Source organism: Duganella alba (assembly GCF_009674495.1).
GTDB classification, from domain to species: domain Bacteria; phylum Pseudomonadota; class Gammaproteobacteria; order Burkholderiales; family Burkholderiaceae_D; genus Rugamonas; species Rugamonas alba.
This window is the reverse complement of record NZ_WKJN01000005.1, coordinates 1-115,343: the sequence shown is the minus strand read 5'-3', so window position 1 is coordinate 115,343 and position 115,343 is coordinate 1. Positions and strand designations below refer to the sequence as shown.

Here is a 115,343-nt window from a genome sequence, read left to right as displayed (position 1 = left end):
GCGCGGCGCGCGACTGCTGTGCGCCATGGGCCTGGCCGCCCTGCTGGCCGCCTGCGGCGCCGGCAAGGACGCCAGCCAGAACGACAGCAGCGCCCGGCGGAGCGTGCTCGGCGGCGCCAGCAGCAAGGCCGCCGGCGGCGCCGCCGTGACGCTGCCGCTGGAGGTGCTGGGCAACGGTTCGCCCGCCACACCGGCCCTCGCCGAAGCCCGGCTCGGCGTCGACGCGAACCAGCTGGGCAGCGTGGCGCAACTGTGGTTCCAGTGCCATCGCTGCGGCTTTTATTCGGCGCCGGAGTTTGAAGCCACCACCGCGCCGCCGGCCCGCATCAAGGCCAGCGTGCGCGTGCTGGGCGGCGGCAGCGACGACAGCACGCCGTGGGTCGACATCACCGACGCCAATGTCATCCTGGCCGACGACGAGCGCCTGCACGGCGGCGTCAACGGCGGCTTCTACACCACCCGCATCACGCTGCCGCTGGACGCCGCCACCCGCGCGCGCCTGGTGGCGCTGCCGGCAACCAACCGCATCCAGTTCCGCTTCAACGGCACCGACGGCGAATCGAACGGCTACCGCGTGCTGAACCTGCAACTGCAGGACGCCAGCGCGCTCCAGGTCGACAGCACCACGCTGCAGCGCTTCGATCCGTTGAGCGAGCGCGACGCCAGCGCCGTCACGGCGGCCGACGCGGCGGCGGGCAAGGCGCTGTGGTACGCGCACGGCACGATCGCCAAATCGGCGATCGTCACGCGCACGCTGCAGGCGGCCTGCGCGTCCTGCCACGCGGACAATGGCCGCGACCTGCAATACTTCAATTATTCAAACAACGCCATCGTGCAGCGCAGCCGCTTTCACGGCCTGAGCGAAACGCAGGGCCAGCAGATCGTCGCCTTCCTGCGCGCCTCGCTGCAACATGTGCCGTATGTGGAAAAGGGGCGGCCGTGGAATCCGCCCTACCAGCCCGGCCCCGGCCTCGACTGCAACAGCGCCGACTGCGCCACGCGCTGGGCCGCCGGCGCCGGCCTGGAGGCGGTGCTGGCCACGCCAGCCGACGCCGTCAAGGCGCTGTTCGGCAAACCGCTCGACGCGCCGCTGGCGCTGACGCAGGCCGATGTCGACCGGGTGATGAATCCCAAGGCCACCATGAACGCCCGCGAAACCGCGATCGCCATGCAATTCCCCGACTGGAACGCCTGGCTGCCGACCATCCACCCGCTCGACGTCTGGCCGACGCAGGCGGACGGCAGCGGCTTCACCAACGGCATCATGCATCCCACCAACGGCATGCAGAATCCCAACGGCCGCTACAATGACCTGATCGCCTGGTTCCAGAGGAACAAAAACCCCAACGGCAATCTGGCCGACTGGAGCCACCTGATTCCCGACCTGCGCGTGCAGATCAACGCCATGATGGGCTTCACCGGCTGGGACGCCTACACCTTCCTCGGCGGTGGGCGCGGCAATCACATCGCCGACAAAGGCATCTACGGCGCCCAGATCGGCGCCGCGCACCTGCAATCGCTGGCGTCGAGCGCCACCATGGCGGCGGGCAAGGCCGGCGCCTTCACCCCCAACGCCTTCATCGAGCGCTCGGTGGCCAGCATGCTGCACTGGAACGCGGTCAAGCAATGGGAGTTGGCGCAGGATTACTCGCTGGAAGGCAACCAGACCTGGTTCATCGGCGACAAGGACAAGACCAGCGGCGCCTGGAAAGGCCGCGGCGAGGCGCACGGCTGGCCGTTCAACAGCGTCAGCCTGTTCTACCTGGCGCCGCACATGGTGTACCAGGAGGACAAAAACGCCGCCGGCCAGATCACCCGCGAATGGTACACCGCGTGGGAGGCCGACAACATCGTCGCCTCCTACTACCGCAGCAACCAGTGGTATCAGTTGCAGATGACGGTCAATCCGGGCGGCCAGAGCAACTGGGTCAATTACCCGATGGACTGGCCGTACCTGACCGCCTTTGACGAATACATCGCCAACAAGGTGGGTTCGGACACGCCGGCGGCCAAGGCGCTGCAGGACAGCCACTTCGTGCGCCTGCTGCAGGCGCGCATCAAGTCGGCGCAATACGTCAACAACGACATCCCGCTGTACGATCCGAACCAGCCCGACCTGTCCGCCAACGAGGGCCGCTACGGCCGCGCGCAGGTGGCCAAGCACCTGACCACCACCAACTTCCTGGACAACGCCAACCGCGACGGCGTCAATCCGTCGAAGTACCGCTTCCTCGACGACCTGCAGCCCGGGCTGTATCTGAAAACGGTGAACGGCGCGATCCAGCAGTTCAACACGCTGTACACGCTACAACCGCTCAGCGCCTGGCGCCGCTGCGATCCCGGCAACACCACGTTGAACGAGCCGGAGAACGTGGCCGGTTTCCGCTTCTGCATCGACCAGGCCAGGAGCCCGCTGGGCACCTACAGCGACGGCACGCACTTCATGGTGTCGAACGCGCTGTACCAGACCACCACCGAGCAGACCGAGCAATACGGCATCTGGAAAGCCACGCAGATGGGCGCCGAACCGGCACGCCTGAAAGTGTGGCGCGACTGGGCTGACGCCGCCTGGCAATAAAGTCCCGCCGCAATGAAAAAAGCCCAACCAGTGAAGGTTGGGCTTTTTCTGTATTCTGGCTCCCCGACCTGGACTCGAACCAGGGACCTGCGGATTAACAGTCCGTCGCTCTACCGACTGAGCTATCAGGGAATTGAGGCCAGAATTATATCGGCCGAAATCCGATTTGCCTAGGGCTTTTTTAAAAAAGCTTAGCGCAGGGTCAGCGAGCGGGAGGTCGCCGGGGCGGCGGCGCCCAGTTTGAACAGGCCGACGGCTTGCGCCAGGCGGTGCGCCTGATCCTGCATGGAATTGGCGGCGGCGGCAGCCTCCTCCACCAGCGCGGCGTTTTGCTGCGTCATTTCATCCATCTGGCTGATGGCCTGATTGACCTGCTCGATGCCGCTGCTCTGCTCCTGGCTGGCGACGCTGATCTCGCCCATGATATCGGTTACGCGGCGCACACTGGACACCACGCCGTCCATGGTGGTGCCGGCCGAGTTGACCAGGCCGGTGCCGGTGTCGACCTTGGCCACCGCGTCGCCGATCAGTTCCTTGATTTCCTTGGCGGCGCCGGCCGAGCGCTGCGCTAGATTGCGCACCTCGGAAGCCACCACCGCAAAGCCGCGCCCCTGCTCGCCGGCACGCGCCGCCTCGACAGCGGCATTCAGGGCCAGGATGTTGGTCTGGAACGCGATGCCGTCGATGACGGCGATGATGTCGACGATCTTGCGCGCCGAGCTGTGGATGGACCCCATGGTGTGCACCACTTCGCCCACTTCGGCGCCGCCCTTGCCGGCCACGTCCGATGCGGACACGGCCAGTTCATTGGCCAGGCGCGCGCTGCCGGCGTTGCGGCGCACGGTGGCGGTCAGCGCCTCCATCGACGAGGCGGTTTCCTCCAGCGCGGCGGCCTGCTGCTCGGTACGGGCCGACAGGTCCAGGTTGCCGGCGGCGATCTGCGCCGAGGCGGTGGCGATGCTGTCGGTGCCGGTGCGCACTTCGCTGACGATGCGGATCAGGCGTTCGTTCATGTGGCGCAGCGCGGTCAGCAGGGCGCCGGTTTCATCGCGGGTTTCGGCGCGGATGTCGCCGCTGAGATCGCCGCTGGCGACACGCTCGGCCGCCACCACGGCGGCGCTGATCGGACGGGTGATGCCCACCGTCAGCCACCAGGCGCACAGCGCGCCGAAGGCCAACGCGGCCGTGGTCAGCACGACGATGATGCGGCTGCTGCCGAGGGTGTCGCCGTCGATCACCTTGGCGGTGGCGTCGATGTGATCGCGCTGCATGGTTACCAGGTTCTGCAGCAGGTCCTGGTAGACATTGGCGGCCGGCGTGAATTCCTGGTCGAGGATGCGGGCCGCGCCGTCGGCGTCGCCGGCGGCCTTGGCCTTGACGGCGCCGTCGCGCGAGGCGCTGTACAGCTTGCGCTGCTGCAGGATCTTGTCGAACAGCGTTTTTTCCGCGCCATCCTCGATCAGCGGTTCGATCTGCTTCAGCAGCTCGGCGGCGCGCTTGACCGAAGCGGCGGCGTCATCCTTGAAATACGGGCCCAGCGCCGGGTCGGTGCTCTTGACGATGGCGGCGGTGCGGCGGATCGACGCGTAATTCAGCCCGTACCAGTCGGTAATCAGGCGTTCCTTGGTCAGCGGTGCAGCCATCATGGCGCGGGTCGACGACGCCACGCTGTCGAGGCGCAGGATGCCCACCACGGCGATCAGGATCGTCATGGCCAGCGTTAGTCCGAAACCCAGCGTGAGCCGTTGTCCAATTTTTAAATTGGCGATCGAAAACATCTTTATGTCCTTTCAGTGAGCGCCAGCAAGGGGCGGCGCTCGGTAAAAAAATTTGCTTTGGGAAATATTTATTCCTTTATTGTACAATAATTTCCCAATGGAATTTTTATTACTGTAGTTTTAGACTGGAACCAACCTCATGAAACGAGCCCCTATCGTCGGCCTTCTGGCCGGCTTGATCGCCACCATCAACCTGTCGCACGCCGCGCCGGTGCCCGCCGACCTGCCGAAACAGCTGGAAACCATGTACCCGGCGGTCGAATCCCTGTACATCGACCTGCACCAGCACCCTGAGCTGGCATTCCAGGAAAAAGAAACCGCCGCCAAGCTGGCCGCGCGCGTCAAGGCGCTGGGCTATGAGGTGACCACCGGCGTGGGCGGCACCGGCCTGGTCGCGCTGCTGCGCAACGGCGACGGCCCGACCGTCATGCTGCGCACCGAAATCGACGCCCTGCCGGTGCAGGAAAAAACCGGCCTGTCGTTCGCCAGCACGGTCACCACCAAGAACGCCGCCGGCGTCGAGGTGCCGGTGATGCACGCCTGCGGCCACGACCTGCACATGTCGGCCTGGTACGGCACGGCCAAGCTGATGGCCGACAACCGCGCACACTGGCGCGGCACGCTGATGCTGGTCGGCCAGCCGGCCGAGGAACCGCTGCAGGGCGCCCGCGCCATGCTCAAGGACGGCCTGTTCACGCGCTTCCCGAAACCGGACTACGCGCTGTCGATGCATGACGATGGCACGCTGCCGACCGGCCAGATCGGCTACCACGCCGGTTACTTCCGCGCTGCCGCCGACACCGTCGGCATCACCATCTACGGCCAGGGCGGCCACGGCGCGGCGCCGCACGACACCCGCGATCCGGTGGTGATGGCGGCGCGTGTCGTCATGGCTCTGCAGACGCTGGTTTCGCGCGAAAATAATCCGATGGACCCGGTGGTCATCACCGTCGGCAGCATTCACGGCGGCGCGCAAGCCAACGTGATTCCCGACCAGGTGCAGCTGCAACTGACGGTACGCACCTTCCGCGACGCCGTGCGCAAGCGCGTGCTGGCCAGCATCGCCCGCGAAGTCAAAGGCGAGGCCATGGCGGCCGGCGCGCCGCGCGAGCCGCTGATCGAAGTCACGCCAAGCACCGACGCGGTCTATAACGAGCCGGCGCTGACGGCGCGCATGACGGACGCGGTGCGCGCCGTGCTGGGCAAGGAAAACGTGGCGGAGATGCCGGCCAAGATGACATCGGAAGATTTCGCCAGCTACGGCCAGGCCGGCGTGAAAGCGGTGCTGCTGCACATCGGCGCGGTCGATCCGGCCCGCCTGGAGCAGGCGCGCCAGCAAGGCGTCGCCCTGCCCGGCCCGCATTCGCCGCAATGGGCGCCGCAATACCAGCGCACCATCCGCGCAGCGATTTCGGCGGAAACCGCCGTGCTGTTCGACTTGCTGGGTAACGGTTCGTAACTGGATGGGATGCCCGCCCGGCGGCGGGTATCAATTAACTTTGGATTGCCGAGCCAACCAATCGCGCATGGCCTCGTTGACGCGAGTCTGCCATCCACGCCCACTCGCCTTTAGTGCATCGAGAACATCTTGATCAAAACGAATGGTGGTGGGTATTTTGGGCTTGGCCTTGACACTCCCGATCGGGCGGCCGCGACGGCCCACGATCTGTTGCGGTGTATTTACTCGTCCTTCGCCATGAGTAGCCTGATCCAGGCTGCGCAGCAGCGCCTCCTCAAATTCGACAATTTCAGGGTCGATTGTTTGCTTGCCTCGCTTGCTCATAAAACTTCTCCCTCAGCCTTAACAGGAACTCTGGCCGTAAGTTGTCGAACTTGGCCTTCGTATAGACGAAGAGCAGCACCAACTCACCACTAGCCAGGCGCGTGAAATAAATCACTCGCGCACCACCTCGCTTGCCAATGCCTTTTCGCCTCCAGCGAACCTTACGCAGACCATCCACACCTGGAATCACATCGCCCGCCAAAGGATGGCTGGAGATCCAGTCAATAAACGCGACACGCTCCTCATCCGACCAGACAGCTAAAGCCGATGCAATGAACTCTTGCGTCTCAATGACGGTGAGCATAATTAAGTGTACTAACAAAAAAATATAGCAACAAGAATAATTTGTTAGTGCGTTTGCTGAAAGTGAGGAACTCAAAGAGAACCTGCTTTGCTTGAGTAAAATCAAGAATAAGCGAAAAATGTTTGTTTACGCACCGAATTGCCCCGCTCCGTTTGACCCTCCCTCCATTGCCTGGCGAACGCCGCAACGCGGTCGCAAGAACCTTTGAATTCCAATTCCGATAGGCCGCCTCGTAAAGCTGTTTCAGGCCGCGTCGTTGCTTGCGTGATTTGGCTTCCTCAGTTTTGAGCCAGCCTGAGAGTTGGAAAGCGTATGGGTCGATGGCACTGGTCGATTGGCGCTCCGCATAGTTCCTAACAACCTCGCCTTGGCCCATTATGCGCAGAAAAATGGCCGCTGAAACGCAAAAACCCAACCGTATTAGGGCTGGGCTTTTGGTGTACTACTGAATTCTGGCTCCCCGACCTGGACTCGAACCAGGGACCTGCGGATTAACAGTCCGTCGCTCTACCGACTGAGCTATCAGGGATTAGAGGCAACATTTTATACTGTTTCTTTCACATCAGCAAGATGCGATTTACTGCGGTATTTCGTGTTGCCTTTCGCATCAAGCTTTGCAGCGCAATGCGAAGAAACAAGAGTTTAGAGCACTTTGGCGATGGCGTCAATAACGATATCGATATTGCGCGAATTCAACGCCGCCACGCAGATGCGGCCGGTGTCCACCGCGTAGATCGACTGCGCGCGCAGCTCTTCCACTTGCGCCTTGCTCAGGCCCGAGTACGAGAACATGCCGATCTGGTCGCGCACAAACGCGAAATCGTGGCCCTTGGCTTGCAGCTTGACCACGAAGGCTTCGCGCATTTCCTTGATGCGCACGCGCATGCCGGCCAGCTCGTCTTCCCACAGCTTGCGCAGCTCAGGCGTGGTCAGCACGGTGGCCACCACTTTGCCGCCGTGCACCGGCGGGTTCGAGTAGTTGGTGCGCACCACGCGCTTCAGTTGCGACATCAGACGTGCCGCCTCTTCGCCGGAAGCCGCCACCACGCTCAGCGCGCCGACGCGCTCGCCGTACAGCGAGAACGACTTCGAGAACGAGTTCGACACCAGCAGCGGGCCGCCGGCGTCGGCAAAGCGGCGCACCACGGCGCCGTCTTCGTCGATGCCCGCGCCGAAGCCCTGGTAGGCCATGTCCAGAAACGGCACCAGGCCGCCGGCGGTGACCGCGGCGATCACTTCGGTCCACTGGGCCGAGGTCAGGTCGGCGCCGGTCGGATTGTGGCAGCAGGCGTGCAGCAGCACGATCGAGCCGCGCGGCATGGCTTTCAGGTCGGCCAGCATGCCGGCGAAGTTGACGCCGTGGGTGGCGGCGTCGAAGTAGGCGTAATTGTTGACTTTAAAGCCAGCGCTTTCGAACAGCGCACGGTGGTTTTCCCAGCTTGGGTCGCTGATGTAGACTTCCGCGTCCGGCGCGAAGCGCTTCAGGAAGTCGGCGCCGATCTTCAGGGCGCCGGTGCCGCCGATGGCCTGCACGGTGACGGCGCGCTTCTCTTGAATTACCGCGCTGTCGGCACCAAATACCAGCTCCTGCACTGCCTTGTCGTAGGCTGCCAGACCTTCGATCGGCAGGTAGGTGCGCGGCGCCGGCGCGGCGATCAGGATTTCTTCCGCTTTCTGTACGCACGATAGCAGCGGCACTTTACCGTTGTCGTCATAATAAACGCCGACGCCCAGATTGATTTTCGCTGGATTCTGGTCGGCGTTAAAGGCTTCGGTAATACCCAGGATAGGGTCGCGTGGTGCCATGTCGATGGCGCTGAACAAGCTAGGATTCGTCATGATAAGATTGGATTCGATTGGAAGCGGTTCGCAGCAGAGATGTATAGACAGCGCCCCTAACATAACGTCTTCAGGCCGCTGGCAGGCCATTATTCTAACAAAGGTCTGAGCAAGATGGCTGATTTACCTGTAGCAGAAACTCCCAAGGCAACCGTGGTCACCTTCCCCGATTCGCCGTTCAAACTGCACCAGCCCTTCCCGCCCGCCGGCGACCAGCCGGTGGCGATCGACCAGCTGTGCGAAGGCATCGACGACGGCCTGTTCTTCCAGACGCTGCTCGGCGTGACCGGTTCCGGCAAGACCTACACCATGGCCAACGTGATCGCCCGCAAGGGCCGTCCGGCCATCGTGTTTGCGCCGAACAAGACGCTGGCGGCGCAGCTGTATTCGGAGTTCCGCGAATTCTTCCCGGAGAACGCGGTCGAGTACTTCGTCTCCTACTACGATTACTACCAGCCGGAAGCCTACGTGCCGCAGCGCGACCTGTTCATCGAAAAGGATTCGTCCATCAATGAGCATATCGAGCAGATGCGCCTGTCGTGCACCAAGTCGCTGATGGAACGGCGCGACGTGGTGATCGTGGCCACCGTGTCGGCCATCTACGGTATCGGTAATCCGAACGAATACCACCAGATGATCCTGACCTTGCGCCAGAAGGACCGCGTGTCGCAGCGCGACATCATCGCGCGCCTGATCCAGATGCAGTACAACCGCAACGAAGTGGACTTCGGCCGCGGCACCTTCCGCGTGCGCGGCGATACGCTCGATATCTTCCCGGCCGAGAATGCCGACCTGGCGGTGCGCCTGGAACTGTTCGGCGACGAGCTGGAATCGATCCAGCTGTTCGATCCGCTGACCGGCCGCGTCAAGCAGAAGATCCCGCGCTTCACCGTCTATCCCGGTTCGCACTACGTGACGCCGCGCTCCACCGTGCTGCGCGCGATCGAGACCATCAAGCTGGAACTGCGCGAGCGGCTGGAGTTCTTCCGCAAGGAGAACAAGCTGATTGAAGAGCAGCGCCTGGAACAGCGCACCCGCTTCGACCTCGAGATGATGGCGGAAATCGGCTTCACCAAGGGCATCGAGAACTACTCGCGCCACCTGAGCGGCGCCATGCCGGGCGAACCGCCGCCGACGCTGGTGGACTACCTGCCGAAGGACGCGCTGATGTTCATGGACGAATCGCATGTGCTGGTGGGCCAGCTGAGCGCCATGTACAACGGCGACCGTTCGCGCAAGACCAACCTGGTGGACTACGGCTTCCGCCTGCCGTCGGCGTTGGACAACCGCCCGCTGAAGTTCGAGGAATTCGAAGGCAAGATGCGTCAGACTATCTTCGTCTCGGCCACGCCGGCCGACTACGAAAAGACCCACGCCGACCAGGTGGTGGAACAGGTGGTGCGTCCGACCGGCCTGGTGGACCCGCTGGTGATCGTGCGCCCTGCCCTGTCGCAGGTGGACGACCTGATGTCCGAGATCACCGACCGCGTCGCCAAGAACGAGCGCGTGCTGGTGACCACGCTGACCAAGCGCATGTCCGAACAGCTGACCGAATACCTGAGCGATCACGGCATCAAGGTGCGCTATCTGCACAGCGATATCGAAACCGTGGAGCGCGTCGAGCTGCTGCGCGACCTGCGCATCGGCACCTTCGATGTGCTGGTCGGGATCAACCTGTTGCGCGAGGGCCTGGACTTGCCGGAGGTGTCGCTGGTGGCGATTCTGGACGCGGACAAGGAAGGCTTCCTACGTTCCGACCGCTCGCTGATCCAGACCATCGGCCGCGCCGCGCGTAACCTGAACGGCGTCGCCATCCTGTACGCGGACCGCATGACCGACTCGATGGAGCGCGCGATCGGCGAGACCGAACGCCGGCGCGCCAAGCAGATCGCCTTCAACGAAGCCAACGGCATCGTGCCGCGCGGCGTGAAGAAGGTCATCAAGGACATGATCGACGGCGTCTACAGCGAGCGTGAAGCGAAGGAAGGCCTGGCGGTGGCGCAGGAGACGGCCAAGTACGAGTCCATGAGCGAGAAGCAGATCAGCAAGGAGATCAAGCGCCTGGAGAAAGCCATGCTGGATCACGCCAAGAACCTGGAATTCGAAAAGGCCGCGCAGGTGCGCGACCAGCTCCACGTCCTCAAGCAGCAACTGTTCGGCGCCCCCGGCGCCGACAACATCGCCTGACCCGTGCAGACGGTTACGGCGCCTTGACGAAGCTGCTCAAGGCATCGATCAGTTGCGGGGCCACTGGCAGGTCCGGGCTGACGTAGGATTTCTGTTGCAGCGCTTCGTCGCTGCCGACGATTTTCAGCACGTGGTTCATGCCTTCGATGATGACCAGCCTGGCCTTCGGCGCGGCGGCCGACAAGGCCTTGGCTTCGTCCTGCGACACCTGGATATCGTTCGTGCCTTGCAGGATCAGCACCGGCATGTTCAGCGCCGCGATGGCTTTGCGCGGGTCGTGCTGGAAGGACGAGATCAGGTAGGGCTGCACCGACGGGTGGTACAGCGACATCAGCGGCGGCGGCACTTGTGCCACCGCTTTGCCGTCCTTGAGCGATGCCAGAATGCGGTCGCTTTCAGCCATCAGCGGCGGCGGCAGCTTGTCTTTCAATTGATCGTGCAGGATTTCGTCCAGCGTGTGACCAGCGCCGGCGATCAGCACGCAGGCGTCCGCCCCGCCCTGCGCGCAGGCTTCGGCGGCGATCTGCGCGCCTTCGCTATGACCCGCCATCACCACGCGCGAGAAGCGCGGATCGGCGCGCAGCTTGTGCAGCCAGGCGGCGGCATCGCTGACGTAATCATCCAGCCGCAGATTCTCTTCCTTCCACACCGGCAGTGCGCTGGCGCCGATCGCGCGCTTGTCGTAGCGGATGGAGGCGATGCCGTGCCGCGCCAGACCTTCGGCCACCATCTTCAGCGAATCGTTCGGGCCGGGCAGCATGGTGCTGTTGCCATCGCGGTCGGTCGGCCCGGAGCCGGAATGCAGCAGCACCACCGGCACCTTGCCGGTCACGCCGTCCGGCGTCAGCTCGGTGCCGTAGACGGTGCCGCCGCCCACTTCCAGCGATACGGGTCGCTGCGCAGCGGCAGCCGACAAGGACACCATCAACAACGACAGCAATAATTTGAAGCGCATACTTTTCTCCAGTTTTAATGAGGAAGACGTTTGTACATCAGCAGCGAATAGCCGGCCGCCAGCGGCGCCCACGCCACCATCAGCAACAGCAGCAGCCAGTGCGCAGCGCCCAGCCACAGCGCCAACAAGCCAAGCAGGCCGCTGGCCACCATCAGCCGCGCCGCCAGCCGGTGCGTGGCATACCAGACCGCTTCGCTGGCCAGCGTCCACGGCGTGCGAACACCCATGAAGAAATTGCGCCGCACCTTGCCCATCGGATTACCGACCAGCACCAGCAGGATAAACACGCCGGCCGGCGTGGCGCGCTGCATCGACACGCCGCCATGCACCACCTGCAGCAGCGCCACCGCATAGACATACGCCAGCATGACCAGCACCACCGTGCAGAGATAGTAGTAGGTCGGCTCGAAGCCGGCGATTCCAAAACGGCGCGGCGAGATATGCGGCATCAGCGCGCCAAGCATGGCGACCAGCGCCATCATGCCGGGGCCCAGCAGCCAAAAGCTCGCGCGCGGGCCGTAGCCATTCACCTCGCCGGCCGCGTTCCAGTGCACCGGCACGCGCTCCGGCAGCGACGGCCAGTAGTACCAGGTGGCGGCGCAGGCCAACGCGATCAACAGCAGGCAAAGCACGGGATACCACTTCTTCATGTCTTCCTCCCTTGGGTATCGGCGCCGGCCAAGTCCATCGCCCAGGCCAGCACGTCTTGCAGCACCGTGGTGTTGAGGCCATACCAGATGGTCTGGCCGTCGCGCCGGCGCGTGATCAGGTCCGCTTCCGCCAGCACCGCGAAATGGTGCGACATGGTCGGCTTGCTCATGTCGAAATGCTGCGCCAGATCGCCGGCCGTCATCTCGCCAGCGCGCAACAGGCGCAGGATCTCGCGCCGCGCGGGATCGGCGATGGCTTTGAAGGCGCTGTTCGGAACATTCATTAGGCAAACATCTAATTAGACAGTTATCTAAATATAGAACCAAAAAAGACGGACGTCAAGCGCCCGCCCCAAAACCGGGGTCAGTGCCGACATTCGGACATTTCGCCAGCAAAATGTCCGAATGTCGGCACTGACCCCGGTTTTTTTACAATGTTTTCACAAATTCGCGGATGCCGCCCAGCAGCATCTCGACCGACATCGCGGTCAGGATCAGGCCCATCAGGCGTTCGAAGGCCGTCATGACTTGCGGACCGAGCACCTTCTGCAGCCGTTCGGCGCTGAGAAACACCGCCAGCCACACCACACCCACCGCCGACAGCGCCGCCACGTGCACCAGCACCTCGCCGGTGCTCTCGCGCGAGAACAGCAGCACCGTGGCCAGCGCCGACGGCCCCGCCAGCGCCGGGATCGCCAGCGGCACGATGAAGGGCTCGGCGCCGTCGGTGCGGCCCAGCACGCCGTCAGGATGCGGGAAGATCATGCGGATCGAAATCAGCAGCAGGATCACGGCGCCGCCGATGCGCAGCGCCACTTCCGACAGGTGCAGCGCGCTCAGGAAATGGCGGCCGAAGAACATGAAGATCAGCAGCAGCACAAAGGCGATCGCGCATTCGCGGATGACGATGCGCGGACGGCGCGCCACCGGCACCGGATTGAGCACGCTGGCAAACAGCGGCACGTTGCCGAACGGGTCGGTCACCAGCACCAGCAGGATGAAGGTCTGGAAGAAGTCCTGGGTCATAATCTCTCGAAAGAAAAAAGGGAGCCGCAGCTCCCTTGTTACAACGGCTTAGGCGGCCGTTTCGCCTTTCTTGATCCACGCCGCCAGCTGGTGCGGGCGCAGGCCGTCGTAGTCTTCGAACGGCTGGTGGATCCACGGGTTGTGCGGCAGTTCTTCCATCTGGTAGTCCGGACGGAAAGCCGAGCTGCCCTTGGTCCAGATCACCGCCGACTTGACTTCGGTCACGCCGTCGAAGTTGTCCTTCAGGTGCTGCATGACCTTGGTCAGGGTGACGCCGGAATCGGCCAGGTCGTCGACCAGCAGGATCTTGCCGCTCAGCGGGCCCTTGGTCATCGTCATGTACTTGGCGATGTCCAGGTCGCCCTGGGTGGTGCCCTTGTCTTCGCGGTACGAGCTGGTCGACAGGATCGCCAGCGGCACGTCGAAGATGCGCGAGAACACGTCGCCCGGACGCACGCCGCCGCGCGCCAGGCACAGCACCATGTCAAATTTCCAGCCCGACTCGTGCACCTTGAGCGCCAGGCGCTCGATCAGGCGGTGGTACTCGTCCCAGGATACCCAGAGGTGTTTTTCGTTCGATTGTGGGTTGCTCATAAAATTCCTTGATTACGCGAACGGATGACGCAGCACGATCGTTTCTTCACGATCCGGACCGGTCGATACCATGTCGATCGGCACGCCGACCAGTTCTTCGATACGCTTGATGTAGTTGCGCGCGGCCAGCGGCAGGGCTTCCATGGTCTTGGCGCCCACGGTGCTGTCTTTCCAGCCCGGCATTTCTTCGTACACCGGCACGCAGCGCGCGGCTTCCTCGGCGCCCGACGGGAAGATGTCGACCGCTTCGCCATCGATGGTGTAGCCGGTACACAGCTTCAGCGATTCCAGGCCGTCCAGCACGTCCAGCTTGGTCAGGCACATGCCGGTCACGCCGTTGATTTGCACCGAGCGGCGCAGCAGCGCGGCGTCGAACCAGCCGCAGCGGCGGGCGCGGCCCGTCACGGTGCCGAACTCGTGGCCTACTTGCGCCAGGTGGTGGCCGACGCCGGCGTCGGTCGGCAGTTCCGACGGGAACGGACCGGAACCCACGCGGGTGGTGTAGGCCTTGGTGATGCCCATGATGTAGTGCAGCATGTTCGGACCGACGCCGGTGCCGGCGGCGGCATTGCCGGCCACGCAGTTCGACGAGGTGACGAACGGATAGGTGCCGTGGTCGACGTCCAGCAGCGAGCCTTGCGCGCCTTCGAACAGCAGGTTGGCGCCGGCCTTGTGCGCCTTGTACAGCGCGCTCGACACGTCGGTCACCATCGGGCGCAGGCGCGGCACGTAGGCCAGCGCGTCGTCCAGGGTCTTCTGGTAGTCGACCTTCGGCGCCTTCAGATAGTTTTCCAGCACGAAGTTATGGTAGTCCAGGTTGGCTTCCAGCTTCTCGGCGAAACGCTTTTCGTTCAGCAGGTCGGCGATACGGATGGCGCGGCGGGCCACCTTGTCTTCGTAGGCCGGGCCGATGCCCTTGCCGGTGGTGCCGATCTTGGCGTCGCCGCGGGCGGCTTCGCGCGCGTGGTCCAGGGCGGCGTGGTACGGCAGGATCACCGGCGCTGCGTCCGACACTTTCAGGCGCGAGGCGACTTCGACGCCAACGGCTTCCAGCTTGTCGATTTCGCGCAGCACGTCCGGCACCGACACCACCACACCGTTGCCGATGTAGCAGGCCACGCCTGGGCGCATGATGCCCGACGGGATCAGTTGCAGCGCAGTTTTGACGCCGCCGATAACCAGCGTATGGCCGGCGTTGTGGCCGCCCTGGAAGCGCACCACACCCTGGGCGTGGTCGGTCAGCCAGTCGACGATTTTGCCTTTACCTTCATCGCCCCATTGGGTACCGATGACGACGACGTTTTTTGCGTTTTTGTTTGACATCACATTAACCTAAGTTTTTAAGAATCCAGTTACTACCATGCTCTTCGAGGACCAGCGCGCGATCGCACTCGAACTCGTCCAGTTCGTGGCTGTGACCCGGCATACTCTGGATCACCACTTCGCCGGACTTGCGCAGCTCGGCGATTTTTTCCTTCAATTCCGGCGCATTGCCCCACGGCGCGCGGATCGAATGCTTGCGTTCCGCAGTAGGCAACAGGCGCGCCAGTTCGCGCAGGTCGAGCGAGAAGCCGGTGGCGGGACGCGCCCGGCCGAAGGCCTCGCCTACGTGATCGTATCGGCCGCCGCGCGCCACCGCGTTCGGCAAGCCTGGCACATACAGCGCGAACATCGCGCCGCTTTCGTATTGGTAGCCGCGCAGGTCGGCCAGGTCGATGGCGACCTGGGCGCGGCCGATGGCCGAGGCCGCCAGCGCGGCCAGTTCGGCCAGTTCGGCCAGCGCCTTGGCGATGCCCGGCAGGTCCGGCAGCACTTCGCGCGCCTTGTTCAGCACGTCGATGTCGCCATACAGGCTCGGCAGGGCCAGCAAGGCGTCGCGCACCAGCGGCGCGTAGTCCTGGGTCAGCGCCTGCAGGTCCGGCACGTCCTTGGCGCGCAGCGCCGCATACAGTTTCGCCTGGTCGCGCTTGGCGGCCGGGCAGTTGTCCAGCAGCGCGCGCAGCACGCCGACGTGGGTCAGGTCCAGCCGCACGGCGGTGAAGCCGGCCAGGGCCAGCGACGCCAGCGCCAGCTCCTGGATCTCGGCGTCGGCTTCGAGGCCGGCGTGGCCGTACATCTCGCAGCCGATCTGCAGCGGCTCGCGGGTGGCGTGCAGGCCCGACGGACGGGTATGCAGCACGCTGCCGGCGTAGCACAGGCGGGTGACCGATGTACGGTTCAGCAAGTGGGCGTCGATGCGGGCGACCTGGGTGGTCATGTCCGGACGCAGGCCCAGCATGCGGCCCGACAGCTGGTCGACCAGCTTGAAGGTGCGCAGGTCGGTGTCTTCACCGGCGCCGGTCAGCAGCGATTCCAGATACTCCAGCAGCGGCGGCATGACGAGCTCGTAGCCGTACAGACGGAAATTATCCAGCATCAGGCGACGCAACTCTTCAATCTTGCGTGCTTCCGACGGCAAAACGTCGGCGATATTCTCGGGCAGCAGCCAATTTGGCATGGGACTATTTAATTAAGAAATGAACAATGGGGCGCGAAGGCCCACGGCCGCGAACTGGACGGCCGAACCTGATATTTTACGCGAAAATGCGTCTACGGAGGGGAAAAAGATGCGATCCGGGAAGCCAGTGCGGCTTCCCGGTGCGGGTGCGGCCTTACTTTTTGGCCGGAGCCGGGGCTGCGCCGCCGGCGCCCGAGCCTTTGAAGTACTTGAAGAAGTCCGAGCTCGAATCCATCACCATCACGTCGCCATGGTTCTTGAAGGTGGCGCGGTAGGCTTCCAGGCTGCGGTAGAACTTGTAGAACTCCGGGTTGCGGCCGAACGCCTCGGCGTAGATGGCGGACGCCTTGGCATCGCCCTCGCCGCGGATTTCCTCGGCGTCGCGGTAGGCTTCGGCCAGGATCACGGCGCGCTGGCGGTCGGCGTCGGCGCGGATCTTTTCAGACTCCGCCGAACCGGTCGACCGCAGCTCGTTGGCCACGCGCATGCGCTCGGCCTTCATGCGGTCGTACACCGAGTTGTTGATCTGCTCGACGTATTCCACGCGTTTCAGGCGCACGTCGATGATCTCGACGCCGATCTGCGCGGCTTCCTGCACCACCTTGGCGCGGATGCCTTCCATCACCTTGCCGCGCTGGCCGGAGATCACTTCCGACACGGTGCGCTTGGTGATTTCCTCGTTCAGCGCCGCCTTGATGATCTGCGACATGCGGTCGCGCGCGCGGCCCTCGTCGCCGCCGAAGGTGACGTAGTACAGCTTCGGCTGCGCTTCGCCGCGGCCGATGCGCCATTTGACGAAGCTGTCCACCAGGATGTTCATCTTCTCGGCGGTGATGAAGCGCTCGGCGTCCGGCGATTCGATGGTCATGATGCGGTTATCCAGCAGCAGCACGTTCTGGAACGGCGGCGGCAGCTTGAAGTGCAGGCCCGGCTCGCGGATCACTTCCTTGATCTGGCCCAGCGCGAAGACGATCGCGTACTTGCGCTGGTCGACCACGAACACGGTCGACGACAGCAGCATCAGCGCGATAAACGCCAGGACAACGGTACTAGCTATGCGATTCATTAACGGCTCTCCCGGTCACGTAAGGCTTCGCGCGAGCGCGGATCGCGCTGGCGGTTCACTTCCACCGACGGCATCAGGTCGGATGGCAGCGTGGCGCTGGCGGCCGGCGGATTGGCGGCGGCCTGCGCCGCGGCACGGGCCGCTGCGGCTTGCGCATCGGTGGCCGCCGCCTGGGCGATCAGCTTGTCGAGCGGCAGGTACAGCAGGTTGCTGCCGGACTTGGCGTCCACCATCACCTTGCTGGCGCTGGAGAAGATCTGCTGCATGGTGTCGAGGTACATGCGGTCGCGGGTCACGCCCGGCGCCTTCTGATACTCGACCAGCACCTGCTTGAAGCGCGAAGCGTTACCGGTGGCGTTTTCCACCACCATCGAGCGATAGCCCTCGGCTTCCTGCATCAGGCGCGAAGCGTAGCCGTGCGCCTTCGGAATGACTTCATTGGCGTAGGCCTGGCCCTCGTTTTTCTGGCGCTCGCGGTCCTGCCCTGCCTTCACCGCGTCGTCGAAGGCGATCTGCACCTGCTCCGGCGGCTGCACCGCCTGCAGCGTGACGCTGGACACCAGCACGCCCGACGCATAGCGGTCGAGGATCTGCTGCATCAGCTGCTGGGTTTCGAAGGCGACCTTGTCGCGGCCTTCGTACAGCACGAAGTCCATCTTGTTCTTGCCGACGATTTCGCGGATCGAGGTCTCGGCCACCTGGCGCACGGTGTCTTCCTCGTCGCGGTTGTTCATCAGCCACGCGACCGGATCCTTCAGCTTGAACTGCACGGCGAACTGGATGTCGATGATGTTCTCGTCATCGGTCAGCATCAGCGATTCGCGCGCCTGCTTGTTCTTGATATTGCCACGGTAGCCGATTTCCACCATGCGCATTTGCGACACTTTCACCGTCTCGTCGCTCTGGAACGGATACGGCCAGCGCCAGTTGAAACCGGAGCCGGTGGTGTGGCTGACTTTGCCGAAGGTGTAGACCACGCCGGTCTGGCCCTCCTGCACGATGAACGAACCGCTGGCGAGCCAGATCAGCGCGACCACCGCGCCGATGGCGCCGGCCGTGGCGCGGATGCCGCCGCTGATGTCGGGACGATTGCCGCCGCCTTCACCACCGCTGTTGTTGTCGTTGTTATTGTTGTTGGGCGGACGCTTCTGGCCGAACAAGCCGTTCAGGCGCTGATTGAAATCGCGCCACAGTTGCTCCATGTCCGGCGGGCCGCCGTCGCCCGGCTTCTTGCCTTCATTGGCTTGCGGCTTGTCGTCCTTCCCCCAGCGAGGGTCGTTCAGCGACAGCTTGATGCCAAGTCGTTTCATAAGTGAGGAGACACGCATTAGTGTGATCCAACGTCAGTGAGGGTGGGACTGCTCTCTACTTCTTCTAATTCTTGTTCTATGTCCTGCTGAGATTCGTAGCTCTCGTTCAGACGGGCGTTCGGCGCCGCCTTGGCCCATTCGGTGATCGCATCGCGCAGCAGGTCCAGTCCTTGACCGGTGCGTGCGCTCAGGAAGACGCGAGAAATCTTATCATATTCATCTCGCTCAACCGACGGTTCGAGGTCGGCCGCGTCGATCTTGTTCCACACCAGGATCTGCGGAATGTGATCGGCGCCGATTTCCTTGAGCACCAGGTTGACCTGCTCGATCTGCTCCATGCGCACCGGCGACGCGGCGTCGACCACGTGCAGCAGCAGATCGGCGTGGATGGTCTCCTCCAGCGTGGCGCGGAACGCCGCCACCAGCTGGTGCGGCAGCTCGCGCACGAAACCGACCGTGTCGGACAGCACCACGTTGCCGACTTCCTGTCCCATGTAGACACGGCGCGAGGTCGTGTCCAGCGTGGCGAACAGCTGGTCGGCGGCGTAGACGCCGGCCTTGGTGACGGCATTGAACAGGGTCGACTTGCCGGCATTGGTGTAGCCGACCAGCGAAATCGAGAAGGTCTGGGTGCGGCCGCGCGAACGGCGTTGCGTCTCGTGCTGCTTGCGCAGCTTGCCGAGTCGCGCGCGCAGCGCCTTGACCCGCTCGCCGATCAGTCGGCGGTCGGTTTCCAGCTGCGTTTCACCGGGACCGCGCAGGCCGATACCGCCCTTCTGGCGCTCAAGGTGAGTCCAGCCGCGGATCAGGCGCGTGGCCAGGTGCTGCAACTGCGCCAGCTCGACCTGCAGCTTGCCCTCGTGGCTCTTGGCACGCTGGGCGAAGATATCCAGAATCAGGCTGGTCCGGTCCAGCACGCGGATGTTCAGGCGCTTTTCCAGATTGCGTTGCTGCGCCGGCGACAGCGCGTGGTTGAAGATGACGATCTCGATGCGATCGGCCAGCACGGCCTGGCCGATTTCGTCGGCCTTGCCGCTGCCGACGAAATAAGCCGCGTCCGGGGAGGACCGCTTTGCCGTGATGATCGTCACCGGTTCCGCGCCTGCTGAACGGGCCAGCAGGTTCAGTTCCTCGACGCTGGCGGCAAAGTCGCCCTGACCAAAATCGATACCGACTAGAGCTGCGCGCATACGACGGTCAGGCTATGTGGGAAGAAGCGATGCTGCAAATGCTTATTCCGCTTCGTTTTCAATATTGAGGTTGACGGCGCGTGCCGGCACCACGGTGGAGATGGCGTGTTTGTACACCATCTGGGTCACGGTGTTACGCAGCAATACGACGTATTGGTCGAACGATTCGATGTGGCCCTGCAGCTTGATGCCGTTGACCAGATAGATCGATACAGGAACGTGTTCCTTGCGCAAGGCATTGAGGAATGGGTCTTGTAACAGTTGCCCTTTGTTGCTCATAACAGCTCCATTTTATGTTGTTGTGTTGGAAGTGGAGGCGAAACGCTTGAATTCAAGGTCGTGGCCCAGCGAAAACTCTTACAAAAGTCAAATAATTTTCGCTGAAACACCGCTCGCCACGTCAAAAGTGGTGCTTCTAAGCCACTGTACCTTGTTTTGGTTTTTTTTGCAGGCTGTTCCTGCAAAAAAACACGTTATTTTCCGGAAGTTTTTGCGAACGGATTCTTACCGGTGCGCAGCTCGATCCGCAAGGGCGTGCCGACCAGGTTGAACGTCTCGCGGAAATGCTTTTCCAGATAGCGCTTGTACGGCTCGGCGACCGCGTCCAGGGCGTTGCCGTGGATGACGATCACCGGCGGGTTCATGCCGCCCTGGTGCGCATAGCGCAGCTTCGGACGGATCGAGCCCTTGCGGCGCGGCTCCTGCTTTTCCACCGCTTCGATCAGCGCGCGCGTCAGCTTCGGCGTCGAGAGGTCGGCGAAGGCGGCCGCGTAGGCCTGGTCCAGCGATTTCATCAGCGGGCCGATGCCCTGCGCCTTCAGCGCCGAGATGAAGTGCATCTTGGCGAAGGACAGGAAGTCGAGCTTGCGATCGATGTCGATCTTGATTTCGTCGCGCTCGTCGGTGCGCAGGCCGTCCCACTTGTTGACGGCGATGACCAGCGCGCGGCCGGTCTCCAGCACGAAGCCGGCGATGTGCGCGTCCTGCTCGGAGATGTCCTGCTGGGCGTCGAGCATCAGCACCACGACGTTGGCTTCCGAGATCGATTGCAGCGTCTTCACCACCGAGAACTTCTCGATGGCTTCGAACACCTTGCCGCGGCGGCGGATGCCGGCGGTGTCGATCAGCGTGTACTGCTTGCCGTCGCGCTCGAACGGAATCTCGATCGAGTCGCGGGTGGTGCCCGGCATGTCGAAGGCGATCACGCGCTCTTCGCCCACCAGGGTGTTGATCAGGGTCGACTTGCCGACGTTCGGACGGCCCACCAGGGCGATCTTGATGCCGCGGTCGGCCGGCTCCAGCTCTTCCGGATCTTCCGGACGCTTTTCGAACGCGGTGTCCAGCGCCAGCTCGACCAGGTCGTGCACGCCGTCGCCGTGCGCCGACGAGATGACCGCCGGTTCGCCCAGTCCCAGTTCATAGAAGTCCGCCACCACCGCGTTGTAGCGCATGCCCTCCGCCTTATTTACAACCAGCAGCACCGGACGGCCGCTTTTACGCAGGAAGTCGGTGATGGTCTTGTCGTGCGGCGTCAGGCCCTGACGGCCGTCGACCAGGAAGATGACAACGTCAGCTTCGGCCACGGCCTGCTTGGTCTGCTTGGCCATCTGGTGGAGGATGCCTTCCTTGGCCACCGGCTCAAAGCCGCCGGTGTCGATAACGAGGAAGGGACGTTCGCCGACACGGCCCTCGCCATAGTGACGATCGCGCGTCAACCCAGGCAAGTCCGCCACCAGCGCATCGCGCGAGCGGGTCAGACGATTGAACAAGGTCGATTTCCCTACATTGGGTCGACCCACTAGTGCGATTACCGGCTTCATTTTATTACTCGACCGCGAGAGCGGTCACTGTCCCTGATTGGGTTTGGAAAATCAAATTCGTGCCAGCGATGATCGGGTCAGCCTGGATAGGGCTGCCGTCGGTCGCCACACGACCAATAAATGCGCCATCTTCCCGTGACAGGAAGTGGATATAGCCCTGGTAGTCGCCCACCGCCACCGCGCGTCCATAGGACACGGGAGTGGACAGCACACGGTACGACAGTTTGTCGTTCTTCCAGGCGTTGGCGCCGTTTTCACGGCTATAGGCGGCCACCGCGCCATTCTCGTCCGAGACGAATACAAAACGCTGGTCCACGGCCACGCCCTTGTCGGACGAGGTGGCCTTGCTCCAGTGCGGTGCGCCGGTGGTGGCGTCAAAGCACGCCACGCGGCCCTGGTACGACACCGCGCACACATCTTTTTCGAAGATCACCGGCGTGCCGGCGATGTCGGTCACGCGTTCCAGTTCGGTGGCGCCGCGCGGTTCGCCGACCACCACTTCAAAGCGGTTCAGGCCACCGGCCAGGGCCAGCGCCAGCAGCTTGCCGCCCGGCTGGGCGATGTAGGCGTTCGGGCCGTTGATCACCATGCCCGGCGCGTTGCGCAGCGTCAGGGCCGGCGTGGTGCGGGCCACGTTCCATTTCTTGTCGCCGGTCTTGGCGTCGTAGGCGGTGATCATATTGTCGACACTGCGCACGATGACCACGCCGCCGCCCGCTTCCGGCGACGACAGCACTTCGCTGGTGGCTTGCGCCTTCCACAGCTGCTTGCCGTTGATGTCGTAGGCCAGCACCTGGCCCTTGACGCCGCCGACCACCACCACTTCGCCGTCGGTGCCGACGCCGGCCGTCAGGTCGATGCCGGTCTTGGCGCGCCAGATTTCCTTGCCGGTGGCGGCGTTCAGGCGCACCAGCGCGCCGCCGGCATCGGCCACGTAGACGCTGTCGCCAGCGGTGGCCGGCGTGAACACGGCGTTGCCGGCCTTGCCGGCCGAGTACTTCCACACCACCTTCGGCGTCAGCGATGGATTTTTCAGCTCCACCAGCGGCGCCGGCTGGTTCTTGGTATCTTTGGATCCGAACAAGGAACAACCGGCCAACATCGCAAACACGCTTGCTGCAACTACTTTTTCGGTAATACGCATAATTTATAAACCTTGATCGTTACGTGGTGCGGATGAGTTACGCAGCGCCTTTGTCGGCCGGCACGGTGCCGCCGATCGCTTCCAGTTTCATCTGGATCAGTTGACGGCCAGGATTCTTCTTGTCGGTCGCGGCCAGCGCTGCCTGGTAGGCGGTGCGGGCTTCGGCCAGCTTGTTCTGCGCGGCCAGGATGTCGCCCTTGCGGTCGGCGACAGCGCCGGCGAATTGTGCAGGCACGTCGCCTTCCAGCGCCTTGAGCGCTTCAGGATAGGCTTTCTCGTCGAGCAGCACGCCGGCCAGGCGGATCTTGGCGACCGCCTTGAACTCCTCGGCGCCATGGTCGGCCGCCCATTGCAGCTGGGCCTTGGCCGATTTCAGGTCGTTGGCTTCGAACGCGCTCTTGGCGGCGACCAGCGCGGCCATCGGCGCGTAGGCGGTGCCGCCGAATTTCGCTTCCATGTCGCCGGCGGCGCGCAGCACCTTGGCGTTGTCCTTGGCTTCCACCGCCGACTGCAGCTCTTCGTACAGCGCCGACGCCTGCGTCGCTTCGTTACGCTGGTGGTACTTCCAGTAGGTCCAGCCGGAGTACGACGCCAGCGCCGCGATCAGCACCCAGGTCGTGGCGTTGCCGTATTTGTCCCACCAAGCTTTGAGGGACGCGATTTGTTCTTGTTCTTCAAGATCGTATGCCATGGTATTCGTCTGCCGTTGTAGTTAAATGGGATGCTTAGTGGTTGCAGTGCTCGTCGTGCACGTGATGATGGTGGTCGCCGCTGTCGGTGATCTGGTCGACCACGAAGTTCACCACATCGTCGAACGGCACCGTGGTTTGCTGCGCCTCGCCTTCGGCCGCGCGCATCGACTTGACGGCGGCGGTGTGGTTGGTGACTTCATCTTCGCCGATGATGACGGCGTAGGCGGCGCCGCTGCCGTCGGCCTTCTTCATCTGCGACTTGAAGCTGCCGGCGCCGGCCGCGGCGGAGCCGTGCATGACCACGTCCAGGCCCGCATCGCGCAGGCGCTCGCCCAGCACGAAGGCTTGCAGCTGCGCCGCTTCGCCCTGATGCACCAGGTAGACGTCGCACTGGTTAGGCGCCTCCGGTTCGCCGGCCGCCTTCAGCAGCTCCAGCAGACGCTCGATGCCCATGGCGAAACCGACGGCCGGCGTCGGCTTGCCGCCGAACGAGGCGATCAGCGGATCGTAACGGCCGCCCGCGCACACGGTGCCTTGCGAACCGAGCGAATCGGTGACCCACTCGAACACGGTGCGGTTGTAGTAATCCAGGCCGCGCACCAGGCGGGTGTTGATGGTGTACGGGATGTTGTTGTGGTCGAGGATCTTGCGCACGCCGTTGAAGTGCGCCAGCGATTCCTCGCCCAGGTAGTCCAGCAGCTTCGGCGCGCCGTTGACCATCTCCTGCATCGCAGGATTCTTGGTGTCGAGGATGCGCAGCGGATTGCTGTGCAGGCGGCGCTTGGCTTCGGCGTCGAGGATGTCCTCGTGCTTTTCCAGGTAGGCGATCAGGTCGACGCGGTGGCGCGCGCGCTCTTCGGCGTCGCCGATCGAGTTCAGTTCCAGGCGCACGTCGTCGACGATGCCCAGGTCATCCCACAAGCGGCGGCACATGATGATCATTTCCGCGTCCACGTCCGGGCCGCTGAAGCCGACCGCTTCGCAGCCGAACTGGTAGAACTGGCGGTAGCGGCCGCGCTGCGGACGCTCGTGGCGGAACATCGGGCCGGTGTACCACAGGCGCTTCGGGCCTTCGTAGACCAGATTGTGTTCGATCACCGCGCGCACCGCGCCGGCCGTGCCTTCAGGACGCAGCGTCAGCTTGTCGCCGTTCATCGAGTCTTCGAAGGAGTACATCTCCTTCTCGACGATGTCGGTGACGGCGCCGATGGCGCGCGCGAACAGCGCGGTGTCTTCCAGGATCGGCGTGCGGATCTGCTGGAAGCCGTAGCTCTGCACCACCGACTGCGCGGTGTTCTCGAACAGCTGCCACAGATGCGAGTCCGCCGGCAGGATGTCGTTCATGCCTTTGACGGCGGTGATTTTTTCAGTTTTGGACATGTTCTTTGCTGTAGTTCTTCTTGACGTAATTCAGTACGATTTCCTGGAATTCTTCCACGATGCGTTCACCGCGCAGGGTGGCGAATTTGGCGCCGTCGACAAACACCGGCGCGGCCGGCGATTCGCCGGTGCCCGGCAGGCTGATGCCGATGTTGGCGTGCTTCGATTCGCCCGGACCGTTGACGATGCAGCCCATCACGGCCACGTTCATCGCCTCCACACCCGGATAGGTCTTTTTCCATTCCGGCATCTGATCGCGCAGGAAGGTCTGGATGTTGTCGGCCAGCTCCTGGAAGGTGGTCGACGTGGTGCGGCCGCAGCCCGGGCACGCGATCACCATCGGCGTGAACTTGCGCAGGCCCATGGTCTGCAGGATCTCCTGCCCCACCACCACTTCCTTGGTGCGGTCGCCGCCCGGCTCCGGCGTCAGCGAAATGCGGATGGTGTCGCCGATGCCCTCTTGCAGCAGCACCGACAGCGCGGCGGTCGAAGCGACGATGCCCTTGCTGCCCATGCCCGCTTCGGTCAGGCCCAGGTGCAGCGGATAGTCGCAGCGCTTGCCCAGTTCGCGGTACACGGCGATCAGATCCTGCACGCCCGAGACTTTGCACGACAGGATGATCTTGTCGCGGCCCAGGCCCAGTTCCTCGGCGCGCACGGCGTTCTCGATGGCCGAGGTGATCAGCGCTTCGTACATCACCTGCTGCGCGGTCCACGGATTCGCACGGCCGGCGTTTTCGTCCATGATGCGCGCCAGCAGCGCCTGATCCAGGCTGCCCCAGTTGACGCCGATGCGCACCGGCTTGTCGTAGCGCGCCGCCACTTCGATCATCTGCGCGAACTGCGTGTCGCGCTTGGCGCCCTTGCCGACGTTGCCCGGATTGATGCGGTACTTCGACAGCGCCTTGGCGCACTCCGGATAATCGTTCAGCAGCGTGTGGCCGTTGTAGTGGAAGTCGCCGACCAGCGGCACGTCGACTTCCATCTTGTCCAGCTGCTCGCGGATGTACGGCACCGCTTCGGCGGCTTCCGGACGGTCCACGGTCAGGCGCACCAGTTCCGAACCGGCGCGCGCCAGGTCGCGGATCTGGATCGCGGTTTCGATCGCGTTGGCGGTGTCGGTGTTGGTCATCGACTGCACCACCACCGGGGCGTCGCCGCCCACCCAGATCTTGCGTTCGCCGTGCGAGATCAACACCCGGCGGCTGGCGCGGCGGTCGGTCGGTCCCGATGGAATAGCAGTTTGCGTCATGGCTGTTAACTCGTTCTTACTTGATCTTATTTGATGTTCACGCGCGAAATCGTGCCGCCCGGGATGGTCGGCAACGCCAGCGGCGCGCCGCCCAGCGTGGCTTCCACGCCGCCCGGCTTGCCGACGATCAGCAGCGCTGGGTCCTTGATGTCGAAGGTCTCGGTGCTGCCGGCCTTCACCACGCGCGAAATCAACGACGTGGTGCCTGGACGGCGGATCTCCACCCACGAATCCTCGTTCATCTTCAGCACCAGCTGGTGACCTGCGCCGGCGGCGGCAGGCGCTGCGGCTGGAGCCGGCGTTGGCGCGGCAACCGGTGCGGCGGCCACCGGCGCAGGCGCTGGCGTCGGTGCAGGCGTTGGCGCGACGGCCGGCGGCGTGACAACCGCGGCGGCCGGCGTTTCAGTGACCGGCGCGGCTGCGGTCTGCTCGCCTTGCGGCGGCACCGACACCAGCGGCACGTTCGGCGACTGCACGGTCGTTTCCTGATCCGGCTTGACCAGCGTGGTCTCGATCGGCGGCGTAACGTCGGCCGGCTTGACCTCTTCCGGCGCGGCGTCCTTGCGCTGGAACAGCGAGGCCGGGATCATGCCGCTCTGGTAGGCATAGGTGCCGGCGGCGCCGACCACCACAACCACCGCCAGGCCCACCAGCCAACCGGCCGGCGCCGACGAACGGCTGGTCATCGACGGGAAGCGCGATTCCGAGAACGAGGCCGACAAATCCTTGCGCGGCACCACCACCTCGGGGGCAGGCGGCGCGACCGCGTCGATCATCGCCACCAGTGGCGCCGCGTCCATCTTCAATACCTTGGCGTAGGCGCGCACAAAGCCGCGCGTGACCGCCATGTTGGGCAGCGCGGCGTAATCGCCGGCTTCCAATGCCTTCACCTGGCGCACGGCCAGCTTCAGTTGTTCCGCAATCTGTTCGACCGTCCAGCCCATGGCCTCGCGTTGGGCCGCCAGCAAGGCGCCTGGCGTCGCCTTGCCGGTACTGGTGCTGCCCTGCTCTTGCGGCGGTTCTGCCCACTCAGAATTCATTGGTACCCCTGTTTCACTCATCAAACGCCCCACGTTGATAAGCAGCATATTCGGCCGAGCCGGAGTGGTGGCGGCGCAATTGCGTCGCCCAGCCAGCCTCCGCATCCGTATCGCCCAGCTTATGCTGCACCTTAATCGCGAGCCACAGCACATCGGCCGTGAGACTCTCCATCTTTGCCACCTTGTTCAAACGGGTGATGAAGAAATTGGCGCGCACATAATCGCCTTTTTCAAAATATACCCGCGCCAGATTGGCGTTGGTGGCCGGCAGGTCAGGCGTCAACTGCAAGGCTTGCAGCAGATAACGCTCCGCGCTGGCGTAATCCTTGATCTTCAGGGCGCAGGAACCGGCGTTGTTCGCGGCGCTGGCCGGCGAACGGTAGCTGCGGTTGCCCAGGGCCGCGTCAAACAGCGGCAACGCTTCCTTCACCCGGTTCTCCTGGCACAGGAAGGAACCGTAGTTGTTGGCCAGGTCCGGGCTGGCCGGCGCCAGCTTGCGGGCGCGCACGAAGTTGTCTTCGGCCAGCGCGTTCTCGCCCATCTGCTGGTAAATCAGGCCGCGCATGCCGTAGGCGTCGGCGTTGTTCGGATCGGCCGCCAGCGCCAGCTTGACCTCGTCCAGCGCCACCGGGTACTGGCCCTGCTGGAAGTAGCCGATCGCCAGCTGCATGCGGATCTCGACCTTGCGCTGCGCTGCCGTCTGGTCCGACGCGGTGGTCAGCTCGGCCTTGCCGCTGTTGCCCTTTTCCGGACCTGACGAGGCGCAGCCGGCCAGCGCCCCTGCCACGCAGAGCGCGACGAGACTGAGCCGGCTACGCTGCGCCAGGAAGGTCATCAGGAGTGGATCTCCACGATCTTGCCGAAGTTGGCGCCGAATTTTTGCTGGTACTCGGCCATTTTCTCCATGCGCTGCTGGACCTTGGTGCGGTCCTGCACTTCGCCGGCCAACTGGCCGCAGGCGGCGTCGATGTCGTCGCCGCGCGTCTTGCGGATGGTGGTGACGATGCCGGCGTCCAGCAGCACTTGCGAGAACGCCTTGATGCGCGGATTCTTCGAGCGCAGCAGACCCGATTCCGGGAACGGGTTGAACGGAATCAGGTTGAATTTGCAGTTGACGCCGAACTCGGGGTGCTGCACCAGCGCCACCAGTTCGCGCGCGTGCTCGTCGCTGTCGTTGACGCCGTCGAGCATGCAGTACTCAAAGGTGATGAAGTCGCGCGGCGCAAATTCCAGGTAGCGCTTGCAGGCGGCCATCAGCTCCTTGAGCGGGTATTTCTTGTTCAGCGGGATCAGGCCGTTGCGCAGCTCGTCGTTGGAGGCGTGCAGCGAGACGGCCAGCGCCACCGGCACTTCCTGCGACAGCTTGTCGATCATCGGCACCACGCCCGAGGTGGACAGGGTCACGCGGCGGCGCGACAGGCCGTAGGCGTTATCGTCCAGCATCATCTTGAGCGCGGTGGCGGTCGGGTCGAAGTTCAGCAGCGGCTCGCCCATGCCCATCATGACCACGTTGGTGATCTGGCGTTCGCCCTTCGGGCCTGGCTCGATGCCCTTGGTGCGGCGCAGTTCGAACTCCGCCATCCACAGCTGGCCGATGATCTCGCCGACGCTGAGGTTGCGGCTGAAGCCCTGCTTGCCGGTCGAGCAGAAACGGCAGTTGACGGCGCAGCCAGCCTGGGTCGAGATGCACAGCGTGCCACGGCTCTCTTCCGGGATGTACACGGTTTCGACCGCGTTACCGTTGCCGACGTCGACCAGCCATTTGCGGGTGCCGTCGGTGGACGTGTGGTCGCTGATGATTTGCGGCGCCACGATGTGGGCGCGGGTTTTCAGTTTGTCGCGCAGCGATTTGGCCAGATCGGTCATGCTGTCGAAATCCGACGCGCCGAATTGGTGGATCCAACGCTGCAGCTGTTTGGCGCGGAACGGCTTCTCCCCCAACTCGGCGCAATAAGCGATGAGCTGCGCGGGATCGAAGTCCAGCAAGTTGGTCAGAGGTGCGTTCACGGGCGTATTCATTTAAGGTTCAAAACAGTACAAAAAAGATACCGCTTCCGCGCGGCGCGCGGAAGCGGAATTACATCAAATTACTTACCGAAGAAGTAAGCGATTTCAACTGCAGCAGCTTCCACAGCGTCGGAGCCGTGAACAGCGTTGGCGTCGATCGAGTCGGCGAAGTCAGCACGGATGGTGCCTTTGTCAGCCTTCTTAGGATCGGTTGCGCCCATCAGTTCGCGGTTTTTCAGGACGGCGTTTTCGCCTTCCAGAGCCTGGATCATGACTGGGCCCGAAACCATGAAGTCCACCAGATCTTTGAAGAAACCGCGCTCTTTGTGCGCAGCGTAGAAACCTTCAGCCTCTTCACGCGACAGCTGCTTCATTTGAGCAGCGACGATCTTCAGACCAGCGTTCTCGAAGCGGCTGTAGATTTGGCCGATCACGTTTTTTGCAACTGCGTCTGGTTTGATGATCGACAGGGTGCGTTCGATTGCCATTTGAAAAACTCCAATAAAAAGAAAGGTTTAAAACGAAATTGATAATCCAATCAACCTTTGATTTTACCATAGAACACCCCATATTCCGAGAACAGGTGGTAGATAAGCTTGCAATGCGGCTATTAATTGCCCGTTTTTGGGGCGTGGAAATGCCGATGAAAGCAGTTTAAGCCCGATTTAAGTGCAATTAATGCATGTTTTAAGACTTGGGCGATCCTGACGTGCTATGCTTTTATCAAAGCTGTAAACTTTCATCCTTTACTGGAGGCACTATGAACAATATGCAAAACACCTACGACCTGTCGGGTAGCCGTCAGGCGGTGCAGCACCGGGTGCTGCGCAACACCTACTGGCTGCTGGCCCTGTCGATGGTCCCGACCGTCTTCGGCGCCGTGCTGGGCGTGGCCCTGCACCTGCCGCTGCACGGCGGCCTGATGGCGCTGGCGTTCCTGGCGATCGCCTTCGGTTTCATCTGGGGTATCGAAAAGAACAAGGATTCCGGCGTCGGCGTCGCGCTGCTGCTGGGCTTCACCTTCTTCATGGGTCTGTGGCTGACGCCGCTGCTGTCGCGCATCCTCGGCTTCTCGAACGGCGGCTTCCTGATCATGACCGCGTTCGGCGGCACGGCGGCGGTGTTCGCGGTGCTGGCGTCGGTGGCGACCGTCTCCAAGCGTGATTTCTCGGGCATGGGCACCTGGCTGTTCGCCGGTGTGATCATTCTGCTGCTGGCTTCGGTGGCGAATATCTTCCTGAACATCCCGGCGCTGGCGATCGTGGTGTCGGTGGTGGCGATCGCCATCTTCTCGGCCTACATCCTGTATGACGTGCAGCAGATCATCAACGGCGGCGAGACCAATTACATCCGCGCCACGTTGAGCCTGTACCTGGACGTGTACAACATCTTCGCCAACCTGCTGTCGCTGCTGGGCATTTTCGGCGGCAACCGCGACTAAGTGCTGGATGCGTGTTTAGCGCGCAGCACTAAAAAAGCCGGCCTTCGCGCCGGCTTTTTTCATTCCCGCCAAGGGCGTGCTACAGTGGATTTCGGTTCAACTCTCCGATCATTCCCATGCGCCGATTTGCCCTGCTTTCACTTCTGCTGCTCGCCCCCTTCGCCTTCGCCCAGGTCGACCTGAACGTCGCCTCCTACAATCTCCGCTTCGACAATCCCAAGGACGGCAAGAACGTCTGGACCGCCCGGCGCGACGCCATGCGCGCGCTGGTGCGCTACCATGAGTTCGACGTCTGGGGCACGCAGGAAGGCCTGTCCAACCAGCTGGCCGATCTGGAGGCGAACGGCGACTATGCCCACGTCGGCGTCGGCCGCGACGACGGCAAGGAGGCCGGCGAGCATTCGGCCATCTTCTACCGCCGCGAACGTTTTGCGCTTGAGGACCATGGCGACTTCTGGCTCAGCGCCACGCCCGAGAAACCATCGATGGGCTGGGACGCGCGCTGCTGCCTGCGCCTTGCCACCTGGGCGCGCCTGCGCGACAAGCCAAGCGGCCGGGTGTTCGTGGTGCTGAACGCTCACTTCGATCACGAAGGCGACGTCGCGCGGCGCGAGTCGGCGCGCCTGCTGCTGGCGCGCGGGCGGACACTGGCGGGTGATCTGCCGCTGATCGTCACAGGGGATTTCAACAGCACGCCGGACAGCGAGGCCTTCGCCACCGTCAACGCCGGCCTGCGCGACGCCAGGGCGATCAGCCAGACGCCGCCTTACGAACCGTCCGGCACCTTCAATGACTTCAATGTGAGCAAGCCGGCGCTGGAGCGGATCGACTACGTATTTCTCAGCCCGCAGTGGCAGGTGCTGCGCTATGCGGTGCTGACCGATTCAGTCGACGCGCGCTATCCCTCCGACCACTTCCCGGTCGTCACGCGCCTGCGCCTGCCTTAATTATCGTCATTCGCGCTGCTGGGCGTCGCCGGCGCCGCGGACCTGGAAGCTGGTGATGGCGATGGGTTTGTCGTGGGCGTCGATCAGGGCCAGTTGGTGGTGGCCGGGCGTGGGACGCCAGGCGTAGCTGGTGCTGGCCTGGCCCAGCGCTTCGCCGTCCAGTTGCCAGCTCAGGCCCTGCCCGGCACGGGCCTGGAAGAAGACGCGCTGGATGGCGTCCGGGATGTCGGGATCGATGGCAATGGTGCTGGCCTCGCCCGGATACAGGATCTTCGGCGACCGGTGCTGGTCCTGGGCCAGCGCGATCACCGGGCTTTCGGTGCCGGCGATGAACCATTCGCTGCGCGCCGCCTCCAGTGCCGGTTCATAGGCGATCTGCTGCCGCACGACGCCGGCCGGCGGCTTCGGTGCGCGGCTCGGCTGGCCGCGATGCAGGTAGTCCATCACGTCGCGCCATACCGGCGCAGCGCCACTGACGCCGGACACGTCCCACATCGACTGCCCGTCGAAGTTGCCGACCCAGACGCCCACCGTGTACCTGTCCGAATAGCCCACGCACCAGTTGTCGCGCATGTCCTTGCTGGTGCCGGTTTTGACGGCGGCCCAGAACGTGGTCGCCAGTTCGTTCTTCAGGCCGAAGGTGATGCTGCGCGCCGCGCGGTCGGCCAGGATGTCGCTGATGATGAAACTGGCGCGCGCGTCGAGCACGCGGCGCGGCGCACCGGCCGCTTGTTGCACCTGCGCCAGCGTCACCGCACCATACATGCCGCCGTTGGCCAGCGTGCGATAGGCGTTGCTCAACTCCAGCAGCGAGACCTCGGCGGAACCCAACGCCAGCGAATAGCCGTAGTATTCCGCAGGCTGCGTCAGGCTGCTCAATCCCACCGCACGCAGACGCTCGTGAAAGCGCTCCATGCCGGACATCACCAGCGTGCGCACCGCCGGCACGTTGAGCGAGCTGGCAAGGCTGGTTCGCACGCTGACATAGCCTTTGAAATTCTTGTCGTAGTTCTGCGGGATGTACATGCCGGATGGCGTGGAGATATCAATCGCCGTATCGTCCATCAGCGACGCCGCCGTCAGCTGCCTGCGTTCCAGCGCCAGCTCATACAAGAACGGCTTCAAGGTGGACCCGGCCTGCCGTAGCGCCGCCACGCCATCGACCTCGCCGCCGCCGGCATTGCCGACGTAGGCCAGTATCTCGCCCGTGGCGTTATCCAGCACCACCACCGCGCCATCGTTGACATTGCGTCCTTGCAGCGCCGCCAGCTGCTGACGCAGCACGCTCTGCGCATAACGCTGCAAGCCCGCATCCAGCGTGCTACGCACTGCCTGTCCGCTGCGCGTGAGCAGCTGCTGCGCCACCTGCGGCGCCGGCGGCAGGTTCGCCGCCAGCTGCGGACGGCCCATCGCCACGATGATGCGTAGCTGGATCTCGCTGCACGTCGACGGCAAACGCAATTCCTGCGACAGCGCGCAGGCCCGCTGCGACACCACCTTCTGCCCCGCCGCCGGTCCGCGCAAGAGACTCGCCAGTATCACCGCCTCGCTCGCGTCCAACCCGGACGGCGCCTTGGCGAACATGCCGCGCGCCGCCGCGCCCACGCCTTGCAGCTCGCCGCGATACGACACCATGTTCAGATAGGCTTCCATGATCTGCTGCTTGGACCATTGCGCATCCAGCTCGCGCGCGGCCTTCACCTGATCCCACTTCTGGCCCCAGCTACGGCCCTGCGCCGACGACTGCAAGGCCGGATCGAGCAGCGCCGCCAGCTGCATGGTGATGGTCGACGCGCCGCGCGGCCGCGTGCGGAACAGGTTGTCCCACGCCGCCTTGGCCGCCGCATTCCAGTCCACGCCGTCGTGCTGGTAGAAGCGCTGATCCTCCGCCTGCAGCACCGCCGCCGGCAGCGCGGGCGAGATATCGTTCAGGGCCACCCACGGCAAGCGCCGCACCTTCATATCGATGCGCAGCGACTGGATCGCCTCGCCATGACGGTCCAGCAGTTCCGCATCCGACGAGCGATACGCCGCCCGCACCTCGTCAAAGGTCGGAGCGGCGTGCGCGACGCCGGCCAGCGCCAGCGCAATGGTGAAAACAATCGGCTTCATTTGACAGTGATGGCAGCATTGGGCCAGGCGCCGAACATCTCGGGACTGTACATCGCCTCGATGCGCGTCGGCGGCAGATTGAACTGGCCTGGATTATTCAGGCGCACCGTGTATTCGACGCTCCACTTCCCTTTCGGTACAAACTGATAGAACGCGCGGAAGCCCTCGAAGGTGCGCTCCTGGAAGGCCGGCGTCGCCCAGCCCCTGGCGCGCTCGTCGCCGCTCATGATCTGCGAATCGCCGCCCAGGCCGGAACCAAGCACCGTGGCGCTGGCCGGAATCGGATCGTCCACCACCACCCAGGTCATGTCCGACTGCGCCTCCAGATCCAGATGCACGCGGTAGACATCGCCGCGCGACCACACGCCCTTCACTTTCTGCTCCACCGGCGTGATGGTCTTGGCGACGTGGTAGCCGCTCGACAGCGGCGTCTTGAGCGGCACGGCCGACAAGGCCTGCACCGTCGCCCATGGCTTGCCGGCGCCCGCGTGCTCCAGCGCCAGCTGACCGCCGCCGCGCGGCCATGGCAGCATCACCGTGCCGCCGGCCGGATCACCACCAAAGGCGATGCTCTTGCTGGCGTTGCCCAGCGTGGCGCCGGCGGTGCCATCCACCTTTTCCTTCTCGAACAGGCGCGAGAACTTGTCGATCGCCAGTACGCCCCAGGCATTGGCGACGGTCGTGCCCCAGCGGCCCTTCTGCTGGCGCCCCAACGCGCCGCGCGCCAGGCGGCCGATATCATCCTTCCACGCCGGATTGTCTGCCATGACCAGCAACAGGCGGTTGGCGTTGCTGTCGACAGAGGACATCAGCCACCACCAGTCGTCGGTACGTTCGGTGGAGAAGGTCATGATGGTGCCTTGAAGGTTCAGGCGCGAACGCAGGATCTGCTCCGCTTCCTTCATGCGCTGCGCATGCTGCGGCAGCGCGCCCGAACGCTCCAGGATCTGATACCAGTCGATGACGGCGGACGTCGGCCACAGATTCGGCTGCACCGTGAACGACTCCAGATCGGCCGCCTGCACCGGCCGCGAACGCGACAAGGCTTCCAGCGCGGCGATCTTGCGCACCGCCAGATCGGTGGTCGGCAAGGCCGAGTAGCGCATCACCTTGCCCTGCACGAAAGCCAGCAGGCCGGACTCCATGCGCCCCTTGAGCGCATCCGGAATCTCATAGCCCGCTTCCGCCGCCGCCGACAGCACATACGCCGTCAGCGTGTCGCTGCCCTCGTACATCGGCGCGAAGTATTTGACCAGGCCATCCGCATCCAGATGCGCCGGCAAGGTATCGATGGCGGCCTGCCACATCGCCCTGTCATGCAGCGCAATCGACCGCGAGGTCACCTGCTCGAAGCAGCGGTAAGGATACTTCTGCATGTAGTCCTGCACGCCCGGCAGATCGCCGCCCAGCGCAGGGGTGAACTGCACCCGCACGCCGCCGCGACCCGGCAGCGCGTCCTCCGGCATCCTGACCTGCATTGACTGCTTGCGATCCAGCTGCAGCAGGGTCGCCTGCATCACCGTCACAGGCACCGCCGGCACCACCTTCTGCTTGATCTTGATGCGGTCGGTGGATGCCGCACCGCCGCCCTCCACCGCCGCACTGACATCCCACGCCAGCGTGCTGACCGATAGCGGCACCTGCACATCCCAGCCGATCTCGCGCGCCTGACCGGGTTCCAGCGCCACCGACTGCGGCGCCAGGGCCTTGCCGCCTGCATTGGCGGTCAGCGTGGCGTTGACCGCCGCGTCGGTGGTATTGCGCAGCGTGAAGCTGGCGCGCAGGCGGTCGCCCTCGCGCACCAGCGCCGGCAAGCCGGAAAGCAGGATCAGATCCTGCGAGCTGCGCACCTCCGTGCGGCCGGTGCCGAACAAATCGGCCTGCGCGCTGGCGATGGCGACGATGCGGAACGCCGTCAGCGAATCGTTGATCGGCACCTGCACCGTGGCTTCGCCGTTGGCGTCCAGCGTCACGCGCGCTTTCCAGAACAGCAGCGTATCGAACAGCTCCCGTCCCGCGCCCTTGCCGCCGCCACCGCCGGCCGGCACCGCCTTGCGCCCGAAGTGGCGCTTGCCGACCACCTGCATCTGCGCGGTGGACGTCGTCACTTGCAGGCTGCGCTGCGCCATCATCGCTTCCAGCAGATCCCAACTGGTGTTGGGCATCAGCTCCAGCAGGCCGACATCCACCGCAGCCAGCGCCACTTCCGCGCCGGCCGGCGGCGCCGAGCCATCCGGCAGCGCGACCTTGACCGCCACCGTGGCCTTGTCGCGCACCTTGTACACCGGCTTGTCGGCCGTCACCTGTACTTTCAGCTCATTGGCCGACCAGCCGACACGCAGCGGCGCGATGCCCAGCTTGTAGGCCGGCTTGCCCAGATCGACCAGCGCCGTCGGCTGCACGCTGTTCACACGCCCGCGCACCGCCAGCGCCGACACGTAGACATTCGGCGCGTACTGCTTCTTGACCGGGATGGTGAATACCGGTTCGCTGCCGATAAGCGGACGGATATAGGTGTCGATCACACCCTCCCGCTCCACGGTGATCAGCGCGGTCGCTTCGCGGAACGGCATACGCACCTGGAAGCTGGCCGTCTCGCCCGGCTCGTAACGTTTTTTCTCCGGCAGCAGATCGATGCGGTCGTTGTCGGTGGCGGCAAACCACCAATCGGCGCCGTCCGCCACCCAGGTTTCGCGGTTGGCGACGGCCACGCGCTGCTGCGCATCCTGCGTTTTCGCGCGCAGAATCAAATTTCCCGATGCAGGCGCCTTCACCTGGCAGATCAGCAGTCCCTTGTTGTCGGTCTTGCCTTCGCAGGCCGCGCCCAGCGCCTTGACTTCGCTGCTGTTCTCGTAGGCGTAGAAGCCGCCGATCAGGCGCCGGCGGTGCGAGTACGACAGGCGCTGGAAGAAGTCCACCGCCACCGGCGCATCGGCCACCGACCTGCCTTCCAGGTCCAGCACCGCAACCGTGAACTTCAGCGCATCCTTGCTGAGTACCCAGCCATCCGGCTGGATGCCGATCACATAGCTCGATGGCCACAGCGGAATGCGCGTGGCGGCGGACAGCGTTTCGCCGTTGGCGTCCTGATAGGTCATCTCGGCCATCAGCTCGCGCGGCGTCTGCACGGCGGGCAGCTGATCGAGCGTGATGCGGGCGCCGCCGGCCTTGTCCAGCGTCAGGCCGCGGGTCTTGACTGCGGCCGGGCCGGCGACCGCGCCGTCCTCGCCTTCACCTTCGCCGTCGTACATGCCTTCGTCGTCATCGAAGCTGCCCGAGGTACGCTCGGCGCCGACCTTGACGTCGCCGTTGCTGAAGCTGAAATCCGCATAATCGGCAAAGCTGATGCTCTTGTCCTGCACCACGGTACGCAGCTGGACCGGCGCGTCGCCCGCGCCGCCGCCGGACAGGTAGCTCAGTTGCACATCCAGGTCCACCGCCGCAGCCTGGATCGCCGGCGTCTTCGGTCCTTGCAGCAACGCCTTCATGGTCGGCACGCGGAACTGCTCGACGCGGAAACGGCCGGCGCTGCGGCCGCTCAGCATCAACTCATACCAGCCTTGCTTGGCGTCGGCCGGAATGGTCCAGGTACTTTCGGCCGAACCGTTGGCGTTCCACTTCAGCGGCTGCTCGTATTGCTGGCCGCTGCCTTCGTGGATGATGTGCAGCGTTCCATCCTGCTCCTTGGTCGCCTGCACGATGCCCTGTTCGACGTGACGGCGCAGGAAGTGCTTCATGTGCACCGTCTCGCCGGCGCGCAGCAGCGTGCGATCGAAGACCGTGGTGGCGATGACGTTGTCGGCGCCGCCCTCGCCGCGCGGCAGATTAAAGCGCCAGGTCTCGATGCCGCGATCCCAGTCCGACAGGGTGAACGTCATGTCGTTGCCCAGCCGCGCGCTGATGAAGTAGCGGCCATCCCTGGAGCGGCGCGACATCGGCAGCTCCTTGCGAATGTGCGCCAGGCCGCCGCCATCGGTAATGCCCTGCCACAGCACGTTGCCATCGTAGTCGCGCACCGCCACCTGCGCCTGCGGCACCGGCTTGCCCTTGTCCAGCGACGTCACCCACACCACCGACGATTCCGCGCCGTGCTTGAAGTGCGCCACCATATTGGTCACCAGCGCGGCGGTGCTGACATACGCCGTGCCGCGCCGCAGGCCAAGGCCGGCGCCCAGCCGGGGACTGGCCAGTTCCACCACGTAGAAGCCCGGCTTGCGCAGCGGGATGCCGACCACTTCAAACGCCTTGCCGCCATTCGGCTTGGGCATGGCGAAGCGTTCCACCTTGCCGGCCCTGGCGTCCAGCAGCTGCTTGTTCAGGTTATCGCCCCATAGTTCCTGCGGCTGCCAGCTGTAGCTGCTGCCCATGCGTTTGAGCCACGCGATGACCTGCTGGTCCTGCTGATCGGCGGACGCCTCGCCGTCGTTGACGCGCAGCGCGCCGCCATCGACCTTGCCGGCCGCCAGCCGCGCCTCCACATTGCGCACCGTGACCGGCAGCAGCTTGTCGCCCTTCGCCTCGATGATGCCGAAGCGCGCCGGGAACTTGACCAGCGGCGGTTGCGCATCGGTGCGGATCGCCATCGGGAAGCTGGCCTGGTTGACCAGCGTGCGGCCGGCGTCGTCCTTCAGGCCCGCCGGCAGCGACAGCGTCAGTTTCGTCTGTTCCGGGAACGGGCCGTTGATGTTCAGCCATTGCAGGTACTCGCTGTTTTCCTCTTCCTTGCTCAGCACCGGCTTGAACACCTTGCCGCCCGGCGCGGAGATCTTCACGGCCAGCGCGTCGGCGCGCTTGACCGGCGCCGAGAACTGCACATGCATCGGCAGGAATGGAATGCAGCCGCCGTCGGCGGACAGTCGGTCGCAGCTGAAGCGCGCGTTGAAGTCGGGACGCGTCTTGTAGCTCAAGGTCTGATCCTGCGTGGTGGCGATGCCGCTGTCGGCCGCGATGCCGGCGCCCCACACCAGCGTCACCTGCGCCTCGGCCGGCAACGCGCGCTGGCATTGCAGCACCACGATCGGCAGCTTGTCGAGCCGCTGGTTGTTCAGCTTAGCGGTGGCGCGCCACACCACGCCGCGCGCCTTGAAATACAGCGACAGATAGCGCTCGGTGAAGGACTTGCGCAGATCGAGCACGCGCTGGCGTTCCGCGCCTTGCAGCACGCGCACGCCGATTTTTTCGTTGATGCCTTCGGCCTGGCACCAGGCATGCGCGGCCACCGTTGCGTCGCTGGCCGGCGCGTCCAGGCCCAGCACGAAGATCTGCTGATCGTCGATGGAGCTGGCGCCTTCGCGCGGCGCCGCTTCCACCACCGCCGGGCCGCCGGTGTCGAAGGCGAAATGGCGTTCGCCGCTCAGCGGCTTGCCGGCGATGTCCTTGAGGTCGTTTTGAGCGTGAAGCGACAGGCCACGCCGGCCGGCAGGTCGCGCGCGAAGTCGTAGCTCCAGTTCTGGCCGTCAATCCATCGGCCCTTGCCCTCTTCCGGACAATCGACGCTGAACGGGTCGCCAAGGCGCATGTCGCCCAGCGGCACCATCTGCCCGCTGAAGCGCGCCGCCACCTGGCGCACGCCCTTGACGGTGCCCGACGGTGAAAAAGCGCTGACGGAAGTATCGGCCAGAACGGCCAACGGCAGGCTGCACAAGGCAGCCTGCGTGATGATGCGGGACAGGAGGCGCATGCCAACTCCAGGCGCTGATTAACAATCAGACCAGTGTTGCGCACGCCTCCTGCAAAGTCAATAATCTTAGAAGAAAAACATTACGTCAGGTCGAACACCGCCATCGATTCGACGTGCGAGGTGTGCGGGAACATATTGACCACGCCGGCCTTGTCCAGCTTGTAGCCGGCCAGGTTGACCAGCGCGCTGGCGTCGCGCGCCAGCGTCGACGGGCTGCACGAGACGTAGACGATGCGCTTCGGCAGGAACTCCGGATTGGTCTGGCGCAGCGCGCCCAGCGCTTCGCACAAGGCCATGGCGCCGTCGCGCGGCGGGTCGATCAGCATGCGGTCGAACTTGCCCAGCGCGATCAGGTCCGCCGCCGTCACTTCGAACAGGTTGCGGTTGTAGAAGGTGGTCTTGCCGTCCAGGCCGTTGGCCTTGGCGTTGCTCAGCGAACGCTCGGTCAGCGTTTCGCTGCCTTCGATGCCGACCACTTCGCGCGCCAACGTCGCCAGCGGCAGCGTGAAGTTGCCCAGGCCGCAGAACAGGTCGGCCACGCGGTCTTGCGGCTGCACGTCCAGCAGGCGCAGCGCCTTGTGCACCAGCACGCGGTTGATGTGGTGATTGACCTGCGTGAAATCGACCGGTTTGAACGGCATGCGCACACCGAATTCCGGCAGCAGGTAGTGCAGCTGCGGTTCCAGCGGGTAGAACGGCGCGGCCGTTTCCGGGCCCTTGGTCTGCAGCCAGAACTGCACGCCGTACTGGTCGGCGAAAGCCTTGACCTTGGTTTCGTCGTCGGCCGTCATCGGCGCCATGATACGCAGCACCATGGCGGTGACGTCTTCGCCGATCGCCAGTTCGATCTGCGGGATCTGGTTGAACAGGGTCAGCGAGCCGATCAGCGCGCGCAGCGGCAGCAGCATGTCCGACACGTGCTTGGGCAGGATCTGGCAGCTCTTGATGTCGGCCACGAATACCGAGCGCTTTTCCTTGAAGCCGACCAGCACCGTTCCCTTCTTTTCCACCCAGCGCACCGACAGGCGCGCGCGGTAGCGGTAGCCCCAGGTCGGGCCGTACATCGGCCGCATGATGTTGTCGGCGTGGACCTTGCCGATGTGCCACAGGTTATCTTCCAGCACACGCTGCTTGATCGCCACCTGCGCGGTCGCTTCCAGGTGCTGCATCGAGCAGCCGCCGCAGTAGTCGAAGTGCTCGCACTTCGGCACCACGCGCATCGACGATTCGCGGTGCAGCGCGGTCATGCGCGCCGCTTCCCAGTTTTTCTTCTTCTTGAACGTTTCGAAGCTGACGCGCTCGCCCGGCAGCGCGCCTTCCACAAACACCACCTTGCCCGGCGAGCCGTCTTCATTCTCAATGTGGCCGACGCCACGGGCGTCCATGTCGAGCGATTTGATGTCGATGGTATTTTCTTGCATAACGTTCAATTTTGAAATGACAAAAGATAGGCGCCGGCGGATGCGCCGGGGCCAATATGATAGCAGAATGGGAAGTGACTACAGCAGCGAATCGCGGACCACGCCGCGCGCGGCCATGGCGCGCTTGAGTTTGACCAGCGCTTCCTGCTGGATCTGGCGCACCCGCTCGCGCGTCACGCCCATTTCCTCGGCCAGGGTTTCCAGCGTGGCCGGGTCGTCGTTGTCGAGGCCGAAGCGGCGCATGATGACGATGCGCTGCTTGTCCGGCAGCTTGGTCAGCCAGTCGCGCACCAGCACCGTCATTTCGTGGTGCTCGGCGCGGGCGTCGGGACTGTCGTCGCTGTCGCCGGGCAGCATGTCCATCAGCGACGATTGCGGGTCGTTGTCCAGCGGCGCATCGAGCGAGGTGGCGTGCTCGGACAAGGCCAGGATGTCCTGCACCTCCTCCACCGGGCGGCCGACCAGTTCGGCGATGTCCTCGGCGGTGGCGTCCTTGCCGTTGTGGTGCTGGGCTTCAAGATGGTATTTGCCGCGCAGGATCTGGTTCAGCTCGCGCACCATGTGCACCGGCAGGCGCACCGTGCGCGCCTGGTTCATGATGGCGCGCTCGATGCTCTGGCGTATCCACCAGGTCGCATAGGTCGAGAAACGGAAGCCGCGCTCGGGCTCGAACTTGTCGATGGCGCGCATCAGGCCGATATTGCCCTCTTCGATCATGTCGAGCAGCACCACGCCGCGGTTGATGTAGTGCTTGGCGATCGACACCACCAGCCGCAGGTTGTGCTCGATCATGGTCTGGCGCGCGCTGAAGTCGCCGGCCTTGGCCAGCGTGGCGTAGTGGACTTCCTGTGGCGCGGTCAGCAGCGGCCGGGTGCCGATCTGGTTCAGGTAGTGCTGGGTGGTGTCGGTGGACAGCTCGGCGGCCAGCACTTTTTTCAGTTCGTCGACGCTTTCCAGCACCGCGCCGGTTTCCGGCGCGTCGCCTTCCTCGGCGCCGTCGACGCCAGCCTCCTCGTCGCGAAAATCGTCCGGGAGCGAATCGTCATCCATCTGATCGTGCGGCGTCGAGGTCATGGCTTTACATGGCTCAGCTAGCGGTTAGGCAGGAAGCGCGACGGGTCCACCGGTTTGCCCTGCTGCCGGATTTCAAAGTGCAGCTTGACGGAGTCGGTATCGGAATCGCCCATTTCCGCAATCATTTGTCCCTTGTTCACGCTCTGACCTTCCTTCACCAGGATGGTCCGGTTGTGCGCATAGGCGGACAACAAATTAGTACTGTGCTTCACAATAACGAGATTACCATAACCACGGATGCCGCTGCCGGCATACATCACTTTTCCTGCGCCGGCCGCCACGACTTGCTGGCCTGCCTTGCCGGCGATGTCGACGCCCTTGTTCTTGCCTTCGTCAAAGGTGGCGACCACCTTGCCTTCGGCCGGCCAGATCCAGCTGACGCTGGCGTCGTCGGCGGCCAGCGCCGGTGCGGCTGGCGCAGCCGGCGGCGCCGAGGGGCGCGCGACGGCAGCGGCGGCCGGCGCCGGTGCTGGCGACGATGCGGCGACCGTCTCCTTGCCATTGTCGCTACGTTGCAGCTCGGCCAGGTTGGCTTCCGAATACGGCTTCTTGTCGCCCTTCGGGCCGGTTTTCTTGACCACCGGCGCCGGTGGCGGCGTCTTGTCCGACGGCGGCATGATGACGGCGGCGGTTTCCACGCCAGGGCTGTTGGGAGCACCCTGTGCGCTGTCCGGCGGCAGCACGCGCAGCACCTGGTCGACCTTGATGTCGTTCGGATTGGCCAGGTTGTTCCAGGCCACCAGATCGCGGTAGTTCTGGCCGTATTCCAGCGCGATGCGGATCAGGGTGTCGCCTTTTTTGACGGTGTACAGGCCGCGCTCGTCGCGGGCGATCTGCGCCGTCTCGCTTGGCGTGGCGGGTTTGACGGCGGGCGGAATCGTGCGGTCTACAACCGGGGCTTGATTAGGAGGGCTTTGGCAGGCGCTCAATACTACGAGCACAAAGCCCAGTGCGAGCAAATTGCTTTTATTCGTCATTCTCATTTTCATCTAGTGGTTCGGGCTACACCACGCCCGGACGCAAGGGCACGAAGTGGCAATCTTCCAGCGTTTCACTGGTCCATTCCGTCTTGCCGATGCGCGTAATCAGTTCCAAATGCTGGGTGCGGACGCCTACCGGCGCGACCAGGCGGCCGCCGACGGCCAACTGCTCCAGCAGGGCTTGCGGCACCTCCATTCCGGCCGCGGCCAGAATGATACCGTCAAACGGCGCCGCTTGCGGCAGGCCAAGCATACCATCTCCGTAGTGCAGACGCAGGTTCGGCACACGCAGGGGCCGCAGATTGGCCTTGGCCAGCTCGTGCAGCGGCTTGATGCGCTCGATCGAATACACCTCCTGCGCCACGCAGGACAACACCGCCGCCTGGTAGCCGCAACCGGTGCCGATCTCCAGCACGCGCTGCAACTGGCCGCCGTTGCGCATCACCTCGATCATGCGGGCCACGATGTAGGGCTGGGAAATGGTCTGGTGGTGACCAATCGGCAGCGAGGCGTCGACATAGGCTTGCGGCGCCAGCCCCTCGTCCATGAACATGTGGCGCGGCACGGTCTCCATCGCGCCCAGCACCAGCGGGTCCTTGACGCCCTGCCTGGCGATACGCTGCACCATGGCGCGGCGTACCGCGTCCGACACCAGCGGATTCTGGCGCGGCGCCTGGGCCGGCGCCGGCTGCGCGCGCTCCATGGCATAGCTGTGCGACTTGGACGGCGTGGCCACCGCGCGCGGCGCCGGATACTGCGGCGGCGCGTGGCGCGCGGCGTTCTGGGTGGCGGTTTGCGGTGTCGCCACCGGCTTGAATACCGTTGCCTTCCTGGCCCCCTGGTCGACTACCGAGGACAGCGGCAAAGGGAAGGTACGGTTTTTTTCGTTCATGCCAAGGCCTTTGCCAATGCATTGAGTTGGGAGGTGTGCGTCAGGTCGATCTGCAGCGGGGTGATCGACGTGCGGCCGTTGGCGCAGGCATGGAAATCCGTGCCTTCGCCGGCGTCCTTGCAGGCGCCCGGCGGGCCGATCCAGTAAATATCCCGGCCGCGCGGGTCCTGGGCCTTGATCACCGGCTCGGACTGGTGGCGCCGGCCCAGGCGGGTGGCGACCATCTGATTAAGCTGATCATAAGGACGGTTGGGTATATTCACGTTCAGCAGATACGGCTGCGGCAACGTTTCATAGTAACGCTGGATAATGTCGCGCGCATGACGGGCGGCATCGTCGATATGCTCCCAGCCGTAGGCGCCCTGCGAGAAGGCGATGGCCGGAATACCGAACAGATAGCCCTCGGTGGCGGCGGCCACGGTGCCGGAATACAGCGTGTCGTCCCCCATGTTGGGACCGTTGTTGATGCCCGAAACGACCAGGTCCGGCCGGTAATCGAGCAGCGCCGTCAGCGCCACGTGCACGCAATCGCTGGGTGTGCCGTTGACAAAATAAAAACCATTGCTTGCCTGCTGCACCGACAAAGGCCGGTCCAGCGACAGGGAGTTCGACGCGCCCGAGCGGTTGCTGTCCGGCGCCACCACCACGATCTCGGCGATGGAGGCAAGCGCGTTGGCCAGCGCATTGATGCCCGGCGCCAGATAGCCGTCGTCATTGCTAATCAGGATTTTCATTCAAATGATTTTACCTGAAGCAATGGCCGCGCTGCGCATGCCGACCGTTCCCTTTACGTATAAATTTCGTATAAATTTTCGTCAACGCGGCGGCGTGCGGCTGCCGTACAGATGCCCATCGAGCGCCAGCAGTTCATCCGCCGCCCGCGACCACGCGCTGCTGGCGGCGGCCTGCACCGGGCGTCGCAGCGGCCGCACCAGCGCGTCGCCGTAGTCGTCCATGGCGGCGTCCTGATGCAATTCCGGCACCAGCGGCGCTTCGTCGGTCGGCACGCCGAGTTGCAATTGAACATCAATCAGCTGCTCGCGCGCGCGCCGGGTTTCCGCATGCTCCGGCCCCAGGCGGCGCAGATGGGCTTGCAGCACGGCGTCCAGCAGGCTGCGCGCCGCGTCCAGTTCTTGCATTTGAAGCAAGGTATACGCCAGCGACGTCTTGCTGCGCAGCGTGTCGGCATGCTCGGCGCCCAGCAGGCGGCGGCGCGCCGCCAGCACTTGCTCCTGTACCGCGCGGGCATGCTGCAGGTCGCCCCGCTGCAACAACAGTTCGGCGCGCGCCGCCTTGGCGCCCAGGGTTTGCAGGTGATCCGGGCCGAACAGGCGGGTGTAGGTGTCCAGCACATTGTCCTGCAACACCAGCGCTTCGGCCACCCGGCCTTGCAGGCCCAGCGTGGCGGCCAGATTGGCGCGCGCGGTGAGCGTGTCGAAATGTTCCGTGCCCAGCATGCGCTCGCGCGCCTCAAGAATGCACTCATCGAGGAATTGCGCCTCGTCCAGCCGCCCCTGCTGGCGCAGCGCGCCGGCCAGATTGGTCTTGCTGGCCAGCGTGTCGGCGTGATCCTCGCCGAGGCTGCGCTGGCGCAGCGACAGGCTTTCCTCCAGCGCGGCCAGCGCCTGCCGCAGCTTGCCTTCGCGCCGGTACAGCTCGCCCAGCAGGTTGAGATCGTGCGCCAGCGGCTGCAGGGCCGCGCGCGCCGCGCTGCCGCCCTCCTCCAGCGCGCAACGCGAGGCGCCGATCGAACCCAGCAGTGCGATTTCGCCGCCGGACTGCCACGGGAAGTAGCCCGGCGCCAGCCAGGCAAGAAAGGCTTCGAAGGTGCGCGTCATGGAAAAACGGTCGCCGCCCTGATCCAGCCGCACCGCCAGCTGCTCGCCATAGGCCACCGAGCGGTTCTGCTGCAACTGCACCTCGTCGAAATAGCTCTCCAACGAAACCTGCTGCAAACCGTAGCACTCGCGTATCAACTCCTCGAAGCCGGGCTGGTAACCGGGAATGTGCTGGGTGGCGTCGCCGCGCCGCCACTGCGCGCGCTCGGCGGCGTCGCCGGTGTCCACGCGCGACGGCAAGGGATAGATCAGCAGCGGGCGCTGCTCGTCCTCGTGGCTGCGCCGGTAGGTGGTGGCGCGCGTGACCAGCGCCTGCAACCCTTCCAGGCTTTGGCGGTTGGGCGTGAACATCAGCACCAGTTTGCGCGGCAGCAAGGTGGTGCAGACGCCGGCGCTGTCCGTGCGGCCGGTGCGGGAGTCGACCAGCACGTAACGGAAGTGGCGCGACAGGCGCTCGGCAAAACAGCGGAACAGCGCCGGGCAGGCATAAAACAGCTCCTCCCACTGCATCGAGGCCAGCCGGTCGGGATAGCTGTCGTCGAAGCGGCCGGCGCGCATCATGTACAGCTGGCTGCTTTCATCGACACGGGTCACGTATTGCTCCCAGCCGACGGCGGCCAGCACCTCGTGCGCCAGCTCATCGTCGTCGATGGCCAGGCCGGTGCTGCGCCGGCGCAACAGCTGCTCGCGGCAGGCTTCGAAGAATTCCAGCACGCCCGGCTTGTTTTCCTGCTGGTGCACAAAATAATGATGCAAGCCCGGCGCTTCCAGGTCCCAGTCGATCATCAGTACCGGTGCGGTGGCGTTTTGCTGTCGCGCCAGCAGCACCGCGATATTCGCCAGCGCCATGGTGCGGCCCGTACCGCCCTTGTAAGAATAGAAAGTGATGACTTCGCCGCCGGCGCTCAGCGGCGGTAGTGACAGGGACGTGAGTTCCATGGCAACCCTTTAGCGTGGAAAGTGTGGAGGAGGAATGGCACGCCATTCAGGCGGGATCTCCGGCAGGACGAAACGGCTACAGTCGTGCCCCGGCGGCGTGCTTCGTTTTAGACAGTGGTAATGCTCGGCGATGCGGTGGACGATTTTTTCGATGTCCGGGATGAAATCTGGATTGGTTTTCAATTCCCCGCTGGCCAGCGTGTAGCGGGAAAAGTCCACGTACATGCCCGGCCCGGTGATTTGCGGCGGCAGGCCGACCGGATGGCGGGTCATGATGACGGGAATGATCAAATGGCTGGGCAGCGTGTACCACTGGCGGCGCTCCATTTCGATAAGTTGCATTGCTGCAAACTCGCGCCGGGTGTAGCCGTGCGCCTCGTATTTGGGTGTATAAATGACAATCATGCACACGCTCTCGCACAGGGCGCGCGCGATCTTGCTGTCGAGGTCGTCACCACCTCCCAGCTGCTCACTATCAACAAACAATTCGTTCTCGTTGTCGAAGTGCGGTTCCAGATAGCATTTCAGGGCGTCGACCAGGTCGTCCTTGAACTTGCTCATATAAGTATGCTGGCCGTGTGCATAACTGAAAAAACAGCCGTGACGGATAGTCATGATATCCCCCCTACGTTTAACCAACTCTAACAATCCTTTCAGCAGACACTTTGAGCCAGAACAAACGCGCGGCAGGCCGAACTTTGCGCAAACCGCTGGCGCTTTCAGGTAAGATAAAAATATAACGAGCGTTCTTTTTTATAATCAAGGAGACCAGAATGAAAGCTGTCGTATGCCAGGCCTGGGGTGTGCCGGACACCCTGACGGTGCAAGAATTGCAAGACCCGCAGCCGGGTCCGGGACAGGTGGTGATCGATGTGCAAGCCGCCGGCGTCAACTTTCCGGACGTGCTGATCGTGCAAGGGAAGTACCAATTCAAGCCGGAACTGCCGTTCGTGCCGGGCAGCGAAGTGGCCGGCGTAATCCGTTCTGTGGCTGACGATGTGACAACTTTCAAGGTGGGCGACAAGGTCATTGCCTTCACGCCGACCGGTGGTTTCGGACAACAGTTATTAGCACCTGCACAATCCCTGATCCCGATGCCGCCCGGCATGGATTTCGAAACGGCGGCCGCCATCACCCTCACCTACGGCACCTCGTATCACGCGATTGTGGACCGGGCCAAGCTAGAAAATGGTGAGAACATGCTAATTCTTGGTGCGGCCGGCGGCGTGGGCCTGGCGGCGATCGAGATAGGCAAAGCCCTTGGCGCCCGCATTATTGCTTGCGCTTCGACCAACGAGAAGCTGGAAGTGTGCCGCCGGCACGGCGCCGACGTATTAATCAATTACAGCAAGGAAGATTTGCGTGAAGCGGTCAAGGCAGCGACCGGTGGCAAGGGACCGGACGTGATTTACGACCCGGTGGGCGGCGAATATGCGGAGCCGGCGTTCCGCTCGATTGCCTGGGGCGGACGTTATCTGGTGGTTGGTTTCGCCAACGGCGAGATTCCCAAATTGCCGCTCAACCTGACCTTGCTGAAAGGCGCCTCGCTGGTCGGCGTGTTCTGGGGCGAGTTTACCAAGCGCAATCCCAAAGGCAATTTAAGCAATATGCGGCAACTCCTCCAATGGCTCCAGGAAGGCAAGATCAAGCTACTCATTTCGGGACGCTACAAACTGGAAGAAGCCGCACAGGCGCTGAACGACATGGCGGCCCGACGGGTTACCGGCAAAATCGTAGTGTTGCCGCAATAACATCTCGACGCATGCATGCACCGCGCGGCGGCGCCATGCCGGGGTCTGTCCCCAAACGGGGACAGACCCTTCAGGTGCCAGGGTTTGATACCAGAAGTTACTGCTCGGAATTCTTGTTTTTGAAGAATTCGATCACCGCTTCCTGTTCGCGGGTGCGCTTGAAGGATGGCAGGCTTTGCCAGATCCGCTTGCCGTAAGGCTTGGAAATCACGCGCGGATCGCACAGCATCAGCACGCCGCGGTCGCCCTCGTCGCGGATCAGGCGGCCGGCGCCCTGCTTCAGGTTGATGATCGCTTCCGGCAAAGTGTGGTGCATGAAGCCGTTTTTGCCCTGCTTTTCCATCACCTCGATGCGCGCGGCCAGCACCGGATCATCCGGCGGCGCAAACGGCAGCTTGTCGATAATCACCAGCGACAGCGCATCGCCGCGCACGTCGACGCCTTCCCAGAAGCTTTGCGAACCGATCAGCACACCATTGCCGGCCTTGCGGAACTGGTCCAGCAGTTCGGTGCGGCCCTTGTCGCCCTGCACGAACAGCGGATATGGCAGGCCGCGCTTCTCGAATTCGTCGCGCAACCGCTCGGCGGCGCGCTTCACGGCACGCAAAGTCGTGCACAAAAGGAAAGTTTTCCCGCCCGCCGCCTCGATCACCGGCAGCGCCAGGTCCAGCACGGCGTCCGTGTAGCCGAAGGAATTCGGGTCCGGCAGGCCGGTCGGCACATACAGCAAGCCCTGCTCTTCGTAGTTGAACGGACTCGGCCAGGTCATCGACGGCTCGTCGCTCAGGCCCATCTGTTCTGAAAAATGGCTGAAATCGTTCTTCACCGCCAGCGTCGCCGAGGTGAAGATCCAGCTGCGCGGCACGCCTTCGCGCTGGCCGTTGAAGATCGGCGCGATCGACAGCGGCGTCTTGTGCAGCTGCAGCGACGAGGCATAGGCCTCGACCCAGAACACCGCTTCCTCGCCCTTGGCGACCTTGGCCTTCGGATCGAACTTCCAGGCGGCCAGGCGGCCGACCAGCTCGACGCCGCGCTGGCGGCACTGCTCGAGCGTTTCGGCCCGTTCGGCCTGCTTTTCCAGCACATCCATCATGCCGTCCAGCTCGTCCTTGAGCTTTTGCAGCGCCGGGAAGAAGTCGCTCGACGCCGCGATCTGCGGCAGCGACAGCCGCACGATGTCTTGCGGGAAGGTCAGGCGCAGGTCGCGCGCGGCCTTTTCCACCACCGTCACCACCTTGCCCCAATCGGCGCCGTCGCGGGCGTTCGACAGGCCTTCGGCCAGCACGTCGCGGCACAGCTCCAGCACCTGCGAGGTCGAGAAGGTGTCGCCGAAGAACAGGGTGGCGGTATCCGGCAGCTGGTGCGCCTCGTCGAAGATAATCGTGTTGGCGGACGGCAGCAGTTCGGCCACGCCGGAATCCTTCAGCGCCACATCGGCAAAGAACAGGTGGTGATTGACCACCACCACATCGGCCTGCTGCGCTTCCTTGCGCGCCTTCATGATGAAGCAGTCCTGGTAATACTGGCACTCGGCGCCCATGCAATTGTCGCGGGTCGAGGTCACCAGGTTCCAGATCAGCGCGTTTTCCGGCACGCGCGCCAGCTCGGCCTTGTCGCCGGTCTTGGTCATTTTCAGGAAGCGCGAGATCTCGCGCAGGTGGCCGACGTCGTCGCGCGACGTCATGCGGCCATTCTGCAAGGTGCGTTCCAGATGGTAGTGGCACAGGTAATTCGAGCGGCCCTTCAGCAGCGCCACCGACACCGGCGCCTGCAAGGCGGCGCGCACGGTCGGGATGTCGCGCAGGAACAGCTGGTCCTGCAAGTTCTTGGTCCCGGTCGAGACGATGGTCTTGCCGCCCCACAGCAGCGCCGGCACCAGGTAGGCGAAGGTCTTGCCCGTGCCCGTACCGGCCTCGGCGATCAGCGTGGTCTGGTTGGCGATGGCCGAGGCGATCGCCTTGGCCATCTCGGTTTGCGAGCGGCGCGGCCGGAAATCGCCCACCGCCGGTCCCAGCGGACCGCCGGCGCCGAACAGGCGTTCGACCTCGGAATCGTATTTGCCGGGAGCTTGGGCGGGCGTGGCGCCGATCACGGCGGGAATGGCATCGGACGCCGCGGCGGCGGACTGTGGCAGAGGTTCGGTCAAAATAAACTAGCGTGTGGCGGGAATCGGCTTACGCCGGAACGTCCGGCACTAATTGCATTTTCAGCAGAGTGATATGGTCTTTCAGTTGCAGCTTGCGCTTTTTGAGGCGGCGCAATTGCAGTTGATCGTGGTGCCCGTCCAGCGTCAGCATGTCGATGACCGCGTCCAGATCACGGTGTTCGACGTCGAGTTCGATCAATCGACGCTGGATATCTTGTACATCAGTCATATTCTCGGCCAAATAGTTTCACTGGAACAACACGGATACTTTAAACGCATTGCAAACAAACTGCGACACGGTGCATAGTTTAATCTACGGCGCGTCGGACGCCAACAAATGATCTTATGAGCGCTTATAAAATAGAAGCCGGGACCGCCCAGCACATCGGAAACCGGCCGCAACAGAACGACCGCGTCGCGCTATTCACCGCCGCCAGGGCGCCCGGCTACGTGCTGGCGGTGCTGGCCGACGGCAACCAAAGCCCCATCGCGCCGGACCAGGTGCTGCTGACCGCGAAACACCTGCTGGACGAATTCCGCCCCGGTGACACGCCCAGCCTGCCGCGCCTGCAGGAACTGCTGCGCGGCATCGCACAGGAAGCGCACGACATCATCCGCATGAATCCCATCGCCGCCGTGGCCGAGCCGCACAGCGCGCTGGCGTTGCTGGTGCTGACGCCGCAGGCGCAGGCGGTGTGGGCCCATGTGGGCGACGCCCGCCTCTACCATTTCAAAGGCGAAACCTGCGCCATGCGCACCAATGACGCCGCCTACGTCGACCATCTGATCCAGCACGACAAGCTGCCGCCGGAAGCGGCCGCCCGCCATCGCGGTTCGCGTCTGCTGAACAACGCGCTGGGCAACCGCCTGAAAGATCCGTTCATCACTGTCGGCGCGCAGGAGGGCCTGCAGCCGGGCGATGCGCTGATGCTGTGTTCGGACGGCCTGTGGCAGCTGTTCCGTCCGGAAGAGCTGGCGGCGGCGGTGGCGCGCAACACGCCGCGCCAGGCCGCCGAACGGCTGATCGCCAAGGCCGCCGAACGGGCGCAGGGCAAGGGCGACAACTGCTCGATGGCGATCATCAAACTGGTGGCGCCGCCGCAGCAGGCGCCCGCCTACACCGTCGAGAAGATGCGCCGCGCCGTGTAATTATTGCGCTGGCGCCGGAGGCTGGGCCGCAGCCTTTTTCTTTTCCGCTTCGGCGCGCTCGGCCGCCTGCTTGGCCTTGGCGTCGTTTTCCGCTTTCTTGCGCGCGACTTCGGCCTGGCGGTGCACCGACTCGGCCTTCTTGCGTTCGAAGGCCTCGACATTGGCGGCGCGCTTGGCGGCGTTGGCGGCGTCCTCGCGCTCCTGGCGCTGGACCTTGGCGTCGTGCTGCGCTTCGCGATCGACTACGCGCACGCCCGATGCCGGCTTCGGCTCCTCGTGCTCGGTCTTGGCCGGCTTCGGCGGCTGGGCCGCGCGCAGTTCGGCCTCGTCGGCATCCTTGCGGGCACGTTCGGCCAGGTCGGCGTCGCGCCTGGCGACCGAGTCGGCACGCTTGAAGTGCTGGGCGTCGACCTCGCGCGTGCGCGCATCGGCCAGCGCCACGCGGCGCTTTTCCTTGGCCTTGTCCAGGCAGTTATTGACGAAGAACTTGGTCGAGCATTCGCGCTCGCTGGCGGCGTATTCGTCATTGATGACGGCACGGTCCTGCGCCACCTTGACCAGCGCGGCGTCGGCCTGCGCCACCGTTTGAACGTTCTGGGCCTGGGCGGCGGCGAGGGTCGCGGCCAGCATGGCCGCTACAGTGATAATTGCTTTCATCTTCAGATCCTGTGACTTACGACAGCGAGGCGGCTGCGGCGCGCTGTTCGCGGTCCATGTATTCGCGCGACTGCATCTCGACAATCCGCGACACGGTGCGGTGGAATTCATTGGCCATGGCGCCGTTGGTGTACAGCTCTTCCGGCGCCACTTCCGCCGACATCAGCAGCTTCACGCCCTGGTCGTAGAACACGTCGATCAGCCAGGTGAAACGGCGCGCTTCGGACGACATGGCGGCGGACATCATCGGTACACCGGACAATATCACGGTATGGAATCGGCTGGCGATTTCCAGGTAATCGTTCTGCGAGCGCGGACCGCCGCACAGGGTGTTGAAGTCGAACCAGATGATGGTGCCGGCGCGGCGCAGCGCGCGGATTTCGCGCGCCTCGATGCGGATCACCGGGTCTTCGTCGGCGGTTTCCGCCACGCTGGCGTAGGCGTCGCGCAGCGCCTTGTCGGTCTGCGCGTTGAGCGGCGTGTAGTAGGCCTCGACCTGCTCCAGCGCGCGGCCGCGGTAGTCGATGCCGGCGTCGATGTTCATCACGTCCATCTTCTCGTACAGCAGCGCGATGGTGGGCAGGATGCGGTCGCGGTGCAGGCCGTCCGGGTACAGCAGGTTGGGATCGTAATTCGAGGTCATGATGAAGGACACGCCGTTGTCGAACAGCGCCTTCAGCAGGTTGTACATGATCATGGCGTCGGCCACGTCCGAGATATGGAACTCGTCGAAGCAGATCAGCCGGTATTTCTTGGCGACGCGCTTGGCCACTTCATCCAGCGGGTCGGCCACGCCGCGCAGCTCGTCCAGTTGACGGTGCACGTCGCGCATGAATTCGTGGAAGTGCAGGCGCGTCTTGCGCACCAGAGGCACCACCGAGTAGAAGCTGTCCATCAGGAAGGACTTGCCACGACCGACGCCGCCCCACATGTACACGCCCTTCGGCACGGCCGGGCGGTTGATCAGGCGCTTGAAGGTGCTGGAGCGCTGGCCCTTGTAGGCCAGCCACTCGTCGTAGCACTGCTGCAAACGGGTGATCGCGCGCTGCTGCGCCTCATCAGCCTTGTAGTCGCGCTGAGCCAGCGCGTGGTGGTAGTACTCTTCGACGTTCATGGTTTCAATCTGCGCAAATAAAAACGGCGGGCCATGCTGGCCCGCCCTGCTAGCTACTACAAATCCAGCTTAGAAGTTCAGCGTACGCTTGTCGATCGCCAGTGCTGCCTCTTTGGTGGCTTCCGACAGCGATGGGTGAGCGTGGCAGATGCGCGCGATGTCTTCAGCCGAAGCCTTGAACTCCATCGCGACAACGGCTTCCGAGATCAGCTCCGACGCCATTGGGCCGATGATGTGCACGCCCAGGATTTCGTCGGTGTTGGCATCGGCCAGGAACTTGACCATGCCCGAGGTGTCGCCCAGCGCGCGTGCGCGGCCGTTCGCCAGGAATGGGAAGGTGCCGGCCTTGTACGCCACGCCTTCGGCTTTCAGCGTCTGCTCGGTTTTGCCGACCCAGGCGATTTCCGGCGAGGTGTAGATCACCCAAGGAATGGTGTTGAAGTTGGTGTGACCGTGCTGACCGGCGATACGCTCGGCCACGGCAACGCCCTCTTCTTCCGCCTTGTGCGCCAGCATCGGGCCGCGTACTACGTCGCCGATCGCCCAGACGCCTGGCAGGTTGGTTTTGCAGTCGCCGTCGACGGCCACGAAGCCGCGCTCGTCCAGCGCCAGACCGACTTTGTCGGCGGCCAGGCCGTCGGTGTTCGGGGTACGGCCGATCGAGACGATCAGCTTGTCGAACACGGCGGTGTTGGCTTCGCCCTTGGCGTTATCGAATTCAACGGTCACGTTGTTGTCGCCCTTGGTGACCTTGTTGATCTTGACGCCCAGGTTGATCTTCAGGCCCTGCTTGGTGAACAGCTTGCTGGCTTCCTTGGCGATCTGCTCGTCCACGGCGCCCAGGAAGGTCGGCAGACCTTCCAGCACGGTCACTTCAGCACCCAGACGACGCCATACCGAACCCATTTCCAGGCCGATGACGCCGGCGCCGATCACGCCCAGCTGCTTCGGCACGTCGCCGATGGTCAGCGCGCCGGTGTTCGACAGAATCAGTTTCTCGTCGAATTCCGCGCCTGGCAGTGCACGGGCGTTGGAACCGGTGGCGACGATGACTTGCTTGCCGACGATGGTTTCGTTGGCAGGCGCCGACACGGCCAGCGGGTAGCCTTCAGCGGTGGCGGCGCCAGCGAACGAAGCGCGGCCGTGGAAGAAGGTCACTTTGTTTTTCTTGAACAGGAACAGGATGCCGTCGTTGTTTTGCTTCACAACGGTGTCCTTGCGCTTGATCATTTGCGGCAGGTTCAGCGACAGGCCGGCAACATCGATGCCGTGCTCCTTGAACGCGTGGCCGGCGTGCTCGTAGTGTTCCGACGATTGCAGCAGCGCTTTCGACGGGATGCAGCCGACGTTGGTGCAGGTGCCGCCTGGTGCCGGGCCGCCCTTTTCATTTTCCCACGCGTCCACGCAAGCAACCGAGAAACCCAGCTGTGCAGCGCGGATGGCGGCGATGTAACCGCCAGGACCGGCGCCGATAACTACTACGTCAAATTGTTTACTCATTTTTTAATTTCCAATCAATTCGTCTTCTGGAACGAAGATCCACAGCAGAATGTAGATGGCGAGACCGAAACCAAAGGTGCAGACGAACAGCACGAACAACAGGCGCCAGATCCACGACTCGACGCCGCTGACGCGGGCCAGGCCGCCGCAGACGCCACCGAGCCAGCGGTCGCTGCGCGAGCGGCGCAGGCGCCACAGGTCGGCGCTGTCGCCAGGGGTAGGACCGTTGTTCAGCAGGCGGGCCTTGGCGGCCGCGAACTCTTCGTCCGACAGCGCGCCCGCCTGGTGCAGCTCATGCAAACGTTTGATTTCTTCCGCAACGCTCATTCATGATCCTCTTGAGAATTCCCCCGTCCCGCACGGGCCGGGGGCCGCGCGAGAATTACAGGTCCAGCAGCAGACGTGCAGGATCTTCCAGCGCTTCCTTCATGGCCACCAGGCCCAGCACGGCTTCGCGGCCGTCGATGATGCGGTGGTCGTAGGACATCGCCAGGTAGTTCATCGGACGAATAACGATCTGGCCGTTTTCCACCACGGCGCGGTCTTTGGTCGCGTGCACGCCCAGGATCGCCGATTGCGGTGGGTTGATGATCGGGGTCGACAGCATGGAGCCGAAGGTGCCGCCGTTCGAGATCGAGAAGGTGCCGCCGGTCAGGTCGTCCAGGGTCAGCTTGCCTTCCTTGGCTTTGGCGCCGAATTCGCCGATTTTCTTCTCGATTTCAGCGATCGACATCTGGTCGGCGTTGCGCAGGATCGGCACCACCAGACCACGTGGCGAACCGACAGCGATACCGATGTCGAAGTAGCCGTGGTAGACGATGTCGTTGCCGTCCACCGAGGCGTTGATGATCGGGTATTTCTTCAGCGCTGCCACAGCGGCCTTGACGAAGAACGACATGAAGCCCAGCTTGACGCCGTGCTCTTTTTCGAACTTGTCTTTGTACTTGTTGCGCAGCTCCATCACTGGCGCCATGTTCACTTCATTGAACGTGGTCAGGATGGCGTTGGTCGATTGCGACTGGATCAGACGCTCGGCGATACGGGCGCGCAGGCGGCTCATCGGCACGCGCTCTTCCGGACGGTCGCCCAGGTTGGCGGCGGCTGGCGCGGCTACTTGTGCCAGGGCTGGCTTGGCGGCTGGCGCGGCCAGTGGCGCAACGGCTGGTGCTTTGGCGCCGGCGGCCAGGGCGTCGCCCTTGGTCACGCGGCCATCCTTGCCCGAACCGGCGACGTCGCCAGCGCTCAGGCCTTTTTCCGACAGGATCTTGGCGGCGGCCGGCATGGCCACGTCGCCTTTCGAACCACCGGTGGCGGCGGCTGGTGCTGCGGCGGCGGCAGGTGCGGCGGCTGGGGCGGCAGCGGCAGCGGCAGGCGCGGCGACTGCAGCGGCGCTGCCTTCGGTATCGATGATGGCGATGACTTCGTCAGCCACTACGGTGCTGCCGTCGCCCTTGATGATTTCCACCAGGACGCCAGCGGCCGGTGCTGGCAGTTCCAGAACCACTTTATCGGTTTCGATGTCGATCAGGTTTTCGTCGCGGGTGATGGCGTCGCCAACTTTTTTATGCCACGTCAGCATGGTTGCTTCTGCGACCGATTCCGACAGCTGAGGAACTTTGACTTCGATTTTTGCCATTTGAAAAACTCCGTTATTTGTTTTTTGCGGCGCTCCACCGCGTAGCAGCGGAGCGCTCCGTTCAATGTGTGATTACTTGGTGAGGATGAAGCCCTTCAGCTTCGAGAAGGCGGTTTCCAGCAGCTCTTTCTGTTGAGCGTAGTGCTTGTCGTAGTAACCGACGGCTGGCGATGCCGAAGCTGGGCGGCCGGCGTATGCCAGACGTTGGCCAGCTTCCAGGCTCTCGAAGATGTTGTGCTGAATCTGGAACCATGGGCCCTGATTCTGCGGCTCGTCCTGCGCCCACACCACTTCGGCCAGTGCCGGGAACTTTTTCAGTTCGGCAGCGAAGGCCTTGTGCGGGAACGGATACAGCTGCTCGATACGCACGATGGCGGTATCGGTCTGGCCGCGGGTTTTGCGCGCGTTGACCAGGTCGTAGTAGACCTTGCCCGAGCAGGCGATCACGCGTTTGACTTTCTTGGCGTCGATTTTCTCGTCGACTTCACCGATCACGGTCTGGAACGCGCCTTTGGCCAGTTCCGACAGCGGCGAACCGGCGTCCTTGTTACGCAGCAGCGATTTCGGCGTCATGACCACCAGCGGCTTGCGGAACTGACGCACCATCTGACGACGCAGCACGTGGAAGATCTGCGACGCGGTGGTCGGCTGCACCACTTGCATGTTGTTGTCTGCGCACAGCTGCAGGAAACGCTCTGGACGTGCCGACGAGTGCTCTGGACCCTGGCCTTCGTAGCCGTGTGGCAGCAGCATCACCAGGCCCGAAGCGCGGCCCCACTTCACTTCGCCGGAGCTGATGAACTGGTCGATCACGACCTGCGCGCCGTTGACGAAGTCGCCGAACTGGGCTTCCCAGATGGTCAGCGTGTTAGGTTCGGCGGTCGAATAGCCGTATTCGAAGCCCAGCACTGCCTCTTCCGACAGCACCGAGTCGATCACGGTGAACGGCGCCTGGCCTTCCGCGACGTTTTGCAGCGGCACGTAGGTGCCGGCGTCCCAACGCTCACGGTTCTGATCGTGCAGCACGGCGTGACGGTGGGTGAAGGTGCCACGGCCGGCATCCTGGCCGGTCAGGCGGATGGCGTAGCCCGACGACACCAGCGACGCGAAGCCCAGGTGTTCGCCCATGCCCCAGTCCAGGTTCAGTTCACCACGGCCCATGGCGGCGCGGTCGCCCAGTACCTTCTCGACCAGCGAGTGGACCTTGAAGCCGTCCGGCACGGTGGTGATGCGGGTGGCCAAACGTTTCAGTTCGGTCAGCGGCACGGCGGTGTCGGCGGCGTCGGTCCACTTCTTGTTCAGGAACGGCAGCCAGTCGACCGCGTACTTGTTCTTGAAGTTGGAGATGACCGGATCGACGGTGTGCTTGCCGGCGTCCATGGCGTCGCGGTAAGCGGTTTGCATCTGTTCGCCGCCGTCGGCTGGAATCACGGTCTGGGCCACCAGTTTGTCCGCGTACAGCTTGCGGGTGCCTGGGTGCTGGCCGATTTTCTTGTACATCAGCGGCTGGGTCAGCGCCGGGGTGTCCTGCTCGTTGTGGCCCAGTTTGCGGAAGCAGATGATGTCGACCACGATGTCCTTGCCGAACTCGGTGCGGTAGTCCATCGCGATTTGCGATGCCAGCACGGTGGCTTCAGGATCGTCGGCGTTCACGTGCAGCACCGGTGCTTCGATCATCTTGACGACGTCCGAGCAGTAGATGGTCGAACGCGCGTCGCGTGGGTCGGAGGTGGTGAAACCGATCTGGTTGTTGATGACGATGTGCACCGTGCCGCCGGTGCCGTAGCCACGGGTTTGCGCCAGATTCAGGGTTTCCATCACGACGCCCTGGCCGGCGAATGCGGCGTCGCCGTGCACCAGGATCGGCAGCACTTGCTTGCCGCCGTGGTCGCCGCGGCGATCCATACGGGCTTTGACCGAGCCTTCAACCACCGGGTTGACGATTTCCAGGTGCGATGGGTTGAACGCCAGCGACAGGTGGACCGGGCCGCCAACGGTCGAGATGTCCGACGAGAAGCCCTGGTGGTATTTGACGTCGCCAGCCGGCAGGTCGTCGCCGTGCTTGCCTTCGAATTCTTCGAACAGGTCTTTAGGCGCTTTGCCCAGGGTGTTGACCAGCACGTTCAGACGGCCGCGGTGGGCCATGCCGATCACGATTTCCTGCACGCCTTTTTCACCGGCGCGCTGGATGATCTCGTCGATCGAGGCGATGAAGGTTTCGCCGCCTTCCAGCGAGAAACGCTTCTGGCCGACGTATTTGGTGTGGAGGTAGCGCTCCAGGCCTTCGGCCGCGGTCAGACGCTCCAGGATGTGTTTTTTCTTTTCCGGGGTGAAGTTCGCGGTCGAGCGGATCGACTCCAGGCGCTCTTGCAGCCAGCGCTTTTCAGCCGGATCGGAGATGTACATGTACTCTGCGCCGATCGAACGGGTGTAGGTGTCGCGCAGGAAGTTGATCAGGTCGCGAAGGGTCGCGGTCTCTGGACCAAAGTAGGTATTGCTGACGTTGAACACGGTGTCCATGTCGGCATCGGTGAAGCCGTAGAAGCTTGGCTCCAGTTCAGGAATGCTTGGACGCTCCTGGCGTTGCAGCGGGTCCAGATTGGCCCAGCGCGAACCCAGATAGCGGTAGGCGGCGATCAGCTGCGTGACGGCGACGCGTTTGCGACCCATTTCGGCGTCGGCGGAGGCGGTGACGGTACGGATCGGGCCGGCTTTCGCGCGTTCGGCGAAGGAGGCGATCACGGAGGCGTGGGCGACGTCCGGTTTGTTGGAACCATCGACGGCCGGCACGTGCTGCATGGCGTCGAAGTAGGCGCGCCAGTTGTCTGGGACCGAGCCTGGGTTGTTCAGATACGCTTCGTACAGTTCTTCAACGTACGGGGCGTTCCCACCAAACAGGTAGGAGTTGGACGTATATTGTTGCATCATTCTTGCTCACCTTTCTTCGCGTTTCGCGAGGAATTAGCGGGTTAGTCTAACCTTCCGCGACACGGCCTGACCGGTTAGCGGATTGCACATCAAGTTGTGGGGGAAGGGCTTTTGTTCGGGTCTTACCTAAAACAGGTCCTTCAGCATAGCACCGGTATTGTATCCCAACAATGATTTGTGCGACAAAGTCTGGCTAAATCTTTCGCCGTTAATCTTAACTTAAGCCGCGCCGCTGCTTGCTTTCGAACCGGGTTAGCAAGATGTCCAGCATAGCGCGCAGCGCCGGCGGCATGTGCTGGCGCGAGGTGTAAATGCCGTAGATTCCCATACTTAAGGGGGTGTATCCAGGAAGCAACGCTATCAGCCTGCCGGCGGCGATCAGCGGGGCAGCGCTGTACAGCGGCTGCAAGGCGATGCCGCCGCCCTGCTCCGCCGCCTTCAGCAGGATGAAATCCTCGTTGGCCGACAGATTGCCGCTGACCGGCACCGACAGCGCCTCGCCTTGCGCATCGGTGAACTGCCACAGGCTCTTGCCGAAATAGGTGTAGGTCAGGCAGTTGTGAGCGGCCAGATCCTGCGGCTGCTGCGGCGTGCCGTGCTGCTTCAGGTAGTCCGGCGCGGCGCACACCACCGAATCGCAGACGCCCAGCTGGCGCGCGATCAGGTTCGGCTCCAGCGTGTTGGTGACGCGCAGCGCCAGGTCGATGCGCTCCTCGATCAGGTTGACGCTGCGATTGCTCATCTGCAGATCGACCGCCGTGCGCGGGTAGCGTTGCAGGAATTCGCTGACCGCGTCCAGCAGCTCGGCCTGCGCCAGCGCCTGCGAACAGGTGATGCGCAGCAGGCCTTGGGGCGTGTCGGCATCGTCGCCGAGCGCCACCGCCATGTCGTCGGCCACGTCCAGCATGCGGCGGCAGCGCGCCAGGGTGACGTCGCCGGCGTCGGTCAGGCTCAGGCGGCGCGTGCTCCGGTGCAGCAGGCGGGCGCCGGCCCACGCCTCCATCTCGGCCAGATAGCGGGTGACCATGGCGCGCGACATGTCCAGCGCCTCGGCGGCGGCGATCATGCTGCCGCGTTCGGCAATGCTGACAAATACCCGCGCGGCGGTGATGCGATCCATTGATTCATCCGGTTTATGCAATTAAGAAAGCCAGATTACCGTATTTTTCTATCGGATTGAGAAATTTAAGATGGCGTCATTCTTACCTACCTGGAGTGACCATGTTCAAACAAGCCTTGCTGACCGCCGCCCTGACCGCCTCGTTCGCCGCCCAGGCCGCGCCGCTGACGCTGGATGTCTTCAATCCCGGCGAAGCAGCCATCTTCCCGGTCGCCTCGGTGATCGTCAGCGGCGACAAGGACGCGGTGCTGATCGATGCCCAGTTTTCGCGCGGCGAAGCGCTCAAACTGGCCGAGCGCATTCGCGCCAGCGGCAAGCACCTGACCACCATCTACATCAGCCACGACGACCCGGACTACTACTTCGGCCTGGACGTGATCCACGCCGCCTTCCCGGATGCGAAGATCGTTGCCCAGCCGCAGGTGATCGTCGGCATCGAGCGCAAGAAAGCCGCCAAGGTCGCCTACTGGGGCCCGATCCTGAAGGACAATGCGCCGCAAGAAATCATTGTGCCGCAGCCGCTGAAAGGCAAGACCATCACGTTGGACGGCCAGAAGCTGGACATCGACAGCGCCTATGTCTGGATTCCGTCGATCAAGGCGGTGGTGGGCGGCGTGGCCGTGTTCAACGGCCTGCACGTGTGGACCGCCGACGCGCAGACGCCGGCGTCGCGCAGGCAATGGTTGTCGACGCTGGACCGCATCGCCGCGCTGAAGCCGGCGACCGTGGTGCCGGGCCACTTCACGCCGGGCTTGCCGCTGACGCCGGATTCGGTCAGCTACACCCGCGACTACCTGGTCAAGTTTGAAGCGGAGACCGCCAAGGCCGCCAATTCGGCCGCGCTGATCGCGCGCATGAAGGAACTGTATCCAAACGCCGGTCTGGAAAGCGCGCTGGACATCAGCGCCAAGGTCGCCAAGGGCGAAATGAAGTGGTGATGTAAGCATGGGCGCGGCGGTGAAGTGATACACTGCGCCGTCGTTCTCTACCGCCACATCCCATGCATACCCTGGAGCAGTTGCGCAGCGGCGCGCTGGCAGGCACACAACGCCTGACCTTCCGCTGCGGCCTTACCGAATTCCCGCGTGAAATCTATACGCTGGCCGACAGCCTGGAAATCCTCGACCTGACCAGCAATGCGCTGTCGTCGCTGCCGGATGACCTGCATCGGCTGCACAAGCTGCGCATCCTCTTCTGCTCGGACAATCAATTTACCGAACTGCCGGCGGCGCTGGGCGCGTGCCCGGCGCTGACCATGGTCGGCTTCAAGGCCAACCGCATCCGCCATGTACCGGCCGCTGCGCTGCCCGCCGCGCTGCGCTGGCTGGTGCTCACCGACAACGAGATCGAAGAACTGCCGGCCGCGCTGGGCGAGCGTCCGCAACTGCAAAAACTGATGCTGGCCGGGAACCGCCTGCGCGCCCTGCCCGCCTCCATGGCGCAACTGCACAAGCTGGAATTGCTGCGCATCGCCAGCAACCTGCTGACCGCGCTGCCCGACTGGCTGCCATCGCTGCCGCGCCTGACCTGGCTGGCCTACGCCGGCAATCCCTTCTGCGAGCAGCGCGAAGACGCGCTGGCCCACACGCCATCCGCCGTGATCGCCTGGCCGGCCCTGGCGCTGCGCGACAAGCTCGGCGAAGGCGCCTCCGGCGTCATCTACCGTGCCGACTGGCGGCGCGACGACGCGGCCACGCCGGTCGCCGTCAAACTCTTCAAAGGCGCCATGACCAGCGACGGTTCGCCGTTGAGCGAAATGGCGGCCTGCCTCGGCGCCGGCGCGCATCCGAACCTGATTCCGGTGCTCGGCCACATCGAAGACCATCCCGAGCACGCCCATGGCCTGGTGATGTCGCTGATTCCGCCCGAATTCCGCAACCTGGCCGGCCCGCCCAGCCTGGACAGCTGCACCCGCGACATCTATGACGCCGGCAAACGCTTCGACCTGCCGGCCGCACTGTCGATCGCGCGCGGCATCGCCTCGGCCGCCGCCCAGCTGCACAGTCACGGCATCATGCACGGCGACCTCTACGGCCACAACATCCTGCACGACGACCACGGCCACACCCTGCTGGGCGACTTCGGCGCCGCGTCGTTCTACGATCCGGCCGGCCCGCAAGCCGCCGCGCTGCAAACCCTGGAAGTGCGCGCCTTCGGCAACCTGCTGGAAGAACTGCTGGACCGCTGCGACAACGCGCCGGCGGCATTGCGTCAATTGCAAGCCGCCTGCCAGCAAGGCACGCCGCATTTCGCCGCAATCAAAGAACAGCTAGACAATCCATTCTAGATATTTTATTCTACATCCATGAGTACCCCGAACCTGCCCAAACCGACCGCCGCCGAACTGGAGATGCTGCGCCTGCTGTTCGCGCTCGGCCCCGCCACGGCGCGGCAAGTGCACGAAGCGGCACTGGAAACGCGTCCCGACGCCAACTACGCGACGGTGCTGCGGGTGCTGCAAATCATGCACACCAAGGGCTTGCTGAAGCGCGACGAAAGCCAGCGCGCCCACGTCTATTCGCCGGTGCAGGAGCAGGACTCGGTCCAGACCAACCTGCTGAAAGACCTGATCCAGAAAGCCTTCGCCGGCTCCGGCAAAGCCCTGGTCCTGGCCGCCCTGCGCGGCGGCCACGTCAGCAAAAAAGAACGCGAAGAAATCCAGGCCTTGCTGGATCAGGAAAAGTAATCCGGCGGCCGTTACAATGGCGCTCTTTCCACCGCGCGCCACATCATGAACAACCGCTTCAACTCCTGGCCTCAACAGGCCCATCCCGTCCTGGCCGTCATGCTGGCGGTCGCCATCTGCGCCGTGCCCATCCTGTTGCCGCACTTCAGCCTCGGCGACCTGCCGGCCAATCTGTTTGCCTATGCGTTCTGCTGCGTGCTGGTGTATCCGGTCGCCGCACTGTTGCGTCATCGCATCACCAGCCTGCCGGCGATCTGGGGCGTCGCCGCGCTGTTTTTACTGGCGGCGTGCTTCTATCACACCAACATCATCGCTGAAACCGCGAATAGCGCATGGCCGCAACGGCGCGACGTCACGCTGGAAAAGTTTCTGTACAACCTGCCGCAACTGACCTTGGGCGTGCTGGGCTGGTGGGCGCTGGTGCTAAGACCGGACCACCGCAACCGGAGAATGTGATAATCTTTTTCCAAGCCAACTTAATGTAGCGCCATGACGCACAAAGCCCGCACCAACCGCCGCCAGACCGTCAGCCATCCCGCCACATTGACGATGACCGACGAAACGCGCCATGAAGTCCACACGCTGGACCTGTCGCACGGCGGCATCAGCCTGCAGACGGACAGCCAGATCCGGCTGGCGCAATACTGCGCGGTGTCCTTCAAGGTGCAGCTGGGCGATACCGACCACAAGGTGCTGGCCATGGGCCAGGTGGTCTACAGCGATCCCGATGCCGAACTCGGCTTCAAGACCGGCGTGCAATTCCTCCGCATCGACGACGACAGCCGCGCCGTCTTCCAGCAGCTTCTGCAAGAAAGCAAAATCTAGCGATTCAGCCAAGCCTGCAGGCGGCCAGCAACAGCAGTTGTGAAAAAGCATCAGAAAATTCCTGCTGCTACGCATTAGGTGTGCTGTCGCACCATCAACATGAAAACCGTCGGCGGCCTCAACTGCGATTATGTACTCTTGATGAATGACATTAAACTGATTTCATCATTCCTCCAACAGGAGGCAGAGAGATTCCATGGATTGCGCCAAAATCGACCGCAGGCACCAAACCCAACTGCCACCTGATTTCATCTGCACCAGGTCGAACAAAAGTATTGGTTGGGTGTCGTTGGCTGACTTATACAAGTCGCGATGGCGTTTCGTATTATCCCAGGCTCTATTTATCACGCAGTCACCTCACGCGGCAGAAGAAATTGCCCAAGATGTTTTTGCTTTCGCCTGGCGCCACGGCGACTCCTACGAGTCGGCCAAAAGCAGCTTGGCCACCTGGCTTTCGATGCTATGTCGCAGCAGGTGTCTCGACTACCTGCGCTCGCAGCGCGTGGGATACCGGACGCTCGATTCCGATGCTGGATTAGAACCGGTCCAAGATGAGCAGTCCGCCCCGGAGGCACGGCACGCCAGCAACTCATTGCGCGATGCGGTGAGCACTGCACTCAGGACACTGCCCAGGCACCAACGGCAGCTGTTGGTCATGCATTATTACGCTGACCTATCGCATGCAGAAATTGCCGTCCTTACCGACCTGCCTCTTGGCACCGTAAAGACAACGATACGGAGAGCCAAAATCGCCTTGGAAAGTAACCGGATGCTCCACGCTTTCAGCTGAGGGGGACTCAGCAGCGAGTGTGGCGACAGACGAAAAAAACGGGCCGAAGCCCGTTTTTTGTTGCCACGTCAATCCGCAGATTAACGCTTGTCCAGCGGTGGCACGTCGCGCACGGTGGCGCCGACGAACAGCTGACGTGGACGGCCGATTTTCTGTTCTGGATCGGCGATCATTTCGTTCCACTGGGCGATCCAGCCGATGGTACGCGCCATCGCGAAGATGCCGGTGAACAGCGACACTGGAATGCCCAGCGCCGATTGCACGATGCCCGAGTAGAAGTCGACGTTCGGGTACAGTTTGCGCGACACGAAGTATTCGTCGTTCAGTGCAATCTTTTCCAGTTCCATCGCCAGCTTGAACAGCGGGTCGTCTTGCAGGCCCAGTTCGTTCAGCACTTCGTAGCAGGTTTCGCGCATCAGCTTCGCACGTGGGTCGAAGTTTTTGTAGACGCGGTGACCGAAGCCCATCAGCTTGACGCCGGAGTTCTTGTCTTTCACCTGGGCGATGAAGGCAGGAATGTTCTCGACGGTGCCGATTTCCTTCAGCATGTTCAGGGCCGCTTCGTTGGCGCCGCCGTGGGCAGGGCCCCACAGGCAGGCGATACCGGCAGCGATACAGGCGAACGGATTCGCGCCCGACGAACCGGCCAGACGCACGGTCGAGGTCGATGCATTTTGCTCGTGGTCCGCGTGCAGCAGCAGGATGCGGTCCAATGCGCGCACCAGCACGTCGTTGACTTTGTACTCTTCGCATGGATTGCCGAACATCATGCGCATGAAGTTGGCCGAGTACGACAGGTCGTTGCGTGGGTACATGAACGGCTGGCCGATCGAGTACTTGTAGGCCATCGCCACCAGGGTAGGCATCTTGGCGATCAGGCGGATCGCGGAGATCTCGCGCTGTTCAGCGTCGTTGATGTCCAGCGAATCGTGGTAGAACGAGGCCAGCGCGCCGACGGTGCCGACCAGCACCGACATCGGGTGCGCGTCGCGACGGAAACCGCGGAAGAAGAATTGCATCTGCTCGTGCACCATGGTGTGCTTGCCGACGGTCTCGACGAATTCTTTTTTCTGCGCCGCGTTCGGCAGTTCGCCGTTCAGCAGCAGGAAGCACGATTCCATGAAGTCGGCGTTCACCGCCAGCTGTTCGATCGGGTAGCCGCGGTATTGCAGTTCGCCCTTGTCGCCGTCGATGTAGGTGATCGACGAGTTGCAGGCGGCGGTCGACATGAAGCCCGGATCGTAGGTGAACTTGCCGGTCGCGCCGTACAGCTTGCGGATATCGACCACGTCAGGACCGACGGTGCCTTTGTAGATCGGGAATTCGACCGATGGGCTGCCATCGGAGAACGAGAGAGTGGCTTTGTTATCAGAGATATTCATGGACTCTTCCTTCTTGGAGAGATGATGCAAATAAAAGAAACTGGGTGTGTACTACGCCAGGCGCAATCGCTGCAACAACGCGCGAACGTGCGGCAGGTCGGTCTCGCCTTCCGGCTCTTTACGGGCCAGTACCAGATCCATCAGGGCATTGTCCGACAAGTCGAGGAGCCGCGTGAATGCGTCCACTTCCTCGTCGGTCAATTCGGTTTCATGCGCATCCAGAAAACGGGTGAGGATGATGTCGTTTTCCAGCAGACCCCGGCGCGAGCGCCAGCGCAGGCGGGCACGGTTGGCTGGGTCGGACTGATGCGCGGAATGATTCGTTTCAATCATAGTTTTGCTACTTTACACAAAAACGGGCGGCGCTGTTGTCGCCGCCCGTGTGCGCGTTAAATTGCGCGGCGTACCATCAGCTCTTTGATTTTGCCGATCGCCTTGTTCGGGTTCAGACCCTTAGGGCAGACATCGACGCAGTTCATGATCGAGTGGCAACGGAACAGGCGGTACGGATCTTCCAGGTTGTCCAGACGCGCGCCAGTGGCTTCGTCGCGCGAATCGGCGATGAAGCGGTAGGCTTGCAGCAGGCCGGCAGGACCGACGAACTTGTCCGGATTCCACCAGAACGACGGGCACGAGGTCGAGCAGCACGCGCACAGGATGCACTCGTACAGGCCGTCGAGTTCTTCGCGTTCCGCCGGCGACTGCAGGCGTTCCTTTTCCGGACGGATCGAATCGTTGATCAGGTACGGCTTGACCGAGTCGTACTGCTTGAAGAACTGGGTCATGTCGACGATCAGGTCGCGGATCACCGGCAGGCCTGGCAGCGGACGCAGCACGATAGGCTCGGTCAGCTCGTTCAGGTTGGTGGTGCAGGCCAGGCCGTTCTTGCCGTTGATGTTCATCGCGTCCGAACCGCACACGCCTTCGCGGCACGAGCGGCGCAGGGCCAGCGAGTCATCCACGTCCGACTTGATGCGCTGCAGCGCGTCCAGCAGCATCTTGTCGGTGTCTTTCAACTCGACAGTGACGTCCTGCATGTACGGTTTGGCGTCCTGGTCCGGATCGTAACGGTAAATTTTCAGTTTCAGAGTGCGTGCCATGTTATATAGCCTTAGAAAGTACGTGGTTTCGGTTTGAAGGTATCAACCGTCAGCGGCTTGGTCACGACTGCCTTGTAATCCAGGCGGTTGCCTTCCGAGAACCACAGAGTGTGCTTCATCCAGTTGTCGTCGTCGCGGTGCGGGTAATCGTCATGGGCGTGGGCGCCGCGCGATTCCTTGCGGGCCGCCGCCGAGGTGATGGTGGCTTTCGCGGTTTCGATCAGGTTGTCCAGTTCCAGCGCTTCGACGCGGGCGGTGTTGAACACCTTCGACTTGTCCTTGAACGAGACGTGCTTGCGGCGCTCGTCCAGTTTCATGATCTCTTCGACGCCCTTGTTCAGCATCTCGTCGGTACGGAACACGCCGCAGTATTTCTGCATCGTGGCGCGGATGTCGTTGGCGACGCCCTGCACTTTTTCGGTGCCGGTCGAGGTTTCCAGCTTGTTCAGGCGGTTCATCGCGAAGTCGGCGGCGTCCTTCGGCAGCGGTTTGTTTTCCTTCTGCTTCAGGTTCGACGCGACCACGTGGTTGCCGGCCGCGCGGCCGAACACCACCAGGTCCAGCAGCGAGTTGGTGCCCAGGCGGTTGGCGCCGTGCACCGAGACGCAGGCGCATTCGCCGATCGCGTACAGGCCGTTGACCACCTTCTGCGAACCGTCGGCGCTTGGCGTGACGACCTGGCCGTGGATGTTGGTCGGGATGCCGCCCATCTGGTAGTGAATCGTCGGCACGACCGGGATCGGTTCCTTGGTGGCGTCGACGTTGGCGAACTTGTGGCCGATTTCCAGAATCGACGGCAGACGCTTCTCGATGGTTTCCTTGCCGATGTGGCGCAGGTCCAGCATCACGTGATCCTTGTTCGGACCGCAGCCGCGGCCTTCCTTGATCTCCTGGTCCATCGAACGCGACACGAAGTCGCGCGGCGCCAGATCCTTCAGCGTCGGCGCATAGCGCTCCATGAAGCGTTCGCCTTCGGAGTTGATCAGGATACCGCCCTCGCCGCGCACACCTTCGGTGATCAGCACGCCGGCGCCGGCCACGCCGGTCGGGTGGAACTGCCAGAACTCCATGTCCTGCAGCGGCAGGCCGGCGCGTGCCGCCATGCCCATGCCGTCGCCGGTGTTGATGAAGGCGTTGGTGGAGGCGGCGAAGATACGGCCGGCGCCGCCGGTGGCGAAGATGGTGGTCTTGGCTTCCAGGATCATGGTTTCGCCGGTTTCCATTTCCAGCGCGACCACGCCGACCACGTCGCCTTCGGCGTCGCGGATCAGGTCCAGCGCCATCCATTCGACGAAGAAGTGGGTGCGGGCGCGGACGTTGCGCTGGTACAGCGTGTGCAGCAGCGCGTGGCCGGTACGGTCCGCCGCGGCGCAGGCGCGCTGCACGGCTTTTTCGCCGAAGTTGGCGGTGTGGCCGCCGAACGGACGCTGGTAGATGGTGCCGTCCGGGTTGCGGTCGAACGGCATGCCGAAGTGTTCCAGCTCGTAGACGACCTTCGGTGCTTCGCGGCACATGAATTCGATCGCATCCTGGTCGCCCAGGTAGTCGCCGCCCTTGACGGTGTCGAACATGTGCCAGAACCAGTTGTCCTCGGCCATGTTGCCCAGCGAGGCGCCGATACCGCCCTGCGCCGCCACGGTGTGCGAGCGGGTCGGGAAGACTTTGGAGAGAACCGCGACGTTCAGGCCGGCTTCGGCCAGTTGCAGCGATGCGCGCATGCCGGAGCCGCCGGCGCCGACGATGACCGCGTCAAAGCGGCGGGTTGGAATTCCAGATTTAATAGCTGCCACGATTACACACTCCAGATAATTTGAATCGACCACACGGCGCAGCCGATCAGCCAGGCGACGGTGGCCATTTGCAGGGTGAGGCGGAGGCCAACGGGTTTCACGTAGTCCATCCAGACGTCACGCATGCCAACCCAGGCGTGGTAGAACAGGCCGAACAGCGTCACGGCGCTGATCAGTTTGAACCACTGCTGGGCGAACAGGCCGGCCCAGCCTTCATAGGTGAAGTTCTGGCCGGTCAGGAAGGCGATCAGCAGGATCGCGGTGTACAGCACCATGATGACGGCGGTGACGCGCTGGGCCAGCCAGTCGCGCAGACCGTAGTGGGCGCCGACAACCAGGCGCTTAGGACCGATATTGTTGTTGGCCATCTCAGAATACTCCAAACAGTTTCAGGGCGACCAGGGCGGTCAGGACCAGGCTGATGACCAGCACGGTGGCCGACGATTTGCGCGCCGAGTGCTTGTCCAGGCCGACGTGCAGATCCATGACCAGGTGGCGTACACCAGCGCAGAAGTGCTGGAAGAAGCCCCAGGTCAGGGCCAGGATGATGAGCTTGACCAGCGGGTAGGTGACGAAACCTTCGTAGTAAGCGAAAGAGATCTCGGAACGCAGGCTGTTCTGCAAGAGATAGAGCACAAACGGCAGCAGCACGAACATCAATACACCGGAAATGCGGTGCAGGATGGACACGATGGCAGCCAATGGCATGCGGTAGTTGGACAGCTCGGTAACATGGATGTTACGGAACTCCGGCCGTTCTTTTTTAGGGGCTTCCCTTACGGCTTCTGACATAACAAGACCTCCTCAGGCTTATACAAAAATTTGGTGAGACTGCGATTTTCGCCGATTCCACTCTAACAACCAATATCTATTGTTACATAGAATAAAAATAGTGGTCGGCAACACCAGCTGCGGCTACTTTCTGTAGCTCAACGTATTATCAGCGCAACAATACTACAGGCGTATGACTGCACGCCCTATCTCCTTAGTTCAACTCGTTATGGTAATGATGGCGCTCGGTCAGGTACAGGCCGCGGCGCAGCTCGACCGGCTTGTCGCCATACGTAAACGATACCCGCTCCGATGCCAGCAGCGGCGTGTGGACGGCGATATTCAGCAGCGCGGCGTCGCCCTCGGCGGCGCAGACCGCGCGGATTTTTTCCGTGGCACGGATCATGCGCGTGCCGAATTCCGATTCGAACAGGCCATACATCGGCCCCTTGTATTCTTCCAGCCGCTCGGCGGTCAGACCTTTGAAGGCTATCCCCGGCAGCCACATCTCCTCCACAATGGTGGGCACGCCATCGAAGTGCTGCACCCGCTTGATGAAGATGACGGCGTCGCCGGACTTCAGGTCGAGCAGGCGCGCCACGTCGGCCGGCGCGCGCATGCGTTTGACTTCGATGAACTGGCTCACGCCCGGATGCGGCACGCCCTCGTCGGGCATCAGGCGCAGGAAGCGGAACTGGGCGCGCTCTTCATGGTGGGTGGCGACAAACGTGCCCTTGCCCTGTTTGCGCATCACCAGGTTCTCGGCCGCCAGCTCATCGATCGCCTTGCGCACGGTGCCCTGGCTGACCTTGAAGCGGTTGGCCAGTTCGACTTCGCTGGGGATCATTTCGCCCGGTTTCCATTCGCCGGACTGCAGGCTTTTGGTGATCAGGGCCTTGATTTGCTGGTACAGCGGGGAGAATGTCGGGGACGAATTTGTCGACGCACCGGCCGCGCTGCCGGCGGACGCGGCAGTGGGATTGTTATTTGAATTTGGCGGCACGGAACTCATAAGCCAAGATTTCACCACAAAACACCAGTGCCGTCCAGAAAAACCAGCAATAACTTATCTGTCTTATATAAGACATAAGATATGATTGACAGATAGTTGCGACAGGCCTACACTCCCCAGCCAACGCTTACCGATACATCATTATAAGCGTTGAATTTTGCAGTATGATTACGTTTTCCCGGACCGGCCGCCGGTCCAGCTTCAAGAACGATTCACTTCCCACTTTGGAGATTCATCATGGCTAAAACCCCACTGCGTGTTGCTGTTACCGGCGCTGCCGGCCAAATCGGTTACGCTCTGCTGTTCCGCATCGCCAACGGCGACATGCTCGGCAAAGATCAACCAGTCATTCTGCAACTGCTGGAAATCGCCGACGAAAAAGCGCAAAAGGCCCTGAAGGGCGTCATGATGGAAATCGACGACTGCGCGTTCCCGCTGCTGGCCGAGATGACCGCCCACTCCGATCCGCTGACCGCGTTCAAGGATGTCGACTACGCCGTGCTGGTCGGCGCCCGTCCACGCGGCCCAGGCATGGAGCGTAAAGACCTGCTGGAAGCCAATGCCCAGATCTTCACCGCCCAAGGTAAAGCCCTGGACGCCGTCGCTTCGCGCAATGTCAAAGTGCTGGTGGTCGGCAACCCAGCCAACACCAACGCCTACATCGCCATGAAATCGGCGCCATCGCTGCCAGCGAAGAACTTCACCGCCATGCTGCGTCTGGACCACAACCGCGCGCTGTCGCAAGTGGCGGCCAAAACCGGCACCGCCGTGAAAGACATCGAGAAGCTGACCGTGTGGGGCAACCACTCGCCGACCATGTACGCCGACTACCGCTTCGCCACCGTCAACGGCAAGGCTGTAAAAGACCTGATCAACGACCAGGAATGGAACGCCAACGTGTTCCTGCCAACCGTGGGCAAGCGCGGCGCCGCCATCATCGAAGCGCGCGGCCTGTCGTCGGCTGCTTCGGCCGCCAACGCCGCCATCGACCACGTGCACGACTGGCACCTGGGCACCGCCGGCAAGTGGACCACCATGGGCGTGCCATCGGACGGTTCCTACGGCATCCCTGAAGGCATCATGTTCGGCTTCCCGGTGACCACCGAAAACGGCGAATACAAAATCGTTCAAGGCCTGGAAATCGACGCCTTCTCGCAAGAGCGCATCAACCTGACCCTGAAAGAACTGACCGAAGAGCGCGAAGGCGTCAAGCACCTGCTGCCGTAATCGTCGCTAGCGCACGTGGAACCGGTTAAACCACCGATCCGCCGCACCCGCCGCGCTGCCGAGAGCAGCGCGGCTCCCGTTCCTCCTGACTCTGTTTGCATGCATCCATCCGAGGTTTTATTCCAGGGTAATCGCCAGCCGCTGCTCCTGCCAGCGTGCGACCACTACGCCGGCTCCGAAAAGCTGATGCGTAAATCGATCGCCTTGCAACAAGAACTTGGCCCGCTGTTCGACATCACCCTCGATTGCGAAGACGGCGCCAGCGCCGGCGATGAACAGGCGCACGCGCGCCTGGTGGTCGAACTGCTCAATTCCGACGACAACAAATTCAACCGCATCGGCGCCCGTGTGCACGATGTGCACAGCCCGTTCTTTGCCAGCGACGTCGAAATCATCTGCGCCGCCGCCCAGCGCCTGGCCTACCTCGTGCTGCCGAAGGTCAACAGCGTCGACGAGGTGGCGCGCGCCATCAAGCTGATCGACAGCCACGCCGCCAGGGCCGGCCGCAAGGACCTGCCGGTGCACGTGCTGATCGAAACCCACGGCGCGCTGCGCGACGCCTACGCCATCGCCGCCCTGCCCCAGGTGCAGTGCCTGTCGTTCGGCATCATGGATTTCGTCTCGGCCCACTACGGCGCCATTCCCGGCGCCGCGATGCGCACGCCGGGCCAGTTCACCCACCCGCTGGTGGTGCGCGCCAAGCTGGAAATCGCCGCCGCCTGCCACGCGCACGGCAAGGTGCCGTCGCATAACGTGACCACCGAAATCAAGGATACGGCGCTGGCCGCCAACGATGCCCAGCGCGCCGCCGCCGAATTCGGCTACACGCGCATGTGGAGCATCCACCCAAACCAGATCAAGCCGATCATCAAGACGTTTACGCCGCGCCTGTCCGAAGTGAGCGAGGCGGCCGCCATCCTGCACGAAGCCGCAGCCGTGCAATGGGGGCCGATCGCCCAGAATGGCCGCTTGCACGACCGCGCGAGCTACCGATATTATTGGACCGTTTTACAGCGCGCCAAACTGGCCGGCCTCAGTCTGCCGGAATCCGTGGCCCCGCTGTTCAACGGCACCCCGACCGATCTCCCACAGGAAGCACACTGATGTCTATCTCCAAATTATTCATGGCCTGCAGCCTCGCGCTGGCCTCCCTGACCCTGGCCGCCGGCGCCCACGCCGAAGGCGATGTGCCAGCCAAGAAAACCGTGAAAAAGGCCGCCGCCAAAAGCACCAAGAAGGCCGCCAAGCCGGCCGAGCCGAAAGCGCCGAACGAGGAAGAGGACGAGCCGGTCATCACCGACTCGGCCGTCACCGACTTCGACTGCGAACTGGGCAACAAGATCTCGATCTACCAGAACGCCGGCGACGACCAGCACATCGCGCTGCGCTGGAAGAAGCGCCTGCACCGCCTGACCCGCGTCGGCACCACCACCGGCGCCAACCGCTTTGAAAACAAGATGTACGGCCTGATCTGGATCGGCATTCCGGCCAAGGGCATGCTGCTGGACTCCAAGCAGAACCGCCAGCTGGCCAACGAATGCCGCAACGCCGAGCAGCAAAAGCCGGTCACCACCGCCACCAGCGAGCCGACCAGCGCCAAGATCTCGATTCAATAAACTGTTCCAAAACCAGCACCACGTTTCACTTTAATAATAGACGATACCCATCACGAAGGAGAGGTCATGTCACGCAACACTCTGAACACGCTTAAGGAATTCAACATTTCGGGCAAGAAGGCGAAGTTCTACTCGCTGCCTGCACTGGAAAAGAGCCTGGGCGCCAAAATCTCCCGCCTGCCGGTATCGATCCGCGTGGTGCTGGAATCCGTCCTGCGTAACGTCGACGGCAAGAAAGTCACCGAAGAACACGTCAAGCAGGTCGCCAGCTGGGCGCCAACCGCCGACCGCACCGACGAGATTCCGTTCGTCGTGGCCCGCGTGGTACTGCAGGACTTCACCGGCGTGCCGCTGCTGGCCGACCTGGCCGCGATGCGCAACGTCGCCTACAAGATGGGCATCAACGCCAAGAAAATCGAACCGCTGGTGCCGGTCGACCTGGTGGTCGACCACTCGGTCACCATCGACCACTTCCGCGAGCCGAAAGCGCTGGACCTGAACATGAAGCTGGAATTCTCGCGCAACAACGAGCGCTACCAGTTCATGAAATGGGGCATGCAAGCCTTCGACACCTTCGGCGTGGTGCCACCAGGCTTCGGCATCGTCCACCAGGTCAACCTGGAATACCTGGCGCGCGGCGTCCACAAGGACAACAACGGCGTCTACTACCCTGATTCGCTGGTCGGCACCGACTCGCACACCACCATGATCAACGGCATCGGCGTGGTCGGCTGGGGCGTGGGCGGCATCGAGGCGGAAGCCGGCATGCTGGGCCAGCCAGTCTACTTCCTGACCCCGGACGTGATCGGCGTCAACCTGACCGGCGTGCTGCGCGAAGGCTGCACCGCGACCGACCTGGTGCTGACCATCACCGAACTGCTGCGCAAGGAAAAAGTCGTCGGCAAGTTCGTCGAGTTCTTCGGCGAAGGCACCGAGACGCTGTCGGTCACCGACCGCGCCACCATCGGCAACATGGCGCCGGAATACGGCGCCACCATGGGCTTCTTCCCGGTCGACGACGCCACCATCGAATACTTCGAAGGCACCGGCCGCACCAAGGCCGAGATCGACGCCTTCCAGGCTTACTTCAAGGCCCAGGGCATGTACGGCATTCCGAAAGCCGGCGACATCGACTACACCCGCGTGGTGCACCTGGACCTGTCCAGCGTGACCCCATCGCTGGCCGGCCCTAAGCGTCCACAGGACCGTATCGAAATCGGCAACGTGAAAAACAACTTCACCGAACTGTTCTCGAAACCGACCTCGGAAAACGGCTTCAACAAAAAACCGGAAGACCTGAACCAGACCTACACCACCACCAACGGCGTGAACGTGAAAAACGGCGACGTGCTGATCGCTGCGATCACCTCGTGCACCAACACCTCGAACCCGAGCGTGCTGCTGGCCGCCGGTCTGCTGGCCAAGAAAGCCGTGGAAGCCGGCCTGACCGTCGCGCCGCACATCAAATCGTCGCTGGCGCCTGGCTCCCGCGTGGTCACCGAGTACCTGACCGCCGCCGGCCTGCTGCCCTACCTGGAGCAACTGGGCTTCGGCGTCACCGCTTACGGCTGCACCACCTGCATCGGTAACGCCGGCGACCTGACCCCTGAGCTGAACGCCGCCATCACCTCGAACGACATCGTCGCCTCGGCCGTGCTGTCCGGTAACCGTAACTTCGAAGCGCGTATCCACCCGAACATCCGTTCGAACTTCCTGGCCTCGCCACCGCTGGTGGTGGCCTACGCCATCGCCGGCAACATGACCGTCGACCTGATGACCCAGCCGGTTGGCAAGGGCAAGAACGGCAAGGACGTGTACCTGGGCGACATCTGGCCGACCTCGAAAGAGATCGCCAAGCTGATGAAGTTCGCGATGAACGCGAAAGTGTTCAAATCGAACTACGCCGACGTCAAGGGCAACCCAGGCAAGCTGTGGGAACACGTGTCGACCACCGAAGGCCAGGTATACAACTGGCCGGCGTCGACCTACATCGCCGAACCACCGTTCTTCGACGGCTTCGAGATGACCCCGAAAGAGACCAACCCGAACATCTCCGGCGCGCGCGCACTGGGCGTGTTTGGCGACTCGATCACCACCGACCACATCTCGCCGGCCGGTTCGATCAAGGAAGACGGTCCAGCCGGTAAATGGCTGCTGGCCAACGGCGTGCTGAAAGCCGACTTCAACTCCTATGGCTCGCGCCGCGGCAACCACGAGATCATGATGCGCGGCACCTTCGCCAACGTGCGTATCAAGAACAAGATGATCCCGCCGAAAGCCGACGGTTCCGCAGTCGAAGGCGGCATCACCATTCACCAGCCATCGGGCGAACAGCTGTCGATCTACGACGCGGCCATGAAATACGTGGCGGCCGGCACCCCGACCATGGTGTTCGGCGGCGAAGAGTACGGCACCGGCTCGTCGCGCGACTGGGCGGCCAAAGGCACCCAGCTGCTGGGCGTGAAGGCGGTGATCGTGCGTTCGTTCGAACGTATCCACCGCTCGAACCTGGTGGGCATGGGCGTGCTGCCGCTGCAATTCATCGGCAACGACTCGGTCGAATCGCTGGGCATCACCGGCAAAGAGACCTACGACCTGAAAGGCCTGGACGGCGAAATCAAGCCGCAACAGCTGGCCACCCTGGTGATCCACCGTGCCAACGGCACCAGCCAGGAAGTGACCGTGCTGCTGCGTATCGATACCCCGATCGAAGTGGACTACTACAAGCACGGCGGCATCCTGCCGTTCGTTCTGCGTCAACTGCTGGCGGCTTAAGCTTCAGCGCCCTCTGAAAACACCCCGCGCGCTTCGGCCGCGGGGTGTTTTTTTTCGTCCGTCTGACGAATCAACTACAATACGTCTCATAAGGGTTATGATCTGCATGCCTGATCCGTTTTTTTACTTTTACCTGAGACTCTTATTGCGCTATGCGTCGTCCATCTAAAGCTTCATCCCAAAAATTGTCTGCCGAGAGCCAGCGCCTCGCCACCTACGCCCAGGCAGTCGGGCAAGCGGCCAGCCGTATCGAAGAGCGGGCCTGGGAGCACTCTCTCGATGCGCAGCTCCAGAAACTCCTGAAGACCGGCCACCAGGACACCATCGACGCCACCCTCAACGCGCTGTTCAAGGAAGACCTGAACGCCTACGACATCCTGATGGATGGCGTGGAGGCGGTGAGCGAGTCGAGCACCTTCACCATCGAGACGGCCGACGGCGTCAGCAAGTCGTTCGACGTGCTGCTGGTGGCCGCGCCCATCCTGGCCTGGACCCGCTTTGCGATCGCCTCCGGTCCGATCCCGTCCGACATCCTGCAGACGCTGTCGGCGCACTTCTCGGCCCACATGCTGGCCGACGGCACCCAGGTGGCGCTGTCGCCGACGCTGTTCTCGATCGACCAGCTGCCGCGCAGCCACGCCGAGACCTACGGCAAGGTCCACAAGCTGGCGCAGGCCGCCATCAAGGGCAGCCTGCTGAAGGCCGACACCAAGGTGCCGGAAACCGCGCCGTTCCTGGCCGATACGCGCTATCTGCTGGCGGCCGTGGTGGCGCCCACCGGCGCGCCGCTGTTCCGCTGGCAGATGCCTGAGTTCCAATCCAGCTTTGCCGCCGAACGCAGCGCCGCGCTGGAGCAATGGCGCGCGCAGGTCACGCCGACCGTCAACCGCCTGCTGCCGGGCTGCGGCGTCGAGCTGCTGCTGCCGGAAGCCTATTACATGGCCTGCCGCGAGGCCGACAAGCTGATACGCCCGGTGTCGATCCGCGCCGCCGTGCACTATCTGACGCACACACTGGACGTGGAAGCGTCGGAACTGCGCGCGGTGATCGCCGGCTTCGGCGAAGAGAACGCCGACGGCCAGGTGGACGAGTACCGTGTGGCCTTCACGCAGCGGTCGTCGTCGGACGTGATTTACGGTGTGGTGTGGCCGCTGTACGGCCAGGAAGATGAGGAAGGCACGCCACCGGAAGGGCCAAGCGCAGGCAATCTGCAGCAGAAACCGATGACGCCGGTGGAGGACATCATCTCGCACCTGAACGAGGCGGGCGTCACGCAGATCAAGAAGCACAACGAGCGTTACGTGGTCGAGTTCTGCGACGACTGCGGCGCACCGCTGTTCGCCGATCCGCAAGGCGAGCTGGCCCACGCGGAAATGCCCGAGGACGCCCCCAGCGGCACCGAGCACTTCCATTAAAACAAAAGCCCCTCACGGGGCTTTTTTTATTTGGGTGGCGACAGATAGATCACGATCGGCTGATTGGTCTGCGCCGGCGGCATAGGCTGCGCCGGCGGCGCCTGCACGACGACCGGCGGCGGCTGTTGCGGCCTGGTTGCATTGTTTGCCGCGAAGTACAGTCCGCCGAAGCCGAGAAACATGCCGATCATCGACGCCACCATCCAGCGATAGCCCTCCGCCGACATTTTGTGCATTTCGGCACGCAGGATCTCAATGTCGGCCTTCGTCGCTAGCGTCGGCACGATCGCGTCTATATGCGCCTTGAGCGCTGAAACCTCGTTGTCCATCCCTGTAGCTTAGGACAAAACCAGCGGCCTACCAAGTGGAGAACGGCTTTTTAATCAGGTTCGAGTTGAGGTAGCGCAGATCGTCGGTGACTTCCTCGCCGATCCACTCCGGCTTGTCGAACTGCTGGTCTTCCGACTGCAATTCAATCTCTGCCACCACCAGCCCGGCGTTCGCGCCGAGGAACTCATCCACTTCCCACACATTGCCGGCAAAGGTGATGCGGCGGCGATACTTCTCGATCAACGGCTGCTCGCACAAGCCATCCAGCAGCTCCACCGCGTCGGCGAGCGGAATCTCGTACTCCCACTCGCCACGCGTGGCGCCCTGGTTGGCGCCCTTGATCGTCATCACCGCCCGCTCGCCCTCGATGCGCACGCGCACCACCCGCTCCTTGTGCGACGACAGATAGCCCTGGCGAAAAAACACCGGCTCGCCAAGACTCATCCAGCCATCGCCGCGCAGCAGGAACTTGCGCTCGATCTCGACGCCCATGATCAGTAATCGTTCAGCGACAGCAGGATAGGCTGCAGAATCGCCGCGCCCAGGGCGGCGCTGCGCGCACCATTCCAGCCCACGTGAGGATCCGGCAGATCGGCATTGTCCTTGAACGGCATTTCCAGCGTCAACGCCAGGCAGCCGAAGTGGTGGCCGACGTACTTGGAGGCCAGCGTCAGCATGTCTTCCTTGTACTTGCTGGCCGCGTAGCCCACCTTGTCCTGGAAGTCCGGCGAGGCGTTCTTGTAGCGGTCGATGAAGGCCTGCTGCTTGGCGCGGCGCTCGTCGCTGAAGTTCTCCAGCATCTCGTTGCCGGCCACGAAGTTGTACGGCAGCGCCTCGTCGCCGTGAATGTCGAAGAACATGTCGATGCCGGTTTCGTGCATCTTCTGCTTCACGTACAGCACTTCCGGGCTGCGCTCGACCGAAGGCGTCATCCACTCGCGATTCAGGTTGGCGCCGGCCGCGTTGGTGCGCAGGTTGCCGCGCACCGAGCCGTCCGGGTTCATGTTCGGCACGATGTAGAACACGCAGCGCTGCAGCAGCTTGCGGGCGATCGGATTGGCGTCGTCTAGCAGCGAATCGATCAGGCCTTCGATGAACCACTCGGCCATCGACTCGCCCGGGTGCTGGCGCGCGATGAACCAGATTTTCTTTTCCGCTTCCGGCTTGCCGATGACGACCACGTTCATGTCGCGGCCATCGACCGTGCTGCCCAGGTCATGCACGCGGGCCAGCGGATGCTCGCCCACTTCGCCCAGCAGGCGCAGATGGCGCTCGAACGAATACGGCTCGAAGTAGGCGTAGTAGATGCTGTCGGTATCCGGCGTATGGTCGATCGTCATGACCGCGCCATCGAAACGGGTCGGCACGCGGAACCAGTTCTCGCTGTCGTAGCTGGCCACCGCCTGGTAGTTCTCGTACCCCTTGGCGTAGGTGGCCTGGCCGGCGTTCAGGAAGCGCATGGTCAGCTTCTGGCCGCGCGCTCCCTGCACGCGGAAGTGGAACCATTGATGAATGTCGGCGTGCGAATCCTTGCGCAGATTCAGTTCGATGGTCGCTGCGCTGTCGGCGCGCAGCACTTCAATGGCGCCCGAATCGAAGTTCTGGCTGATTTTAATGGTCATGTTGATCCAATACTAAGTGAACGCGAATGACCATTATTTTACCAGCATGCTCCCTTCGCGTTGATAGCGGGCGTGCCACGACAAGGCCTTTTCCAGCACGTGCGGGGTCTGGCCGCCGCCCTGCAGCGCTTCCTCGAAATAGGCGCGCAGCTGCGGGCGGTAGTCCGGGTGGGCGCAGTTTTCGATGATGCGCGGCGCGCGTTCGCGCGGCGCCAGGCCGCGCAGGTCGGCCAGTCCCCATTCCGTCACCAGCACATCGACATCGTGCTCGGTGTGGTCGACGTGGGCCGCGAACGGCACCACGCTGGAAATCGCGCCGTCCTTGGCCACCGACTTGCTGACGAAGACCGACAGCTGGCCGTTGCGCGCGAAGTCGCCCGAGCCGCCGATGCCGTTCATCATGTGCGTGCCGCCGACGTGGGTCGAATTGACGTTGCCGTAGATGTCGAACTCCAGCGCCGTGTTCAGCGCGATGATGCCGAGGCGGCGCACGATCTCCGGATGGTTGCTGATCTCCTGTGGCCGCAGCACGATGCGTTCGCGGTACTGCTCGATATTGTCGAGGAATTTCTGGTGCATGGCCGCCGACAGCGTGATCGACGATGCCGAGGCCATCGCCAGGTGGCCGGAATCGAGCAGCTCGATCGCGCTGTCCTGCAGCACTTCGGAGAACATGGTCATGTTGCGGAATGGCGAATCGACCAGTCCATGCAGCACCGCGTTGGCGATGGTGCCGATGCCGGCCTGCAGCGGCAGCAGCGACGTGTCCATGCGCCCCGCCTTCACTTCGCCTTCCAGGAAGGTGATGACGTGGCGCGCGATGGCGTCGGTCTCGGCGTCCGGCGGCAGCGCGTTGGACGGGCTGTCCGGGCTGTCGGTGATGACGATGGCGGCGATGCGGTCCGGATGCAGGCGGATGGTCGGCTGGCCGATGCGCTGCGATGGCGTCAGCAGCGGAATCGGTTCGCGGTGCGGGCGGGCGGCCGGCACATAGATGTCGTGGAAGCCTTCCAGCGCCAGCGGCGCGCTGAGGTTGATCTCGACGATCACCTTGTCGGCCTGCTGCACGAAACTGGCGCTGTTCCCGACCGACATGGTGGGAATGATGCCGCCGTCGGCGGTGATCGCCACCGCTTCGATGACGGCGATATCGACGCGCTTCAGGTCGCCGGAGCGCAGCTGCTCGGCGGTCTCCGACAAATGCTGGTCGATGAACATCACCTCGCCGGAATTGATCTTGCGGCGCAGCGCGGCATCGGCCTGGAACGGCATGCGGCGCGCGACCACGCCGGCGTTGGCCATCAGGCCGTCGCTCTCGTTGCCTAGCGAAGCGCCGGTCAGCAGGGTCAGTTGCAGCGGCGCGCCCTGGCGCGCGCGCTCCACCAGTGCGGCCGGCAAGGCCTTGGCGTCGCCGGCGCGGGTAAAGCCGCTCATGCCGACGGTCATGCCGTTCTTGAATAACAGGGCGGCCTGGTCGGCGCTCATCAGTTTGGTCATCAGTGCCGGGCGGCGGATGCGATCTTCATACATGGTGGTTCTCCTCATTCTTTTGTTTCAGTATAGAATCAGGAAAACCGTCAACTTATGAATTAAATTCCCACTTTCCATTCGCTTTTTTCATGACGCGGATGCGCCCGGCAGCTCGTGGATCGCGATGCCCTCGATCGGATCGATCGGCGCGTCCCACGGCCGCAGCGCGATGAAGCGCCGGGTGTCGTCGTAGCCGGCCTGCCAGCGGGCGCGGATGCCGGCCGCGCTGAAGTCGATGTCCTTGGTGTGGTCCTCGTTGCCGATGCGCGGCGCGCGCAGCGACACCACGTGCATGTCGGTGCCGCAGCCCCACGAGGCCAGCTCGCGCACCTCGGGCGAGGCGGCTTCCTTGGCCGACAGGTGCTTGCTCATTTCGCGGATCACATGGCGCAGCCGGTGCAGGCGGCGCTGCTGCTCGATGTTGCTGGCGCGGCTGGCGTACTGGATCTCCTTGTGCTTGTCCAGCACATCAAGCACGCTTTCCGGCTCGCTGCCGTCCGGGTTCCACACCTGCACCGAGAAGATCACCGAACTGCGGCGCGGCTCATCGTCGAGCACCGCCTCGATCGGCGTGTTGGAATAAATGCCACCGTCCCAGTAAGGCTGGCCATCGATGCGCACGGCCGGAAAGGCCGGCGGCAGCGCGCCGGACGCCATCACATGCTCGACGCCCAGTTGCTCCCTGCTGCTGTCGAAGTAACGCATGGCGCCGCTGCGCGCATTCACCGCGCCGACGGTCAGCCGCATCTGCTGCTGATTGAGATAGTCGAAATCGACCAGCGCCTCGAGCGTGCTGCGCAACGGCGTGGTCTGGTAAAAGGACGCATGCTCGACGCCCACCCGCGCCTCCGGGTTCCACCACGACGACAGGTTTGGTTCGAAGAAAGCGGGAATGCCCTGCCCCACCGTGATGGCGTTGGCGATGGCGCGCGGCATGGTGGAGAAGCCGAAGGAATTGCGCTCCATGCGGTGCCAGAATTCGCGCAGCCGGTCGAGCCGCTGCTGCGGCGGATTGCCGGCGATGATGGCGCCGTTGATGGCGCCGATGGACGTGCCGATCACCCAGTCCGGCTCGATGCCGGCTTCATGCATGGCCTGGTACACACCGAGCTGGTAGGCGCCTAACGCGCCGCCGCCCTGCAGGACCAGGACAACCTGGCCCGGCAAGGCGGAGGAAGGCAAACTATCGGGCTTGCGTTTCAAAACGATCTCCACGATGCACTGCAACGTGGAGATTGTAAGCCATTTACGTCACACTCATGCCACGTTCACGCCGCGCGCCTTCAATGCCGCGCGCACGCCTGCGCCGTAGGCCGGATCCGCCTGGTCGAAGTGCCCCAGCTGGCGCGCGACGATCTCGGCGCTGACCTGGCTCAACGGACCGGCAAGGTTGTTGAACAGGTTTTGCTGTTCATCGGCAGGCATCAGGCGGAACAGATCACCGGCTTGCGTGTAATCGTCCTCGGTGCCGCGTGCGTCGTAGCGGGCCGCCGCGCCTTGCAGCGCCAGCGCCGGTTCGCCATTGCCCAGGCCTTGCGGATTGCTGCCGTTGGCGTCGACCGGCTGGTAGTTCTGCGCCGCGCCGCCGTTGGCGATGGCCATGCCGCCGTCGCGCTGCTGGTTGTGGACCGGGCAGCGTGGCGCGTTCACCGGCAGGTGCTGGTGGTTGGTGCCGACGCGGTACAGCTGCGCGTCGTGGTAGGCGAACAGGCGCGCCTGCAGCATCTTGTCCGGCGAGTAGCCCAGGCCCGGCACCACGTGCGATGGCGACAGCGCGGCCTGCTCCACTTCCGCGTGATAGTTGACCGGATTGCGGTTCAGTTCCAGCACGCCGACCGGCAGGAACGGGAAGTCCTTGTGCGGCCAGACCTTGGTCAGGTCGAACGGATTCCAGCCGGTGCGCGCTTCCCATGCGGCCAGTTCGGCCTCGGTGGCGACTTGCACCTTGACGTCCCAGCGCGGGAAGTCGCCGCCGGCGATGGCGTTGAACAGATCGCGCTGCGAGTAGTCCGGATCGGTGCCGGCGATGCGCACGGCTTCATCGGCGGACAGGTTCTTGATGCCCTGCTGCGTCAGGAAGTGCCACTTGACGTAGACACGTTCGCCGTCGACGTTAATCAGGCTGTAGGTGTGGCTGCCGAAGCCGTGCATGTGGCGGTAGCCGTCCGGCGTGCCGCGGCTGGAGAACAGCGTGGTGACCTGGTGCAGGCTTTCCGGCGTCTTGCTCCAGAAGTCGAACATCATGGTCGGCGATTTCAGGTTGGTCTGCGGATCGCGTTTCTGCGTGTGGATGAAGTCCGGGAACTTGATGCCGTCCTTGAGGAAGAACACCGGCGTGTTGTTACCGACCAGATCCCAGTTGCCTTCTTCGGTGTAGAAGCGCACGGCGAAGCCGCGTGGATCGCGCTCGGTATCGGCGCTGCCTTTTTCGCCGCCGACGGTGGAGAAGCGCAGGAAGGTCTCGGTCTGCTTGCCGACTTCGCTGAACAGCTTGGCCTTGGTGAATTTGGTGATGTCGTGGGTGACGGTGAAGGTGCCATAAGCGCCCGAGCCTTTGGCGTGCACCACGCGCTCAGGAATGCGTTCACGGTTGAAGTGCTGCAGCTTCTCGATCAGGTGGAAGTCCTGCAGCAGCACCGGGCCGCGCGGGCCGGCGGTGATGGAGTTGTGATTGTCGGCGACAGGAATGCCGGACGCGGTGGTGATGGGTGGCTGGCTCATACTATGGCTCCTCGTTGTTGATAGCGTGAGGCTATTCTAACGAGGATAATCCATAAATAAAAACTATAAATATCTATAGCTTCGATAGATATTCGCAATGCGGGGTAAGACCGGTGATCAGTCTGCGGCGTCGCTCCGCCATGCATCCTTTCACCCCAAACGAAAGGGTCTGACCCCATGCGGGGTCAGACCCTGGCCGCAGCGGTGTGCGGGTTGGCGTGGTGCCGCGAGCTTTTACAGCCCAGGCCGCGTCAACCCCGCGATCAAGCTTCCTTGATGCGCTTGGCGATGTGGGCCAGCGCGTCTTCCACCTGGTCGATCAGGATCAGGCAAAGGTCGCCTTCCTGCAGGCGCGCCAAGGCGGTGTCGATGGCCTTGAACTCGCCGTAGATCTCTTCAATGTGCGAGGTACGCGGCGCGCCGGACAGGCCGGAGCGCAGCAGCGCCACCACTTCGCCGTCCACCCGGCCACGCTGGCAAGCGTCTTCGTACAGCAGCACATCGTCAAACGCGCGACCAAGGATTTCGGTCTGCTGCGTGATGTCCTGGTCGCGGCGGTCGCCGGCGCCCGAGATCACCACCACGCGGCGCTTGGCCGGCATGGTCTCCACCGCCTTCACCAGCGCCAGGATGGCGTCCGGGTTGTGGCCATAGTCGGCGATCAGCGTCGCGCCCTTGTAGTCGAACACGTTGAAGCGGCCCGGCGCATTGTCGGAATCGTTGGCGAAGGTTTTCAGGCCCAGGCGGATCGCGTCCCAGCTGATGCCCACGCCCCATGCCGCCGCCACCGACGCCATCACGTTCTCGACCTGGAAGCCGATGGCGCCATTGCGGGTGATCGGCACGGCCGACAACGGAATGCGGTTCTGCTCACGGCCTTCGGCCGCGACGATGTGGCCATCTTCCACGTACACGGTGCGGCTGCCCTGCGCCAGGTGCGTGGCGATGACAGGATGCGAACGGTCGGCGCCGAAGAAGATCACCTTGCCGCGGCAGTTCTGCGCCATGCCGGCGACGATAGGATCGACCGCGTTCAGCACCGCATAGCCGCTCTCGGACACGTTCTGCACGATCACGCGCTTCAGCACCGCCAGGTCTTCCACGGTGGTGATGTAGTTCAGGCCCAGGTGGTCGCCCATGCCGATGTTGGTCACCACGGCGACCTGGCAGCGGTCGAAGGCCAGGCCTTCGCGCAGGATGCCGCCGCGCGCGGTTTCAAACACCGCCGCGTCCACGTCAGGATGCAGCAGCACGTTGCGCGCGCTGCGCGGACCGCTGCAGTCGCCGCTGTCGGTCTGGCGGCCTTCGATGTAGACGCCGTCGGTATTGGTCATGCCGGTGCGCAGGCCGCTGGCGGTCAGCAGGTGCGCGATCAGGCGCACGGTGGTGGTCTTGCCGTTGGTGCCGGTCACCGCGACCACCGGAATGCGGCCGTTCTCGCCCGGCGCAAACATGGTGTTGACGATGGCTTCGCCCACCGCGCGGCCTTTGCCGAACGATGGCGCGATGTGCATGCGCAGGCCCGGCGCGGCGTTCACTTCCACCACGCCGCCGCGTTGATTTTCAATCGGCTCCAGCACGTTGTCGCAGACGACGTCCACGCCGCACAGATCGAGGCCGATCATTTGCGCCGCTTCCACCGCGCGCGCCGCCACTTCCGGATGCACGTCGTCGGTGACGTCGGTGGCGGTGCCGCCGGTCGACAGGTTGGCGTTGTTGCGCAGGATGACGCGCTGGCCCTTGGCCGGCACCGAGTCCGCGTTCAGGTCCTGTAGCGCCAGGCGCGCAATGGCGATGTCGTCGAAACGGATCTTGGTCAGCGAGGTCGAATGGCCCGAGCCGCGGCGCGGATCGGCGTTGACGATGTCGACCAGCTCACGCACGGTGTGCGTGCCGTCGCCGATCACCAGCGGCGGATCGCGGCGCGCGGCTGCGATCAGCTTGTTGCCGATGACGAGCAAACGGTAATCGTGGCCCGGCAGATAGCGTTCGACCATGACGTCGTCGCGGAACTCCTTGGCGGTGCGGAAGGCCGCTTCCAGGTGTTCCTTGGTCATGATGTTGACCGTGACGCCCTTGCCCTGATTGCCGTCCTTTGGTTTCACCACGACCGGCAGGCCGATTTCCTGCGCGGCCTTCCAGGCGTCGGCTTCATCTTCCACCGAACGGCCGATAGGCACCGGTACGCCAGCCGCGTGCAGCAGCTTCTTGGTCAGTTCCTTGTCCTGGGCGATGGTCTCGCCGATGGCGCCGGTGGTGTCCATTTCAGCGGCCTGGATGCGACGCTGTTTCGAACCCCAGCCGAACATCACCATCGAACCTTCGGTCAGGCGGCGGAACGGAATGTCGCGCACCACGGCGGCGTTGACGATGGCGCCGGTGCTTGGGCCCAGGCGCACGTCTTCGTCCAGGTCGCGCAGTTCGGTCAGCGCCGCTTCCAGGTCGAAGGCGGTATCGGCCAGCACGGAGACGATCAGCGCCTCGGCCAGTTCCACGGCGCGGCGGCCGACAGCTTCCTCGGTGTATTCAACCACGGTCTGGTAGATGCCCTCTTCCAGCGTGGCGTGGGTGCGGCTGAAGGTGACCGGGCAGCCGGCTTGCGCCTGCAGGCTCAGTGCCGCCACTTCCAGCACGCGCGCCAGCGGCACGGCGTCCGAGGTGCCGGTTGGATGCAGGGCGCCGACGGCAGGGAAGCGCGCATGCAGGCGCTGCTCGAAGTTCGGCAGCGTCGCGATCGATTGCTCTTCCGGCGGGCACGAGACGATGACTTCCACCGCGGTGTGGTGGCTCCAAAGATTCGGGCCGCGAAGGGCGCGGGTGCGTATGACTTCCATAACTCTTTTTATTCTCTCAATGATGTATCAGTGGTGAACGCGTTTCGGCGACGCTTCCCAGGTACGCAGGCCGGCGCCGATCAGGTCAGGCGTCAGGCCCAGCGCCCAGCCGGCGGCAATCGCGGCCAGCACGGCTTCCGGCGGCACCAGCGGCGACAGCGGCAGCGTGCCCACTTCTTCGTGGCCGATCGCCATGACGATGTTGTTGCGGGCGCCGTCCTTGCGTTCGAACACCACGCGCTTGCCGTCCTGGCGGTGCGCGGCGATGGCGGCCAGATGCTCGTCCACGCCATAGAAAATCACTTCGCCGTCGCACAGGTCGGCCATCTCCACCACTTGCGGATCGGCGGCGTTGAGCACAGCGGCGCCGCTTGGCAGCACCACGTCGACCTGGGTGCGCAGCACGTTATACAGCTTGTTCTCGCTGTCGATGTGGAACTCGCTCAGCGCTTCAAAGCCGCTGACATCGGTCACCACGCCGACCGTGCACTTGTCGTAGGCCAGGCCTTCGGACAGGATCATGCGGGCGTCGTTTTCAAACACGCCGGCTTCGACGTTCTTGTTGAGCAGCAGGCGCTCGCCGGTTTCCCAGTCGCTGAAGCCGTCGCGCGGCAGCAGGCGGCCATTGACGAACAGGCCGTCGGCGCAGGTCAGGCCGGTTTTCTTGCCGCTGATTTGCAGCAGCCAGGCGACCAGGCGCGCGGTCATCGTCGTGCCATGCTTGCCGGTGATGCCGACGATCGGCATGCGGCCGGTGGCTTCGCCGAACAGGTGGTCGACGATCGCTTCGCCGACGTTGCGCGGCTCGCCTTCGGCCGGCTTCAAATGCGCCAGCAAGCCAGGGCTGGCGTTGACTTCGATGATGGCGCCGCCCTGCTCTTCCAGCGGACGCGAAATGTCGGAGCACACCAGGTCGATGCCGGCGATGTCCAGGCCGACCACGCGTGCCGCCAGCGATGCCATCGCGGCCACTTGCGGGTGCACCGTGTCGGTGACGTCGATCGACACATTGCCGTTCGGCTGGATCAGCACTTTCTGGCCTTCAGCCGGCACGGAAGCGTGGGTCAGGTTCTGGCGCTGCAGTTCCAGCACGATCTCGCCCGAGGTGTCCGGCGTGACCAGGCCCAGCGGGAAGTCTTCGGTGTCGCCACGGCGCGGATCGGTGTTGATCTGGGTGTTGCACAGTTCCAGTATGCTGGACTTGCCATCGCCGGTGACCCACAGCGATTCGCCGGCGGCGGCGGCCACCACGCGGCGGCCCACCACCAGCAGGCGGTGTTCGTCGCCGACGATGAAGCGCTCGACGATCACGCTGCTGCTGTCGCCTTCCCTGGCCGCCAGCTCATAGGCGGCGGCGACATCGGCTTCGGTGGACAGGTTGAGCGAGACGCCGCGGCCATGGTTGCCGTCGTATGGCTTCAGCACGACCGGCAGGCCGATGTCCTCGGCCGCTTCCCATGCTTCGGCGGCGCTGGTGACCAGCTGGCCTTCCGGCACCGGCACGCCGCAGGACGAGATCAGCGTCTTGGTCAGATCCTTGTCGCTGGCGATGCCTTCGGCGATGGCCGAGGTCTGTTCGGTTTCAGCGGTCCAGATGCGGCGCTGCGCGGCGCCATGGCCCAGCTGCACCAGGTTGCCGTCGGTCAGGCGGATGAAGGGAATCTTGCGCACGCCGGCGGCGTCGACGATGTTGCCGGTGCTCGGGCCGAGGCACAGGCTCTCGACCAGATCGGTCAGGCTGGCGACAGTGGCGGCCAGGTCGTATGGACGGTCTTCGATCATCGCCATCAGCAGGTCGCGGCCGGCGGCCAGCGCGGCGCGGCCGACTTCTTCCTGGCGGGTGCGGAAGGCCATCTTGTACAGGCCGGTGTTCTCGCCGATTTCGCGGGTTTTGCCGAAACCGGTTTTCATGCCGGCCAGGTTTTGCAGTTCCAGGACCACGTGTTCCAGGATGTGGCCGGCATAGGTGCCGTCGCGCAGGCGCTCCAGGAAACCGCCGTGCTCGCCCACGCCGCAGCGGTGCACGATCAGACCTGGCAGGATGGTTGTCAGGCGTTCATACAATCCGGGCAACAAATTCGATGGAAAGTTCTCCAGCTCGCCGATATCCAGCCACGCCTCGATGACCGGGCGATAGGTCCAGATGTTGGGTCCGCGCAAATGCGTGACGCGGAGAACTTCAATGTCTTTCTTCTTAGTCATGTATTGATTCTTGTAACTTTGTTATCGGCTGAGCCAGCCCGCGCCGTATTGTAAACCCTGTACCCTTGCCCCGCTGCTGTACGGTATACTTGCCGTCAGAGCAAAAACTTATATTTTATTGTTCTCTGTCAAATGTTTAATCACTGACAGAATACCGTAAATAATCCGTAATATCAGCCTTTTCCCCTCCGGAGTACGCCGCACGATGACGACCGAACAACTTTCCACTCACTCCAGTACGGGTGATCTGCCTGAACGCTGGCGTTCTGAGATACAGGCACAACTTTCCCAAGGGGAAAACGTTGTAAGTGCCTTGGAGGTTGACCTGGATCAGCAACTTCGTTTTTCCAAGGGTGTAGTGCTGGTGACAACCGGCCGGGTTCTGGCCCGCGCGCCGGGCGCGACCGACTGGCAATCGTGGTGGTTTGCGCCCGACCTGACGCTGAAACACCACGACCACGCCGGCGTCGGCCACCTGGAGTTAATCAATCAACAAGGCCGCCTGGGCGCCTGGCGCTTCACGCTGGGCCAGAATCTGGCGGCGATCCGCCTGGTCGAGCAGTTCGACGCCCACCTCGACAGCCACGCCAGCGGCGAGCCGGTGGTGGTCGACGACAAAAACGTCTGCCCGAGCTGCAAGGCGCCGATGGACCCGGAACAGGAAGAATGCCCGGTCTGCACCAAGGTGGTCTATACGCCGCCGTCGACCTGGACGCTGTTCCGCCTGTGGCGCTTCGCCAAGCCGTACAAATGGCAGCTGGCGCTCGGCTTCACCTTCATGCTGCTGTCCACCGGCGCGCACCTGATTCCGCCCTACCTGACCATTCCGCTGATGGACAATGTGCTGATTCCATACCAGAACGGCAAGGCGGTCGATCCGATGCTAGTGGTGCTGTACATGACCGGCCTGGTCGGCGCCTCGATCCTGGCGTGGATTTTCGGCTGGGGCAAGACCTACGTGCTGGCGCTGGCGTCGGAGCGCATCGGCGCGGACCTGCGCACCACCACTTATGAACATTTGCTGCAGCTGTCGCTGGAATACTTCAGCGGCAAGCGCACCGGCGATCTGATGTCGCGCATCGGCTCGGAGAGCGACCGCATCTGCGTGTTCCTGTCGCTGCACCTGCTGGACTTCCTGTCCGACTGCCTGATGATCATCATGACCGGCGTGATCCTGTTCAATCTCGATCCGTGGCTGGCCATCTGCACCTTGGCGCCGCTGCCGTTCATCGCCTGGATGATCCACCTGGTGCGCGACCGCCTGCGCACCGGCTTCGAAAAGATCGACCGCGTGTGGGGCGAAGTGACCAACGTGCTGGCCGATACCATTCCCGGCATCCGCGTGGTGAAGGCCTTTGCGCAGGAAGCGCGGGAAGCCAACCGCTTCCGCACCGCGAACAAGCACAATCTGGCCGTCAACGACAAGTTGAACAAGGTGTGGTCGCTGTTCTCGCCTACCGTGTCGTTCCTGACGGAGCTGGGGTTACTGGTGATCTGGGTGTTCGGCATCTACCAGGTCTCCAAGGGTAATATCACGGTGGGTGTACTGTCGTCGTTCGTGGCCTACGCCAGCCGTTTCTACGGCCGCCTGGATTCGATGAGCCGCATCGTGTCGGTGACGCAGAAATCGGCGTCGGCCGCCAAGCGTATCTTCGACATTCTCGATCACGTGTCGTCGGTGCCGGAGCCGGTCAATCCGGTCAAGCTGGAAAAGGTCGAGGGCAACATCACCTTGCGCGAAGTGGGCTTCCGTTACGGGAACCGCGCGGTCAATCGCGGCATCGACCTGGAGATCAAGGCCGGCCAGATGGTGGGGCTGGTGGGCCACTCGGGCTCCGGCAAGTCGACGCTGGTCAATCTGATCTGCCGCTTCTACGACGTGGCCGAAGGCGCGATCATGCTCGATGGCGTAGACATCCGCTCGTTCGCGGTGTCGGACTATCGCCGCAACATCGGCCTGGTGCTGCAGGAGCCGTTCCTGTTCTTCGGCACCATTGCCGAGAATCTGGCTTACGGCAAACCGGATGCGACGCGCGCGCAGATCATCGCCGCCGCCCGCGCCGCGCATGCGCACGAATTCATCCTGCGCCTGCCGCAGGGCTACGACTCGATGGTCGGTGAGCGCGGCCAGGGCCTGTCCGGCGGCGAGCGCCAGCGCATCTCGATCGCACGCGCGCTGCTGATCGATCCGAAGATCCTGATCCTCGACGAAGCCACCGCCTCGGTCGACTCCGAAACCGAAAAAGAAATCCAGCGCGCGCTGGACAACCTGGTGCAAGGCCGTACCACCATCGCCATCGCCCACCGCCTGTCGACCTTGCAGAAGGCCGACCGCCTGGTGGTGCTGGATCGCGGCGTGGTGGTGGAAGACGGTCCGCACGATGAACTGATGGCGCGCGAAGGCGCCTACTACCGCCTGTACCAGGCGCAGGCCCGCAATGTGGACACGGACCTCGACGACAGCGCGAGCAAGGAATAAGAACCATGACGACGACATTTGAACTGATCCGCAATCCCTTCGGCCGCCTGGTGCTGACCACCACCGAAGGCGTGGTGCACGAAGGCGTTTCGCCGGTGCGCGCGTTTCCGGTGCAGGCGCCGGAGGACGGCATCTCGCTGCTCAACGGCGACGGCAAGGAGGTGGCGTGGATCGACCGCATCGCCGACCTGCCGCCGGCCATCGGCGCGCTGGTGAGCGAGGAGTTGAGCGGGCGTGAATTCATGCCGGAGATTTCGCGCATCAACAGCGTGACCAGCTTCGCCACGCCGTGCACGTGGAATGTGGCGACCGATCGCGGCGACACCGAGTTCGTGCTGCGCGGCGAAGAAGACATCCGCCGCCTGACCATCGACACGCTGCTGATCTCCGACATCCACGGCATCCACTATCTGATCCGCGACCTGCGCGAACTGGACAAGCACAGCAAGAAAATCATCGACCGCTTCCTGTAAGCGCGCCTCCCCGCGCCGTCGGCCACCCGCCGACGGCGCCGCCTCCCCATCCTGATCCACCGCAAAGCAAGCCCAAATTGCCGTGCGGCCGGCAGAGCGCATCGCCGCCAACGAGGCCGATGTGCGGAAATACGGCGCACTGCTCGCGAAGCTCAACACGCTGGATACGCCTGCGTTACAGCAGTTGCTCGATGAAGCAAGGCTTTCCGACACTACCGAAGTGGAGCCGCTGCGCGCAGTCGCCTACAACGATGTGGTGCTGGAAATCGACGAGCCGGACGCCATCATTCCGCTGACGCCCATGCAAAAGCTCATGGGCGTATTGGCGTGATTATCGTGATTATTTGAAGGCCTTCAGCACCGCGTCGAATTTCACTTTCAGCGACTCATCATGCGCAGTGACGGGCGGCACTTCGCGCTGCACGTTCAGCAACTGGTAGACCGCCATCTGCGCCGCGCGAACCGAGTATTCGACGGTAAACACCACATCCTCCGGCACCTCGACAAACTGGCTGACAAACGCCAGGTTGCGCGAGCCTGCCGGCACCGGCAACGGACGGTCGCTGTGCTGGCGCGGCATGAACATGCTGGTGATGTAAGGCATGCGGCACGGGATGCAATTCGCGTTCGACATGACTTCTTCGTAGTCGAAATTCAGATGCCCGCACAACTCGCGCAGGATCTCCTCGCCCGTGCATTCGGCCATCGGCTTGGCGACAAAATTGCCGACGCGGTCAGGATGCAGGCCGTAGCCCCAGAACACCTGCACGCCCTCCGGCTGCCCGGCAAAGTGCGGCTGATGCGCCAGCACCACCGACATGAACCAGTTGGAGTCCTTGAACGTCACCAGCCCGCCGGTGCCGGCCACGTTGCCGGTGAAGCGCTCCATGCGGTCGAAGAACGCCGTGTCCTTCAGCGTCACGGTGAACGACTCCCACCACGACTCCGGAATGCTGCTATTGAACGCCGCCGGATTGCCGAACTGCGGCCGGCCCTGCGCCAGCTTTTCCCACAAGGCCCAGCCCTGGCTGTCGCGCTTGTCCAGCCTGGGCGGCGCGCCGTGCATGCTGCCGAAACTGGATGCATCGGTCATCGAACCATTCTGGAAGAACACCAGATCCTGCGGCCGTACGGCGATCACCTGCGCCGCTCCCTCGCGCACGCAGTGGATGGCGGTGACGGTGGACGCATCCTCGCTCAACGTCAGATCATCAACCCTGCAATCGAAGACCACCTGCACGCCCTGCTGCTGCAACCAGTGCTGCAAAGGACGCACCAGCGAATCGTACTGGTTGTACACGGTTCGCTTGACGCCGGCCAGCGTTTCAATCCGCGAGAACTCCATCATGAATCGGCGCAGGTAGCGCTTGAATTCCACCGCGCTATGCCACGGCTGGAACGCAAACGTGGTCGCCCACATGTACCAGAATTTGGTCTCGAAGAATTCCGGCGACAGCCAGTCGGTGATGGCGCTGTCGCCCAGGTCTTTCTCGTCCGCCTCCTCCAGCTTCACCAGCTCGATGCGGTCCAGCATGGAGAAGCCCATCGACGTCACATCGACCTTGAAGCGGTTGCGGTCCACCAGCCGCGCGCGCGAATGCGACTTGTGCAGTTCATTGAAGGCGATGGTTTCTTCGTACACCGTGCGGCCCGGATGTTCCAGCGACGGGATGCTCTTGAACAGATCCCAGGTGCACTCGTAATTGTCGGTGGTGAGCATGCGGCCGCCGCGCAGCGTGTAGCCGCTGTCCGGATTGCCGCCGCCATCGAGGCTGCCGCCGGCCAGTGGCATCGCTTCGAATATGGTGATGTCGCCGCCGGCCACGCCGCCGTCGCGGATCATGAAGGCCGCCGCCGCCAGCGAACCGATGCCGCCGCCGACCAGATACGCTTTAACAGGATGATTCATGGGACTCCTCGCAATGGTATGTATGCAGGGAGTCTAGGCCGTCGCGCACCGCCGTTCCGTACGTTAGATCAAAAAAGCCGGGATTAGAAGCCATTACCTAAAAGGCAACGCCACAGAACAAAAAAAGCTCCGCGAACGGAGCTTTTTCAGGGAAGGGACGCTTACTTTGTCGTGTACATATTGGCGTACTTCACGCCGAAGTACAGGATGAACAGATAGCACGCGGCCGGCACGAAGAACGACAGTTGCAGGCTGATGGTATCGGCCAGCAGGCCTTGCGCAAACGGCACCAGCGCGCCGCCCACGATCGCCATGCACAGCACGCCCGAACCCTGGCCGGTCAGCGGACCCAGTTTGTTCAGCGCCATCGAGAAGATGGTCGGGAACATGATGGAGTTGAACAGGCCCACCGCAACGATCGACCACTTGGCCACATCGCCATGGCTGAAGATCGCCGTCAGCACCAGCAGGATCACCACCGACGCATTGAACGCCAGCGCCTTGCCAGGGCTGACCTTCTGCATCACGACGAAGCCGACGAAGCGGCCGATCATCGCGCCGAACCAGTAGTAGCCGACGTAGTGCGCCGCATCCGCCGCCGACAGACCCGCCACGTGCGGCTCGCCGAGGAAGTTGATCAGGAAGCTGCCGATGCTGACTTCACCGCCCACGTACAGGAAGATCGCCACCGCGCCCAGCGCCAGGTGACGGTGCTTGAGCACATCCAGCAGACCGCCTTCGTCGGCGCCAGGTTCCGGCTCCGCATCGACAATCTTGGGCAGACGCGCCAGCGAGAACAGAATCGCCAGCACCAGCAGCGCGCCGGCCAGCGCCAGGTAAGGCCCCTGCACGCTCGATGCCTGCGCCGCGTTGTAGGCTTTCAGCTGGTCCGGGCCCAGTTGCGCCAGGTCGGCCGCGCTCATCACGCCGCCGGCCAGGATCAGCATCCCGCCCAGGAACGGCGCCACGGTGGTGCCCAGCGAATTGAAGGCCTGGGTCAGCGTCAGGCGGCTGGACGCTGTACGCGCATCGCCCAGCACCGCCACGTAAGGATTGGCCGCCACCTGCAGGATGGTGATGCCGCCCGCCAGCACGAAGAAGGCGATCAGGAACAGCGTGTAGCCGCTGGTCGCCGCTGGATAGAACAGCGCGCAGCCGGCGGCCGCAATCGTCAGGCCGGCGACAGCGCCGTTCTGGTAGCCGATTTTCTTGATCAGGATACCCGCCGGCAGCGACACGATGAAGTACGCGCCGAAGAAGCAGAACTGCACCAGCATCGCCTGCACATAGGTCAGCGTGTACACCGCCTTCAGGTGAGGAATCAGCACGTCGTTCAGGGACGTCAGCAGACCCCACATGAAGAACAGGATGGTGACGATGACCAGCGGCCCGGTATAACTTCCAGCCGCCTGCGACTGCCCGGATGCCGCCGGGGCAGTTTGCGAATAGTGTTCCATACTTTTACTTTCTCCTCGTTTTATTTGAAGTCGCCGCACGCCAGCGCATCCTTGTCCTTGGCGGCGCCGCCAACGATCTGGATGTTGGCGAACGTCGCGGCAAACGGCGCATCGGCGGACACGCTGAACGGCGTGCTGAACGCCGCCAGCGGCAAGCCCTTGGCGGCGAAGCAGGACAGCGGAATCTTCACCGTCTGCTTGCCCTTGCCCGCCAGTTGCTGGAAGACAGAAGCCGCATCCAGCTCCACCGTTTCGATGCCGATCAGGACTTTGCCCTGCGGCGCAGCCGACACGATAGCATCAAATTGCAGCGCGCCGTCGGTACTTGCATACGCAGGCAGCTTGACCGCCTTCTTCGCCTGCGCTTCCAGCTTGGCCGGGCCGCTCCAGGTCAGACGCTTGGCATCCTGCTGGGTGTTGATCTGCGCGGTTTCCACTTTGACGGTAGGCAGATTGAACACGGCGTTCAGGTCCGCGCCCGGCGCCACACGCTGGCCGCCGCTGTTGACGTACAAGGCGTAGGTCGAACGGTCGGTCGGATTGTACACCGGCACCGCCAGCGATTTGCCGCAGCCGCCTTCCGGATAGCTGGTGTCCAGCGCCGGCACGGCGGCCTTGCTGCGGTAATTCAGGCCGTAACCGTATTTGAACAGCGGATCGTAGTTGGCGTCGCCCACGTTCAGCGGCGACTGGCAGGCCGACTTCGGCCACGAGAACGACAGCTTGCCGCGGAAGTCCGCATTCACCTTGCCGTTGGCCTTGCGGAACAGCACATCGGACACGCCCTTGCCCTCGGTGCCCGGCAGCCATGCGGCCACCACGCTGTCCGACAGGTTGATGATGTCGTTGGTGTACAGCGGACGGCCGGTGACCAGCAGCGTCACCACCGGCTTGCCCTTGCCCGATACCGCCTGCAGCACCGCCAGGTCCTCCGGATGGCGGCCCGACAGGCGCAGCGTGCCGGCAGGGCCGATGTCGCCATCGCCCTCGGCATATGGCGTCTCGCCGATCACGGCGATCACCGCGTCGAACTTGCTGACATCGACGTCGGCCGCGTTTTCGCTGAAGGTGACGTTGGCGTCGCCGGCGGCGTCCTTGATGCCTGCCAGGATGGTGTCGCTGTATGGATAATCGCTATTCTTGTTGTCGGTGCCCTGCCAGGTCAGCGACCAGCCGCCGGACTGGTTGGCCATGTTGTCGGCGCTCTTGCCGACCACCAGGATCTTCTTGCCGCGCGCCAGTGGCAGCACGCCGCCGTTATTCTTCAGCAGCACCAGCGACTCGCGCACCGCCTGGCGCGCCAGCGCGCGGTCCTGCAACACTTCCTGCTTGCCGGCGTAGATGTTCTGCGACGGCTTCTTGTTGTCGAACAGGCCGGCGCGCAGTTTCACGCGCAGGATGCGGGTCACGGCATCGTCGATGCGCGACATCGGAATCTCGCCCTTCTCCACTTGCGCGATGGTGTTGGCGATGAAGGTCTTCCACTTCTCCGGCACCATCACCATATCGACGCCGGCGTTGATCGAGGCGGCGCAGCTGTCTTCCGCGCAACCCGGCACTTCGGTGATCGCGTTCCAGTCGCTGACCACCAGGCCGTCGAAGCCCATCTTCTCTTTCAGCGCCACGGTCAGCAGTTCACGGCTGCCGTGCATCTTGCCGTGGTCGGTGCCGCCCTTGACGTCGTTCCAGCTGTTGAAGGACGCCATCACGGTCTGCACGCCGGCCTGCAGCGCCGGGTAGTAGCCCTGCGCGTGGATGTTGATCATCTCCGACATGGTGGACTGGTTGACGCCACGGTCCTTGCCTTCCGCCGTGCCGCCGTCGCCGACGAAGTGCTTGGCGGTGGCCACCACGGTGTTGTCGGATTTCAGATCGCCCTGCAGGCCCTTGACGTAGACGCCGGCATACGATTTGACGATGGCCGGATCTTCCGAGAAGCTCTCGTAGGTGCGTCCCCAGCGGTCGTCGCGCACCACGGCCAGCGTCGGCGCGAACACCCAGTCGATGCCGGTGGCGCGCACCGCCTTGGCAACCGACTTGGCCATCTCGCCGACCAGCTTCGGATCGTTGGCGGCGCCCAGGCCGATGTTGTGCGGGAACAGCGTGGCGCCGTACATATTCGAGTTGCCGTGCATGGCGTCGATGCCCCAGATGACCGGGATCTGCACCTTCATGTCGGTGCTCATCGAGGCGTCGTAGTAGGCGTCGGCCAGCTTGACCCAGTCGACCGCGCTGGCGTGCTTGTTCCCGTCCGGCCAGCTGCCGCCGCCGTTCAGCACGGAGCCGATGTAGTATTTGCGGATGTCTTCCGGCGTGCTGAATTTGATTTCAGGTTGCGTCATCTGGCCGATCTTCTGCGCCAGCGTCATGCCCGCCACGATCTGCTTGATGCGCGCTTCCATCGCCTTGTCCTGCTTGACGGCGCTGGTGATGTGCGGCCAGTCGGCCAGCGGCTTGGCGGCCGGCGCGGCGATGACGTTGGCTCCCAAGGCCAAGGTGGCGGCCAGCACGGCGCGGCGCAGGATGTGATTGGTCGTGGTCTTCATTACGTATTGTCTCCGTTGTGATTATGAGTTCTGGCCGCGCACGAAGGCGCTGTACCACTGGCCGCTTTGCTTGACGATGCGGCGCTGCGTCGGGTAGTCGATGTAGGTCAGGCCGAAGCGGCGCAGATAGCCTTCCGCCCATTCGAAGTTGTCCAGCAGGCTCCAGGCGAAATAGCCCTTGATCTTGCCGCCGGCGGCGATGGCGTCGCGCATCGCGGCCAGGTGGCGGATCAGGTAGTCCCGGCGCGCGGTGTCGGTCACCGCGCCGTCCTCGCCGATATGGTCGTCGTAGGACGAGCCGTTTTCGGTCACGTACAGATCGCCGGTCGGATAGTCGCGCGCCACGCGTTCCAGCAGCGTGACCAGGCCTTCCGGCGACACTTCCCAACCGAAGTCGGTGCGCTGGCGGTCCTGCGGATGGATGATGCGGGTGCGCAGCGGATACTCGTCCGGCGCGTCGACCACCACTTCCGGGAAGTAGTAGTTCACGCCGAGGAAATCGCACGGCGCGGCGATGGCTTCCATGTCGCCCTGTTCCACCACGGGCGCATCCTTGCCCACCAGCGCCAGCGCTTCGGCCGGATAGCCGCGGCCATACAGCACGTCGAGGAACCAGCGGTTGCGCAGCGCGTCGTGGCGCGACACCGCCGCCTGGTCGGCCGCGCTGTCGCTGCCGGCCTTGATCGGATGCAGGCTCAATGCGATGCCGATCTGCGCGTCCGGCACATTGGCGCGGATCAGCGGCACGGCGCGGCCGTGCGACACCAGCACGTTGTGGCAGATCTGCAGCGCCAGCGGCAGGCTCTTGTTGCCTGGCGCGTGCATGCCGTCCCAGTTGCCGTGCATGGCGGTGCACCATGGCTCGTTGTGCGTGATCCAGTGTTTGACGCGGCCGCCCAGCAGTTTGGTGATGACGTCCACGTATTGCAGATAAGCGTCGATGGTGGCGCGGTTGTTCCAGCCGCCCTGGTCTTCTAGGTACTGCGGCAAGTCCCAGTGATACAGCGTGCACCATGGTTGCAGGCCGCGCGCCAGCATGCCGTCCACCAGCTTGGAATAGAACTCAAGGCCCTTCGGATTCGGCTCCGCATCGACGCCGTTGAAAATGCGCGTCCAGGCGATCGAGAAGCGGTAGGAATTCAGGCCCATGGACTGGGCCAGGTCCAGATCCTCCTCCCAGCGGTGGTAGTGGTCGCAGGCCACGGCGCCGGTGGAGCCGTCGCGGATCTTGCCCGGCGTGGCGCTGAAGGTATCCCAGATCGACGGCACGCGGCCATCGACATCGGCCGCGCCCTCAATCTGGTAAGCCGAGGTGGAGACGCCCCACAGGAAGTCGCTGGCGAAGTCGGTACGCTTAATCATGGTCATATTATTTTTTAGCGAAAGGAGTAGGTGGAACAGGAGCGTTCATCCACTTGATGGCGGTTTGCTGCGGTTGATACGGCACGCTGCCAAACAGGCGGAAAAGGTTTTCAATCTCGGCAAGCGAGGCCTGGTTGAAATCGAGTTTGGGAATTCTGGCGCCGGGCGCGTTAGTGACCAGGCCCCAGGTGCCCTTGCCCTGGCCGCCCTTGTTGGTCACCAGCTTGTAGGCCCACGCGGTGCTGGCCCAGCCGTTGGCGACGTAGGTGTCGTAGGTGACGCGCGTGACCTGGCCGCCATTCTCTGCGCCCATGAAGGCCCACGGCTGGAACTCGCCGACGAAGAAGGCGGTGTCCAGCGCATCGAGCCTGGTCTTCCATTTGCAAACGTTGTCACCTTCGCCCGTGCATTGCAGCCAGTCCTTGTGCACGGCCAGTCCCGGCTTGCCCCAGCCGAAGTGGCCCGGATACGGATGCATCTCGAAGGCGACATTGCTCATGCCGTGCTCGGACGGCTTGCCGTAGGCGTCGATGCCCTTGCTGTGGCCAGGCAGGATGATGACGTGGTTCGGGTCGACCTCGCGGATCGCCTTGTACAGCGTGCCCATGACCACCGCCAGGTTCTCCGGCGTGGTGCCCCACGGTTCATTCAGGATGCTGTAGCCGGCCACCGCGCCGCGATCCTTGTAGCGCGCGGCGATCTGCTGCCACAGCCAGATGGTGCGCTCCTGGTATTCCGGCGTGTCCCAGTATTTGTTCCGGCCGGCGCAGCCGCTGTGATGTTCCCAGCCCTGGCTGCCGACGGCGCCGTGCAGGTCGAAGATGACATACACGCCGCGCTTCTCGGCCTGGTCGACGGCGTTGTCCAGGTACTTCCAGGCGTCGGCGCGCAGGTGGCGCGGATTCTTCTCGTCCTCCACCACGCTGTAGATGAACGGCAGGCGCACCAGGTTCAGATTCAACTTGGGCAGCATGTCCCAGTCGCGCTGCTTGATCCAGTTGTCGCGGTACAGCGTGTACAGGCGCTGGCGCTCCTCGTAGCCGAAGCGCTGGTCGAGCACCGCCTCCAGCTTGCACTGGTCGTCGACGGCCTTGGTCTCCTGCCCCATCATCCAGAACTCCTGGATCAGGTAATTGCCCAGATTGACGCCGCGCAGCGCCGGCTGCTTGCCGTCGGCGGTCAGCCACTTGGCGCCCTCCGTGTGCAGCATGGGCAAGGCCGCCGTCTGCGCGTGGGCCGCGCCGGCGAGCAGAAGCGCCGCTGTTGCGGCAACGCTGAACAATCGTTTTACAGGCATGCTGCCTCCGTTGATGGAATCGTTTCCAATATACTGCAAAAAAAGAGCATGCGACCAGCGCCTGCTCCTTGTTTTTACTTCGTTTTACCGGCCACCGCCGCCAGCGACGCCCGCTCGGCGACATGCAGCTGGTATTCGCGCGTCACGGGACGCTTCAACTCATAGCAGCGGTTCAGCAGAAAGTTCAGACCATTCATGGTCATCTCGCTCCACGGAATGTGCACGCTGGTCAGCTGCGGCGCGGTAAATTCCGCGCTGTGCGTATCATCGTAGCTGAGTACCGACACCTGCTCCGGCACGCGCACGCCCTTCTTCTGGAACAGGGACAAGGCGCCCACCGCCATTTCATCATTGGCGCAAAACACCGCCGTGAACTCCGTACCCGACGCCAGCAACTCCTCGGCGCGGGCAAAGCCGCCTTCCGGGGTGAACTCGCCGTCGGCCATCCACACCTTGCTGCTGTCGACACCCACCGCATCGAGCTCCGCCATGAAACCGGCGATACGCTGCTGGTTGTCGGGCGCCGCCGCGCGGCCCGCGATCACGGCGATCTTGCGGTGGCCCAGTTCCAGCAAGGTGCGCGCCGCCAGCCGTCCGCCGGCCTCGTGGTCCACCGTGAAACACTGGCTCTCCATGCCCGGCAAGTCCTGGTTGATCGCCACCACCCGCGACTGGAACGGCCCCAGCGCCGCAAAGTCCTCCGCCTCCATCGCCGTGCTCATGACGATCAGGCCGTCGCTGCCACGCTCGATCAAGAAGTTCAAGCCATCGATCGCCTGGTTGCGCGCATCGCCGTCGCCGACGCCGAAGGCCACCACCATATTCAGTCCCGCCTCACGTAAAGCTGTGTAAATCGCTTGCAGAATCGGCGTATAGAACGTGCCGGCCAGGTAAGGGATGTACACGCCGATCATCTGCGACGAGCCGGACAACAGCGAGCGCGCCGCGTGCGACGGCCGGAACTCCAGCTCCTCGATCGCCTTGCGCACCTTGTCCTGCGTCGACTGCGACACCGAGCCCTTGCCGCTGATGACGCGCGAAGCGGTGCCCAGTCCCACACCCGCCAGCCGGGCTACGTCTTTGATGGTTGCCACAAGTTCCCTTATCCGTTCAGTCTATGCGGCGGCAAGGATAACCCACACCCTCATACATGACAAGCAGGCTATGCCTCTGATCAATCCTGCAACGCCGAGGCGATGCCCTTCTGCGCACGCTCCACCGGCATGCGGGTATTCCAGTAGGTGGTCAGCACATCCTGCAGCGCGCCGTTCTGGTCCGGCGTCAAAAACACCTCGATCATGCCGACCGCGCGCGACTTGTCTTTGAGGATCGCCATGCCGGCCTGCGCGCACACGTCCATGCTCGACGTGTCGACATTGCTGAGGATGGGCAGCGAGCCCTTGATCTTGTTGAATTCCAGCTGCGCGCCCGGCGTCAGCATGGTGGTGGCCAGCAGTTTTTGCGCGCGCACCGCGTCCGGATTATTCGTTTTCGGGAACACGAAGGCGTCGCCCTGGATCAGGTACGGCACGTTGGCGCCGAGGCCGGGAATACAGCCGAAGTCCTTGCCGGCGGTCTGACGCGCGGCGGCGAACTCGCCCTTGGCCCAGTCGCCCATGATCTGCACGCCGGCCTTGCCGCTGATAAGCATGGCCGTGGCGTCGTTCCAGTTGCGGTTGGGCGAGCCGGCGTCCACATAGCCCTGCAGGCGCTTGAAGGCCTGCAGCACTTTCTTGAACGCCTCGGAATTGATCGCTTTCGGCGAGCGGTCGCGCAGCACTTGCAGGTACAAGTCCTTGCCGCCGACGTTGGCCAGCATGGCCTGGAACAGGATGTTCTCCTGCCACGGCTGGCCGCCGTGCGCCAGGCCGACCAGGCCGGCGGCCTTCAGCTTGTCGAGCGCGGCGAACAGCTCGTCCGGCGTGGCCGGTTCCTTGGCCACGCCGGCCTTCTTGAAGGCGGCCTTGGAATACCAGATCCAGGTCGACATGTGAATGTCCACCGGCACCGCGTAGAAGTGGCCCTTGACCTTGATGACGTCCAGCACCGGCTGCGGCATCAGCTGGTCCCAGCGGTCGCGCACGGCGATGTCGTCGACATTGTTGAGCGAACCCTGGTCGATCAGGTCGCGGAACTGTTTGGTGGTGTTGAACTGGGCGGCGGTCGGCGGATTGCCGCCGACGATGCGGTTGATCGCCACCGCCTTGGCCTGGTCGGCGCCGGCAATGGCGGTGTCGCCCCAGACGCCGCCGGCGGCGCGATAGGCGTCGGCGAACTTGCGCACGGCCGCCGACTCGCTGCTGGAGGTCCACCAGTGCATCACTTCCGCTTTCGGCGCGGCGGCGGCCGCAGCGTCGGACCTGCCGGCGGCGAAGGCCAGCGCGGCCAGCAAGGCCCATGCGATGCGCGTCGCGCCCGTACTTTGCTTGTACATCCAGTCTCCGTCTATTTTTTTGTGATACCAGATACTACCGCTTCCACCGGCAAAAAAGCCGGCGCCGTCCAGGGCGCCGGCAACTTCGCGGGGCGAAGAGACGATGGTGACGCCAAACGGAATTGGAAACGTTCCCAATTCTGCTTTGAATATAGCATCCAATGATTTTCAGTGTCAACGGAAAGTCGGCGGCTTGTGCCGCATCAATCGAGAACATTTCCTGGTGGATAAAATCAAAAGGCCGCCATTCTCGGGAGAAACGCATGAGTCCCATCAGCCGGCCCCGCCAGCGGGGCGTGATCGCCGTCCTGTGCTGCGCCATGGCGCTCGGCATGCTGGCCATGTTCGGGCTGGCGCTGGACCTGGCCATGCTCTACAACCGCAAGGCCGAACTGCAAGCGCTGGCCAACGCCACCGCGCTGGCCGCCGCGCGCGAGCTGAACGGCACCAGCGCCGGCATCGCCAACGCGACGGCGGCGGCCACCACCGCGGCCCTGGGCTTCCGCTACCAGTACAACCGGCAGGCGGTGGCCTGGAGCGGCGACGCGCTGCGCTTCGCCGCAGCCGCCGGCACCGCGGACGACGGCTGGACCGATGCGGCCGGCGCGCAGGCGGCGCCGCTCGGCATGATGTACGCCAAGGTGGATACCCGTGCGCTGCAGGGCAATGCCGGCGTGGTCGCCACCATGTTCATGCTGCTGACGCCCGACGGGCCGTTCAGTGTCAGCACGACGGCGCGGGCGGTGGCCGGCCGCGTGTCGACGCTGGTGACGCCGCTGGCGATCTGCGCGCAATCGCCGGCGGCAGCGGCGGCGCGCGCCAACGTCGCCGGCAACGGCAGCTACGACGAGTTGGTGGAATTCGGCTTCCGGCGCGGCGTCGCCTACGACCTGATGAACCTCAATCCGGATGGCGCCACGCCGGAAAACTTCCTCATCGATCCGCTGGCGCCGCCCGGCGTGGCCGGCACGGCGGCCCACTTCGCCAGCGACGTGGTCGGCCCCTTCATCTGCGCCGGCCAGCTGCCGATGCCGACCGTGATGGGCGGACGCCTGACGCTGCGGCGCGGCTTCCCGCTCGACACGTTCGCCGCCCATCTGAACTCGCGCTTCGACGACTACACCGAGCATGCCTGCACGGCCGAAGGGGCGCCGCCGGACAGCAACATCATGCCCTTCGACAAAGCCACGATCACCTGGATGACGCCCGCGCCGTCCACCCAGAGCGCCGACAGCTGGCAAAGCGGCGGCAAGCTGTGGACGCGCGCCGATCCGCTGCCGGGCGACGCCAGCAACAGCGCATCGCTGTACGGCGCGCTGTGGGCCTTCGCCCGGGCCGTGCCGTATTCCGCTTACGCGGCCCAGCCGGTCGAGCCGGCCAGCGGCTACAACGGCTTTGCGGTCAGCGCATGGTCCAAGCTGTACGCGCCGGGGCCGCCGTCGGCTGTCGGCTATCCGACGTCGCTGACGGTCGCCCCTTATGTCTTGACCGGCAGCAGCACCTTCCGCGCGCCCACCACGCCCGAGCACCAGCCGGGCGTGGCCAGGCGGCGCGTGCTCAACGTGGCGCTGCTGGACTGCCCGGTGGCGGCCGGCGCCATCACCAGCGCCAGCGTGCGCGGCGTGGGCCGTTTCTTCATGACGGTGCCGGCCACCGCCAGCCGCCTCAGCGCGGAATTCGGCGGCGCCGTCCCGGCGTCGGCGCTGAGTGGCGCGGTGGAGTTGCAGCGATGAGCGCGGTACACGGCCATGCGGACGAATGAGCGCCAGCGCGGCGCCACCGCCGCCGAATTCGCGCTGTGCGCGGTGATCTTCTTCGGTGCGGTGTTCTTCCTGATCGAACTGGCGCGCGCGCTGTATCTGCTCAACACGCTGCAGGAAGCCACGCGCCGCGCGGCGGCGCTGGCGGCCGTCAGCGACTTCAGCGATCCGGCGGCGATGGACCGGGTGCGGCAGGCGGCGGTGCTGCGCGACGGGCCGGGCGCCCTGCCGCTGGGTGCGCCGGTCACCGACGCGCATATCCGCATCGACTACCTGTCGCTGGCGCGCACCGCCAGCGGCGTCATGACCATGACGCCGATCCCGGCGGCCAGCCTGCCGGCCTGTCCGGCGCGGGCGCGCATCCAGTGCGTCGCCAATCCGAACGGCGACAGCTGCATCCGCTTCGTGCGCGTCCGCCTTTGCGCCCCTGGCGCGGGCGACTGCCAGGCCGTCCCCTACCAGCCGCTGCTGCCGCTGACCGCCATCAAGCTCCCGCTGCCGCAGGTGGCCGCCACCGCCAAAGCCGAGTCGCTCGGCTTTCAACCGGGCAGCGCCTTATGTCCATGAAGTTTGATTCTGGGTTATCAGCGGCTTCGTACTGCCCCAACTTCTATCCATACTCTTGAAAAAATCGTTGGGTGCAAGGATTAATCGAGCGAGGTGGTGGGCTCGTTGGCCGGCAAGGTCCACTTGCCGTTTTGAATATGGGGCGAACTGCCTTGCAGCTCGCCGCCAAGATTGAAGCTGAACGTGTAGCGCATCTCCGGATTGCGTGCGGACAAACGCTCAAGCGCCTCAAAAATATGACGGATATCGATCTCGTTCGAACTGCCCAACAGCGTGCGTTCCAAGCGCCCGACCAATTCAGCATTGACGCTACGGCCGGCTCTGTCCGCTTCCGCCTTGAGTTTTTCAAAGAGCGAAAACGGCATTCGATATTGACTTCGGTGAATATCTCCCATGGCGATATCTTGGCACCAACACGATTTACTCGCTAGTGACTGAAAATATGAAATTAGTGACAGATTAGTTGAAATAAGAAAAAATTCCGTGCGGAACTTCACACAGAAATCAGAGGCGCCTCGAAGGCAGAGCGGGAATAAAAAAAGCCAGCATCGTGGCTGGCCTTAAGTCTTTGATTTTGTTGGTCGGGGCGAGAGGATTCGAACCTCCGACCCCGTGCACCCCATGCACGTACGCTACCAGGCTGCGCTACGCCCCGACGAACAGCTAATTATAGCAGCGGCTTTAAGTATTTGTCATGTTTGCTTGATGTCGCTAAGATGGCGCCATGCACAATTCCGATCTCGAACACGCCGCCGCCCTCCTCCAGCAAGCCGACCTGCTGCTCATCGCCGCCGGCGCCGGCATGGGCGTCGATTCCGGCCTGCCGGATTTTCGCGGTAACGACGGTTTCTGGAAGGCCTATCCAGCCCTCGGCCGCGCGCGCATGGAATTCACCAGCGTGGCGTCACCCGCCACCTTTCACGAGGACCCGGCGCTGGCCTGGGGCTTCTACGGCCACCGGCTCAACCTCTACCGCGACACCGTGCCGCACGCCGGCTTCGGCCTGCTGAAGCAATGGGGCGAGCGCATGGCACACGGCTACGGCGTCTTCACCAGCAATGTCGACGGCCACTTTCAGAAAGCCGGCTTCGATCCGCAGCGCATCCTGGAGTGCCATGGCTCCATCCATCATCTGCAATGCCTGCAACCGTGCGGCGACGACGTCTGGAGCGCCGCCGGCTACACGCCGCAAGTCGATACCGTCCACTGCCAGTTGCTCAACGCAGCACCCGCCTGCCCGCACTGCGGCGCCCTGGCGCGTCCGAATATCCTGATGTTTGGCGACAGCGGCTGGAACGAAGGCCGCGCGGAGCGGCAGGAAGAGGCTCTGCATCAGCTGCTGCGCAAGGCGCGCAAACCGCTGGTGGTGGAACTGGGCGCCGGTGTGGCGATACCGTCGGTGCGCCATTTCGGCCAGGCCGTGATCCGCGACCACAACGGCCGCATGATCCGCATCAACCCGCGCGAGCCGCAGGTGGCCAGCCAGGCCGATGTCGGCCTGGCCTCGGGCGCCCTGGCGGCGCTGGCCGCGATCGACGCCCTGTTATAAACGATTTATACCAATTTCACGGTGATCGGCGACAGTCCGGCGACCTTGCCTTCAAGGACATTGCCGCGCACCACCGCGCCCACGCCTTCCGGCGTGCCGCTGAAAATCAGGTCGCCCGGCGCCAGCGTGAAGTAGGTCGACAGGTTGGCGATGGTTTCGCTGATCGACCAGATCAGCTGCGAGATGTCGGCAGACTGCTTGGTCACGCCATCCACGTCCAGCTGGATCGCGGCGTGGTTGATGTCGCCCGCCTCTTCCGCGCGGTGAATCAGGCCGATCGGCGCCGAGAAGTCGAACGCCTTGCCGATTTCCCATGGACGGCCGACGTCGCGCATCTTGAATTGCAGGTCGCGGCGCGTCATGTCGAAGCCGACCGCGTAGCCGAAGATGTGCGAGGCCGCGTCTTCCACCGAAATATCCGCGCCACCCTTGCCGATGGCGACCACCAGTTCGCACTCGTAGTGCAGGTTATTGGTCGCCGGCGGATACGGCAGTTCCAGCACGCGGTTCGGCGCGGCCGGCACCACGGCCTGGGCGTCGCCCGGTTTGCAGAAGAAGAACGGCGGTTCGCGGGTCGGGTCGGAACCCATTTCGCGCGCGTGGCCGGCGTAGTTGCGGCCGACGCAGTAGACGCGGCGCACAGGGAACAGATCGGACGTACCGGCGACCGGCAGGCCGACGATGTCATGGGCGGGAATTACGTAGGAAGTCATGATGCGCCTATTAGCAGGATAGAGACATCACACATGGTACAACAGCCGCCGCCCGCGTGCAGCGGCCGGAAACATTAGGAGACAAATCAGGTCAGCAGCAGCGCCTTCATGGCGACCCGATACCCTTCCACAAGGGAGTTGCGGTCCAGCTGCGGACGGTGCAAGGCGCGGATCGGCAGGCCGTGGAACAGCGACACCATGGTGTCGATGCGGCCGTCGAGCAGCGCATCGTCCACCGACAAGCCGCGCCGTTCGCGCTCGCGCTTGATGATGGGCCGGAACTCGGCCATCGCCGCCACGTCGGTCGCGCGCATCGCGGCGGCGATCTTCGGATTGCGCGCGGCTTCGGCAAACATCTCCAGCGGCAGCTGGAAGTATTCCGGATCGAGGTTCTCGTCGATGTGGCGCGGCGCCTCGTCGATCATCGACTGCAGCGGATCTTCCTTGCTTTGCAGCTCGCGCAGCTGCGCCGTCACATGCTCGGCCTCCAGATCGACGAAGGCCATGATGATGGCCTCCTTGCTGTCGAAGTAGTTGTAGATGTGGCCTGCGCTCATGCCCGCCTCTTTCGAGATCTCGGACATGCTGGCGCCATGGAAGCCGCTGCGGGCAAAACACACGGCCGCCGCCTGCAATACCTGGTTGCGCCGACTCTGTGCCCGTTCCGGGTCCGTGCGTCGTTTCACGTGGGATTTCATGGGAGCGCTCTTGAAGTGATAAAAAATAGGGCGGCGGACACCGGCAAGGCGTCCGCCGCGCCGCATCAGCCCTGCGGCTGCTGCGGTTGCTGCTGTGGCGGCAGCTCCGGCTGCCAGCCGCCGCCCAGCACCTTGTACAGGGTGACGGCGTTGCTGGTCTTGGCCAGACGGGTGCTGATCAGGCCTTGCTGCGCCGTGTACAGCGCGCGCTGCGACACCAGCGCGTTCAGGTAGGAGTCCGCGCCTTTGTTGTAGCGCGCCTCGTTGATGGTGTAGCTCTTCTGCGAGGCCTCGACCAGCGCCTGCTGCGACGCCAGGCGTTCGTCCAGCGTGCCGCGCGTGGCCAGTGCATCGGCCACTTCGCGGAACGCGGTCTGCACCGCCTTCTCGTACTGCGCCACCGAGATGTCGCGGTCGGCCTTGGCGATATTCAGGTTGGCGCGGTTGACGCCACCGTCGAAGATCGGCAGGTTGATCGCCGGCGCAAAGCTCCACGTCGACGAGCCGGCCTTGAACAGGCCGGACAAGGTGGTGCTGGCGCTGCCGCCGGACGCCGTCAGCGAAATGCTCGGGAAGAAGGCGGCGCGCGCCACGCCGATGTTGGCGTTGGCGGCGCGCAGCGCGCGTTCGGCTTCCTGCACGTCCGGACGCGCCTGCAGCAGGTCCGACGGCAGGCCGGCCGGAATCGCGGCCAGTTGCGTCACCTCTTCCAGCTCGCCGGTCGGCAGCAGTTCCGCCGGCACGGCACTGCCCACCAGCAGCGTCAGCGCGTTCTGGTCCAGCGCCACCTGCGCGGTGTAGACCGCGGCGTCGTTGCGCGCGGTTTCCACGCTGGTCTGCGCGTCGTACATGTCGGTGCCGGCCACCACGCCCAGGGCAAAGCGCTTCTTGCTCAGGTCATAGCTGGTCTGCTGGCTTTTCAGCGTGTTCTGCGCCAGCTTCAGGCGCTGCTGGTCGGCGATCAGCGTCAGGTAGGCATTCGCCACTTCCGACACCAGCGTGATCTGCTGCGTGCGGCGCGCTTCCTCGGTGCCGAGGTAGGTCTGCAGGCCGGCCTCGGACTGGTTGCGCACCTTGCCGAAGAAGTCCAGCTCATACGAGGACATCACCAGGCCGCCGTTGTACTGGCGGTTGATGGCCGCTTCGCCGGTGCCGGTCATGTTCGACGGCGTGCGCGACGCGCTCTGGCTGACGTTGGCCGACAGTTTCGGCAGCAGCGCCGCCGTGTCGATGTTGTACTGCGCCTTGGCCTTCTCGATGTTGAGCACGGAGACGCGCAGGTCGCGGTTGTTCACCAGCGCCAGCTCGATCACCTTGCGCAGCTTCTCGTCGGAGAAGTATTCGCGCCACTGGATCTGCGACACCGGCTTGGCGTCGGCCGCCGCTGCCGGCACGCCCTTGTAGGCGTCGCCGGCAGGCCAGGCCTGGCCCACCGGTTGCGCCGGACGTTCGTACACCGGCGCCAGGCTGCAGCCGGCCAGGGTGGTGGCCACTGCGGCCAGCACCGCCATCGTGATTACGGATTTTTTCATATTAATGCACCTCTACAGCGTTTGCCGGCGCCGCTGGCTTCTTCGGAGCGAAGTAGCCGCGCACCAGCACAAAGAACAGCGGTACGAAGAAGATGCCGAGGAAGGTCGCCGTCATCATCCCGCCCAGCACCGCCACGCCGATCGCGTTCTGGCTGCCGGAACCGGCGCCGCTGCTGATCGCCAGCGGGAACACGCCCAGGCCGAAAGCGATGGAAGTCATCAGGATCGGACGCAGACGCAGTTTCACCGCGTGCAGGGTCGCCTTCTTCAGATCCTCGCCGCCGTCCTGCAGTTCCTTGGCGAATTCGACGATCAGAATCGCATTCTTCGCCGCCAGACCGATCACGGTCAGCAGGCCGACCTGGAAATAGACGTCGTTCGACAGCTTGAACACAAAGGTCGCCAGCACCGTGCCGATGACACCCAGCGGCACCACCAGCAGCACCGAGAACGGCACCGACCAGCTTTCATACAGCGCGGCCAGGCACAGGAACACGATCAGGATCGAGATCGCGTACAGCTGCGTGGTCTGCGAACCGGAGTCGCGTTCCTCGGTCGACAGGCCGGTCCACTCGTAGCCGATACCCGGCGGCAGTTGCGCCGCCAGCTTCTCGACTTCCGCCATGGCGGTGCCCGAGCTCTGGCCCGGCGCCGGCGCGCCGAGGATCTCGGTCGACGGCAGGCCGTTGTAGCGCTCCAGGCGCGGCGATGCGTACACCCACTTGCCGGTGGTGAAGGCCGAGAACGGCACCATCTCGCCGCTGGCGTTGCGCACGAACCACTTGCTCAGGTCTTCCGGCGTCATGCGCGCTTCGGCCGAACCCTGGATGAACACTTTCTTCACGCGGCCACGGTCGACGAAGTCGTTGACGTAGGCGCTACCCCAGGCGTTGCTCAGCACCTTGTTGACGTCGGCCACGGTCAGGCCCAGGGCAATGGCCTTCTGCTGGTCGATGGTGACCTTGTACTGCGGCGTATCTTCCTGGCCGTTGGGACGCACGCCCACCAGCAGCTTGCTCTGCGAGGCCATGCCCAGCATCTGGTTGCGCGCCGCCATCAGCGCCTCGTGACCGACGCCGCCGATGTCCTGCAGCTGCAAGTCGAAGCCGCTGGCGTTACCCAGTTCCAGCACCGCAGGCGGGGCAAAGGCGAACACCATCGCATCTTTGATCTGCGAGAACTTGCCCATCGCCCGGCCGACGATCGCGCTGACGCGATTGGCCGCGCCCGGACGCTCGGACCAGTCCTTCATGCGGACGAAGGCGATGCCGCTGTTCTGGCCATTGCCGCTGAAGCTGAAGCCGGCCACCGCGAACACGGAAGCGACAGCATCCTTCTCTTCGGTCAGGAAGTGGTTCTCGACCTTCTCGATCACTTTCAGCGTGCGTTGCTGGGTGGCGCCGGTCGGCAGCTGGATCTGCGAGAACAGCACGCCCTGGTCTTCCTCCGGCAGGAAGGAAGTCGGCAGGCGCATGAACACCAGCGCCAGCACGCCGAGCAGCACCACGTACAGCACCAGCGAACGGCCGCCGCGATTCAGGATGGCGCCGACGATGCCCTGGTATTTATTGGTGCCGCGCTCGAAGGTGCGGTTGAACCAGCCGAAGAAACCCTTGTTGGTCAGGTGATGGCCTTTTTCCACCGGCTTCAGGATGGTCGCGCACAGCGCCGGCGTGAAGATCATCGCCACCAGCACCGACAGCACCATCGCCGACACGATGGTCACCGAGAACTGGCGGTAGATCACGCCGGTCGAACCGCTGAAGAAGGCCATCGGCACGAACACCGCCGACAGCACCAGCGCGATACCGACCAGCGCACCGCTGATCTGGTCCATCGACTTGCGCGTCGCTTCCAGCGGCGACAAGCCCTCTTCCGTCATCACGCGCTCGACGTTTTCCACCACCACGATGGCGTCATCGACCAGCAGGCCGATCGCCAGCACCACCGCGAACATGGTCAGCGTGTTGATCGAGTAGCCCAGCGCCGACAGGATGGCGAAGGTCCCCAGCAGCACCACCGGCACCGCCATGGTTGGAATCAGCGTGGCGCGGAAGTTCTGCAGGAACAGGTACATCACCAGGAACACCAGCACCACCGCTTCCACCAGCGTCTTCACCACTTCTTCGATCGACAGCTTGACGAACGGGGTGGTGTCGAAGGCCACCACGGCTTTCAGGCCTTTCGGGAACTGCGCCTGCATGGTCTTGATCTTGGCCTTGACCGCGTTGGCGGTGTCCAGCGCGTTGGCGCCGGTGGCCAGCTTGATCGCCATGCCGGAGGCGGCGTTGCCGTTGTAGCGCGCCAGGATGTTGTAGGTCTCGCTGCCCAGTTCCATGCGGGCGACGTCGCGCAGGTGCACGGTGGCGCCGCTGGCACTGGTCTTCAGCAGGATGGCGCCGAACTGCTCGGCGGTCTGCAGGCGGCTTTGCGCCGTGACGGTGGCGTTCAGCTGCTGGCCGGCGACGGCCGGCAGGCCGCCCAGTTCACCGGCGGAGACTTCGGTATTCTGCGCCGTGATGGCGTCGCTCACGTCGGCTGGCGTCAGCTGGTAGCTTTGCAGCTTGGCGGCGTCGAGCCAGATGCGCATGGCGTACTGCGAACCGAAGTTGGTCACGTCGCCCACGCCTTCCACCCGCGAGATCGGATCGATCACGTTGGCGGCCACGTAGTCGCCGATGTCGGCCTGCTTCATGGAGCCGTCCTCGGAAACGAAGCCGAGCACCATCAGGAAGTTCTTGGTGGCCTTGGCCACCACCAGGCCTTGCTGCTGCACCACGGCAGGCAGCAGCGGCATGGCCAGCTGCAGCTTGTTCTGCACCTGCACCTGCGCGATGTCGGGATTGGTGCCGCTGCGGAAGGTCAGCGTGATGCTGACGCCACCGGTCGAGTCGGACGACGACGACATGTAGCGCAGGCCGTCGATACCCTTCATCTTTTGTTCGATGATCTGGGTCACGGCATCCTGCACCGTCTTGGCCGACGCGCCTGGATAGGAACCGCTGATCGAAATCGACGGCGGAGCAATGCTTGGATATTGCGCGATCGGCAGGCCGAGAATCGCGATTATGCCGCCCAGCATAATCACGATCGCGACCACCCACGCAAAAATCGGGCGATCAATAAAGAAACGGGACATGGGCTAACTCCTTATTGCGCGCTCTTGGCGTTGGCTGGGACAGCACCGCCGACAGCGACGGCCGCAGGCGCGGCGGCTGGCTTGGCGGCGTTGGCCGGCGCGCCCGGTTTGACTTTTTGCAGGCCTTCGACGATCAGCAGGTCGCCGTCGTTCAGGCCCGATTTGACCAGCCACTTGTCGCCCAGCGTGGCGCCGGTGACCAGCGTGCGCTGCTCGACCTTGCCTTCCTTGTTGAGCACCAGCGCGGTCGCTTCGCCCTTGGCGTTGCGGGTCACGCCCTGCTGCGGCACGGCGATGGCGTGTTCGTCGACGCCCGATTCGATCATGGCGCGCACGAACATGCCAGGCAGCAGATCATGCTTCGGATTCGGGAACAGCGCGCGCAGCGTGACGTTGCCGGTGCCGGGATCGACCGTCACGTCGGAGAACTGCAGCTTGCCGGCGATGGCGTACTTGGTGCCGTCCGACAGCACCAGCGTGACCTTGGCCTGGCTGCCGTCTTTTTTCAGGCCGCCGCTTTCCACTTCGCGTTTCAGGCGCAGCATGTCTTCGCTGGTCTGGGTGACGTCGACGTAGATCGGGTCCAACTGCTGCACGGTGGTCAGCGCATTGGTCTGGCTGGCGGTCACCAGCGCGCCCGGGGTCACGCTGGAACGGCCGATGCGGCCGCTGATCGGCGCGTCGACGTGGGTGTAGCCGACATTGATCTTGGCCTGCTCCAGCGCGGCGGCGGCCGACTCCACGTCGGCCTTGGCCTGCTCGTGGGCGGCGACGGCGTCGTCGTAATCCTGCTTGCTGACGCCTTCGATGGCGACCAGCTCCTTATAGCGCTGCACTTTCGGCGCGGCGGTCAGCAGGTTGGCCTTGGCCTTGGACAGCGCGGCCTTGGCCGAGTTGTACGACGCCTGGTAGGTGGCCGGATCGATCTGGTACAGGGGCATGCCGGCCTTGACGTCGGCGCCCTCGACAAACAGGCGTTTCTGAATCAGGCCACTGACCTGCGGGCGCACTTCGGCCACTTGATAAGCGGCGGTGCGGCCCGGCAGTTCGGTGGTGATTTGCAGCGGCGCTTGCGCCACCTTGAAAACGCCCACTTCCGCCACCTGCTGCTGGTGAGGTGCTTCGGACGCGGACTTGGAGCAACCGGCCAGGACGGCCAGCGCGGAGACTACGGCTACGGCACCGGCGGTGCGCAGCATCGTTTTTTTGCAGAAAAAGGCTTCCATGTGATGAGCTTTCTGTATAAATATTAAGCACAACCTATAGAATGAACGATCATTCTAATTAAGTCAAGCAACAATCTTGTGCAGTGCGGCACGATCACTATTTTCTTGGTTGTTACATTGGCCGATGAAATTCCGCCTGCACCATCCAAGTGCGGTATTGCAATGCTACAATCAGTTAATTTCTTTTCGTTATCATTTAGTACGATCGTGCACATTCATCCGCCACCGTCCTCCCCCGCGCGTCCCCGGCTCACCACGCTGGTGACCATGGGCGTCAGCGCCACGGTGCTGCTGACGGTGCTGTGTCTGCTGATCCTGGTGGACCATTTCGCCATCGACTACGCCCGACGCGAGGCGCAGCAGCGCCTGCAGCAGCTGTCGTGGCAGATGCGCGATGCGCTCGACGGCGCGGTGCGCCAGGCCACGGGCAACGTCCGGCTGCTGACCGCGCTGCCGCAGGTGCGCGCCGCGCGCCCGCCGGCCGAGGTGCGCCAGGCGCTGGAAAGCCTGCAGACCACCTTCCCCGACTACGCCTGGATCGGCCTGGCCAGGCCGGACGGCACTGTCCATGCCGCCACCCAGGGCCTGCTCGAAGGCGCCAACGTCAGCACCTACGACTGGTTCAAGGGCGGCAAGGACAAACTGTATGCCGGCGACTTCCATCCGGTCGCCCCGCTGGGCAAGAAGCTGCCCGCCGGCGCCGAGCCGTGGCGCTTCGTCGACGCCGCCGGGCCGGTGCTGGACGCCGACGGCAAGCAACAGGGGGTGCTGTGCGTGCACATGAGCTGGGGCTGGATGCGGCGCATGGCGCGCACCATCCTGGCGCCGGCCGAGCAGCAGTACGCGGCCGAGATCTTCGTGGTGCGCGGCGACGGCACCATCATGCTGGGACCGAACGGCAGCGAGGAACAAAAGATCAACAGCGACAGCCTGACGCTGGCGCGCGGCGGCGCCTCCGGCGCGGTCAAGGAAAGCTGGGCCGACGGCCGCAGCTACCTGACCGGCTACGCCCGCAGCGGCCATCCCGACGATCCGGCCACGCTGAGCTGGGCCATCCTGGCGCGCCAGCCGGAGGAGCAGGCGCTGTCCGGCGCGCGCGCGCTGGAACGCCAGATCCTGCTGCTGGGCGCCATCCTCGGCGCGGCGATGGCGCTGGC

96 protein-coding genes and 3 tRNA genes (1 of these 99 running past the window's edge) are annotated in these 115,343 nt (G+C 63.7%); 25 read left to right on the top strand and 74 right to left on the bottom strand.

What is annotated here, in order from left to right; translation table 11 throughout:
* Nucleotides 1-2,578, top strand: the 3' portion of a protein-coding gene (locus tag GJ695_RS06635) for a hypothetical protein (protein WP_154363136.1). 23 nt of this gene lie to the left of the window's left edge; the window shows 2,578 of its 2,601 coding nt (coding positions 24-2,601); the start codon falls outside the window, past its left edge; it ends in the stop codon at nt 2,576-2,578.
* Nucleotides 2,579-2,634: 56 nt separating this feature from the next.
* Here the strand turns inward: GJ695_RS06635 and GJ695_RS06630 are convergent.
* Nucleotides 2,635-2,710: transfer RNA gene (locus GJ695_RS06630), tRNA-Asn, on the bottom strand.
* Nucleotides 2,711-2,769: 59 nt separating this feature from the next.
* Nucleotides 2,770-4,356 (bottom strand): methyl-accepting chemotaxis protein, encoded by a 1,587-nt coding sequence (locus tag GJ695_RS06625; RefSeq protein WP_154363133.1) that lies wholly within the window; start codon nt 4,354-4,356, stop codon nt 2,770-2,772.
* 139 nt (nt 4,357-4,495) lie between these two features.
* Here GJ695_RS06625 and GJ695_RS06620 point away from each other — a divergent pair, with 139 nt between their 5' ends.
* Complete coding sequence (locus GJ695_RS06620; protein ID WP_154363131.1) at nt 4,496-5,815, top strand: amidohydrolase; 1,320 nt, start codon at nt 4,496-4,498, stop codon at nt 5,813-5,815.
* 30 nt (nt 5,816-5,845) lie between these two features.
* Here the strand turns inward: GJ695_RS06620 and GJ695_RS06615 are convergent, their stop codons facing one another.
* The 4 genes from GJ695_RS06615 to GJ695_RS06600 form a co-directional block, all read right to left on the bottom strand.
* Nucleotides 5,846-6,139 carry a BrnA antitoxin family protein gene (locus tag GJ695_RS06615; RefSeq protein ID WP_154363129.1) on the bottom strand — a complete coding sequence of 98 codons (294 nt, stop codon included), beginning with the start codon at nt 6,137-6,139 and terminating at the stop codon, nt 5,846-5,848.
* Entirely contained in the window at nt 6,105-6,443 is a 339-nt protein-coding gene (locus GJ695_RS06610; RefSeq protein ID WP_154363127.1) for a transcriptional regulator, read from the bottom strand. Before GJ695_RS06610 ends, GJ695_RS06615 begins: the two co-directional genes overlap by 35 nt.
* A 453-nt stretch (nt 6,444-6,896) precedes the next feature.
* Nucleotides 6,897-6,972: transfer RNA gene (locus GJ695_RS06605), tRNA-Asn, on the bottom strand.
* A gap of 113 nt (nt 6,973-7,085) precedes the next feature.
* Nucleotides 7,086-8,282: an amino acid aminotransferase gene (locus tag GJ695_RS06600; protein ID WP_208023371.1), complete on the bottom strand. Its 1,197-nt coding sequence runs from the start codon at nt 8,280-8,282 to the stop codon at nt 7,086-7,088.
* Between the two features lie 114 nt (nt 8,283-8,396).
* Between GJ695_RS06600 and uvrB the strand changes: the two genes are divergently transcribed.
* Entirely contained in the window at nt 8,397-10,469 is a 2,073-nt protein-coding gene (uvrB, locus tag GJ695_RS06595) for an excinuclease ABC subunit UvrB (RefSeq protein ID WP_154363125.1), read from the top strand.
* Nucleotides 10,470-10,482: 13 nt separating this feature from the next.
* Here uvrB and GJ695_RS06590 read toward each other — a convergent pair whose 3' ends face one another.
* From GJ695_RS06590 to ndk, 20 genes are all read right to left on the bottom strand, one after another.
* Nucleotides 10,483-11,424: an alpha/beta hydrolase gene (locus GJ695_RS06590; protein WP_154363123.1), complete on the bottom strand. Its 942-nt coding sequence runs from the start codon at nt 11,422-11,424 to the stop codon at nt 10,483-10,485.
* Nucleotides 11,425-11,438: 14 nt separating this feature from the next.
* On the bottom strand, nt 11,439-12,074 hold the full coding sequence (locus GJ695_RS06585; protein WP_154363121.1) for an SdpI family protein: 636 nt from the start codon (nt 12,072-12,074) through the stop codon (nt 11,439-11,441).
* Nucleotides 12,071-12,358, bottom strand: a complete 288-nt coding sequence (locus GJ695_RS06580; RefSeq protein ID WP_154363119.1) for an autorepressor SdpR family transcription factor — start codon at nt 12,356-12,358, stop codon at nt 12,071-12,073. The genes GJ695_RS06585 and GJ695_RS06580 overlap by 4 nt, the downstream gene beginning before the upstream one ends.
* Before the next feature lie 145 nt (nt 12,359-12,503).
* Complete coding sequence (locus GJ695_RS06575; RefSeq protein ID WP_154363118.1) at nt 12,504-13,100, bottom strand: MarC family protein; 597 nt, start codon at nt 13,098-13,100, stop codon at nt 12,504-12,506.
* Nucleotides 13,101-13,148: 48 nt separating this feature from the next.
* Nucleotides 13,149-13,694 (bottom strand): phosphoribosyltransferase, encoded by a 546-nt coding sequence (locus GJ695_RS06570; protein ID WP_154363116.1) that lies wholly within the window; start codon nt 13,692-13,694, stop codon nt 13,149-13,151.
* Between the two features lie 12 nt (nt 13,695-13,706).
* A complete protein-coding gene (locus GJ695_RS06565; RefSeq protein ID WP_154363114.1) occupies nt 13,707-15,017 on the bottom strand; it encodes an adenylosuccinate synthase in 1,311 nt (436 codons plus the stop codon).
* Between the two features lie 4 nt (nt 15,018-15,021).
* Nucleotides 15,022-16,191: an ATP phosphoribosyltransferase regulatory subunit gene (locus tag GJ695_RS06560; protein WP_154363112.1), complete on the bottom strand. Its 1,170-nt coding sequence runs from the start codon at nt 16,189-16,191 to the stop codon at nt 15,022-15,024.
* Nucleotides 16,192-16,345: 154 nt separating this feature from the next.
* Entirely contained in the window at nt 16,346-17,257 is a 912-nt protein-coding gene (hflC, locus tag GJ695_RS06555) for a protease modulator HflC (protein WP_154363110.1), read from the bottom strand.
* Complete coding sequence (hflK, locus tag GJ695_RS06550; RefSeq protein ID WP_229260345.1) at nt 17,257-18,567, bottom strand: FtsH protease activity modulator HflK; 1,311 nt, start codon at nt 18,565-18,567, stop codon at nt 17,257-17,259. The genes hflC and hflK overlap by 1 nt, the downstream gene beginning before the upstream one ends.
* Nucleotides 18,568-18,584: 17 nt before the next feature.
* Complete coding sequence (hflX, locus tag GJ695_RS06545) at nt 18,585-19,757, bottom strand: GTPase HflX (protein WP_154363106.1); 1,173 nt, start codon at nt 19,755-19,757, stop codon at nt 18,585-18,587.
* 42 nt (nt 19,758-19,799) lie between these two features.
* Nucleotides 19,800-20,036, bottom strand: a complete 237-nt coding sequence (gene hfq, locus GJ695_RS06540) for an RNA chaperone Hfq (protein ID WP_072780809.1) — start codon at nt 20,034-20,036, stop codon at nt 19,800-19,802.
* A gap of 194 nt (nt 20,037-20,230) precedes the next feature.
* Entirely contained in the window at nt 20,231-21,577 is a 1,347-nt protein-coding gene (gene der / locus GJ695_RS06535) for a ribosome biogenesis GTPase Der (RefSeq protein ID WP_154359043.1), read from the bottom strand.
* Between the two features lie 4 nt (nt 21,578-21,581).
* On the bottom strand, nt 21,582-22,721 hold the full coding sequence (gene bamB / locus GJ695_RS06530; protein ID WP_154363104.1) for an outer membrane protein assembly factor BamB: 1,140 nt from the start codon (nt 22,719-22,721) through the stop codon (nt 21,582-21,584).
* 37 nt (nt 22,722-22,758) lie between these two features.
* A complete protein-coding gene (locus GJ695_RS06525; RefSeq protein WP_154363102.1) occupies nt 22,759-23,412 on the bottom strand; it encodes a YfgM family protein in 654 nt (217 codons plus the stop codon).
* A gap of 34 nt (nt 23,413-23,446) precedes the next feature.
* Nucleotides 23,447-24,793: a histidine--tRNA ligase gene (hisS, locus tag GJ695_RS06520; RefSeq protein WP_154363100.1), complete on the bottom strand. Its 1,347-nt coding sequence runs from the start codon at nt 24,791-24,793 to the stop codon at nt 23,447-23,449.
* Nucleotides 24,780-26,045: a flavodoxin-dependent (E)-4-hydroxy-3-methylbut-2-enyl-diphosphate synthase gene (ispG, locus tag GJ695_RS06515; protein ID WP_154363097.1), complete on the bottom strand. Its 1,266-nt coding sequence runs from the start codon at nt 26,043-26,045 to the stop codon at nt 24,780-24,782. The genes hisS and ispG overlap by 14 nt, the downstream gene beginning before the upstream one ends.
* Before the next feature lie 26 nt (nt 26,046-26,071).
* Nucleotides 26,072-27,085: a RodZ domain-containing protein gene (locus GJ695_RS06510; protein ID WP_154363095.1), complete on the bottom strand. Its 1,014-nt coding sequence runs from the start codon at nt 27,083-27,085 to the stop codon at nt 26,072-26,074.
* Between the two features lie 13 nt (nt 27,086-27,098).
* Nucleotides 27,099-27,920: a type IV pilus biogenesis/stability protein PilW gene (gene pilW, locus GJ695_RS06505; protein ID WP_154363093.1), complete on the bottom strand. Its 822-nt coding sequence runs from the start codon at nt 27,918-27,920 to the stop codon at nt 27,099-27,101.
* Nucleotides 27,920-29,092: a dual-specificity RNA methyltransferase RlmN gene (rlmN, locus tag GJ695_RS06500; protein ID WP_503826179.1), complete on the bottom strand. Its 1,173-nt coding sequence runs from the start codon at nt 29,090-29,092 to the stop codon at nt 27,920-27,922. The genes pilW and rlmN overlap by 1 nt, the downstream gene beginning before the upstream one ends.
* Before the next feature lie 80 nt (nt 29,093-29,172).
* Complete coding sequence (gene ndk, locus GJ695_RS06495) at nt 29,173-29,580, bottom strand: nucleoside-diphosphate kinase (RefSeq protein ID WP_154359051.1); 408 nt, start codon at nt 29,578-29,580, stop codon at nt 29,173-29,175.
* Nucleotides 29,581-29,852: 272 nt separating this feature from the next.
* Between ndk and GJ695_RS06490 the strand changes: the two genes are divergently transcribed.
* Nucleotides 29,853-30,533 carry a Bax inhibitor-1/YccA family protein gene (locus GJ695_RS06490; RefSeq protein ID WP_154363089.1) on the top strand — a complete coding sequence of 227 codons (681 nt, stop codon included), beginning with the start codon at nt 29,853-29,855 and terminating at the stop codon, nt 30,531-30,533.
* Nucleotides 30,534-30,649: 116 nt separating this feature from the next.
* Nucleotides 30,650-31,480 carry an endonuclease/exonuclease/phosphatase family protein gene (locus tag GJ695_RS06485; protein WP_154363087.1) on the top strand — a complete coding sequence of 277 codons (831 nt, stop codon included), beginning with the start codon at nt 30,650-30,652 and terminating at the stop codon, nt 31,478-31,480.
* Nucleotides 31,481-31,486: 6 nt separating this feature from the next.
* Here GJ695_RS06485 and pbpC read toward each other — a convergent pair whose 3' ends face one another.
* The 10 genes from pbpC to GJ695_RS06440 all read right to left on the bottom strand — a co-directional run bounded on the left by pbpC (nt 31,487) and on the right by GJ695_RS06440 (nt 47,031).
* On the bottom strand, nt 31,487-33,592 hold the full coding sequence (gene pbpC, locus GJ695_RS06480; protein ID WP_154363085.1) for a penicillin-binding protein 1C: 2,106 nt from the start codon (nt 33,590-33,592) through the stop codon (nt 31,487-31,489).
* The gene (locus GJ695_RS06475; RefSeq protein WP_371866502.1) at nt 33,589-38,901 is read right to left on the bottom strand and encodes an alpha-2-macroglobulin family protein; all 5,313 of its coding nucleotides are present in this window, start codon (nt 38,899-38,901) and stop codon (nt 33,589-33,591) included. Before GJ695_RS06475 ends, pbpC begins: the two co-directional genes overlap by 4 nt.
* Before the next feature lie 44 nt (nt 38,902-38,945).
* Complete coding sequence (locus tag GJ695_RS30000) at nt 38,946-39,272, bottom strand: hypothetical protein (protein ID WP_229260344.1); 327 nt, start codon at nt 39,270-39,272, stop codon at nt 38,946-38,948.
* An 80-nt stretch (nt 39,273-39,352) separates the two neighbouring features.
* On the bottom strand, nt 39,353-40,693 hold the full coding sequence (gene rlmD, locus GJ695_RS06470) for a 23S rRNA (uracil(1939)-C(5))-methyltransferase RlmD (RefSeq protein WP_154363083.1): 1,341 nt from the start codon (nt 40,691-40,693) through the stop codon (nt 39,353-39,355).
* Nucleotides 40,694-40,771: 78 nt separating this feature from the next.
* Nucleotides 40,772-41,767, bottom strand: coding sequence for an RNA polymerase sigma factor RpoS (rpoS, locus tag GJ695_RS06465; protein WP_154363081.1), 996 nt, complete (start codon nt 41,765-41,767; stop codon nt 40,772-40,774).
* Nucleotides 41,768-41,784: 17 nt separating this feature from the next.
* Nucleotides 41,785-42,744, bottom strand: coding sequence for a peptidoglycan DD-metalloendopeptidase family protein (locus GJ695_RS06460; protein WP_154363078.1), 960 nt, complete (start codon nt 42,742-42,744; stop codon nt 41,785-41,787).
* Nucleotides 42,745-42,769: 25 nt separating this feature from the next.
* Complete coding sequence (locus tag GJ695_RS06455; protein WP_154363076.1) at nt 42,770-43,639, bottom strand: protein-L-isoaspartate(D-aspartate) O-methyltransferase; 870 nt, start codon at nt 43,637-43,639, stop codon at nt 42,770-42,772.
* Nucleotides 43,636-44,373: a 5'/3'-nucleotidase SurE gene (gene surE / locus GJ695_RS06450; RefSeq protein WP_154363074.1), complete on the bottom strand. Its 738-nt coding sequence runs from the start codon at nt 44,371-44,373 to the stop codon at nt 43,636-43,638. Before surE ends, GJ695_RS06455 begins: the two co-directional genes overlap by 4 nt.
* An 81-nt stretch (nt 44,374-44,454) precedes the next feature.
* Entirely contained in the window at nt 44,455-46,416 is a 1,962-nt protein-coding gene (locus tag GJ695_RS06445; RefSeq protein ID WP_154363072.1) for a KGGVGR-motif variant AAA ATPase, read from the bottom strand.
* Between the two features lie 9 nt (nt 46,417-46,425).
* Nucleotides 46,426-47,031 carry a toll/interleukin-1 receptor domain-containing protein gene (locus tag GJ695_RS06440; RefSeq protein WP_154363069.1) on the bottom strand — a complete coding sequence of 202 codons (606 nt, stop codon included), beginning with the start codon at nt 47,029-47,031 and terminating at the stop codon, nt 46,426-46,428.
* 158 nt (nt 47,032-47,189) lie between these two features.
* On the opposite strand from GJ695_RS06440, the gene GJ695_RS06435 reads away from it, so the two are divergent.
* Complete coding sequence (locus GJ695_RS06435; RefSeq protein ID WP_154363067.1) at nt 47,190-48,167, top strand: NADPH:quinone oxidoreductase family protein; 978 nt, start codon at nt 47,190-47,192, stop codon at nt 48,165-48,167.
* A gap of 97 nt (nt 48,168-48,264) precedes the next feature.
* Here GJ695_RS06435 and yoaA read toward each other — a convergent pair whose 3' ends face one another.
* Nucleotides 48,265-50,313 carry a DNA repair helicase YoaA gene (gene yoaA / locus GJ695_RS06430; protein ID WP_371866501.1) on the bottom strand — a complete coding sequence of 683 codons (2,049 nt, stop codon included), beginning with the start codon at nt 50,311-50,313 and terminating at the stop codon, nt 48,265-48,267.
* Between the two features lie 28 nt (nt 50,314-50,341).
* On the bottom strand, nt 50,342-50,542 hold the full coding sequence (locus GJ695_RS06425; RefSeq protein WP_008450659.1) for a YdcH family protein: 201 nt from the start codon (nt 50,540-50,542) through the stop codon (nt 50,342-50,344).
* A gap of 116 nt (nt 50,543-50,658) precedes the next feature.
* Here GJ695_RS06425 and GJ695_RS06420 point away from each other — a divergent pair, with 116 nt between their 5' ends.
* A complete protein-coding gene (locus GJ695_RS06420) occupies nt 50,659-51,462 on the top strand; it encodes a PP2C family protein-serine/threonine phosphatase (protein WP_154363065.1) in 804 nt (267 codons plus the stop codon).
* Here GJ695_RS06420 and GJ695_RS06415 read toward each other — a convergent pair whose 3' ends face one another.
* The 7 genes from GJ695_RS06415 to GJ695_RS06385 all read right to left on the bottom strand — a co-directional run bounded on the left by GJ695_RS06415 (nt 51,463) and on the right by GJ695_RS06385 (nt 60,417).
* Nucleotides 51,463-52,119 (bottom strand): hypothetical protein, encoded by a 657-nt coding sequence (locus GJ695_RS06415; RefSeq protein WP_154363063.1) that lies wholly within the window; start codon nt 52,117-52,119, stop codon nt 51,463-51,465.
* A 16-nt stretch (nt 52,120-52,135) separates the two neighbouring features.
* Complete coding sequence (zapE, locus tag GJ695_RS06410; RefSeq protein WP_154363061.1) at nt 52,136-53,233, bottom strand: cell division protein ZapE; 1,098 nt, start codon at nt 53,231-53,233, stop codon at nt 52,136-52,138.
* 69 nt (nt 53,234-53,302) lie between these two features.
* Entirely contained in the window at nt 53,303-54,733 is a 1,431-nt protein-coding gene (lpdA, locus tag GJ695_RS06405; protein ID WP_154363058.1) for a dihydrolipoyl dehydrogenase, read from the bottom strand.
* Nucleotides 54,734-54,736: 3 nt separating this feature from the next.
* Nucleotides 54,737-55,060 carry a PspC domain-containing protein gene (locus tag GJ695_RS06400; protein WP_154363056.1) on the bottom strand — a complete coding sequence of 108 codons (324 nt, stop codon included), beginning with the start codon at nt 55,058-55,060 and terminating at the stop codon, nt 54,737-54,739.
* A gap of 55 nt (nt 55,061-55,115) precedes the next feature.
* Entirely contained in the window at nt 55,116-56,369 is a 1,254-nt protein-coding gene (gene odhB / locus GJ695_RS06395; protein ID WP_154363053.1) for a 2-oxoglutarate dehydrogenase complex dihydrolipoyllysine-residue succinyltransferase, read from the bottom strand.
* A gap of 72 nt (nt 56,370-56,441) precedes the next feature.
* Nucleotides 56,442-59,297, bottom strand: coding sequence for a 2-oxoglutarate dehydrogenase E1 component (locus tag GJ695_RS06390; RefSeq protein ID WP_154363051.1), 2,856 nt, complete (start codon nt 59,295-59,297; stop codon nt 56,442-56,444).
* Between the two features lie 214 nt (nt 59,298-59,511).
* Complete coding sequence (locus GJ695_RS06385) at nt 59,512-60,417, bottom strand: LysR family transcriptional regulator (protein ID WP_154363050.1); 906 nt, start codon at nt 60,415-60,417, stop codon at nt 59,512-59,514.
* Between the two features lie 101 nt (nt 60,418-60,518).
* On the opposite strand from GJ695_RS06385, the gene GJ695_RS06380 reads away from it, so the two are divergent.
* The 6 genes from GJ695_RS06380 (at nt 60,519) to GJ695_RS06355 (ending at nt 64,718) form a co-directional block, all read left to right on the top strand.
* A complete protein-coding gene (locus GJ695_RS06380) occupies nt 60,519-61,355 on the top strand; it encodes an MBL fold metallo-hydrolase (protein ID WP_154363048.1) in 837 nt (278 codons plus the stop codon).
* Nucleotides 61,356-61,417: 62 nt separating this feature from the next.
* Complete coding sequence (locus tag GJ695_RS06375; RefSeq protein WP_154363046.1) at nt 61,418-62,704, top strand: leucine-rich repeat-containing protein kinase family protein; 1,287 nt, start codon at nt 61,418-61,420, stop codon at nt 62,702-62,704.
* 18 nt (nt 62,705-62,722) lie between these two features.
* Complete coding sequence (locus GJ695_RS06370) at nt 62,723-63,103, top strand: BlaI/MecI/CopY family transcriptional regulator (protein ID WP_154363043.1); 381 nt, start codon at nt 62,723-62,725, stop codon at nt 63,101-63,103.
* A 45-nt stretch (nt 63,104-63,148) separates the two neighbouring features.
* Nucleotides 63,149-63,559, top strand: coding sequence for a hypothetical protein (locus tag GJ695_RS06365; protein WP_154363041.1), 411 nt, complete (start codon nt 63,149-63,151; stop codon nt 63,557-63,559).
* Nucleotides 63,560-63,592: 33 nt separating this feature from the next.
* Entirely contained in the window at nt 63,593-63,928 is a 336-nt protein-coding gene (locus GJ695_RS06360) for a PilZ domain-containing protein (protein ID WP_154363040.1), read from the top strand.
* A 196-nt stretch (nt 63,929-64,124) separates the two neighbouring features.
* Nucleotides 64,125-64,718 (top strand): RNA polymerase sigma factor, encoded by a 594-nt coding sequence (locus GJ695_RS06355; protein WP_154363039.1) that lies wholly within the window; start codon nt 64,125-64,127, stop codon nt 64,716-64,718.
* 80 nt (nt 64,719-64,798) lie between these two features.
* Here the strand turns inward: GJ695_RS06355 and gltA are convergent, their stop codons facing one another.
* From gltA to GJ695_RS06320, 7 genes are all read right to left on the bottom strand, one after another.
* On the bottom strand, nt 64,799-66,100 hold the full coding sequence (gltA, locus tag GJ695_RS06350) for a citrate synthase (protein WP_154363037.1): 1,302 nt from the start codon (nt 66,098-66,100) through the stop codon (nt 64,799-64,801).
* Nucleotides 66,101-66,151: 51 nt separating this feature from the next.
* Nucleotides 66,152-66,433: an FAD assembly factor SdhE gene (locus GJ695_RS06345; RefSeq protein WP_154363035.1), complete on the bottom strand. Its 282-nt coding sequence runs from the start codon at nt 66,431-66,433 to the stop codon at nt 66,152-66,154.
* A gap of 56 nt (nt 66,434-66,489) precedes the next feature.
* A complete protein-coding gene (locus GJ695_RS06340) occupies nt 66,490-67,200 on the bottom strand; it encodes a succinate dehydrogenase iron-sulfur subunit (RefSeq protein WP_154359081.1) in 711 nt (236 codons plus the stop codon).
* An 11-nt stretch (nt 67,201-67,211) separates the two neighbouring features.
* Nucleotides 67,212-68,990: a succinate dehydrogenase flavoprotein subunit gene (sdhA, locus tag GJ695_RS06335; protein ID WP_166455059.1), complete on the bottom strand. Its 1,779-nt coding sequence runs from the start codon at nt 68,988-68,990 to the stop codon at nt 67,212-67,214.
* A gap of 2 nt (nt 68,991-68,992) precedes the next feature.
* The gene (sdhD, locus tag GJ695_RS06330) at nt 68,993-69,358 is read right to left on the bottom strand and encodes a succinate dehydrogenase, hydrophobic membrane anchor protein (RefSeq protein WP_154363033.1); all 366 of its coding nucleotides are present in this window, start codon (nt 69,356-69,358) and stop codon (nt 68,993-68,995) included.
* 1 nt (nt 69,359) lies between these two features.
* Nucleotides 69,360-69,782, bottom strand: a complete 423-nt coding sequence (gene sdhC / locus GJ695_RS06325; protein ID WP_154363031.1) for a succinate dehydrogenase, cytochrome b556 subunit — start codon at nt 69,780-69,782, stop codon at nt 69,360-69,362.
* Between the two features lie 193 nt (nt 69,783-69,975).
* The gene (locus GJ695_RS06320; RefSeq protein ID WP_154363387.1) at nt 69,976-70,773 is read right to left on the bottom strand and encodes a GntR family transcriptional regulator; all 798 of its coding nucleotides are present in this window, start codon (nt 70,771-70,773) and stop codon (nt 69,976-69,978) included.
* Between the two features lie 237 nt (nt 70,774-71,010).
* Between GJ695_RS06320 and GJ695_RS06315 the strand changes: the two genes are divergently transcribed.
* The 5 genes from GJ695_RS06315 (at nt 71,011) to GJ695_RS06295 (ending at nt 77,806) form a co-directional block, all read left to right on the top strand.
* Nucleotides 71,011-72,000, top strand: a complete 990-nt coding sequence (locus tag GJ695_RS06315; RefSeq protein ID WP_154363028.1) for a malate dehydrogenase — start codon at nt 71,011-71,013, stop codon at nt 71,998-72,000.
* Nucleotides 72,001-72,099: 99 nt separating this feature from the next.
* Nucleotides 72,100-73,104, top strand: a complete 1,005-nt coding sequence (locus GJ695_RS06310; protein WP_154363026.1) for an HpcH/HpaI aldolase/citrate lyase family protein — start codon at nt 72,100-72,102, stop codon at nt 73,102-73,104.
* Nucleotides 73,104-73,616: a hypothetical protein gene (locus GJ695_RS06305; RefSeq protein WP_154363024.1), complete on the top strand. Its 513-nt coding sequence runs from the start codon at nt 73,104-73,106 to the stop codon at nt 73,614-73,616. The genes GJ695_RS06310 and GJ695_RS06305 overlap by 1 nt, the downstream gene beginning before the upstream one ends.
* A 66-nt stretch (nt 73,617-73,682) precedes the next feature.
* Entirely contained in the window at nt 73,683-76,391 is a 2,709-nt protein-coding gene (gene acnA / locus GJ695_RS06300; RefSeq protein WP_154363022.1) for an aconitate hydratase AcnA, read from the top strand.
* Between the two features lie 152 nt (nt 76,392-76,543).
* A complete protein-coding gene (locus tag GJ695_RS06295; RefSeq protein ID WP_154363020.1) occupies nt 76,544-77,806 on the top strand; it encodes a DUF2863 family protein in 1,263 nt (420 codons plus the stop codon).
* A 26-nt stretch (nt 77,807-77,832) separates the two neighbouring features.
* Here the strand turns inward: GJ695_RS06295 and GJ695_RS06290 are convergent, their stop codons facing one another.
* The 8 genes from GJ695_RS06290 to GJ695_RS06255 all read right to left on the bottom strand — a co-directional run bounded on the left by GJ695_RS06290 (nt 77,833) and on the right by GJ695_RS06255 (nt 89,045).
* Nucleotides 77,833-78,135, bottom strand: coding sequence for a hypothetical protein (locus GJ695_RS06290; RefSeq protein ID WP_154363018.1), 303 nt, complete (start codon nt 78,133-78,135; stop codon nt 77,833-77,835).
* A gap of 28 nt (nt 78,136-78,163) precedes the next feature.
* Nucleotides 78,164-78,628 (bottom strand): CYTH domain-containing protein, encoded by a 465-nt coding sequence (locus GJ695_RS06285; RefSeq protein ID WP_154363016.1) that lies wholly within the window; start codon nt 78,626-78,628, stop codon nt 78,164-78,166.
* 2 nt (nt 78,629-78,630) lie between these two features.
* Entirely contained in the window at nt 78,631-79,758 is a 1,128-nt protein-coding gene (locus GJ695_RS06280) for a M14 family metallopeptidase (RefSeq protein ID WP_154359094.1), read from the bottom strand.
* 33 nt (nt 79,759-79,791) lie between these two features.
* Entirely contained in the window at nt 79,792-81,288 is a 1,497-nt protein-coding gene (scpC, locus tag GJ695_RS06275) for a succinyl-CoA:acetate CoA-transferase ScpC (protein WP_154363014.1), read from the bottom strand.
* Between the two features lie 87 nt (nt 81,289-81,375).
* Nucleotides 81,376-82,491 carry a patatin-like phospholipase family protein gene (locus GJ695_RS06270; protein WP_229260342.1) on the bottom strand — a complete coding sequence of 372 codons (1,116 nt, stop codon included), beginning with the start codon at nt 82,489-82,491 and terminating at the stop codon, nt 81,376-81,378.
* Nucleotides 82,492-82,545: 54 nt separating this feature from the next.
* Nucleotides 82,546-84,009: a catalase gene (locus tag GJ695_RS06265; protein ID WP_154363012.1), complete on the bottom strand. Its 1,464-nt coding sequence runs from the start codon at nt 84,007-84,009 to the stop codon at nt 82,546-82,548.
* 263 nt (nt 84,010-84,272) lie between these two features.
* Nucleotides 84,273-86,843 (bottom strand): cyanophycin synthetase, encoded by a 2,571-nt coding sequence (gene cphA / locus GJ695_RS06260; RefSeq protein ID WP_154363010.1) that lies wholly within the window; start codon nt 86,841-86,843, stop codon nt 84,273-84,275.
* Between the two features lie 27 nt (nt 86,844-86,870).
* On the bottom strand, nt 86,871-89,045 hold the full coding sequence (locus GJ695_RS06255) for a cyanophycin synthetase (RefSeq protein WP_154363007.1): 2,175 nt from the start codon (nt 89,043-89,045) through the stop codon (nt 86,871-86,873).
* 205 nt (nt 89,046-89,250) lie between these two features.
* Between GJ695_RS06255 and GJ695_RS06250 the strand changes: the two genes are divergently transcribed.
* The 3 genes from GJ695_RS06250 (at nt 89,251) to GJ695_RS06240 (ending at nt 92,328) form a co-directional block, all read left to right on the top strand.
* Nucleotides 89,251-91,524, top strand: a complete 2,274-nt coding sequence (locus GJ695_RS06250) for a cyanophycin metabolism-associated ABC transporter (protein WP_154363006.1) — start codon at nt 89,251-89,253, stop codon at nt 91,522-91,524.
* Nucleotides 91,525-91,529: 5 nt separating this feature from the next.
* Nucleotides 91,530-91,997: a cyanophycin metabolism-associated DUF1854 family protein gene (locus GJ695_RS06245; protein ID WP_154363004.1), complete on the top strand. Its 468-nt coding sequence runs from the start codon at nt 91,530-91,532 to the stop codon at nt 91,995-91,997.
* An 82-nt stretch (nt 91,998-92,079) separates the two neighbouring features.
* Nucleotides 92,080-92,328 (top strand): hypothetical protein, encoded by a 249-nt coding sequence (locus GJ695_RS06240; RefSeq protein WP_154363002.1) that lies wholly within the window; start codon nt 92,080-92,082, stop codon nt 92,326-92,328.
* Nucleotides 92,329-92,337: 9 nt separating this feature from the next.
* On the opposite strand, the gene GJ695_RS06235 is transcribed toward GJ695_RS06240, so the two are convergent.
* From GJ695_RS06235 to GJ695_RS06205, 7 genes are all read right to left on the bottom strand, one after another.
* On the bottom strand, nt 92,338-93,906 hold the full coding sequence (locus GJ695_RS06235) for an oleate hydratase (RefSeq protein WP_154363001.1): 1,569 nt from the start codon (nt 93,904-93,906) through the stop codon (nt 92,338-92,340).
* Nucleotides 93,907-94,067: 161 nt separating this feature from the next.
* Nucleotides 94,068-95,363, bottom strand: coding sequence for a sugar MFS transporter (locus GJ695_RS06230; protein WP_154362999.1), 1,296 nt, complete (start codon nt 95,361-95,363; stop codon nt 94,068-94,070).
* Nucleotides 95,364-95,383: 20 nt separating this feature from the next.
* Complete coding sequence (locus GJ695_RS06225; protein ID WP_154362997.1) at nt 95,384-97,909, bottom strand: glycoside hydrolase family 3 protein; 2,526 nt, start codon at nt 97,907-97,909, stop codon at nt 95,384-95,386.
* A 21-nt stretch (nt 97,910-97,930) separates the two neighbouring features.
* Nucleotides 97,931-99,271 carry a GH1 family beta-glucosidase gene (locus GJ695_RS06220; protein WP_229260341.1) on the bottom strand — a complete coding sequence of 447 codons (1,341 nt, stop codon included), beginning with the start codon at nt 99,269-99,271 and terminating at the stop codon, nt 97,931-97,933.
* 7 nt (nt 99,272-99,278) lie between these two features.
* Nucleotides 99,279-100,568: a glycoside hydrolase family 5 protein gene (locus tag GJ695_RS06215; protein ID WP_154362994.1), complete on the bottom strand. Its 1,290-nt coding sequence runs from the start codon at nt 100,566-100,568 to the stop codon at nt 99,279-99,281.
* 74 nt (nt 100,569-100,642) lie between these two features.
* Nucleotides 100,643-101,662 carry a LacI family DNA-binding transcriptional regulator gene (locus GJ695_RS06210; RefSeq protein WP_166455058.1) on the bottom strand — a complete coding sequence of 340 codons (1,020 nt, stop codon included), beginning with the start codon at nt 101,660-101,662 and terminating at the stop codon, nt 100,643-100,645.
* 80 nt (nt 101,663-101,742) lie between these two features.
* Complete coding sequence (locus GJ695_RS06205) at nt 101,743-103,002, bottom strand: ABC transporter substrate-binding protein (protein WP_154362992.1); 1,260 nt, start codon at nt 103,000-103,002, stop codon at nt 101,743-101,745.
* Nucleotides 103,003-103,265: 263 nt separating this feature from the next.
* On the opposite strand from GJ695_RS06205, the gene GJ695_RS06200 reads away from it, so the two are divergent.
* Nucleotides 103,266-104,735, top strand: coding sequence for a pilus assembly protein TadG-related protein (locus GJ695_RS06200; protein ID WP_154362990.1), 1,470 nt, complete (start codon nt 103,266-103,268; stop codon nt 104,733-104,735).
* A gap of 15 nt (nt 104,736-104,750) precedes the next feature.
* Nucleotides 104,751-105,329, top strand: coding sequence for a TadE/TadG family type IV pilus assembly protein (locus GJ695_RS06195; RefSeq protein ID WP_154362987.1), 579 nt, complete (start codon nt 104,751-104,753; stop codon nt 105,327-105,329).
* Nucleotides 105,330-105,409: 80 nt separating this feature from the next.
* On the opposite strand, the gene GJ695_RS06190 is transcribed toward GJ695_RS06195, so the two are convergent.
* On the bottom strand, nt 105,410-105,724 hold the full coding sequence (locus tag GJ695_RS06190; RefSeq protein ID WP_154362985.1) for an Arc family DNA-binding protein: 315 nt from the start codon (nt 105,722-105,724) through the stop codon (nt 105,410-105,412).
* Between the two features lie 183 nt (nt 105,725-105,907).
* A tRNA-Pro gene (locus GJ695_RS06185) sits at nt 105,908-105,984 on the bottom strand.
* A 69-nt stretch (nt 105,985-106,053) separates the two neighbouring features.
* Here GJ695_RS06185 and GJ695_RS06180 point away from each other — a divergent pair.
* Nucleotides 106,054-106,878, top strand: coding sequence for an SIR2 family NAD-dependent protein deacylase (locus GJ695_RS06180; protein ID WP_154362983.1), 825 nt, complete (start codon nt 106,054-106,056; stop codon nt 106,876-106,878).
* 5 nt (nt 106,879-106,883) lie between these two features.
* Here the strand turns inward: GJ695_RS06180 and GJ695_RS06175 are convergent, their stop codons facing one another.
* The 5 genes from GJ695_RS06175 to GJ695_RS06155 form a co-directional block, all read right to left on the bottom strand.
* Entirely contained in the window at nt 106,884-107,591 is a 708-nt protein-coding gene (locus GJ695_RS06175) for a fumarylacetoacetate hydrolase family protein (protein ID WP_154362981.1), read from the bottom strand.
* Between the two features lie 86 nt (nt 107,592-107,677).
* Complete coding sequence (locus GJ695_RS06170) at nt 107,678-108,277, bottom strand: TetR/AcrR family transcriptional regulator (protein WP_371866499.1); 600 nt, start codon at nt 108,275-108,277, stop codon at nt 107,678-107,680.
* 77 nt (nt 108,278-108,354) lie between these two features.
* The gene (adeC, locus tag GJ695_RS06165; RefSeq protein WP_154362977.1) at nt 108,355-109,821 is read right to left on the bottom strand and encodes an AdeC/AdeK/OprM family multidrug efflux complex outer membrane factor; all 1,467 of its coding nucleotides are present in this window, start codon (nt 109,819-109,821) and stop codon (nt 108,355-108,357) included.
* Between the two features lies 1 nt (nt 109,822).
* Nucleotides 109,823-112,960: an efflux RND transporter permease subunit gene (locus tag GJ695_RS06160; RefSeq protein WP_154362975.1), complete on the bottom strand. Its 3,138-nt coding sequence runs from the start codon at nt 112,958-112,960 to the stop codon at nt 109,823-109,825.
* A gap of 11 nt (nt 112,961-112,971) precedes the next feature.
* Nucleotides 112,972-114,186, bottom strand: coding sequence for an efflux RND transporter periplasmic adaptor subunit (locus tag GJ695_RS06155; RefSeq protein WP_371866498.1), 1,215 nt, complete (start codon nt 114,184-114,186; stop codon nt 112,972-112,974).
* Nucleotides 114,187-114,393: 207 nt separating this feature from the next.
* Between GJ695_RS06155 and GJ695_RS06150 the strand changes: the two genes are divergently transcribed.
* Nucleotides 114,394-115,343, top strand: a 950-nt coding sequence (locus GJ695_RS06150; RefSeq protein ID WP_371866497.1) for a cache domain-containing protein, incomplete at its 3' end; no start/stop codon positions are given.

Coding starts and splice junctions, on each gene's coding strand:
- GJ695_RS06625 (WP_154363133.1), bottom strand. CDS start 4,356: ATGTTTTCGATCGCCAATTTAAAAATTGGACAACGGCTCACGCTGGGT.
- GJ695_RS06620 (WP_154363131.1), top strand. CDS start 4,496: ATGAAACGAGCCCCTATCGTCGGCCTTCTGGCCGGCTTGATCGCCACC.
- GJ695_RS06615 (WP_154363129.1), bottom strand. CDS start 6,139: ATGAGCAAGCGAGGCAAGCAAACAATCGACCCTGAAATTGTCGAATTT.
- GJ695_RS06610 (WP_154363127.1), bottom strand. CDS start 6,443: ATGCTCACCGTCATTGAGACGCAAGAGTTCATTGCATCGGCTTTAGCT.
- GJ695_RS06600 (WP_208023371.1), bottom strand. CDS start 8,282: ATGACGAATCCTAGCTTGTTCAGCGCCATCGACATGGCACCACGCGAC.
- uvrB (WP_154363125.1), top strand. CDS start 8,397: ATGGCTGATTTACCTGTAGCAGAAACTCCCAAGGCAACCGTGGTCACC.
- GJ695_RS06590 (WP_154363123.1), bottom strand. CDS start 11,424: ATGCGCTTCAAATTATTGCTGTCGTTGTTGATGGTGTCCTTGTCGGCT.
- GJ695_RS06585 (WP_154363121.1), bottom strand. CDS start 12,074: ATGAAGAAGTGGTATCCCGTGCTTTGCCTGCTGTTGATCGCGTTGGCC.
- GJ695_RS06580 (WP_154363119.1), bottom strand. CDS start 12,358: ATGAATGTTCCGAACAGCGCCTTCAAAGCCATCGCCGATCCCGCGCGG.
- GJ695_RS06575 (WP_154363118.1), bottom strand. CDS start 13,100: ATGACCCAGGACTTCTTCCAGACCTTCATCCTGCTGGTGCTGGTGACC.
- GJ695_RS06570 (WP_154363116.1), bottom strand. CDS start 13,694: ATGAGCAACCCACAATCGAACGAAAAACACCTCTGGGTATCCTGGGAC.
- GJ695_RS06565 (WP_154363114.1), bottom strand. CDS start 15,017: ATGTCAAACAAAAACGCAAAAAACGTCGTCGTCATCGGTACCCAATGG.
- GJ695_RS06560 (WP_154363112.1), bottom strand. CDS start 16,191: ATGCCAAATTGGCTGCTGCCCGAGAATATCGCCGACGTTTTGCCGTCG.
- hflC (WP_154363110.1), bottom strand. CDS start 17,257: ATGAATCGCATAGCTAGTACCGTTGTCCTGGCGTTTATCGCGCTGATG.
- hflK (WP_229260345.1), bottom strand. CDS start 18,567: ATGAAACGACTTGGCATCAAGCTGTCGCTGAACGACCCTCGCTGGGGG.
- hflX (WP_154363106.1), bottom strand. CDS start 19,757: ATGCGCGCAGCTCTAGTCGGTATCGATTTTGGTCAGGGCGACTTTGCC.
- hfq (WP_072780809.1), bottom strand. CDS start 20,036: ATGAGCAACAAAGGGCAACTGTTACAAGACCCATTCCTCAATGCCTTG.
- der (WP_154359043.1), bottom strand. CDS start 21,577: ATGAAGCCGGTAATCGCACTAGTGGGTCGACCCAATGTAGGGAAATCG.
- bamB (WP_154363104.1), bottom strand. CDS start 22,721: ATGCGTATTACCGAAAAAGTAGTTGCAGCAAGCGTGTTTGCGATGTTG.
- GJ695_RS06525 (WP_154363102.1), bottom strand. CDS start 23,412: ATGGCATACGATCTTGAAGAACAAGAACAAATCGCGTCCCTCAAAGCT.
- hisS (WP_154363100.1), bottom strand. CDS start 24,793: ATGTCCAAAACTGAAAAAATCACCGCCGTCAAAGGCATGAACGACATC.
- ispG (WP_154363097.1), bottom strand. CDS start 26,045: ATGACGCAAACTGCTATTCCATCGGGACCGACCGACCGCCGCGCCAGC.
- GJ695_RS06510 (WP_154363095.1), bottom strand. CDS start 27,085: ATGAATTCTGAGTGGGCAGAACCGCCGCAAGAGCAGGGCAGCACCAGT.
- pilW (WP_154363093.1), bottom strand. CDS start 27,920: ATGACCTTCCTGGCGCAGCGTAGCCGGCTCAGTCTCGTCGCGCTCTGC.
- ndk (WP_154359051.1), bottom strand. CDS start 29,580: ATGGCAATCGAACGCACCCTGTCGATCATCAAACCAGACGCAGTTGCA.
- GJ695_RS06490 (WP_154363089.1), top strand. CDS start 29,853: ATGAACAATATGCAAAACACCTACGACCTGTCGGGTAGCCGTCAGGCG.
- GJ695_RS06485 (WP_154363087.1), top strand. CDS start 30,650: ATGCGCCGATTTGCCCTGCTTTCACTTCTGCTGCTCGCCCCCTTCGCC.
- pbpC (WP_154363085.1), bottom strand. CDS start 33,592: ATGAAGCCGATTGTTTTCACCATTGCGCTGGCGCTGGCCGGCGTCGCG.
- GJ695_RS30000 (WP_229260344.1), bottom strand. CDS start 39,272: ATGCGCCTCCTGTCCCGCATCATCACGCAGGCTGCCTTGTGCAGCCTG.
- rlmD (WP_154363083.1), bottom strand. CDS start 40,693: ATGCAAGAAAATACCATCGACATCAAATCGCTCGACATGGACGCCCGT.
- rpoS (WP_154363081.1), bottom strand. CDS start 41,767: ATGACCTCGACGCCGCACGATCAGATGGATGACGATTCGCTCCCGGAC.
- GJ695_RS06460 (WP_154363078.1), bottom strand. CDS start 42,744: ATGACGAATAAAAGCAATTTGCTCGCACTGGGCTTTGTGCTCGTAGTA.
- GJ695_RS06455 (WP_154363076.1), bottom strand. CDS start 43,639: ATGAACGAAAAAAACCGTACCTTCCCTTTGCCGCTGTCCTCGGTAGTC.
- surE (WP_154363074.1), bottom strand. CDS start 44,373: ATGAAAATCCTGATTAGCAATGACGACGGCTATCTGGCGCCGGGCATC.
- GJ695_RS06445 (WP_154363072.1), bottom strand. CDS start 46,416: ATGGAACTCACGTCCCTGTCACTACCGCCGCTGAGCGCCGGCGGCGAA.
- GJ695_RS06440 (WP_154363069.1), bottom strand. CDS start 47,031: ATGACTATCCGTCACGGCTGTTTTTTCAGTTATGCACACGGCCAGCAT.
- GJ695_RS06435 (WP_154363067.1), top strand. CDS start 47,190: ATGAAAGCTGTCGTATGCCAGGCCTGGGGTGTGCCGGACACCCTGACG.
- GJ695_RS06425 (WP_008450659.1), bottom strand. CDS start 50,542: ATGACTGATGTACAAGATATCCAGCGTCGATTGATCGAACTCGACGTC.
- GJ695_RS06420 (WP_154363065.1), top strand. CDS start 50,659: ATGAGCGCTTATAAAATAGAAGCCGGGACCGCCCAGCACATCGGAAAC.
- GJ695_RS06415 (WP_154363063.1), bottom strand. CDS start 52,119: ATGAAAGCAATTATCACTGTAGCGGCCATGCTGGCCGCGACCCTCGCC.
- zapE (WP_154363061.1), bottom strand. CDS start 53,233: ATGAACGTCGAAGAGTACTACCACCACGCGCTGGCTCAGCGCGACTAC.
- lpdA (WP_154363058.1), bottom strand. CDS start 54,733: ATGAGTAAACAATTTGACGTAGTAGTTATCGGCGCCGGTCCTGGCGGT.
- GJ695_RS06400 (WP_154363056.1), bottom strand. CDS start 55,060: ATGAGCGTTGCGGAAGAAATCAAACGTTTGCATGAGCTGCACCAGGCG.
- odhB (WP_154363053.1), bottom strand. CDS start 56,369: ATGGCAAAAATCGAAGTCAAAGTTCCTCAGCTGTCGGAATCGGTCGCA.
- GJ695_RS06390 (WP_154363051.1), bottom strand. CDS start 59,297: ATGATGCAACAATATACGTCCAACTCCTACCTGTTTGGTGGGAACGCC.
- GJ695_RS06385 (WP_154363050.1), bottom strand. CDS start 60,417: ATGGATCGCATCACCGCCGCGCGGGTATTTGTCAGCATTGCCGAACGC.
- GJ695_RS06380 (WP_154363048.1), top strand. CDS start 60,519: ATGTTCAAACAAGCCTTGCTGACCGCCGCCCTGACCGCCTCGTTCGCC.
- GJ695_RS06375 (WP_154363046.1), top strand. CDS start 61,418: ATGCATACCCTGGAGCAGTTGCGCAGCGGCGCGCTGGCAGGCACACAA.
- GJ695_RS06370 (WP_154363043.1), top strand. CDS start 62,723: ATGAGTACCCCGAACCTGCCCAAACCGACCGCCGCCGAACTGGAGATG.
- GJ695_RS06365 (WP_154363041.1), top strand. CDS start 63,149: ATGAACAACCGCTTCAACTCCTGGCCTCAACAGGCCCATCCCGTCCTG.
- GJ695_RS06360 (WP_154363040.1), top strand. CDS start 63,593: ATGACGCACAAAGCCCGCACCAACCGCCGCCAGACCGTCAGCCATCCC.
- GJ695_RS06355 (WP_154363039.1), top strand. CDS start 64,125: ATGGATTGCGCCAAAATCGACCGCAGGCACCAAACCCAACTGCCACCT.
- gltA (WP_154363037.1), bottom strand. CDS start 66,100: ATGAATATCTCTGATAACAAAGCCACTCTCTCGTTCTCCGATGGCAGC.
- GJ695_RS06345 (WP_154363035.1), bottom strand. CDS start 66,433: ATGATTGAAACGAATCATTCCGCGCATCAGTCCGACCCAGCCAACCGT.
- GJ695_RS06340 (WP_154359081.1), bottom strand. CDS start 67,200: ATGGCACGCACTCTGAAACTGAAAATTTACCGTTACGATCCGGACCAG.
- sdhD (WP_154363033.1), bottom strand. CDS start 69,358: ATGGCCAACAACAATATCGGTCCTAAGCGCCTGGTTGTCGGCGCCCAC.
- sdhC (WP_154363031.1), bottom strand. CDS start 69,782: ATGTCAGAAGCCGTAAGGGAAGCCCCTAAAAAAGAACGGCCGGAGTTC.
- GJ695_RS06320 (WP_154363387.1), bottom strand. CDS start 70,773: ATGAGTTCCGTGCCGCCAAATTCAAATAACAATCCCACTGCCGCGTCC.
- GJ695_RS06315 (WP_154363028.1), top strand. CDS start 71,011: ATGGCTAAAACCCCACTGCGTGTTGCTGTTACCGGCGCTGCCGGCCAA.
- GJ695_RS06310 (WP_154363026.1), top strand. CDS start 72,100: ATGCATCCATCCGAGGTTTTATTCCAGGGTAATCGCCAGCCGCTGCTC.
- GJ695_RS06305 (WP_154363024.1), top strand. CDS start 73,104: ATGTCTATCTCCAAATTATTCATGGCCTGCAGCCTCGCGCTGGCCTCC.
- acnA (WP_154363022.1), top strand. CDS start 73,683: ATGTCACGCAACACTCTGAACACGCTTAAGGAATTCAACATTTCGGGC.
- GJ695_RS06295 (WP_154363020.1), top strand. CDS start 76,544: ATGCGTCGTCCATCTAAAGCTTCATCCCAAAAATTGTCTGCCGAGAGC.
- GJ695_RS06290 (WP_154363018.1), bottom strand. CDS start 78,135: ATGGACAACGAGGTTTCAGCGCTCAAGGCGCATATAGACGCGATCGTG.
- GJ695_RS06285 (WP_154363016.1), bottom strand. CDS start 78,628: ATGGGCGTCGAGATCGAGCGCAAGTTCCTGCTGCGCGGCGATGGCTGG.
- GJ695_RS06280 (WP_154359094.1), bottom strand. CDS start 79,758: ATGACCATTAAAATCAGCCAGAACTTCGATTCGGGCGCCATTGAAGTG.
- scpC (WP_154363014.1), bottom strand. CDS start 81,288: ATGTATGAAGATCGCATCCGCCGCCCGGCACTGATGACCAAACTGATG.
- GJ695_RS06265 (WP_154363012.1), bottom strand. CDS start 84,009: ATGAGCCAGCCACCCATCACCACCGCGTCCGGCATTCCTGTCGCCGAC.
- cphA (WP_154363010.1), bottom strand. CDS start 86,843: ATGGAAGTCATACGCACCCGCGCCCTTCGCGGCCCGAATCTTTGGAGC.
- GJ695_RS06255 (WP_154363007.1), bottom strand. CDS start 89,045: ATGACTAAGAAGAAAGACATTGAAGTTCTCCGCGTCACGCATTTGCGC.
- GJ695_RS06250 (WP_154363006.1), top strand. CDS start 89,251: ATGACGACCGAACAACTTTCCACTCACTCCAGTACGGGTGATCTGCCT.
- GJ695_RS06245 (WP_154363004.1), top strand. CDS start 91,530: ATGACGACGACATTTGAACTGATCCGCAATCCCTTCGGCCGCCTGGTG.
- GJ695_RS06235 (WP_154363001.1), bottom strand. CDS start 93,906: ATGAATCATCCTGTTAAAGCGTATCTGGTCGGCGGCGGCATCGGTTCG.
- GJ695_RS06230 (WP_154362999.1), bottom strand. CDS start 95,363: ATGGAACACTATTCGCAAACTGCCCCGGCGGCATCCGGGCAGTCGCAG.
- GJ695_RS06225 (WP_154362997.1), bottom strand. CDS start 97,909: ATGAAGACCACGACCAATCACATCCTGCGCCGCGCCGTGCTGGCCGCC.
- GJ695_RS06220 (WP_229260341.1), bottom strand. CDS start 99,271: ATGATTAAGCGTACCGACTTCGCCAGCGACTTCCTGTGGGGCGTCTCC.
- GJ695_RS06215 (WP_154362994.1), bottom strand. CDS start 100,568: ATGCCTGTAAAACGATTGTTCAGCGTTGCCGCAACAGCGGCGCTTCTG.
- GJ695_RS06205 (WP_154362992.1), bottom strand. CDS start 103,002: ATGTACAAGCAAAGTACGGGCGCGACGCGCATCGCATGGGCCTTGCTG.
- GJ695_RS06200 (WP_154362990.1), top strand. CDS start 103,266: ATGAGTCCCATCAGCCGGCCCCGCCAGCGGGGCGTGATCGCCGTCCTG.
- GJ695_RS06195 (WP_154362987.1), top strand. CDS start 104,751: ATGCGGACGAATGAGCGCCAGCGCGGCGCCACCGCCGCCGAATTCGCG.
- GJ695_RS06190 (WP_154362985.1), bottom strand. CDS start 105,724: ATGGGAGATATTCACCGAAGTCAATATCGAATGCCGTTTTCGCTCTTT.
- GJ695_RS06180 (WP_154362983.1), top strand. CDS start 106,054: ATGCACAATTCCGATCTCGAACACGCCGCCGCCCTCCTCCAGCAAGCC.
- GJ695_RS06175 (WP_154362981.1), bottom strand. CDS start 107,591: ATGACTTCCTACGTAATTCCCGCCCATGACATCGTCGGCCTGCCGGTC.
- adeC (WP_154362977.1), bottom strand. CDS start 109,821: ATGAAAAAATCCGTAATCACGATGGCGGTGCTGGCCGCAGTGGCCACC.
- GJ695_RS06160 (WP_154362975.1), bottom strand. CDS start 112,960: ATGTCCCGTTTCTTTATTGATCGCCCGATTTTTGCGTGGGTGGTCGCG.
- GJ695_RS06155 (WP_371866498.1), bottom strand. CDS start 114,186: ATGGAAGCCTTTTTCTGCAAAAAAACGATGCTGCGCACCGCCGGTGCC.